The following is a 115343-nucleotide window of genomic DNA, read 5'->3' as shown; positions in this document are numbered from 1 at the left end:
CAATGGAAGTGCTTCGCCCGCTGCTTAAATAATTTATGGAAAGTTATATTATGCGATTAAAACTTTTAATTCCTCTGCTTTTAACATTAAGTTCTTTTAATGCATTAGCAGCTAAAAACACTGCAGAACAAGCCATTGCAACTTATTACCACGCTTCAGTGCTTATGTATCACCACATTAGTACCAGCACACCACCCTCCACTAGCACCTCACCTGCTGATTTTATAAAGCACCTAGATATGCTAGAAAAAGATGGCTTTCAAGTTTGGCCGCTAGAACGGGTAGTACAACACTTAAAGCGCCGTCGCCCTATACCCGATAGAATAGCCGTTATTACTTTTGACGATGGTTATATTAGCGTTCACCAAGAAGCCTTGCCTATTTTAAAAGAGCGCCAACTGCCTTTTACTATTTTTGTAAATGCTGATTTAATTAATAAAAAACACCCACTTTATATGAGTTGGGAACAGCTTAAAGAAGCGCAACAAGCGGGTGGATTAATTGCCAACCACACGCTTAGCCATGCTTATTTAATTCGCAAACTAGATGATGAAAATGAGACTGATTGGCTAGCAAGAGTAAGTCACGAAATTGATAGTAATCAACAAGAAATCATCAAACATTTAGGCAGCGCACCAAAAATTCTTGCTTACCCTTACGGTGAATATAATTCTGAAATACAAAAGCTGGTTAAACAAATGGGCTATGTTGCTTTTGGACAGCAATCAGGTGCTGCTAACCCTTACACAGGCTTACTTGCGTTACCACGCTATGCAGCCAACGGCACGTCTGCTAACCCCAGTAGTTTAGCCACTAAACTTAATGCTCTACCCTTTCCATTAGTCAGCGAGCAACCTGAATCAACAGTATTAGATGGAAGTGAGCGCCGCCCTAGCTTAGTAATCACCCTACAACCAGGTGATTACTCAATCAAGCAACTTCGCTGCTATGGCCCAGACGCACAATTACTCTATATAAAAACCAAAAAACTAACCAATGACAACTTACAAATTACTATTAACTCAAATAAAGACCTAGCAACTGGACGACCACGTTATAATTGTACTGCGCCTCATATAACTGAAAACCGTTATTTTTGGTTTACTCGCCAATGGTTAATGCCTAAAGCAGACGGCAGTTGGTATAGCTTATAATTTTTAAGCAATAAACAACAAGCTAACCCAGCTACAAAAAACATAAATAAATACAAACAAAAAAGCCTTCAGAAAAGAAGGCTTTTAACTTAAATAAAGCGAGTTAACAAATAGTTTAAGCAGGTAAAGAATCTTTTAACAAACGCACATACATTAAGGCTGTGGTTATAGCATCACCTAAGGCGGTATGTCGCTGACCAACCATAGGCACATCTAGTTTTTTAGCAATAGTTTCAAACTTTAAATCGGGTTCTATATCGGGTGTTGCACGCTGCAGCTGTGTCATATAGCACTGCGACAACTCAATGGTTTTATTAGGCAAACTAAAGCCAAAACGGGGACGAATAAAACGATTCAACACGGCCATATCGTAACCTATGTTGTAACCCATAATAGGCCGGTTGCCCACAAACTCTAGCAACTGCTGCAAGGCATCGCCTAGAACCTCACCACCTAACAAATCTACACCACGAATGCGATGTATTTTAATTGAATCACCTGTTAGATTTTCAGGTTTTTGAAGCTTAATATCTAGCTTATCACTAGTTAAAACTTGATTACCTTTGATTTTGACTGCAGCAATAGAAACCAACTCAGCTTTTTGTGTATCTAAGCTAGTCATTTCACAATCTAAGGCAATAACTTCATCCCCAACGTAGGGTTCAAACATAAAGGAAAATTCACTATCTTTTTGGTGCCAGCGGTCTGTCGCTGTTATTATTGTTTTTAAGACCATTTTATTTACCTCTCAAGGTGATATCGATGGGTCATAACTGCTTTGAACTCTTTTACTAGGTGTAAAGCTTCACGTAATAAGTCTCTATCTAATTTATTTAAATTAACGGCAGAAATTAAGTTAGCTTCGTCATCATCAGCAGAACCCTCTGCTGCGCTTAACTGTTGCTGAAGACGAAGGTTACTCATAACAGCAAGTGCTTCAGCTAGGTTTTCAGCAAAATCCTTTTTAAGTACCTTTAATTCTGCTAGTTTTTCTAGGCGTATAAAAGTATTGGTTGCCTTGATTTTATTCTGTAATGCCATAGTACGTACACCATGCACTATTGGGAAAATGCCACCTTTTTTAATATCAATACCGTCGCCATGTTTTAAACCACCAAAGAAAGTTAGTGGTGTACTGAAGTTACGAATAGGCATAGCAAAGTAGGAATAGAACACATCATTACCTACTAGCTCGGTATAAAGGCTGTTTCTTACTCGTTTGAATAAATTAATATCACCAGCAATGGGCAGACCATCAATATAAATCGCTAAGTTCATTAGCCCTAAACTATCAACCTTACCACTCCATTTACTTAGGCGTTTTTTCCATTCACTTTCGGTCATTACCCATTCAGGGTTAGAGACCATTATTTTTCCTTTACAAAGCGGATAGCCAAAATCAAGCAAAGTTAGAGTGAACTTATCCATGTATTTTTGGCAATCTGGCCAGTGCAAATCATCGGCTAAAATTAAGGCATTATCTTGGTCAGTTTTTAACACCTGCTCGCCGCGACCTTCACTACCCATCACAATTAAACAAACCTTATTGTGGTATTCAACAGGAACAATATATTCAAATGCTTTAGCAATAATTCGACTATTCAAAGCGGCTAGTAGATCCATCGCAAAGCGTATTTTAACGCCCTGAGATACCAAGCCGCTAACTAGCGCAGTTGTGCCTCTGGCAGCCTGCGCCAGCTCATCTAAGCTAGTTGCTCGCTCAATTTGCAAGCCTATAACGTGTGATTGGCTAGAGAAGAAGCTGAGCACATCGGTTAGTTCAACCAAGCCTGCTAGCTCAGTACCATTAAACACAACCACTCGCTGAATTTTGTGGCGTGTCATTAAAACCAATGCACTAAAAAGGAAGTCTTCTGTTTGTACTGTAAAAAGATTGTAGCTAGCTAGTTCAGAAATATCGGTTGTTAAATCTAAATTATTTAACACCACGCCTTCAAGCAAGTCGGTTCGGGTAACCATGCCATATTCATTACCTTTACGAACCAGTAAACAGTCGGAATGCTGCTCACGCATGGTGCGCGTTGCTTCAAAGATAGTAACGCCTGAATCTAACACCACAGGCTCTCGTAAAACTGACTCGCCCACCTTAGCCATCATAAAGGCAGACATATCGCTACCGCCCTGTTGCTGGCTGCGACGACTTTCAATAATACGGGATTTTTCTGAGAGGCTATTTTGGAAATAAGCTGCAAAAGCAGGATTATTTTCCATTAAAGTTTCAAATATAGTTTTAGGAATTAACCAAGCGATGGTTTCTTCTAACGTTCGGAAGGTGTAGCGGCTGCTATCATTGATAATACTAATTGCACCAAATAAGTCTTCATGAGCATATTCACGAATAACGCCGCCATCAGAGTTATCTTGTAAACGTGGATCAACTTCTGCAACAGCACCTTTCATTACCACAAAAACATGATCGCTTGCTTGACCCATTTCAATAACAACTTCGTTTTTACTAAAATAGCCAATATCTAAGCGGATTAAAAGTTGCTGCTGTTCATCTTCAGTCAGTAAATCAAAAGGAGGGTGAGTGAGATCAAACTCATTGCTCATGGATCTTGTTCCTTATTATTATTCATGAGCAGGTTACGGAACATTAAGTGACCCGATCCTGCAGTCACCTAAATTTAGCAAATACTACAGCTAGCTGATAGCTGGACTTTAGTCTCAAAAATACTAAGGTCATTATTGGCAGAGATTTTGATAAAGAAGACCTGATCTTTCAATAGACTCAATTGAATAAGGCGGCTCAAAAGCACCTTCATCGGTCATCTTCATCTGCTCAGCCTTGGCACAGTCTAATCCGTAGTATTGGCTTTCTAAGCGATCAAGGTGTTCTTGGTGCATTTCAAAATAAATATACTTCACCAAACGCTCACCATTTATTTTTACTTCAATTTTGCTACCGTCGATAAACGAGAAATAGTTAACAGCTGGATAGAGATAACTCCAAGGACGAAAAAAATCACTGCCACGTTTTTCTTCTAAAATAATTGCCCGTTCAGGCAGTTGCCCTAATTTAAAGTCATACCAAGCGTAATTATAATAAGCCTGATAACCCAACATACCTAGACCTGCAGCAACAGGAATAATCCACTTAGGCAGCCTATTTTTGCTTAATTTTCTTAACATAAAAGCAAAAGCACCCAAAACAAAACCGGTAATAAAAACTGCAAGTAGCTGCCAAATCATTTTTCTTCCTCTAAATAAAAGTGGGCCTCCTTACGGAAGCCCACTGAACTTAAAACTTATTTATCTTGTTGCCAAGTTAAATTGTATTGTTTTAAGGATAACGCACGCTTTCAACCATTTTCTGAATTTCTTCAGAAGGTTCTTCAGTTGCGTAAGAAACACCTATGGCAACTATAAAGTTAATTAGTGCACCAATACAACCTACAGATAGAGGAGAAATACCCATTACCCAGAACTCAGGTAAGTTTGGATAGGTATTAGTACCCGGAATGAAGAACCAGCCTAGGTAGGTGAAGATATAGCCAACGGTGAAGAAAGAACCCGCTAACATACCTGATACCGCACCTTTAGCATTAATACGCTTGAAGAAGATACCCATCATCAACACAGGGAAGATTGAAGAGGCTGCCATACCAAATGCAAGCGCTACCGTTTGTGCCGCAAAACCAGGCGGATTCAAACCTAGCCAAGTTGCGATTAAGATAGCACCCACCATCGACAAACGAGCCGCCAACATTTCTGTTTTATCCGATATTTCTGGATAGAGGGTGTTTTTTATCAAGTCATGACTTACCGCAGACGAGATAGCTAAGAGCAGACCTGATGCAGTTGATAGTGCTGCTGCTATACCACCGGCAGCAATCAAACCGATAACCCAACCTGGCAAGTTCGCAATTTCAGGTGCAGCCAATACTAAGATATCGTTGTTAACATATAGCTCGTTACCAGCCCAGCCTTTTTCATTGGCTACATTTTCAACAAACGCAGGGTTTTTGTCGTTGTATAGCTGAATAAGACCGTCGTTATTTTTATCTTCAAACTTAATTAAACCTGTTTCTTCCCACTTCTTGAACCATTCAGCACGGTTTTCATACTCAAGCGCAGGCTGATCAGCACCCTGTGGGAAAATATTGGTTACTAAAGTTAAACGAGTCATTGCAGCTAAAGGTGGTGCAGTAGTATAGAAAAGTGCGATAAATACTAATGCCCAACCAGCAGACCAACGTGCATCAGCTACTTTAGGTACGGTGAAGAAACGAATAATAACGTGAGGTAAACCAGCAGTACCTACCATTAGCGTTAGGGTGAACAAGAACATATTCCACTTGTTAGAAACATCAGCGGTATAGTCTTGGAAACCTAATTCACGTACAACTTGGTTTAACTTTTCTAGTAAAGGGATACCTGACTCAGTATGAGTACCAATAAAGCCTAGCTGCGGCAAGATGTGGCCAGTTAGTTGCAAAGAGATGAATACAGTAGGAATGGTGAAAGCAAGGATTAGTACAACGTACTGAGCTACCTGAGTGTAGGTAACGCCTTTCATACCACCAAGTACTGCATAGAAGAATACAACGATAGATGAAATGATTAGACCTGTTGTGCTGCTTACTTCTAGGAAGCGAGCAAAGGCAACACCAGCACCCGTCATCTGACCAATAACGTAGGTTAGAGAAACAACAAGCAGAGCAACAACTGCAACTAAACGAGCAGCTTTACTATCAAAACGTGAGCCAACAAAATCTGGCACAGTGTATTTAGCAAAACGGCGTAGGTAAGGCGCAAGTAATACGGCAAGTAACACATAGCCACCTGTCCAACCCATAATGAACGATGAGTTAAAGTAACCTTGTGAAATAAGACCCGTTACTGAAATAAAGGAAGCCGCAGACAACCAGTCAGCTGCAGTAGCCATACCATTCATTACTGGTGGAACTTCGCCGCCTGCAATATAGAATTCTTTTGTTGATTTAGCGCGAGCCCAGATAGCTATCCAGGTATAGAGGGCAAAAGAACCACCCACAAACAACATATTGATCGTAAACTGACTCATTCTTAGTCCTCCAAGCCGAATTCTTTATCCAGCTTATTCATTCTAATTGCATAAAAGAAGATTAAGCCTAAGAAGGTTAGAATTGCGCCCTGCTGAGCAAACCAAAAGCCCATGTCAGCACCACCGATCATTACATTCATTAGGTAAGGTCTTAGTAAAATACCAAACCCGTAAGAAACAGTAGCCCAAGTGATTAAAACTCCGATAATCAGGCGCAAGTTAGCCGCCCAATATTGGTGATCTCTTTCAGAAATCTCACCCTTTGTTTTTTTTTCATCCACCATATTTACTCTCCGCTTTATTTTTATTTAGAGATGAGGAATTCCAGTCCGTCAAAAAATCCCTAGCACGCATTCTGCAAAAATAATGTTACAAATAAACCCCCGACCTTAGTCTTAACAAAACGAAACCCACTAGCAATAAACCAAAATAGACTTACAAATCATATAGTTAAATGTCAACTAGGTAGTTAGGCAGTTACTATTTAGTTGGTTATTTTTACCTAAGTCTAATACTAGCTAGCAGCGAGTCTTTCCCTTATTAACAATAAGTGCTTTGAAACCACCTGATTTTAAAAGCAAACTTACGCATAATGCACTTTACCTCCTGTTGATATAGAGAAGAATGCACCATGTTTGCTGGCTGGCAACTTATTTTATTTTCACTTGCATACCTACTAGTACTTTTTACCATTGCTTGGCAAGGTGATCGCGTAGCACGTAAACATTATCAAGCACGAAGCCGACCTTGGATTTATAGCCTAGCTTTAACTGTTTACTGCACTTCTTGGACTTTTTACGGGGCTGTTGGTCAAGCGACCGGCGGTGGTTGGTTATATTTAAGTATTTTTATCGGCCCAATTCTTACTTACTTGTTTGCTTGGCCACTGGTTCGTAAAATATTTCGTGTCAGTAAAGCCAATAACTTAACCTCTATAGCCGACTTTATTGCCTCGCGTTACGGCAAGTGGCAGCCTTTGGCCATTATGGTAACGATCTTTGCACTGGTAGGCACATTACCTTACATAGCCTTGCAACTGAAAGCCGTCACTATGGCTTATGACGTATTAACCTACTTTCCACAGCCTTTGCCTACTAAAAACAATTTAACACCGATTTTATCTGATACTGCTTTTTTCGTTGCGCTAGTGCTAGCCATTTTTATTATCCTTTTTGGTACACGCCACATTGATGCAACCGAACATCACGAAGGTTTATTACGTGCCATCGCTTTTGAATCCTTAATTAAACTTTTTGCTTTTTTAACCGTGGGTGCTTTTGTTACTTGGCAGGTTTTTGGTGGTTTTGGCGATTTAATCCATAAAGCAGAATTTTTTCGACCGCTTGAATCACAATTAAATACTGCCAATTTTACGCAAGGCTTTATTGCCCAAACGCTATTGGCTATGCTGGCAATTATTCTGCTGCCACGTATGTTCCACGTCACTGTGGTTGAAAATGCTCACCGTAACGATGCGCGCTATGCACGCTGGTTTTTACCCTTATATTTAATTTTATTTGCACTTTTTGTGATGCCTATTGCTGCTGCAGGATTAATTACTTTTCCTGATGGCAGCGTTGAACCCGATACTTTTGTACTAACACTACCGCTTGCATTTAATCATGGCTGGCTGGCTTTGCTTGCCTACATTGGTGGGTTTTCAGCTGCTACCAGTATGGCAATTATGGCAACAGTTGCGGTTAGCATCATGGTATCTAATGAAATTGTTATTCCTGCTTTATTAAAATACCGCTGGAATAACAACAGTTCACACCAAAGTTTTGGGCGTTTTGTACTACGTACTCGCCGCTTAACCATGCTCACTATTATGCTACTTGCCTACTTAACTTATCGTACCATTGCAGAATTCAACTCCCTTGCGGCAACCGGCTTTCTAGCCTTTGCTGCCATTGGACAAATTGCACCAGCAGCTTTAGGTGGCATTATTTGGAAAGGTGGCAATCGTTGGGGTGCAGCAGCAGGGCTAATGGTTGGTGGTATTTTTTGGTTTTATACCCTTTTATTACCCAGCTTAGGTATGGCGGAAATTGTTAGCAGCCAGCTCTTAAACAATGGTCCTTGGGGCATTACTTGGCTAAGGCCAACAAGCTTGTTTGGCTTATCAAGTGAAGGTTTTTTCACACAGGGTGTCTTTTGGAGCCTTGGCAGTAATCTAGCTGTTTACATTCTAATTTCCCGCCTCACACCGCAACGCATGATTGACCGTATTCAAGCCTCAACTTTTGTCGATAATCTTGAAATCAAACCTGTTAAAACTTCACGGTTATGGAAAGGTTCTACAAAACTAGGCGATTTGCGTAACCTAGCAGAAAGGTTTTTAGGCACTGAAAGTGTTCAAAAAGCATTTAGCGACTATGCTCATAAACGCAATCAAGCGCCTTTAAAAAATGAAGACCCCGCCAGTATTGAGCTCATTCAGTTTACGGAACGCTTATTAGCCGGTGTCTTAGGTGCATCGTCAGCACGCATTGTGATGAGTTCGGCATTACAGGGTAAAGAAATTAAAATCTCGGATGTCATTTCTATCGTTGATGAAGCTTCACAAGTTTTAGAGTTTAACCGTAGTTTATTACAGTCAACCATAGAAAATCTGTCCCAAGGCATTAGCGTTGTCGACCAACACCTCAACTTTGTTATTTGGAACCAGCGCTACTTAGAAATGTTTAACTTTCCTGATAACTTTATTCGCGTTGGACGACCTGCATTAGACATATTTCGTTATAACGCCGAACGTGGAGAATACGGCCCCGGTGATCCTGAAACTCACGTACAACAACTACTAGACAATATTCGTGAAGGCGAATCACATCGCTATGTTCGTTATCGAAAAAATGGTTCAGTATTAGAAATACAAGGCAACCCTATGCCCGGCGGTGGTTTTGTATATAGCTACCAAGATATAACACAACAAAAAGAAATTGAAGAAGCGCTGATTCAATCAGAAAACAATATACGTATTTACACCGATAATGTACCCGCGTTGATTGCCTACTTTGATACCAACCTTAACTACCTATTTACCAACCGTGCTTATGAAAAAGCGATGGGCATTGACCGTAATTACGTAATTGGTAAAGCCGTTTATAACGTGATGAGCAAAGCTGACTATGAACAACGCAGCCCTTTTGTTCGCGCAGCCTTGGCTGGTAAACGCCAAACATTTGAATTAGAGCTACCTGGAAATTTTCGATATGCTTTAGTCACTTATACACCACACCTAGCAGAAACAGGTGAAGTATTAGGTTTTTTTGCACTTTATCAAGACATTACTGAGCGGCGTTTAATTGAGATAGCACTGCAAGAAACCAATGAGAACTTAGAGGAGCGGGTGAAAGAGCGTACTTTAGCTTTGTTAGAATTAAACAGTGTACTGTTCAAAGAAAACCAAGTAAGAGCCAAAGCAGAAGAAGATATGCGCGTTGCTAAACAGCAAGCTGAAGAAGCCAACACCTCTAAAACGCGCTTCTTAGCGGCGGCTAGCCATGATTTATTACAGCCACTCAATGCCGCTCGGCTGTTTACTTCAGCGTTAGCTAATCAGGTACAAGAGCCTGAATTACAAAAAACCACCAGCCATATCGACAACTCACTTAAAGCAGCGGAAGAACTACTTAGCACGCTACTTGATATTTCTAAGTTAGATGCTGGCGCGTTGCTGCCTAAAATTAGTGACTTTCCGATTAGTGAAATTTTAGAGCCATTAAAAGCAGAGTTTAGTGTCATGGCAGCTAACCGCGAACTTGATTTGCATCGCATAAAAACTAAAGCTTGGGTCAGAAGTGATCCACAAATGCTGCGCCGTATATTACAAAATTTTCTATCCAATGCGTTGCGTTACACCGGAGAAGGTCGTGTCTTGATTGGTTGCCGTCATTTTAAAGAGGCACTACGCATTGAAGTTTGGGACACAGGCCCTGGTATACCTGAAAGCCGTATTAGTGAAATTTTTCAAGAGTTTAGACGCTTAGATACACCTGATAAACACAACGAAAAAGGTTTGGGTTTAGGTTTATCTATCGCAGATAGAATGTCTAAAGTACTTAATCATCCCATTAAAGTACGCAGTATTTATGGTAAAGGCACGGTTTTTTCAGTAACCGTTCCTAAGGTTATTGCCCAAAAATATAGCAGCAATTTTCTACCTGGAAAACGCAGTTTTAACACCCTAGAAAATTTGAGTATTTTATGCATTGATAACGAACCCTTAATTTTAGAAGGTATGCAAGCATTACTGGAAGGCTGGAAATGCCAAGTTGCTATAGCAGAAGATCAACAGCAGGCCCTAGAAGTCATTAATCAACAATCAATTACCGAACGCACCGAAATTTTCTTAGCCGATTACCACCTAAATAATAACAAAACAGGCGTTATGGCATTAAAAGCACTAGAAGAGGATTTAGACGAAAAAATTAGCGGTATTATTATTACTGCCGATAGAACCGATGAAATAGCCAATGAAGTTAGCGATGCAGGCTTTTTAATATTACACAAACCAGTAAAGCCAGCAGCACTCAGGGCAATGATTACACGCTTGCTACAGACGCGTAAACGCCTGCAAGCAAGGTAAAATAAAGCAAGAAAGGTAAAACAACATTAAAAGCAACGTTAATTCGTTACTCTAGGTGCCTCAACGTCTAAACGCTTAGCAGCTATAACGGCTTGTGTGCGTGAATGCACGCCCAACTTACGCAAAATGGCCGTAACGTGTGCTTTAATGGTTGCTTCAGAAACATCTAACTCATAAGCGATTTGTTTATTTAACAAACCTTCGGTGAGCATATTTAAAACGCGAAACTGCTGGGGTGTTAGTGAGGATAAGGCATCGGCAAAACGCGCCTCTTCTTCGCTAATTTCATCCATGTGACCGATCATTTCAGGTGGAATCCAAACTTCACCTTCAATGACTTGGCGTATCGCTGCTGCAATGGTATCTAAAGATGAAGATTTAGGAATAAAACCTGAAGCGCCATAGTCGATTGCACGACGAATAACGCTATTTTCTTCACTTCCAGAAACAACCACCACTGGAATACCCGGATTAACCCCACGTAAAAATACTAAGCCAGAAAAGCCATGCGCTCCAGGCATATGCAAATCTAACAGGATTAAATCAGCATCAGGATGCTCTGCAACGGCATGATGAACCGCTTCAAGCGTATCGGCCTCAACAATCTCAGCGTCACTCAAAGCCTGACGAACTGCTTGCTGTAAAGCGGCACGAAATAAAGGATGATCGTCCGCAACAATGATTTTTTGGCGTAAAGCCATTCACTAACCTCCCGTTCAGCAGTAAAAAACCTTTGGCATTATTATATTCCTACCTTGAATAATCAAGAAGCAATCGAACTTAGCTTTATGTTATATCATAAAAAAACCCCGCCTAAGCGAGGTAAAAGTCATGCCTAATTATTTCTTAATGATTAATCATTATTTAGCTAAACGGTTTTCAATTAAATCATCAACGACAGATGGATCAGCTAGCGTACTGGTATCGCCTAAACCATCCGTTTCGTTAGCAGCAATTTTACGCAAAATACGACGCATAATTTTACCCGAACGTGTTTTTGGTAAACCCGCTGAGAATTGAATTAAGTCTGGTGAAGCAATCGGGCCTATTTCTTTACGTACCCACTTAATCAATTCTTTTTTCAGGTCATCACTGGCTTCAATCCCCTCATTTAGGGTGACATAAACATAAATACCCTGACCTTTAAGATCGTGTGGATAACCAACAACCGCTGCTTCAGCAACAGCAGGGTGAGCAACCATCGCAGATTCAACTTCAGCTGTACCCATACGGTGACCAGAAACATTGATAACATCATCAACACGACCCGTAATCCAATACATACCATCGGCATCACGACGGCAGCCATCACCTGTAAAATACATACCTTGATAAGTAGTAAAGTAGGTTTGCACAAAGCGCTCGTGATCGCCCCAGATAGAACGACCCTGCCCCGGCCAAGAGTTAATAATAACCAAATTACCTTCAGTTGCACCTTCTAAAATCTTACCTTCAGCATCAACCAAAGCAGGTTGTACGCCAAAGAAAGGAATTGATGCTGAACCCGGTTTAAGATCGGTGACACCGGCTAATGGTGCAATCAAAATACCGCCCGTTTCTGTCTGCCACCAAGTATCAATAATCGGGCAGTTACTATTACCCATAATACGGTAGTACCACTCCCAAGCCTCGGGATTAATGGGCTCGCCCACCGACGCTAACAAGCGAATACTGCTACGTGTTGAACTATCCATTACGCTATCACCCTGCGCCATTAATGCGCGTACAGCAGTGGGTGCAGTATAAAAAATATTAACCTGATGCTTATCACAAACCTGACCAAAACGGCCGTAATCTGGATAGCTAGGTACACCTTCAAACATTAACGTAGTACCGCCATTGGCAAGCGGGCCATAAACGATATAAGTGTGACCAGTAATCCAGCCAACATCAGCAGTACACCAGTAAACTTCACCAGGTTTATAGTCAAAAATATACTGGTGAGTCATGGCTGCATAAACCATATAGCCACCGGTGGTATGCTTCAAGCCTTTAGGTGCGCCTGTTGAACCCGATGTGAATAGAATAAATAAAGGATCTTCAGCGTTCATTTCTTCAATAGGGCACTCATCGGCACAATCAGCCACTAAATCATGCCACCAAACATCACGACCTTCATGCCAATCAACATGACCGCCCGTACGCTTTAGGACAACAACGTGCTCTACCGTTTTTACATTAGGATTGGTCAAACCTTCATCAACGTTCTCTTTTAATGGAACGTGCTTGCCGCCACGAAAGCCTTCGTCTGAAGTAATAACAACACGAGAAGCCGACTCAACCACACGGCTGGCAATGGCATCAGGCGAGAAACCACCAAAAATAACCGAGTGAACTGCACCAATACGCGCACAAGCCAGCATAGCAATCGCGGCTTCAGGTACCATTGGCATATAAAGTGTAACAACTTCACCTTTTTTAACGCCTAGCTTTTTTAAGCCATTCGCAAAACGGCAAACTTCGTGATAAAGCTCACGGTAAGTGATTTTTTTATCTTCATTCGGGCTATCACCTTCCCAAATAATAGCCACTTGGTCGCCTCTTTTTTCAAGGTGGCGATCAAGGCAGTTATAAGAAGCATTCAGAGTGCCATCTTCGTACCAACGAATATCAACATTATGAGAATCAAAACTAGTATTTTTAACTTTAGTGTAAGGTTTAATCCAATCTATACGCTTTCCTTGCTCCCCCCAAAAAGTATCTGGACTTTCAATGGATTCCTTGTACATAACAGCATATTGTTCTTTATTAATCCATGCGTTTGCTGCTAGTTCCGGTGTTACTGGATAGACTTTTTGTTGTTCGGTCATCAGACTCTGCCCCTGTGCCTAGGTGAATTTATTTTTATCGTGAGTTACTGTGCTAAGTTATACATTGCTAATACCACCCAATAACATTAGACCTTGGTAGCAATAAAAAACCCTTTAAAATCAACAAGATAAAAACCAATACTTGTCAGTCATACTTTAGATAGGCTTGTATCTAGCGTTAAAAAGTACAAATGGCTTTTACAATGCAAGCAAATATAACGCCGTCCACCCATTATCCAGTTGTGTCTTTTTAGGGTCAAAGTGTGCTTTTTTCCTTCACAAGCACAGGTATAAACATAATTCATTTTGGCAGAGCGCTTGACATCAAAGCGATGCGTTCTTGACGGTGTTAATTGAAAGACTTGCTGCATAATTTGTTGCCATTCAATACCATGCGGTCTAATACCACGGCCATAAAGCGCCCAAGCTAATAAATGCGCGACTTCATGCGGTACGACTTCTTTTAAAAAAGTGTCTTTATTTTCTTGCAATAACACCGCATTAAAACGCAACCGATTTTTTTGTAATTCAGCAATGCCCGCACTACGACCGCGAAGATTAAGAAGAACTTCCGGTCTTTGGAAAGATTTAAGGTAGTATTGTTCAGCAAGGGCATAACAGCTCAATACATTAGCGCGTAATTCTAAACCCAAGTCGCTTTGTAGCGATAAATTGAACGATGTTTGCACACTTAATCCTTAGAGGCAGTAATGAATCAAGATAATGAACTACCCCAAATGTTACTCAATGACGATCAGTTAGAGCAACTCGATGAATTGCTAGAATTTTTTTATAGCGAAGAAGAAGATGCTGATTTATTTGTTACGCTGGGCTACGTTACTGCACAGGCATTGCAGCCTGCTGAATTTAATGCAACTGACTGGCTAAAAAAGCTCATAAGCAAACCCGTTATCGGTGCCGAAGGCGAACAACTAAACAACCTTCTTACGCTAGCGGCTAAAACAGCACGCCAAGGTTTTTACCAAGGTGGCGGTATTGAGCTGCCTTTTGATTTGGAAATGGAAACCGAAGATGATGAAGACGAAATAACCGACTGGTGTGCAGGTTTTATGCAGGCTGTTTTTGAGCAAGAAGACACTTGGTTTGCGACTAATGAACACGCCATTGCTGAGTTATTAATTCCCATTATGGCTTTATCAGGACTGTTTGCTGACGAAGAAGAATTCATTGAAATAGAAGAAGACCCGCAACTAATGGGGCAACTAGCAAAACAATTACCCGACCTACTGCTGGATATTTACTGCCAGATAAACGCACCTGAAGAAAAACCTAAAACCAAACCGTTAATAGGTAAACTTAAAAACAACCGTCGCCGTTAATTAAATCATTATGATGAAAAAATTAGCCTTGCAAGGAGCGCAAGGCATAAATATCAAAGCGATTCGCTTTACCCACTAAACTAAAAGTCGGTTTTTTACCGGCTAATTCTGGAGCTTTTCGTGGACGTTTAACCACAACACGATGACTGGCTAAATCTAAAGCTTGCGCTAACAATAAACCCGCATCTAAATCTTTCCCCACTAAATCACGAAAAAACTGCATTTGCTTTTTAACCGCCGCATTTTTTTCACCGCTGGGAAACATAGGATCTAAATAAACAACCTGTGGTTCAAAATCCGCTTTTAAAGCCAAGGCTGCCATAGCCTGTGTCGAATCACCAGCTAATAGCTTAAAGCGTGCCTGTAACCATGATAGGCTTTTGTCATCAGCAACCCGCCGCAAAGCATCTTGTACCAAAGCCGCGACCCAAGGATGACGTTCAATACCCAGCACTTGGCAATTCAAAGAAGCCAAGACCACGGCATCGGTTGCCAAGCCCAAAGTTGCATCTAAAATGCGTGGTGAAACACCCGGTTTTAATCCACAAGCCTTGGCTAAAGCCTGCCCACGACCACCGCCTTGCTGTAAACGATGCGCCATAGCACCTGCAGAAAAATCAACCCGAACAGGATGAGTGCTGGGTAAGTCAGCATGAGCCAACCCCAAACCTTGGTCATCATAGACAAGATAAAGCCCCATCGAAGGCGCAGCCGCTGCCAAAGGCAAATTAAGCTGTTCACTCCAATAGTTGGCTAAGGGAAACTGTTCAGAAGATACTAGCACGGTACTTTATTCATTCGTTTTATGATCCATTGATTTCGTTACACATAAATATCAATGCGCTGCCATTCAAAACGTCCTTGCTGCGCCACCGCCCAATAACCCCTTAACGCTTTACGTGCAGCAGCAGAAAGCGCTCCTTCATTAAAATTAAAGGCTTCGCCTGCAGCAATGTATTCAGTGTCTAATACGGGCTCTAAACGAGAAAGGGGACTTTGATGAGTAGAAGTGTTGCGTTGCTCTTGTTCATCATTAATAGCATTAGGCTTGCGATTACGTCGCTTAGTCGCCAAAGGCAAATGCGTAAGTAAAGGACCCTGAATGTGCATAAATTAGTTAGCCATTAACTGCCGTGAGTCACATTATCACGCAAATAAATAGGCACAGCGTCTGCTGCATCTAATAACGCATTTTGCTGCCAAGCCTTGTGAGCTAAATGCACGATTGCTTTTGCTGAAGGCAAAATATCAGGCCGTTGCTGGCTTAATCTAGTGGTAACCGCAGCCGCTAACCGATCAGCATAGCAAGCACCAGAACCAATCAAAGCCCAGTCAGCCATTGTGCTATCAGCCATAGCATAGATTGCAGGTAAGCTGACGGCTTCAGGGGCATTTAATTGCTCTGCCATTAAAGCCACGGGCCAACCTTGTTCAGCCTGCCAAGCGCACCAATACACTTCGTCCATACGCGCATCTAACAGGGTTAGTACTTTGCTAACCGGCGGCTGATTAGTATGGGTACAATTGATAGCAGACCAAGCCATTGCTTCGAGTGTAGACACAGGAATTACGGGGCGATCCAAGGCTAAAGCTAAACCTTGAATACTGGCAGCGGCAATACGCAACCCCGTAAAAGAACCCGGTCCACGCCCAAAAGCTAGCGCATCAACTTGGCTTAACTCGATACCGGCTTTATTCAACAAACCTTTAATTTGTGGTAACAAAGCTTGGGCTTGCTGACGAGGCAGCAGCTGAAAATCTTCCAGCACTTCACCATCTTGCCAAATGGCAACCGATCCTGCTTCGGTTGACGTATCTAAAGCCAGTATGCAAGTCATTAAGATTAAGCGCCTAATACAGTAAAAATTTGCTGACGAATATCATCAACACTGCCCATGCCTTTAACTTGAGCATAAGTAGGTGCTTGTTCTGCATCTTGCTTAGCCCATGCTTGATAATACTGAACTAAAGGCGCTGTTTGGTCATGATAAACCGTTAAACGGTGACGCACGGTGGCTTCATTATCATCTTCACGCTGAATTAAATCATCGCCAGTCACATCATCTTTACCTTCCACTTTAGGTGGATTGTAAACTAAATGATAAGTACGACCTGACGCTGGGTGAACACGACGACCCGCCATACGTTCAACAATGTCTTCATCTTCAACGGCAATTTCTACTACATAATCCAACTTAACACCGGCTTCTTTCATGGCATCGGCTTGTGGAATGGTGCGTGGAAAACCATCAAACAAAAACCCCTTAGCACAATCTGGTTCATTAATACGGTCTTTAACTAGACCAATAATAATATCATCAGAAACTAAGCCACCGGCGTTCATAATTTCTTTCGCTTTTAAACCCATTTCAGTACCGGCTTTAACGGCAGCACGCAGCATATCACCCGTAGAAATTTGTGGAATACCAAATTTTTCACAGATGTGCTGAGCTTGTGTACCCTTGCCGGCACCTGGTGCTCCTAATAGAATCAGACGCATACTTGTCTCCTTCAATATTTTATTATGATGTTATAGGAATAATGTGGGTAAATTTTAAAGGTAAGACAATACATGGAGTCCCTGAAGCTGACAAGCGCCAAGGACTAATACTCTAGGCGTAATAATGCATTTATACTGATAAAATACAAACTTAATCCACTTGAAAAGCACTAATCGCTTGTTGTAATTGCTCAGTGGTTAAAGCCAAAGCTTGGCTAGCACTGGCCGTTGCTTGAGCACCCTGCGCGCTTTCATCAGCGCCATCACGAATACGGCTTAAATTTGCATCTATTTCGGCGGTTACTGCAGACTGCTGTTCAGCAGCGGTGGCTATTTGCTGATTTTTTGCATCAATTTGCTGCACTGCTTGCAAAATATAACCTAAAGCCTTACTAACTTGGCGTGATTGTTCAGCAGTAACTTCTGCCCTGTCGTGGCTTTTCTCTATGTGCCCAACAACACTGGCAACACCTTGATGCAAATCTGTAATAATGTCTGCAATTTCATGGGTTGAAGCCTGTGTACGGCTGGCTAATGAACGTACTTCATCGGCCACTACCGCAAAGCCTCGCCCGGCTTCACCAGCTCTGGCTGCTTCAATCGCTGCATTTAAGGCCAATAAATTGGTTTGTTCGGCAATGCCTTGAATAACCTCTAACGCACTGCCAATCCTTGAACTGCGCTCAACTAAAGATTGACCAGCACTGGCTGCATCCTGTAAAGAAGCGGCTAAACGTGACATACGCTCACTCATTTCACCGGCTAAGACTTGACCTTGCTCTGCTTGATCGCGGGCTTGTGCTGTCGTGCTTGCAGCGTCAGTGGCGTGCTCGGCAACTTCACTGGCAGTAACACTCATTTCATTCATTGAACTTGCCACCAACTCTGTTTCTTGTTGCTGAGTATGGCTAGTTTGCTGCGCTTGACTGGCTGAAACAGCAACCAAATTAGCTTGCTGAGTGACCTGTTCAACACTGCTTCTAACCGTAAAAACTAATTCACGCATTCTAGCTGCCATACTAGCAAATGCTTCTGTTAGCACGCCCATTTCATCAGCACTGATCGTTTTAGGTGTAACACGTAAATCACCATCGGCTAGAATTTTTACGCTATGCAATAAACTACGCACATTGCTATGAATCGAAACGTAAAAACAAGAATAAAGATAACCAATCGCCAGCACCTGTAAAAACAACAAAACACCCATTGTCCATAAACGCTTAGCTTGCGCGGCTTCTGCGGCTTGTAAATAAAGATCAGAGCGGTAGGTAAATGCTTCACCCACGGTTAAAACCACTTGCTGTGCAACTAAACCTTGATTATAAAAAACCGACCAATCACCATCAAAACGAGAAGCAAACAACACTTTTTCTTCTAAATTAAACTGAAAATCATCAATAGCCTTAGCTATCTGATCATTTAACGGTTGTAAATCTTTGGCTAACTCAGGTGCTTTAAATATCAAGCCATCTAAACTTTCTTGCCAACTAACTTTTTGGCGGTTTAACTGATCGACCGCACTGTCTAGCTCTGTACTACTAATAGAATCCATGAACTTTTGCAGTAAAACCTGACTGCCATAATTACGGCCTTGGCTAATGCTAGTTAACAAACTTGGCAGCTGATTATTTAATAACAATTGCAATAACTGCACTTCAGTCCGTGAATCACGTATTAAATCGCTACTTTGCCGTAAAGTTTGCAACAAATGATACGCGTCATTAACTAGTGGCTGATAATAAACCAACGCCATATTTGGACTGCCTAAACGCTGTTGTGGTTTAAATAAAGCCTCTGCTTGCTGCCCTAAACCTGTTAAAGCGGTTTGCAGATTAATGTCAGGTAATTTTTGAGTCGCTATCTGCTGTAGTTCATTAAAGTGCTGCTGCCATGCCTTACTAATTTGACTTAATTGTTGGCGTAACTCAGGCGTTTCTCGACTGTCTGCCAAAGCAGCTAAATCACGGTATTGCTCAGACAAAGCAATCAATTTTAATGATTCAGCCTGTAAACTTAAACCATCGCGCTCATGCTGTAGTTGGCGTAAATCATTCCAAAGCTGCTTCGTTTGCACACCGCTTAATACAATCAGCGGCAGCAAAAAAAACAATGCAATTAAAGTAAACTTTTGGAAATACACCAAGCGATTCATAAAAGCCATGCCTGGCATTAAAAGTGCTTTGAACATTATTTGACCCTCGGTAGGTACCCTATTATTTTTGTTGGAACCTTTTGCTAACCTTAACGGATACTCAAAAAAAATCAAACGTATGTTTAAGTTTTTAAATAAAAAAACTTCCGCGATAAACGGAAGCTTTTGTATTCATACAAAAAAACGAAACATTAACCTACTAAGCTAAAGCAACATTTTACGAATATCACTTAATTGCTGGGCAAGGTAAGCAGTAAAACGCGCGGCATCGGCACCATTAATCGCACGGTGATCGTAAGACAAGGACAAAGGCAGCATTAAGCGTGGCAAGAAGGCTTTGCCGTCCCAGATAGGTTTCATGCTTGCTTTAGAAACACCCAGAATCGCTACTTCAGGTGCATTAACGATCGGCGTAAAAGCCGTACCGCCAATCGAGCCTAACGATGAAATCGTGAAACAACCACCCTTCATATCATCACTTTTAAGCTGCTTTTTCTGCGCTCTAGCCGCTAAATCGGCCGATTCTCTAGCCAGCGCATAAATACTCTTTTTGTCAGCGTCTTTAATCACTACAACCAACAAACCATCCGGCGTATCAACAGCAAAACCTACGTTGATGTATTGCTTCCAGATCAAAGTATCGCCAGTTGCGCCCAAAGATACATTAAACTGAGGGAAAGCTTTTAACGCCAAAGCACAGGCTTTAATCATAAAAGGCAGCGGTGTTAAACGCGCACCTTGCTTTTCAGCTTCTGCTTTGACTGATTTACGAAAATCTTCCAAGTCAGTAATGTCGGCTTCATCAAACTGAGTCACGTGCGGCACATTTAACCAAGAGCGATGCAAGTTAACCGCACCGGCTTTTAGCAAACGTCCCATCGGCTTTTCTTCAATTTCACCAAACTGGCTGAAATCTTGAACTGGAATCGGTGGAATGCCTGCGCCACCCGCAGCAACCGTACCGCTGCTTGCCTTGGCTTGCTGCATGACTTGTTTAACGAAATTTTGTAAATCTTCTTTAACAATGCGACCTTTTGGACCAGAACCCGATACTTGCGTTAAATCGACACCGAGTTCACGGGCTAACAAACGTACCGCAGGGCCTGCATGAACCTTGCCAGAAGTCGCAGCGCTAGCAACAGGCGTATTAGCTGGCAAAGTGGCGGCTAATTTACTAGCAGCAGGCAATGACGCTACAACTTCTGGTGCTGTAGCAGCGGATACTGAAGTTGCAGCAGCAGGTTTAGAAGCAGGTATAACAGCAGCACCCGCTACTTCAATAAAACCAATTAAGTCGCCTTCAGCAACCTTATCGCCTACCTTAACTGCTAATTCAACCAACTTACCCGCATAAGGGCTGGGCACATCCATAGAAGCCTTGTCGGTTTCTAAAGTAATCAGCCCATCTTCAACGGCTAACATATCACCAACGCTTGCTGAAACTTCAACAATTTCAACCGCATCACTACTGCCGATATCAGGTACGCGAATTTCTTGGCGGCCCAGCGTTGCAGCAACAGACGTTGCGGTTTCAGCCATAGCAATGACAGGCTCAGGCTGTTGAACAGTAGCAGGTTCAGCCGCTTTTTCAACTGCAGTAGTTGCAGCAACGCCTTCGACTGCAATCTCAAAAATAGGCGTGCCTTCGGTAACTTTATCGCCAAGGCTAATTAACACTTTGCTGACGGTACCCGCCACTGGGCTAGGAATGTCCATGCTGGCTTTATCAGATTCCAGCACAATTAACGTCGTTTCTTGTTCAATGCGATCACCGGCTTGAACGCTGATTTCAATCACTTCAACAGCATCACTGCTGCCAATATCCGGTACTTTAATAATTTCGTTACTCAAAGTTTATCTCCTGAATTTGGTTGCAATCGTTGCTTAACAAGACCCTTAACAATACAAAGGGTCTGTTTTAGCAGGATCAATGCCATACTTAGCCATTGCTTCACTGACTGTTTTCGCAGCAACCTCACCACGATCAGCTAAGGCTTTAAGCGCAGCAACCACCACAAAATAACGATCCACCTCAAAGAAATAACGTAGTTTTTCGCGTGTATCAGAACGCCCAAAACCATCCGTGCCTAGCACTTTATAATCGGTTGGAATCCAAGCACGTACTTGATCCGCATACAATTTCATGTAATCCGTTGCAGCAATCACTGGCCCATTACGATCTTCTAACTGTTGGGTAATAAAAGCTTTTTTCGGTTCGGCTTCGGGATTTAAGAAGTTGTGACGCTCAACCTGCAACGCATCACGGCGCAGCTCATTAAAGCTAGTGGCGCTCCAAACGTCGGCTTCTACACCCCAATCAGCTTTCAGTAGCTCAGCAGCGCGTTCAACTTCACATAAAATAGTGCCAGAACCCATTAGCTGTACTTTTTTCGTCGATGAACCTTGTTTGGCTTCAGCACCTTCTTTTAACAAGTACATACCCTTAATAATGTGCTCAGCAACATCGGGGCGGCTGGGCATTTCAGGGTGAGCATAGTTTTCGTTCATCACGGTGATGTAATAAAAGCAGTTTTCTTTAGCTTGATACATCCGCTGCATGCCATCTTGAATAATCACCGCCAGTTCATAACTATAGGTAGGATCATAAGTACGGCAATTAGGAATAGTGCCTGCTTGCAAATGGCTATGACCATCTTGGTGCTGCAAGCCTTCACCATTTAATGTTGTACGACCGGCTGTACCGCCAATCATAAAGCCACGCGCTTGCAAATCACCCGCGGCCCAAGCCAAGTCACCAATACGCTGAAAACCAAACATGGAATAGTAAATATAAAAAGGCACTAGCGCGTAGTTGTTATTGCTGTAACTGGTAGCAGCCGCCATCCATGCCGACATAGCACCCGCTTCAGTAATGCCTTCTTCCAGCATTTGACCTTTTTGATCTTCCTTGTAGTACATAATCTGCCCAGAGTCTTCTGGCTTGTATTTTTGACCTTTAGCTGCATAAATGCCCAATTGACGAAACATACCTTCCATACCAAAGGTACGCGCTTCATCGGGCACAATCGGTACAATACGATGACCAACTTCTTTATCTTTAGTTAAACCCGTTAAAATTCTTACAAAAGCCATGGTCGAAGAAATTTCACGGTCTTTAGTGCCCTGTAACATGGCAGCGTAAGCTTTGTCGTTTAAAGCAGGTACTTTTAACGCTTCAAAATCAGCACGACGCGAAGGCACAAAACCATTTAAAGCTTCACGCGCACGGTGCATATAGCGCATTTCTGGGCTGTCATCTTCCGGCTTATAAAAAGGCACATCTTCTAACTGCTTGTCACTTAAAGGAATGCCAAAACGGTCACGGAATTTCTTCAGCGTATTTAATTCGAGTGATTTAACCGAGTGAGTATCGTTACGCGCTTCACCTTCAGCACCTGTGCCATAACCTTTAACGGTATGCGCTAAAATAACCGTTGGGCGACCATTGGCGTTGTGTACAGCCTCATGGTAAGCCGCATAAACCTTATAGGGGTCATGTCCACCACGGTTTAAGCCATAAATGTCTTCATCGGATAAATCATCAACAATTTTCTTTAGTTCAGGATTGTCACCAAAAAAATGCTCACGCGTATAAGCGCCGCCGTTGGCTTTGTAGTTTTGGTATTCACCGTCCACCACTTCATCCATGCGTTTTTGCATTAAACCTTTAGTATCTTTTTCAAACAGCGGATCCCAATGACGACCCCACACCACTTTAATTACGTTCCAGCCAGCGCCACGAAAAACACCTTCAAGTTCCGACATAATACGGCCGTTACCACGCACCGGCCCATCAAGGCGCTGCAGGTTACAGTTCACCACAAAAATTAAGTTATCGTAGTTTTCACGACCAGCTAAAGAAATAGCGCCCAAAGATTCTGGCTCATCGCACTCACCATCACCCATAAAACACCAAATTTTACGGTCAAGCAGCGGTTTTTGTTCGCGTGAATCTAGGTATTTCATTACGCGGGCTTGGTAAATGGCTTGAATAGGACCTAACCCCATAGAAACCGTTGGAAACTGCCAATAATCAGGCATTAACCAAGGGTGCGGATAAGAAGAAATGCCTTTGCCATCGACTTCTTGACGAAAGTTATCTAGCTGCTCTTGGCTTAAACGCCCTTCTAAAAAAGAACGTGCATAAATGCCCGGCGCACAGTGACCTTGGAAGTAAATCAAATCACCTTCAAAATCATCTTTAGGGGCGCGGAAAAAATAGTTAAAGCCCACATCATAAAGGGTTGCACTGGACATAAAACTAGAAATATGACCACCGATGCCCGCATTAGCACGATTGCCACGCATCACCATCGCCATCGCATTCCAGCGAATTAACGAACGAATACGGCGCTCCATAAATACATCGCCTGGCATCCGCTGTTCACGCGAAACAGGAATGGTATTACGGTGCGGTGTAGTAATAGAAAAAGGTAATTGAGAACCATCACGGCGCATACGCTCAGATAACTGAGTCAGTAAAAACTTGCCGCGCTCCTCGCCTTCATGTGTAAGTACCGAGTCCAGAGAATCTAGCCATTCCTGAGTTTCTGCTGGGTCTAGGTCTTTAACCTCCTGATTCATATAACGTCTCCACTTATATTTGTATTGAAATGAACAAAATACAACCTGACTTGTAGCTTAGCTACATAATTAACCTATCAAGCTGTTTAGAAATGAGTAAAAAATAGCCAATCAACCTAAACCAATGTTGCACCGCACCATCAACATACCTAAGTTACAAGGGTTTAAATAAGAATCGTAACGCCGCCCCAGCCTTGTAATTTTACTACAAAACACAGCAAAAAAAAGCCCTGCTCAATAAATAGCGTTTTTTACTCACGCTAAAACCAGAAAATCACACCCACCGCTGTCACCGCAACCCACACGGCTAAAGAGCGCCACACCCTTTCTCGTAAATCCATTAATTCTTCATCAGCCGCTGTAGTCATCATTTCTGGGCGCGGATAATAAGCAGATTCAGTAGATGCTTCTCGACTTAACACCCCAAACCCCGTCATTAACTGACGATTCAAAAAAATCTCAGTCGAAAGTTTCCAACGAAAAATATCAGTAATAAACTGCCGCAAACCCAATAAAGGCCGCCCAGTCAAAGCTAAGGTTAAGCCCATCAACCTTGCTGCTGGCCATTCCAATGCCTGTTGAAAACTCAATACTTCCTCATCTAACGCAATGGCTTCACGCTGAGCATTGTTAATCGCTTGCTCAGTTAAACGCGCTAATAAAGCACCAACAGGACCTAGCAATAAATACCAAAACAACACCAAAAATAACCGATCAAAAGCAAACACGACTAACCGTGAAATGACTCGCGCATGAAGCGTTTTACTATCTTTTTCATCCAAAGATTCAGTAATAATTTCGGCTGCATAATAATGCGCTGCTTGGTTATCTTTTTGCCGCCAAGCAGCCAAATAACGCTCAATCCAAACTAAATCACAACGCCGACCTAAAGCATAAATCACCGTTAACAAGTGAATTGCCAAAACCGGCAAATACCAATAAACACCATCAATCCACCAAAGCAACAACCACAATAAGGCGATTACCGGCATAACGCTTAATAAAAAAACAGCGGACGAACCTAAGCTTTTTTGCCTACGTTTAGCCACAAAAGCTTGCCAAATAGCAAAAGCTTTATCTAAAGGTAACGTTAGCTTTTTTCCATAAAAATTACGCAACAACAAGACGGCTAACATAACAAAGAATTTCATTTACCACTCCTTCAAAAAGCGTTTAGATGCTGCTGATAAGCTTGCCAATCAAAGGCTTTGCCTGGGTCAGTTTTTCGATTGGGTGCAATGGCATCATGCCCACAAATGCGCTGTTTATTTAATAAGGGGTATTCAGCCAAAAGTGCCACAGTTACTGCCACTAATTGCTGATATTGTACTTGAGTGTAAGGTTGATTATCTGAGCCTTCTAGCTCGATACCTAAAGCAAAATCATTGCATTGCTCGCGGCCTTTAAAACTAGAAATCCCAGCATGCCAAGCACGTTTATCAAAGGCAACAAACTGCACTAGCTCACCCGTGCGGCGAATCAATAAATGTGCAGATACTTCAACACCTTGCAAAGGTTCAAAATAAGGGTGCGCAGCAGCAGGCAAACAGCCAGTAAAAAGCTGCTCAATGCCTGCACCGCCATATGTTAAAGGTGGTAAAGCAATGTTATGAATAACCAGTAAACTAATTTCATCACTTGGGCGTTCGTTAAAAAAAGGAGACGGGCAACGCCTTGCTGCTTTTAACCAATGGTTTTCAATCTGCATTATACTGCCTACACTTTAGCCGTTTAAAATTTGCTAGCAATTAAAAAACTTGCGGAGCCATTATGAAAAACTACATCACTTTACAGGTACAACAAGCCTTAGCAGAAGATATTGGTAGCGGTGATATTACCGCACAACTGATTCCTGCCAAAACGTTAAGCCAAGCCCGCATTATTACGCGTGAAGATGGCGTATTTAGCGGCGGCGCTTGGGTTAAAGAAGTATTTAAGCAGCTAGATTCACGTGTACTGGTGTCTTTATTGGCTAAAGAAGGCGAAAGAGTGTTGGCCGGACAAACCCTGTTTAAACTTGAAGGCCCAGCCCGTGCGCTGTTAAGTGGTGAACGTACTGCACTTAATTTTGTACAAACACTGTCTGCCATCGCCACCCGTTGCCGTGAGTATGCTGACCTAGTGGCTCACACTCAAGTGCGCTTATTAGATACACGAAAAACCTTGCCAGGTTTACGCCTTGCCCAAAAATACGCGGTTACTTGTGGTGGCTGTTTTAATCATCGCATGGGGTTATACGATGCATTTTTAATCAAAGAAAACCACATAGCCGCCGCAGGCAGCATTGCCAAAGCAGTAGCAGCAGCTCACAAGCTAGCAGCGGGTAAATCAGTAGAGGTGGAAGTAGAAACTTTTGACGAGCTAGCACAAGCCTTAGCTGCTGGTGCCGATTGGATAATGCTTGATGAGTTTTCAATTGAAGACACATACAAAGCAGTGCTGCAAACCGCAGGCAAGGCAAAACTAGAAGCCAGTGGTGGTATTAATAAGCGCAACCTAGTAGCTATGGCAGAAACAGGCGTGAATTATATTTCGCTGGGTATTCTAACCAAAGACATCAAAAGCTTAGATTTGTCGATGCGAATCATTAAATAAACAAAAAAATGGTTTAACTTGACTAGGCTAATTAAAGCACTAAACAAGTTAAACCTTTTTAAATACGTTACCACAGTATTTAATTAATTCTGATAGATGAAATTAGTAAACAATACTTCAGCTAACAAGGGTTGCCCGACTTCACGCGTCAAGGCTTCGTTTAATGCTTGTAATAATTGTTGGCGAATACGCTCTTGACCATTAGGCGTGACCACATTATTCTCATTTTGCCGTGTTAAAATTAGCACAACTGTATTACGCACCAAAGGTAATTGCTGCTCAAGGACTGCCTGAGACTCTAAACCTTCAACCATTAATGTCATATCAATTCTGACATATTTTAAACGCCCAGGACCACCATAATTAGTCACAAAACCCGGTGTTAATGGAACATAATAAGTGTTTGATAAAGTTACTTCTTCTTCAGCGGCGGCTGTTACTGAAAGTGTTGTAAACAACATTAGAGCCAGAACGACTAAAAAGGCACTAAAACGCATAATTAACTCCCTAAAATACTTAACTTACTAACCACAGCAAGTTTATGGGTAAAAGATCACCAAGACTAGCTCAACTCTGACGTAAAAACTGTATAGAAGCTGTAAAGTATTAATCCAAACTAATACCCAAATTACTAGCGCCTTGATTATTCGCTAATTCACGTAACTGACGAATTAATAACGGATGCGGTATATTCGCTGAAGTGACCTGCACTAACAGCTCATCTTGAAATGCATTTTCATCATCCATCAGCGGCTGGCTTCTTAACCAAGTGCTTTCATGTTGCTCGTCAAAATCTTCTGGCAATTGTTTTACCAAAAACTGCCGTACAGTCGAGCGTGATAATTTACTAGCACGAATGGCATTTTCTTCATCAGTTTGTAATGCTTGCTCGATGGCCAACTCAACAGCCATCGCTGCATCTAACGCAGGGTAAACACCATACATATCATAAGCATCAGGGTCTGGTTGTAACTCAGGTAACTTTTCTTGTTGTACTGCCCAGTTAATTTTTGCTTCTTTGGTTAACTGGCTTTCCCACAACAAACCCAATAATTTATTTAAAGCACCGGCTTCACCAAAGTCAACAGCTTCACAAAACAGCTGGTAATTCACACTGCTGCGCTGCGCCAAAGCAGTAATAAAAGCTAACTGCTGCCAAGGGCTTAACGCACGTAACTGCTGGTTAAAAGATAACGGTTTAATCTCAGTCATTTAAGCTTCCCAGCCTTCAGCGCGATGCTTGGCTTGTAAGGCAACATAATTAGCGGCGGAATAACTAAAGAAACGCCGCTCTTTTTCAGTAATTTCGCGTAATTCACGCGCTGGATTACCGGCATAAACGTAACCAGTACGCAATTTCTTGTTAGGTGGCACCAAAGCACCAGCCGCAATAATCACCTCATCTTCAACAACAACGCCGTCCATTACAATCGCGCCCATGCCTACTAAAACACGATTACCCAGCGTACAGCCGTGTAGTATGGCCTGATGGCCAATGGTTACTTCCTCACCAATAATTAGCGCAAAGCCATCAGGGTTATAATCACTCGCATGGGTAATGTGCAGCACAGCACCGTCTTGCACGCTAGTTGCTTTGCCAATACGAATCGCATTCATATCACCACGTATAACCACCATCGGCCAAACAGACACATTTTCGCCCAATTCCACATCACCCAACACAACAGCAGTGGGGTCAACAAACACACCCGCAGCTAATTTGGGCGTAAAACCCTGATACGTTCTTATTGTCATTAACAGCACTTCCTAAAATTTTAATAAACCAATCTATAAACCAAACAATAAGGCAAGCTTAACGCCCTAACAAGTTTTTGTCAGTTGAAACCCCTATCCTTAGCCCTCATATATTTTGATTCGCCAGTCTTTTTCTATGGAGTTTTTTATGAGCGTCAGCAATCCTTTACTGAATATCACTGATTTACCGCCTTTTGATAAAATTCAGCCCGAGCACGTTACCGCAGCGCTAACAACTTTATTAGCAAAAAACAAAGCCACCGTAGAAACCACGCTTAAAGCAGCGCAAGCCAGTAGTAACCTAACTTGGCAGCAGTTAATTACGCCACTTGAAGAAGCCGATGACTGCTTATCCAGCAGTTGGTCGCCGGTTAGCCATTTAAACAGCGTAAAAAACAGCCCAGAACTACGCAAAGCTTACCAAGCGTGCTTGCCTAAGCTTTCAGAATACGCCACTTGGTTTAACCAAAACCCTGAATTATTTAAAGCCTACCAAGCCCTTGCTAATAATAAAGAAGCTCAATTAAATCCAGCGCAACAAAAAATGCTCAGCAATGCGCTTAGGGATTTTCGTTTAAGTGGCGTGGATTTACCTGAAACCAAAAAACAGCGCTTTGCACAAATTCAACAACGCCTTTCAGAATTAAGTAATCAGTTTTCTAACCACACCTTAGATGCCACTCAAGCTTGGACAAAGTTAGTGACGGATGAAAGCCAGCTAGCTGGTTTACCAGAAACCGCTAAAGCATCGGCTAAAGCAGCGGCTAAAGCCAAAGACCTAACTGGCTACTTGTTTACCTTAGACTTCCCTAGCTTTCAACCAGTCATGACCTACGCTGACAACCGTGAATTACGCCAAGAAGTCTATACCGCCTTTGTTACCCGTGCTTCAGATCAAGCAGCCAATACTACTTTTGACAACGCCCCATTAATGGAAGAAATTTTGGCACTTAAAACAGAAAAAGCGCAGCTGCTAGGTTTTGAATCCTATGCACACCTTTCTGTTGAACGTAAAATGGCACGCAACCCTGACGAAGTTTTGGCATTTTTAAATAATTTAGCCACCAAAGCCTATCCGCAAGCACAACAAGAGTTTGCAGAATTAACAGCATTTGCTCAGCAACAAGGTGTGAGTAACTTAAAAGCTTGGGACGTGGGTTATTATTCCGAAAAGCTGCGTCTGGCACGTTACAACCTTAGCCAAGAAACACTACGCCCGTGGTTTTCAGCAGATAAAGTCACTGCTGGATTGTTTGACGTTATCAGCAAGCTATTTAATGTCGAATTTAAACACAATGCCAGCATCACCACTTGGCACAAAGATGCTCACTACTATCAAGTGCTGCGTAATGGTCAACCGTTAGCCGGTTTTTATTTAGATTTATTCGCGCGTGAAGGCAAGCGTGGTGGTGCGTGGATGGATGTTTGCCGCAACCGCCGCCGCACGGCTAGTGGCGAAATTCAATTGCCCGTTGCTTATTTAACCTGCAATTTCACACCACCTGTTGGCGATCAACCCAGCCTGTTAACGCATAACGAAGTCACTACTTTATTTCACGAATTTGGGCACGGCTTACACCATATTCTAACCCAAGTTGAACTAGCTGATGTTTCAGGTATTAACGGTGTTGCTTGGGATGCAGTAGAGCTACCCAGCCAATTTATGGAAAACTTCTGTTGGGAAAGGGAAGGGCTAGACTTGTTTGCCAAGCACGTCGAAACGGGCGAGCCTTTGCCCGAAGCGCTGTTTGAAAAAATGCTAGCAGCAAAGAACTTTCAATCCGCCATGCAAATGGTACGCCAGCTAGAATTAGCGTTATTTGATTTTCGCCTGCATTTAGAACTTAAACAACCTAACGCCCAAGCCATTCAAGCCTTATTAGATGAAGTGCGCCAAGCCGTCAGCGTTGTACCTACGGCTGAATTTAACCGCTTCCAAAATAGTTTTTCACACATTTTTGCTGGTGGTTATGCGGCGGGTTATTACAGTTACAAATGGGCAGAAGTTTTATCAGCCGATGCCTTTAGTGCTTTTGAAGAAGAAGGCACTTTTAACCAAAAAACAGGTCTACGCTTTTGCCAAAGCATTTTAGAAAAAGGTGGCTCAGAAGATGCAATGGATTTATTTATCCGATTTCGAGGCCGTGAACCCAACATTGATGCATTGCTGCGGCACGCTGGCATTACTGCCGCTTAATTTTTTAACGAACAGGAACTCAATATGCAATTTACAAACTTTATGGATAAGTACCCCACTCACCATATAGATATTTTAAAAACTGACACGCCATTCAAAAGTGTGGATGATTTTTTAAAGTTCTTCAGCGATAAAATTGAAAGCAATCCAATTGCCGTAAAAATTGCTGAATTTGATCATTACGCTCATACCAACACTTTGCCTGAAGGCGAAATTGCAGCCAACATTAGCGCGGCTAAGCACATTATTTTTTGCTTTGGTATTAAAATCCCCAATCCACTAGCACTTGGTCCACGCCCTCGCTCTATTGGTATTACAGAACTAGAAGACCGTTTCACCATCGTCTTTTTAGAAGCGCCCAACCCAGCCATGCACCAAACCATGCTGGAATGGATAAGCGAACTTAAAAAGTAAGCATGAATACCCAGCAAATAAAAGAAAACGGTTTAGGTAAAACCCTTTACCAAATGACTTGGCCAATGCTCTTTGGGGTATTGGCTTTAATGAGCTACCAACTGGTTGATGCCGCTTGGATAGCCATTTTAGGTGTTGATCCGCTAGCGGCTTTAGGTTTTACCCTGCCAGTACAACAAATTATTATTGGCCTGCAAATTGGTTTAGGCATCGCCACTACTGCCATTATCTCACGCACATTAGGCGCTGGGCATCAACAACAAGCCAAGCAACAAGGTGGTTTAATTTTAGTGATTGGTAGTGGTTTATTAGCGCTACTTAGCTTAATTGTTTGGTTTGCAAGGCATTTAATTTTAGACTTTTTAGGTGTCGACCTAAGCCTAAAACCACTAATAGAAAGCTTTTGGCTGCCTTGGTTATTAAGTGCTTGGCTGGGCGCTGTGGTTTATTTAGGTTACAGCCAACACCGTGCCAATGGTGATGCACGTTTTACCGGCTTAATGATGGTTTTGGTTAGCAGCCTTAACTTAATTTTAGACCCACTGTTTATCTTCACTTTTGGCTGGGGTTTAAACGGTGCAGCTTGGGCAACCGTGGCAGCTTTTGCCGTGGGTGGTATTTTTACCTTCCCACGTTTATGGAAAAAAAACTTAATTAGCTTAAATTTTACTCAGCTTAATCGCCTAACCGAAATACGTGGCCTGTTTGCTATGGCAGGTCCTGCAGCGCTTAGCCAACTTATGCCAGCAATCGCAGCGTTATTAGCCACAGGTTTAGTGGCAAATTTTGGCATTGCTGCCGTTGCAGCTTGGGGTTTAGGCGCACGTTTAGAGCTTTTCTCAATTGTAATAGTGCTAGCGTTAACCATGTCTTTACCACCTTTATTAGGGCGTTTTGCGGGGGCTAAAGACTGGGCATCAGTAGAAATGCTAATTCGTTTAGCCGTAGGTTTTACGCTCGTTTGGCAGTTGGCTGTTGCGCTGATTTGGTTGGCACTAAGTCAACCACTGACTCAACAACTAACCAGCAATCCAAAAGTTTCAATGCTAGTGATGGACTATTTACTAAAACTACCCATTAGTTACACTGGCCTAGGCGTGTGCATTCTTATGGTTTCCGTCAGCAACGCACTAGGAATGCCAGTTAGAGCGCTAATAATTTCTATTTTACGGTTATTTGCCTGCTACCTACCCTTTTTATGGGCAGGTGCTTATTTAGGGGGCATTAACAGCTTATTTACAGGGGCTTTGGTGGGGAATTTACTGGCAGGCTTAGTGGCTTGGCAAATGTACCAACAGGGACTTAGATATCTTCGTTTAAAGCATCCAACCCCTTCATAAAACTCTTGGCTTGTTGTAGCGTCATAACTTCGGTGGTTTCGGTTTCTATATCGTGCAAAATAACCAAATCACCCTTGGCTAACTGGTTTTTTACTTGGTCTGTCCAGTTGTGAATGCCTTCTTCGGTGGTGGTGTCATAACCTTGGCGAGTCACAAATACTTCTAGCAAAGCGCCTAAGGTTTCTGCCTGCAACAAAGAAGCAGGAATTTCCACAAAGCGTTGATACATGGGTGAATTCATAACAATCCTTCTTTTTACCAACGCTGAACTTACCAACGCTGAACTTACCAACGATAGGCGCTAAACGTTTGTACATCGTCTAATGAAGCCGCACCACACGCCAACATAATTAAGCGGTCAAAGCCCAAAGCAATACCGCTGCATTCAGGTAAACCCTGTTGCAAGGCTTTTAGCAACTTAACATCAACCACAACTTCAGGCTTACCCAAAGCAAGGCGTTGCTGGTTATCTGCTGCAAAACGCGCTGCTTGCTCGGTCGCAGCGGTTAATTCTTCATAAGCGTTAGCCAGCTCTAAACCGTCCACATATAACTCAAAACGGCTAGCCACTTTATTGCCCGATTTATCTTGATGAATCTTTGCTAAAGCCGCTTGGCTAGCAGGGAATTCATACACAATAACTCGCCCTAAGTTTTTGAGTGCAGGCTCTAATTTGTGACTTAGCAATAAATCTAAACAGCCGTCACGGTCTAGCTGTTCAGCAGCTATACCAGAGCAAGCCACGCAAGCTTGGCGCAAATTTTCTTGCGAAGCAGCAAAAGGATCTAGCCCCACAAAATCAATAAACGCTTGCTTATAAGTTAACCGCGTATAAGGTGCAGCGCCTAATAAATCATCCACCAAAGCACAACATTCGGTTTCTAATTCTGCCAAAGTCCACGCGGGGCGATACCATTCCAGCATTAAAAACTCAGGATTATGACGCTGGCTTAGTTCACCATTGCGAAAGCACGGCACTAACTGATAAATAGCGCCGCTACCCGCTGCTAACAAACGTTTCATGTAAAATTCAGGTGAGGTTTGTAAGTACAGGTATTGCGAAGGAGCAGAACCACCGTTTAGCTGAGTAGTAAACGAATCAAGCAACGGGTCGGTAGAACCGGCAGGGGCGAGTACGGGCGTATTCACTTCTAACACACCGCGTGTTGCAAAAAACAGCCGAGCTATGACTAAAAGCTCGGCACGTTTTCTAAGCAGGGTATTAAGCGCGGCTGACATACTCACCAGTGCGCGTATCAATTTTTAATAAATCACCTTCATTCACAAATAAAGGTACACGCACCGAAGCGCCGGTAGGAAGAATGGCTGGCTTAGAACCACCTTGTGCGGTGTCACCTTTTAAACCTGGATCGGTTTCAACAACAGGCAAAACAATAAAATTAGGGGGCGTAATGGTAATTGGCGCACCGTTATACAAGGTAACAAGGTACACTTCCTGTTCTTTCAACCACTTGCTAGTATCACCCAAAGCACGTGCATCGGCACCCAACTGCTCATAAGAGCCATCGGTTTTCATAAAATGCCAAAACTCACCATCGGTGTACAAATATTCCATGTCAGTATCAACAACATCAGCACCTTCAACGCTATCACCCGACTTAAAGGTTTTCTCACCCACACGTCCAGAGTTTAGATTGCGGTATTTCACCCGCGTAAAAGCCTGACCTTTGCCGGGCTTAATATGCTCAATATCCATCATTGAACAAGGGTCACCATCTAACATAAACTTGAGGCCACCTTTAAATTCGTTCGTTGCGTAATTCGCCATAAAATCAGATCTCTAGTAAATAATTAAGATAGAAAAAACACTAAAAGCCGGTTACTTATGATACCCAATACCACAGAAACTCACCACTGGGTCGAGCGACTAAAAAACGCTATCCGCGATCCTTTAGCGCTTTGCCGCCAACTTGAAATAAATCCAGCCGACCTACCTGGTGGTTTAGCAGGCTTAGAAGCCGGACACAAGCTATTCAAAACCTTAGTACCACAGCCGTTTATCGACCTAATGCAAAAGGGTAATCCACATGATCCACTACTGCTACAAGTGCTACCACTGGGTGCAGAAAGCTTAACAACGCAAGGTTTTGTTACCGACCCGCTGCAAGAGCAAGACTACAATCCGTTACCTGGGTTAATTCACAAGTATAAATCGCGTGTATTACTAACCACTAGCGGAGCTTGCGCGATTAACTGCCGCTACTGCTTTCGCAGGCATTTTCCTTATGCAGACAACAGCCTAAGCACTAGCAAAATGCCCGCCATCTTAAACTATTTACAACAACACCCCAGCGTCAATGAAGTGATTTTTTCAGGCGGTGATCCACTGGCAACACCCGATTCACGCTTAGCCGCCCAAGTGCAACAGTTAGAAACCCTGCCACAGCTTAGCCGACTACGCCTTCATACCCGCTTACCCGTAGTCATACCCTCACGCATTAATTCAGAATTTTTAAACTGGGCAACCAGCACACGCCTAAAAGTCATTATGGTGCTGCACATCAACCATCCACAAGAAATAGGTTCGGAACTTATTCAAGCCGTGCAGCGTCTTAAAGAGGCTAATATATTACTTTATAACCAAAACGTGCTATTACATAACATCAACAATCAAGCTAGTATTCTTGCTGAATTGTCAGAAGCGTTATTTACACACGGCATCATGCCTTACTATTTACACGCATTTGATCCAGTCGCTGGGGCATCGCATTTTTCAGTGGACGATCAACAAGCACGGCAAATTTATGCAGAATTACTAGCCATTTTACCCGGTTTTTTAGTCCCTAAATTAGTGCGTGAATACCCAGACAAACCCGCCAAAACACCATTAGGGTGGTAGCCAAGGTTGGCAACAAAACTAAAGAGAATTGAACGCACCATGAGCTTGTTACTTTTTGATCTTCCTGAACTAAACCGCGATCAACTTAATGGTTGTACTTTAAAGCTGGATGCTTTAGAAAACTGGCTTAACACGCTGCCTTTAAGTCATCCAAGTATTTGCAGTCAAAAATTAAACGACCTATTAAGCGAATTCAATCAACTTAAACTATTACCTTTACGCCGTTTAGAATGGTTGAATTTGCTGCAACCGGCTGTTACCAAAGCAACACAAGCCTTGGACAGAAACAGCCATTTACAAAATGAAGGCGACCAAGCTCAAAACTTACAGCATAAAATGGCACAAGGTTATAAGCGTGTTGTCAATGATTTACTTAAACTAAGGGATCAACTACAGCCACCTATTTTGGCACGTAGTTTACTACAAGCCTTGTTTGCTGCACTCGAAAACAGCAGCGCTATTATTTTAAGGGCTTGTTTACTAAGCATTAACGCACCCAAAACTAGCTGGTCAGAACTTAATTTGCTTTACAACCTTGCTTGTCAAAGCCGCTTACAACACAAAAATTTAAAAGAAACAGCACCTTTAAACTGCGAACAGATTTACTTTCAAGCCGTACTATTAGGGTTAATCCAAGCAGAAAACTTGCGTAAAGACGAAATAAACCAAGTTTATCCACTGCTAGGCGAGTGGAGTCGGTTAATTAATCGACTCGCTTATAACCATCCTCACCGCCTATTTGTAATAACTGCAGACAATAACTACCGCCCTCAACGGGCTTGTTTAAACGACGCGAATACAACAACACTAAGCGCCAGTGCTAAAAATAGAGGTTTAGCGTTAGACACGCGAATGTTGGCAGATACACTGGTCGAAACACTGGCTAAAAGCGCACTAAGTAAGCAACTTATTCAGCACCTAGCAGCGTGTTTAGGTGAAATCTCTAAACGCATCACCACACGCATAGACACTAATAAACCCATAACATTGGTACTTGGCTTACGCAGCGCACACTTCCACATGAACAACCGGCGCACTTTATCGACACTTATCACTCATCGTAACGACCCAGCACCCGCAGAGGCTGACTTAAACACTTCATTAGAAAAAGAACTGAACAAACGCCACCCTATACATTTACTAACACAAATTAATGCTAGCGCTACGGGTTATTGCTTACTTTGGTCTGGCGAAGCAAACAACAAACTAAAAACGGGCGAGTTAGTGGCTTTTAAAGAACAGACCAACGAGCCTTGGCAAGCGGGTTTAATTCGATGGGTTAGAGAAGTTAAAGAAGGTCAGCAGCTAGGTGTAGAACGGCTTGGCGGGCGAATGCAGCCTTGCGCCGTAAAACCCATTATAAAAATAGGTGAACCTAAAGATTTTATGCCCGGTTTTTTAATACCTGAACTGCAAGTATTAGGTATAGCCGCAGGCCTTATAGCCCCGTTGTTATCCTTTCGTGAAGGACAGAAAGTTGAGATCAGTTATAGCCAAGGTGTAGCAGAAGCTAAGTTAATCGAGCTTATCAGTAGCCCCGGTGAATTTAATCACTTTAGGTTAGAACCCTTAGAACCAGAAGGATTAGACCTCCACTAAAATAATGCCTGCTTCACTTTTCACTTTAAAAATATCTATGTCTGCGTAAGCAGGTGGGGTTAATACCTTACCGCTGCGTAAACAAAAGCGTGAACCATGACGTGGACAAATCAACAAGCCTGCTTCAATGCAGCCACCTTCAAAACCGCGGCCATCGTGTGAGCAAGCATTGGTGACTGCCAATAATTCGCCCTCAGCACGCGCAACTAAGATTTCATCACCCTCATCATTTTCTACGATGATAAATGTGCCTTCCTCTAGTGCTTCATCTTTACACACTTCAATCCACTGCATTTTTTTAACCTCTAGCTGTTTATTTCTAAAAACTTAGTTTTGTCTTAAAAGTGCAACTTTACATGGGTAAAATACAATTAGGTAAAATTATTTATACTAGCATTGGTTTTACAGCTTATTTTTAACTTTTAGCAAATAATTTTGTATAACCATGAATACACCATAAATAATACTGATAGTAGTTTAATCACTTGAGCATTCAACCAAATCAGTCTTGCAAAATCTCGAAATAGTTATTATTGTTATACAGTAAAAGGTTTTGGACTTCTCGTTCTAAAATTAACGAGTTGTGTACATTAACTAAAAAATTCCACACATGAACAGGAAACATACTAAATGAAAAAGACATTGATCGCTGCATCCATCGCTGCACTAACGGCAACTTCTGCTAACGCTGCAGTAAAACTTTATGAATCAGAAACAGGTTCTTTTTCTAGCTACGGTAAAGTTCAGTTAGAACTACAAAACTTTGATGGCGAAAACAACATTCAAAACCAAGGTTCACGTTTAGGTTTTGCTGGCGATACCAAACTAGACAACGGCCTAACGGCTTTCACTAACTTTGAATTCCGTTTTAATCCAGGTGTTCAAAACAACGTTAAAGCAAATGCAGCCGATGGTGGCGAGTGGACAGTACGTAACTCTTACCTAGGTGTTAAAGGTGACTTTGGTTCGGTTAAAGCCGGTAACTTTGATTCAATTACCTACACTATGGTTACTGAACAAGCTGACATTATGGAAAACGCTGGCTACCGTTCACTTGATGGCGGTGATGTTAACTCTCGCGGTACAGCAATTGCTTATGAAACCAATGATATTTCTGGCTTTAAGTTTGGTCTAGGTATTAAGCATTATGCTTCTGATGACTCAGCCTATGGTACAGGTACAGGTACTCCAGCAGCATCAAAGCTAACGTCAGGCACAGGCGATGAAGTTTGGAACATCCAAGCAGCAGCTACCTATTCTTTAAATGAAGAATTAAGCTTTGGTTTAGCGTTTGACCAAAACAATGAAGATGGTAACCCAGCAGCAGCACAGGCAAATGGTGATTTTGATCCAATCATTGCTGCCAGTGTTAACTACGCAACCGACGCTTTTGGTGCTGGCCTTGTACTAGAAAACAGCGGTGATTACATGGTTGCTAACCTAACCGGTTCTGTAAACTACGGCGCTGGTGATGTTTACGCATTAGTTTCTTTTATGGATAACGATGTAGATACCGGTGTTGACTTTGGTCTAGGTGTTAACTACAAAATGGCTAAAAACTTTGTAACCTACGGTGAAGTAGCTGTTGGTAACGACAAAGTATCTGATGTAGGCGACCTATCTATTGTAACTGTTGGTGCTGCTTACAAGTGGTAAACCCCACTTAGTTCATTAGCTTTATAGCTAATAACTAAACAAAACCGACCTCAAAGGGTCGGTTTTTTTATGCCTGACATTTATTAAAAGCAAAGCCACGGATTACACGAATAAACACGGTTGAGATTTTGATGAGCTGAAGCTAGACAAATATTAGACAAAATAAAACCCCCGCCTTTTGCAAGGCAGGGGGTTTATTACTAACGCTCTAAAACTATTGGTTTAAACCAATATTAGAAAGCGTAACGAGCTTGTAGACGGAAAGTCATATCGCCATCAACTTCGGCACCACCATAAGGAGCTGCTGCTTTGGCAAAATCATCACCACTAACCATATGAACTTCTGCACCCCACTCTAGGCCAACAGGCATACGGTAAATAATGTTAGCCCAAACCTGAGTGTAGTCTTTATCATCGCCATCATCCATGTACTGCTCTACTACTAGGTTAGTACGAACTTGGTCGCTAATTTTAAACTGACCAGATACAGAAACAGCGTCGTGCTTATCTTGATCAGAAGTAAAAGCTGCTTTAATAGTAGCTGCATCACCTAAAGGCACTGCCGCACTGGCTGTAAAGCGTACTTTACCTTCAGATTTTTTAGGATCAGTTGCATCATCAACTTGGTAGTACTGAGCTGCTGCAAACAAGCCTACACCACCGACCTTAGCTTTAAAGTTAGCAGTTAAATCAGGTGCAGGGCTAGCATTACCTGTTGCGTTACCAGTATTACCACCAGCCTTACCATCTTCTAGTGCAATACCTACCGACATATCGTCGCCTAGGCTAATGTTCTTACCGAGTACCGCATTACGGTTTGCCCAAGAAGAAGTAATCGCATTACCGTTAGCGTCTAGGGTTTCACCCAAACCATTCAAGTTGGCAAAGAAAGACCAAGTCTGACCTGCAACCCAACCGTCATACATAATTGCAGCGTGACGTAAACGGTAAGCACCAGCTGCCTTAGTTGCATCGTTCCAGTCATTTTCATACAGAACAGTAATATCACCCGCAGAGGTTTTTTTGGTATAAGCAATGTTTAAACGCGTAGTACCTAAGTCCATAACATAGTTAGGGTCACCAGCATCTGGCATTTCCCAAACCGCTTGTGCCGCTACAAAACCACCAATTTTTAGGGTTTGTTTTTCATCATCAAAAACTGTTGCAGCGTTTGCAGTAGAAGCGATAGCTAGGGCTAGAGGTAGAGCAAGAGTGCCTGCAATTTTATGACGCAGTTTCATGGTGTAATTACCTTTTATTTTTTATTAGTTCAAAAACTACAATATTATTAGGTTCAGGGTGCGGTTTCTGGTTTCCTTCGCCGCTGTGGTGCAGACTCTCATGCTTTTTTATACCTTGTCAATCACCAGCAAGGTCGACCATAGACTAAAGTATAATAATCTTTAGCTTCTAAAAAAATTGAGACATATCACTTACTTAACCCAAAAAAAATCTTACTTAGTGGATTTTTCTTCATATGTTAACAAAAAACAGAAGAAACCATTAAAAATATGTATTTTATAGTTATTTCTCTTAGGCTAATTTTCTATCCACAAGGCTTGCGCCATTCTGCCTAATTGTAATAAAAGTGCATGACGCTCAGTAATCACTATTTTTTTAACGCCTTCGGTTAAATACTGCAACCTTAATAATTGTTCATAGCCATTAAGAACTTCTATCGCCGCTTGCATTTGCTTCATTAATTGCTGATTGTGTTGGTCGGCTGGTTTTGCCTGCTGCAACAATAACTCGACTCTAACCAAAGAAGGGTAGCGCTTTAACCAAGTCTCAGCATCCATTGGCTGTTGCGGCAAACCGAGTTTAGCAATCGAATCTTGCAGCACTTGTTCAGCTTTATTTTGCTGCGTACAGGCTTGCTGATGCTGATTGCTGAACAAGCTTTCAACCAGCAGTAAACTGGCTTGACCCACCCAATTTTTATGCCATAAGCGGCGATATTCGCTGCGCCGTGCTGCATAACCTAATTGCGTTGAACGCCATTCAGCATCAAAATTATCTAATGCTAACCTTTGTAAAGCACGGTCTTGCCAGCAACTTTCTACCCAAGGTAAAAAAGTTTCAATTAAAATTTTAACTGCTTTTATAGCTGGATACAGCTTAGCTGCAGTACACAAGCGTTGTGCCAGTACTAACAAAGCATATAAACGTAATAATGCACGGTGTGCTTGCAGTAACTCATTTTCATTAGCATTAAACGCAAAATTTTCATGTGCCAGTATCCAGCGATTAAGTTCTTGTCCTGCTAAATGACTTAAATCAGCAAAACTAACAATGTTGCTGTTTAAACTACATAAATGTGGTTTTTCAACCGCAGTCGTCCCTCTTAATAATCTTAAACCGCGTTCAGCTTTACTCAGCACACCTGGATGAACGATTAAGTGCGCTGCTAATTGATTAGCCAGTTTAAACAAGTCAGCTGTATCACCTTTTTTCAACTCTAGCTCTAGTTCACAAATCACATCTTTAGCGACTTGCGCTTGCCCTATTTTATTAGGTAATAGCACTTCACCCATATCAGCCGCTAACTCTATTTCGCTATGCATATCGGTTAACAACCAAGTTTTGCGCGTAAAATTAGTGTTAAATTGGGCCGTAAGCTCATTTTTCCAGTCAGGACTTAATACGCCTTCAGGAAATAATGCTAAATCTAATTTTCCTTCTGATACCGGCATTTCCCATTCGCCTCTTTCGCTTAATGCACCCAAATTTGTACCGCTGGTTTTTAGCGTTTGTACCCAGTTTTTGGCATTAAATCTTAGGCGCAACGCTGCTTTGGCTTGGTTTAGATGCAAATCAGGGGTATCAAAATAGGTATTTTCTAGGCGCTTAACGCCTTGCGGTTTAGCTTGATATTGCAGCATTAGTGCCTCTAATTGCTTAAAATCAGCCTGCCTAATCAGTAGTTTTAACTCTATTTCTTTAGCCATAAGTGCCGCTTACTCCCTATTTATGTTAAAAGACTGTGACATTAAGCTAGGGCAACTTTTATAATGCCCAGCAGTTGCATTTCAATTCCTAATTTAAGGTACTGAGTATGACACCCAATAACCCCCTTTCTAAGTTGTTCGGGCGCTCCCCTTTTGGCCCACTGCAAGAGCATATAGATAAAACCTACATCGCTACGCAACTGCTGCAACCTTTTATGATGGCAGCTTTAGCTAATGATTGGGAAGAAGCCAAAGTGCTGCGTAAGCGTATCAGCAAATTAGAGCAAGAGGCGGATGACTTAAAGCGTGAAATTCGTCTGGGCTTGCCTAATAGTATGTTTATGCCAGTTTCTCGTAGTGACTTATTAGAACTGGTTGCTCAGCAAGATAAGATTGCTAACAAAGCCAAAGACATTGCAGGATTAATGCTGGGACGTAGGATGCAAATTCCAGTATCAATGGCGCAACCCATGCTCAATTTTATTAACAGCGGTGTGCTAGCAGTCGAGCAAGCACAGCGCACCATTAACGAAATTGACAAACTATTAAGTTCTGGCTTTGGTCGTCAAGTAACCGAACTGCTTAACCAAATGATTAAAACACTGGATCAGCTTGAGCAAGATACCGATGAGCTAGAAATTCAAGTACGCGCACAATTGTTTGATTTAGAAAAAGAGTGGCCACCCGTAGATGTCATTTTCCTTTACAAGGTAATTGATTGGGTAGGTGATTTAGCCGATCGCGCTCAACGTGTGGGTGGTCGTTTGCAAATTATGATGGCTCGTTAATCCAGCTTTAAGGTTTTTTATGTCTATTATTCTTGAACACGGCAATACCTTCTTACTTTTAGCCTGCTTGTTTGGTTTTTTTATGGCTTGGGGCATTGGTGCTAATGATGTTGCTAATGCTATGGGTACTTCGGTTGGCTCTAAAGCCATTACCATTAAACAAGCCATTGTTATTGCAATTATTTTTGAATTTGCCGGTGCTTGGCTGGCCGGTGGTGAAGTTACTTCAACCATTCGTAAAGGCATAGTGGATACCAGCAGCTTTGCCGATAACCCAGAGCTTTTGGTTTACGGTATGTTGGCTTCGTTATTGGCAGCGGGTATTTGGCTGTTAATTGCTAGTTACAAAGGTTGGCCAGTGTCTACCACTCACTCAATAGTCGGCGCCATTGTTGGTTTTGCTGCGGTGGGTATTTCGGTAGATGCCGTGCAATGGATGGGTGTACTGGTAATTGCTAGCAGTTGGGTAACTTCGCCGCTTATGGCTGGGTTAATGGGTTTTTTACTGTTTAAAAGTATGCAAAAGCTTATTTTTGAATCCGACAATCCTTTTCTTTCTGCTAAAAAATACGTGCCTTTTTATACCTTTATTGTGGGTTTTATTGTTGCTGCGGTTACCTTCACCAAGGGTTTTAAACACCTAGGTTTAGATATAAGCAATAACGAGGCCATGCTTTACTCAGTCATTGCTGGTTTGTTATTAGCTATGCTGGGTATTTTTATGGAAAAGCGCATTCAAGGTGATACCACTAACAGCCGCTTACAAATTAAAAATGTTGAAAAAGTTTTTGCGCTGTTAATGGTGTTTACCGCCTGCGCTATGGCTTTTGCACACGGTTCTAACGATGTTGCCAATGCTATAGGCCCTGTGGCTGCCATTATTGGTGTTATTCAAGCCGGTGGTGAAGTGTTAGACAAGGTTAACACCCCTTCTTGGGTACTGCTAATTGGTGGTGGCGGTATAGTGGTGGGTTTGGTTATGTATGGTCACCGCGTTATTGCCACTGTGGGTACTAACATTACCGAACTTACGCCTAGCCGCGGCTTTGCTGCTACTTTGGCTACCGCTGCTACTGTGGTGCTGGCTTCTGGCATAGGTATGCCTATTTCAACCACTCACACCCTAGTGGGCGCTGTGTTAGGTGTTGGACTAGCGCGTGGCCTAGCGGCTATTAATATGCGCGTAGTAAGCAGTATTTTTGCTTCTTGGCTGGTAACACTCCCAGCGGGTGCTATTTTGTCAATTATCATCTTCTTTACCCTAAAGGCATCCTTTGGTTAAGCTCAATTTAGACCAGCACGTTAACTGGTTTCGTAATGCCTCGCCTTACATTAACGCCCATCGCGGGCGTACTTTTGTTATTCACCTTGATGGTGAGGCATTACGCGCAACGGGGCTGCGGGAGTTAATCACCGACATAGCGCTACTCAACTCTTTAGGTGTACGCCTTGTCATTACTTACGGCGTGCGTACCCAAGCCCGTGAAGAATTAGATAATCGCGGCCTTGTTTGGCAAGAGCACCAAGGCCGTTTACTGGTTGATAAACAACGCCTACCGGCTGTCTTGGCTTGTGTCGGCAGTTTACGTGCTGAATTAGAAGCACGCCTGTCGATGGGCTTAGCCAACTCTCCCATGCACGGTGCTGGCTTAAAAGTGATGAGCGGTAATTTAATTACTGCCCGTCCTTTAGGTGTTAGAGCCGGTGTAGATATGCACTTTTGTGGTGAAGTTCGCAAAGTACAGGTTAAAAGCATTCAAGCCTTACTCGATCAAGGGATGTTAGTGCTGCTGCCACCTTTGGGTTATTCGCCTACAGGGGAAGCGTTTGATTTAGATGCTGAAGAAATTGCCACCGCAGTGGCGACACAATTAAACGCTGAAAAGTTAATTTTATTTGGTGAAGCTGAAGGTTTAAAAAATGCCCAAGGTCAGCTAATTCGTGATTTAAGCCCCCAAGATGCCGAAGCACTATTAGCATTAGAAGGCTTAAACGACCAGCCGTTGCTAAAAAGGCACCTACAAGCCGCTTGTAATGCCAGCCGCAAAGGTGTGCCAAGAACACATTTATTAAGCTATAAACGCAGCGGTGCGCTGTTACAAGAGCTATTTACCCGCGATGGTGATGGCACATTAATTACTCAACTGCGTTATGAAACATTGCGCCAAGCTAAAATTGAAGACGTGGGTGGTCTATTAGCCCTGCTGCGCCCACTAGAAGAAGCCGGTATTTTAGTCAGGCGTTCACGCGAGTTATTAGAAGCAGAAATAGAGCGTTTTACGGTTATCGACCTAGATGGCAGTATCATTGCTTGTGCTGCGCTTTACCCTTACCCCGATCAACGCCAAGCTGAATTAGCCTGTGTTGTTGTTAACCCTGAATACCGCCATAGCCAAAGGGGAGACAACCTGCTGAACCGCATTGAAAAACAAGCGTTAGCCGCAGGTATAGAAACCTTGTTTGTGCTGACAACCCACACCGCACATTGGTTTTTAGAAAGGGATTTTATGCCTGCCCCAGTCGATCAACTGCCAGCAGCCCGCCAAGCGATTTACAACTGGCAACGTAATTCGCAGGTATTTTGTAAGAAGCTCTAACCTTCTATAAGTAAAAAAAATGAAACTACTACGCCCTGCTAATTTATCCCTAATGCAACTGGTATTATTAGGCTTTATGGGTGTTGTTTTGCCCTTAGTACTACTGGTATTTCAAGCCGCCAGCGCCTACCATGAACTGTCTACCCAAGCGGGATTAAATGCGCGTGAAGCGGTGGCTTTTACACGCCGTTCACAATCCTTGCAAACCCTAGCGTTAGATATGGAGCGCACCAGTCGCCAATACCTTATCGTAGACGAACCGTCGCTATTAGCACTGCTAGAAAGCCAATTCAACGACTTTAAAGCCCAAGTTAAACAGCCTTATTTACTCTTTCCTATTACGCCAGCACAGGCATCATTAGAAGCATTGTTAGCCGAGCAACAACCACAAAGCCTTGCCGATATTGAATACATTGCCAGCCTTACCGACCTGACCGATGCTTTAACCAGTCAAACTCAAAACAGCGTAGACCAACGCCTACAAGCCATGCAGCAGCAATTGTTAAGCCTACAAAAACAACTGGTTTGGCAGTTTTTAATGTTGCTGAGTTTGTCGTTATTATTGGTTATTTTCTTTACTTGGCGGCTGTTGCGCCCCATTGACTACCTACAAAAACGTATCAGCTCTTTAGCAAACCCCAACAACAACAATAAGACCAAACAATTACAAGAAGGCCCGGCTGAATTGATACAATTAGACATCCGCTTAAATTGGCTAGAAGAGCAGTTAAGTGAAGTTGAGCAACAAAAAGCGCAATTTTTAAGGCACATTTCGCACGAACTAAAAACGCCTTTAGCCAGTATTCGTGAAGCCGGTGATTTATTACACGAAGAAGTATTGGGCAGCCTAACACCCTCTCAAAAAGAAGTGACCGGCTTGTTAGAACAAAACAGCAGGCGCTTACAGCAGTTAATTGAGCAACTGTTGGATTACAACCTGCTGCAAGGTAAAAAGCAGCTTGAAGTTGCACCGATCAACCTAGATAAGCTATTGCAACGCCTATTAGAACCTTGGCAGCCGCTGCTTGAGCAAAGGCAACAGCCCGTGACTTTACCCTCCACTGACTTAGCATTAGAAGGCGATATTTCTTTGCTTCGCAGCACCTTAGATAACTTATTAACCAATGCGCTGCACTATGGCGATGCCAGCCAAGCCATTCAAATTCGTGCAGGCATTGAAAAAAACTGGCAATGGGTAGAAGTAGAAAATGCCGGAGCACCCATTCCAGTCAATGAACAAGCACGCTTATTTGAACCGTTTTACCAAGGTAGCGGTAAGCGCAGAGGCGCAGTTAAAGGATCCGGGTTAGGTCTGTCGATTGCAGCAGATTGCATGAAAGCTCACAGTGGCAAGCTGGTACTTTTAACATCGAATCAAGATGCAACCGTCTTTCGTTTAGAATGGCCATATTTAGCATTGCCAACCAACCCAATTTAGGAACATAGTTATGCGTGTATCCAAATACCAACATTTTTTTCTTTATACTTTACTGCTTACACTCTTAACCGGTTGCATAGTAACACCGCTGAATAACGGCCCAATTAAACAGCAAGCTAATGAGAAAAATAATAGCCAAGCCAATAATCAACAGTCTATGGCATCGAATAACCAATACACGCAATGCGAAAAAAAGCGGCTACATTTACAGCAGGGCAAGGATGCTTTATCGGCAGAACTTAATCTGGCTAAAAAACAGATACAGCAGCTTGAAACTGAACGCGATCAGCTAAAAGCCAAGTTAGATGCCCTGACTGCTATAGAACAAAGCTTGCATGAACGCAAACAACGTCAGAGTAATCATTAAAATGAAACTAATTCCTGAAACAAAATTAAGTGAAAGTCCAGCACAACTCTTGTTAGTTGATGATGATTTAAGCTTACTTAAACTGCTGTCTTTACGCTTAGAAAGTGCTGGGCATGAAGTAACCACCGCAGAAAGCGGCCCTGAAGCACTGGATATACTCAAGCAATACACGCCCGACCTAGTGCTTTCTGATTTACGCATGGACGAAATGGACGGACTGACGTTATTTGATGAAATACAAACACTTTACCCAGGCTTGCCTGTGATTATTTTAACCGCACACGGCACGATTCCTGATGCTGTACAAGCCACGCGTCGTGGTGTGGCGGGTTTTTTAACCAAGCCGGTGGATAAGAATCAATTATTTGCTTTAATCGACGAACTGAAAACTAACCGTTCTAGCCAGTCAAATAACAAAGATTACCCCGATGTACTAAATCGCAGCCCGCTGTTAGTACAACTTATGGCAAAGCAATTACTCAATGAAGCGGCTAATCGCCTTGAAAGCCAAGCCAACGGCTTTGCGCCAGAAGCATTAGAGTTACTGGCTAAAACACCTTGGCCAGGTAGCGTGCGTCAATTGCAAGGCGTTATTGAACAATGTGCCGGACTGACTAGCCAGCCCATTATCACCGCCGATTTAGTTAACCAAGTGCTGACTGATGAAAGCACTAGCCTGCCGCATTTAAGCGAAGCCCGTGCCGAATTTGAAAAAGCGTATTTAACTAAAGTGTTGCGTATTGCCCAAGGCAAAGTCACCAAAGCGGCTGAATTAGCCGGAAGAAATAGAACTGACTTTTATAAGTTATTAAACAAGCATGGCTTAGAGGCATCACGATTTAAAGAAGAAGCAAAAAAAGAAGGTTTAGAAGGTTAAAGCTATAAATTAAAGCTAAATAGTCATTATTAAAAAAGGCTGCAACAGTAATGAGCAGCCTAATTTAAAAATACGCACTTAAAAATTCATACTTAAAATCAATGCTTAAAAACTATAAATAATAATGCAAACCAAGACCAACACCCATAACGTCAGTATCAACACCAGCATCACTGTCAGAATAATAGCTACCTACTGATAAATTCATACCTAGATTAGGTTGTAATTTATATTCAGCACCCAATAATAACGACAAACTACCACCATTATCACTAACTTTGTTAATACCATTATCTATACTAGCTTTAATAGCGCTTATACCACCGGCAACATAAATATGCGACCTGTCATTAAATGCATAAGAGCCAACCGCAAGTAATGAAAAACGAGAATCCACACCGCCTTTAAATCCTTTATCTTTACCATCGCTTACTGCTAAAGCAGCTTGTGCTTCTATAGAAAAATAAGGATTAAATGCTTTACCTGCTTTAAAGGCGACCATCGTTGAATCTAGCTCTAAAGTCGATTCTTGTTTATAGGTCGTTTGGTTTATTTCTGCGCCAAAATAAACATATTGTGCTGCCATCGTTAGCGAGCTAGCCGTTAAACTTGATGCCAAAAAAACACCTGTGATTATTTTCTTCATCTTTTTCCCTTCTAATGATAGATATAAATTACACCATACAAACTTTAGAATTAACAATAATTTAAAAAAACATAAAATATATTATATAAACAAAAATCAATCAAGCAAATATTTGCATAAGCGGACAAAACAAGATAGATTTCAAAACTTGATTTAAAATCACACAGTGAATCAGTTAATAACACATGGAACAAGAAAATGCTTAAAAAATCACTTGCGGCATTGGCAATTACTGCATTACTGACTGGAACAGCACAAGCTCAAAGAAACTATGTTGGCGGTAACTTAGCACTTTTAGACTATTCAGAAGATACCGTGAGTGATGATGCGTCTTTAACGGGGCTAGTCGGCAGATTTGGTGTTTTTATCAATAGAAACCTTGCTGGTGAAGTACGCTTTGGTGTTGGGTTAGGTCACGATACATTAACGATAAACAACCTTGATGCTGATATTGAACTTGACTATATGTTTGGTGGCTATTTACGCGGCGTTTTTCCTATCAACAAATCCATTGCACCCTACATTATAGGCGGCATCACACACGGCGAATTAACAGCTTCTGTTGCTGGTGCTAATTACAAATTATCAGACAAAGATATCTCTTTTGGCGCAGGTGTTGATTTAGCACTGTTGCAAGGTATTGGCTTAAACTTTGAATACATGAACTATATAAGTACTGGTGGCGTTGATATAGATGCGTTAACGGTTGGTATTACTAAAAAGTTTTAATACCCAAGTAGTAAAAGTAAAGGCTACTGAATGTATTCGGTAGCCTTTTACTGTATACATCATGTTTTTTTAGTTTCTTCTTCCAGCCATATTATTAGTTTTTTTCGCCATTTAAGCTGGTTAAGCATTTGTATATGCCTGCCTTCTTCGGCTTGCCAGTAGGTTTTTGGTTCGGGTATTTGTTGGTAAAGGCGCTGACTATGGGAGCAGGGAATCACGTCGTCAGCACAACTGTGCAAAATTAATAGTGGTAAATCTTGAGGCAATTTAGCTAAGTTTTTTTCTGGACTGTAGCGATCGGTAAAAGTCCACGATAGCGGGTATTGAAAAGCCCAAGTTAACCAGCTGCCACTAAGTTTTTCTCTAGCAATGCGGCGATAACCCGAAAATGCACTGTCGATTATTAAGCCTTGCACTTGTGCTTGTTCTGCTGGACTAGCATTGGCAACTAGGGTAACAGCTGTTGCAGCACCAATACTTTGCCCTAAAACCACTAAAGGCATTTGTTGCTCTGCCGCTCTGTCGATAGCCCACTTCAAGCCTATATAAGCATCGTGATGCACGCCAGCAATGCTTGGGCGACCTTCTGAAATACCATAGCCACGATAGTCTAAAATAAACACTTCCCAGCCATGATGAGTTATCCACGTCATCCCCATAAAATGAGTGCTGATATTTTCGGCATTACCGTGCAGGTAATAAATTAAGCCTCTGGGTTTAACTTCAGGTTTAGCACGCGAAGGGAAATGCCAGCCGTGTAATTTCAAACCCTTATCCGTGGTTAAATTAACCGGTTGGTATTCAAAACCCAGCTGGTCTGGCGTACCTCTTAAACCTTCTTCCGGCCAATAAAATAGACTGCCACAACCTTGCAGCAGCCCAAGTATTAATAATGCTAGCAATAATTTCAAAAGAATTTTAGCCATGCTAAATCTACCTGCCCGTTGCTGTCTTGGCGTTCTTCCCATTTACCTTGTAAGCGTAACGATTGATTGGTTTGATAGTTCCATTGCACTGTGGCTTCAGTTTTTAACATTGCGCCTTTATTACCTGTAGCAAAGCCTAGATAGGAAGCATCTAAACCGGTACGCCAATTAGCAACGGGTTCCCAAACAAAACCGCCCGTAACACCAGCACCTAGCGCCCAATTTTGGTTGTTTTTATTTAACTTTAAATGCCCAGCAGCAGGACCAACTTCTAGTTCACCGGCAAGCATTAAAAAACCCATTAAGTTTTCACTGCTTCCCCAAGCACGACCATAACCGCCACCTAAGCGACCTCGCCAATCGTCTTTACTGCTAACTAAAGGGTTGGTTCTACCCACTTCGGCTTTTAAACGCCAAGCAGCAAGCGAAAAAATAGGTGAACTTTGTAAGTAGTTACCCACGTCTAAAATATTCAAATGCCAAGGCGTAACGTCTTTACTTTCTTCATCAAAACGCAGCTTTAATTCTAGCAAATTAATTTCTGCATTCGGCAAATAACCGTCTAAAGCATCGTAACGCCCGTGGTAAGAAGGCTTAGCCGATAGTTGTAAGTAGTTAGTTTTTTTATGCTGACCCAAGCTTACTGCAAATTGCGCTGTTTTATGGCCTTTATGCGGTGACACAGCCGGTGTCGCTGATGGTATTAAGCCTGATTTTTGGCTAACTTTAGAACGCGCTACCAATAACGTATACAATTGTTTAGCGGCTTCATCGCGGGTTACGCCTTGATGCCTAAAACGAAAGTTAAGCCATTCGTAAGCCAGTTCATACACCTTGGCTGGGTTAGCTGTGGTATCAAGTTCCAACTCACTTGGTGGCAGATAATCAAACACCAGCTGCTTAGCCGCCGTTAATTCTGCAGGGTTAGCCTGCTCGCTCATGCTAATTAATTGGGTGGCAAAAGAGGGCCGATACTTGGCTTGATTGCTGATTAAATTGGCTTTATCTAAAGCCCTTATCGTGTCAACAGGAAGGGCTTTTAAATCAAAACCTTCGGTTAAATTCAAATGATCTTCAGCAACAGAAACCAGCGCCAAAAGCTGGTAAGAGCAGTTTTCATCAAAAAACCAATAATCAAAACGCACCCTTTCTAGTTCCCACATATGCCAAACAACCCGCGCTAAACCAGCGTCTGTTAAGTTCATGGGGTATTCCCACATATCGCGGTTCTCTAAATGATTGTATTCCTCCACCTTTTCATAATAAGGCTGCAAGCTAAAGTAGCCTGGGTAAAACCCAAACATACCTTTTACGGCATAAGAAACGCCACCTTCTGCTTCGCTAACATCAGCAGCAAAGTTAATCGCATGAGCAATCAAATCAGGTTTAACGCTGCGGTCGCTGCCTTCTATTCTTAAAAAGCTATGCCCAAACATAGACGAAGCATTATTCATATAAGCCGAAGGAAAAATCATCGACAGGCTACCGGCATCCACTTGACCTAGCCATTTATCTAAACCCGTACAGGTTCGGTTAGGAATGTCTAAATCTAGGGTTCTGGCCAGCCAGTTAACTCTTGCTGGATAGGTGCAACGCAGGTCTTCATTTTGACTTAATAAGGTAGGGCTGTTTAAAGAGGCTTTTAGTTGTTCAAAAGTGGCAGTTAATTCTTCTAATGGGCTTTTATAACCCCAAGAGTGCAGAAAAAAATCAGCTTGGTCGACTTGACTACGCACACCATAGGTGTGCTGCTTGTAATGAACCAATCGCCACCAAGCGTTGCTTTGGCTTAATTTTTTTAGCGTTGCAAGGTTGGGTGTTAAATTGTTTGTCGGTTTTTCAACAGCATAAGCCGTCGAAAAAAAGCTTAATAATAGAAGGCAAACGAATGCTTTGAAATTAGGCATTAAATAAGGCATGACGATCCATTAAAAAAGCCCTGCTAGTGATTAAACCAGCAGAGCTCTTATTGATAATTAATTAAGCCGTTAACTTAGCTTAATTTGTAACCAGCTAACGCTTGGTCTTCAGAAACAACGCGATTCATGTTTTCTAAAACTTGTTCGGCCGTTACGCTGTCAGAAGAGAACACTTCACCAAAGTTTACTTGCGTTGCTTTAGCAAAAGATGCTTTAGCAGCGTCATCCATGCCCCAAATTGTGGCTAGAGTGTTTAAAGATTCACCTTCACCGCGTGCAGCGTCAACTGCTAGCGTATCTAGGTTGTCATTAATGAACGTTTGTAATGCCACAACGCCATTAGCAGTGCTGCAATTTAATGTACCAGTGGTCATACCAAAAGTTTGGTTACCAGAAGTCATGTTTAGGGTTGCGCCTAACACGTTCATTACTAAAGTGTCTGGCGCATCAGCAAGCAAAACACTACCAAGACCACAACCAGCATCGGTGGGTGCAGCGTTAGCAACAGCAGCAAAAGGTAGTGCAACAGCGAGTGCGGTAGCAGCAAGCATTTTTTTCATAATAAACATCCTCAATTTCAAAACTTAGGTAGTTAGTCCTGTACTTCTTATTATCACCTTTACAGATGAAAAACTACTAGACCACACCTAACTCGTTGCTTACAAGTGTTTTTTTACGGCTACAAGTAACAAAATATTAAAATGAATCGCATTTTTAAATGCGCTAATTTAAGTCCAAATAGAAAACAAAAAAAACAATCAATTTCTTAGTGTTTAATTAAAAAATAGTTTGGAATTTTAAAAATTAAAGTGCCTTTCGGAATGCTTTTTTTTCTTTCATAAACTTAACTTCCCTGTTTTTCTTTGCCAAGCTAGTGACTTGTGCTGTAAAAAAGTAGAATACTTAAATGACTTTTTAGTAACTCATTGACAGAGGTTTCCCCATGCCGGTTTATCGTTCTCGTACTACTACTGCTGGTCGCAATATGGCTGGTGCTCGTGCTTTGTGGCGTGCCACAGGCATGAAAGATGGTGATTTTGAAAAGCCTATTATTGCCGTCGTTAACTCTTTTACTCAGTTTGTACCTGGCCATGTGCATTTAAAAGATATGGGGCAGTTGGTTGCACGCCAAATCGAAAAAGCCGGTGGTGTTGCTAAAGAATTTAACACCATAGCAGTCGATGACGGCATTGCGATGGGTCACGACGGTATGCTGTATTCGTTGCCCAGCCGTGACTTAATTGCTGATTCGGTTGAATACATGGTCAACGCCCACTGTGCCGATGCCATGGTGTGTATTTCTAACTGTGACAAAATCACCCCCGGAATGCTTATGGCGGCTATGCGCATAAATATTCCGGTTATTTTTGTATCTGGCGGCCCTATGGAAGCGGGTAAAACCAAGCTTTCTGAGCATAACCTAGATTTAGTCGACGCCATGGTAATTGCTGCCTCAGACGCATCGGATGAAGACGTTGCTGAATACGAACGTTCCGCCTGCCCTACCTGCGGTTCTTGTTCAGGTATGTTTACTGCCAATTCCATGAACTGCTTAACTGAAGCCTTGGGCTTATCCTTACCCGGTAACGGCACTATGTTGGCAACCCACGCTGATCGCCGTAGTTTATTTGAACAAGCCGGTGAGAAAATTGTTGCCATTACGCGCCAGCATTACGAACAAGATGATTACTCTGTTTTACCCCGCTCTATTGCCAATAAAGGTGCATTCAATAATGCGATGATTTTAGATATCGCTATGGGTGGTTCTACTAACACCATTTTGCACCTTTTAGCCTTAGCGCAAGAAGCGGAAGTGGATTTCACTTTAGAAGACATAGATCGCCTATCTAAAAAAGTGCCACAGCTGTGTAAAGTTGCCCCTAACTCACCTAAATACCACGTTGAAGATGTACACCGCGCCGGTGGTATTTTTGCTTTATTGGGTGAGCTAGACCGTGCTGGCTTACTTGATACCAGCCTACCAACGGTACATAGCAAATCTTTAGCTGAAGCTTTAGAAACTTGGGATATTATGCGTAAGCCTACGCCCGAAGTGATTAAGTTTTTTCGTGCTGGCCCAGCAGGTATTCCTACCCAAGAAGCTTTCAGCCAATCTACGCGTTGGAACAACCTAGATGCCGACCGTGAAAATGGCTGTATTCGTGATTTAGCCAATGCTTTTTCGTTGGAAGGTGGTTTAGCGGTACTTTACGGTAACTTGGCTGAAGATGGTTGCGTAGTTAAAACTGCGGGTATCGACGACAGCATTTTGGTTTTCCGTGGCACAGCCCATGTCACTGAATCACAAGATGAAGCCGTAGCTAATGTGCTAGACGGCAAGGTAAAAGCAGGCGATGTGGTTATCGTTCGCTACGAAGGTCCTAAAGGCGGCCCAGGTATGCAAGAAATGCTTTACCCCACCAGCTACATTAAATCTAAGGGTTTAGGTGAAGTGTGTGCGCTATTAACCGATGGCCGTTTCTCAGGCGGTACTTCAGGTCTTTCCATCGGCCATGCCTCCCCTGAAGCCGCTGCTGGTGGCGCGATAGGTTTGGTTGAAGATGGTGACTCTATCTTAATTGATATTCCTAACCGCACTATTAATGTTGAAATTAGTGATGAAGAAATGGCTAAGCGCCGTGCTGCGCAAGATGCTAAAGGTTGGAAGCCTGCCAAGCCTCGTGAGCGCAAAGTTTCTGCTGCGCTTAAAGCCTATGCCATGCTAGCTACATCTGCTGACAAGGGTGCTGTACGTGACCTTAGCAAGCTTGATTAATAAACGCTTATTATTGCAACTAGCAACAACGCTACTGGCAGCTGGGCTGCTGGTAGGTTGCACGTTTACACCTAAGTTTGAACAAGCCACTCAAGCAAATCTTTGGCAGTGTGAAGACGGTAGCTTAATGGAAACACGCTTACTGGGTGAGCAACTTTGGTTACAATTACCGGCAACAACTCACTGGATAAACCTGCCGCAACAAAGAGCCGCTTCTGGCGCACGTTATGCTAATGGCGAAGGTGCTTCTGTTTGGAATAAAGGCAATAAGGCAAGAGTCACTACACCTGAGCGAACGTGGAAAAATTGTCAGCTCATCAGCCAAGGTGAAGCTGGCAAGCTTGATAAACCGCCACAGATTACAAACACCAATACTTCACCAAATGCATTAGTGTTACGCGCAACAGGACACAATCCTAGCTGGACTTTTGAGGCACAGCAAAATGGTACGTTAGTCCTCTTGCAAAACTTTGGCACACAACGTATAAAGTTTGCAGCGTCTGAAGTGATTAAACAGGATTTAATAAGAACGCTGTATCAAGCTAACGATGTTGATGGCAACCTAATTGAATACAAGGTAGAAAACATTCTTTGCATTGAAATCAATACCGGCGAACCTTTTCCTCACCGCGTTGAATTGCAATACCTCGATAAGAAATATCAGGGTTGCGGACAAAGTTTTTAACCATTAATCTACTCAAACGTTATTGTCACAGATTATTTTTAGTACACCCCCGTAACCTAGGTTGCGGGGGTGTACTTTTATTGAGGTAAAATTATGATTGCTAAATTACATTTACTAATGAATGAATTAGACCACAGCCGTTTAGAAAAGCTTATCGACGACGAGCAATATGCCAAAATGCCTGTTGCTGAAGCCTTAGCCGAACGCTTAAATAACGCCGATGTGGTATCACCACAAGATGTACCTGCCGATTTAGTCAGTATGCACAGCCGTGTTAAATTTCGTGATTTAAAAGCAGGTATTCAACTAGAAAAGGAATTGGTTTACCCACGCAATTTAAACCCTGAAGCGACCGATCAGCTATCAATTTTAGCGCCTTTAGGTGCTGCTTTATTGGGTGCGCGAGTCGGACAAGAAGTGCATTGGCAAATGCCTAATGGCAAAGATGCCGCTTTGGTTGTCGATGAAATTTTACATCAACCCGAAGCGGCAGGTGAACTACACCGTTAATACGGTTATTTAACCGTCAGCATTAATTTTGTCTATTAAAGCTTGCAAGGTTGCTTCTGCTTCATCGTTAGCAACCTGACACGTGCCTGCATTTAGGTGGCCACCACCATTGTATTTAAGGCACAGCTCGCCCACGTTGGTGTTAGAACTACGATTAAGTATTGACTTACCGACCGCAAATACGGTGTTCTGCTGCTTTAAACCCCAAAGTACGTGAATCGACATATTGGTCTTGGGATAAAGTGCATACAAGGTAAAGCGGTTGGTGGCATAAATAGTTTCTTCGTTACGCAAATCTAACACCACAAGATTGTCATAAACAGTGGCGCATTTTTGAATTTGCTGACGCGCTTTGCTGTCGTGTTCAAAATAGAGATCGGTGCGTTCTTTTACATCAGGCAACTCAAGGATTTGCTTAATGCTGTGGTTACGGCAGTAATCAATTAACTGCATCATTAACTGGTAGTTAGAAATACGAAAATCACGGAAACGGCCTAAACCCGTACGCGCATCCATAATAAAGTTAAGCAAAACCCAATCATCAGGGTTGAGCACTTCGTCTTCGTTAAACTGCGCGGCATCGCCTTTATCCACCGCATCCATCATTTCATCCCATGCAACAGGGAAAGCTTTATGACCGCCATAATACTGCCAAACCACACGCGCTGCTGAAGGTGCATCAGCGTCAATAATGTGATTATCAGCCAGCACTTCGTTACGCACGGTTTCACTTAGGTGATGGTCAAAAGCTAAGTTACAGCCAGCCACATAAGGCAGGTTAGTAGTGATATCATTAGCCCCAATTTCAATTTTGCCATCTTGCATATCTTTTGGGTGAACAAATTGGATATCATCAATTAAATCCAAATGCTTTAGCAGTGCAGCACAAACCAAACCATCAAAATCACTGCGTGTGACTAACCGATATTTCGTTGACATAAAACGACTCCCAGTAAAAATCTTATTCAATTAAGATACATATAAAACTAACTGCGTTAAAAATAGCACTCTTACCATTTTTTCTAAAGATCTAATCCGAGGTTTTCTTGTTATGAACCAAGCATTAACGGCTTCTACCCCTGCTTCACCCAAGGCGATTTTCTTAAAAGACTATTTACCACCGGCTTTTTTAGTTAAGCAGGTAGATTTATGTTTTAAATTAGACGATACAAAAACCCGTGTACTTAGCCGCTTACAAATAACACGCAACCCAGACCGTATAGAAACCAACCTACCACTGCAACTCGACGGTCAAGCATTAAAACTTATCAGCATACAATTAGATGAACAATTACTAACAGCAAACGACTATCAGCTAACTCAAGATCAATTAACTTTAGCAACCTTGCCTGATGTTTTTGTATTAGCCATTGAAGTTGAAATTGATCCTTTAAATAACACCGCGCTTGAGGGTTTATATCAGTCCAGCGGTAATTTTTGCACCCAATGTGAAGCTGAAGGTTTTCGCCGTATTACTTTCTACCCAGACCGCCCCGATGTATTGTCTAAATTCACCACCCGCATTGAAGCCGACAAAACACGTTTTCCGGTACTCTTGTCCAACGGTAATTTAATGGCATTCGGTGATTTAGCAGACGGTAAACATTTTGCAGAATGGCAAGATCCATTTTTTAAACCGGCGTATTTATTTGCGTTAGTGGCGGGTAATTTGCACCCCGTTAAAGACACATTTACCACCGGCAGCGGTCGCAGCGTTGCCTTAGAAGTTTGGGTAGAAAAACAAAACTTACATAAATGCGACCATGCTTTGCGTTCACTTAAAGCAGCCATGCAGTGGGATGAACAGCAGTATGGCCGTGAATACGATTTAGACATTTATATGATTGTTGCAGTCGATGATTTCAATATGGGTGCTATGGAAAATAAAGGCTTAAATATTTTCAATTCAGCCTGCGTGCTAGCCGACCCGAAAAGTGAAACCGACGCGGCGTTTAACCGTGTAGAAAGTGTTGTGGCGCATGAATACTTTCATAACTGGTCGGGCAACCGTGTTACCTGCCGTGATTGGTTTCAGCTTTCTTTAAAAGAAGGTTTTACCGTGCTACGCGACCAGCAATTTAGTGCCGATATGAATTCTGCTGCTGTCGAGCGCATTCAGCAAGTCAGCATGTTGCGTACGGCACAATTTGCTGAAGATGCAGGCCCAACAGCGCATCCTGTTCGCCCTGAAAGTTTTATAGAAATCAATAACTTTTACACCTTAACCATTTATGAAAAAGGTGCTGAAGTCGTTAGAATGTTAAGTGAGTTACTGGGTAAAAAAACCTTCCGACAAGGCACGGATTTATACTTTGCACGCTTTGATGGCCAAGCCGTTACCGTCGATGATTTTGTTGCTTGCATGGCCGAAGTGTCTGGTTTAGATTTAAATCAATTTATGCTTTGGTACAGCCAAGCCGGTACGCCCGAAATTACTGCAACGGGCTTGTATAATGCTAACGAAAAAACCTACACATTAACCCTAAAACAACACACTTCCGCAACACCCGATCAGCCCGTTAAACAGCCGATATTAATTCCCATAAAAATGGGATTAGTGGGTGCTGCTGGAATAAACATCCCTATGGAAGTGAATGGTGAGTTTTGGGGTTCAGAAAGGGTTGTACAGCTTACCCAAACCGAGCAAAGCTTTACTTTTCACCATTTAGCAACCGAACCCGTGCCTTCTTTATTGCGTGGTTTTTCTGCACCCGTAAAATTAAGCTTTGATTACAGCCGTGAGCAACTGGCTTTTTTAATGACTTGCGACAGCGATGGTTTTAACCGCTGGGATGCAGGGCAACGCTTGGCAATGCTAGCCATTCAAAGCTTAGTAACGCAGCAGCAGGCAGGTAAAACATTAGTGCTAGATGCAGCGTTGCTAAGTGCTTATAAACAACTGCTTAACGCACCCATCACCGATCCAGCAATTTTAGCTGAAATGCTGTTACTACCTTCTGAAGCCTATATTGCTGAACAGTATGCACAAGTGGATATTGATGCCATTCATTGCGCCCGTGAATTTGCGCGTAACCGCTTAGCCAATGCCTTGTATGCTGATTTTTTACGCTTATACCAAGCACACACCAGCACCGCTAGTTGGTCGCCTGCTGCTGAGGCCGTTGCAGCCCGACGTTTAAAAAATGTGTGTTTAAATTGGTTGGTTGCTACCGAAAAACCTGACGCTTTACAGCTAGCCCAAGCACAATTTAAGCAAGCCGATAACATGACTGACCAGCTAGCCGCTTTAACTTGTTTGGTTCATGCTAAAGACACGCTAGTAGGAAAAGAAGCGTTAGAAACCTTTGCAAAGCACTGGTCACATGATTCTTTAGTGATGGATAGCTGGTTTAGCGTACAAGCTTTGCGCCCTTATCCTGATGCATTAACACGCGTTAAACAGTTACAAGCGCACCCTGCTTTTTCGATGAAAAACCCCAATAAAGTAAGGGCTTTAATCAGTGCCTTTGTAAACCAAAACCGTGTTAACTTTCATGCTATAGACGCAGAAGGGTATCAATTTTTGGCTGACAAGGTAATTGAATTAAACGTGTTAAATCCACAAATTGCTGCACGTTTGGTGATTCCGTTAACCCGTTTTAAACGCCTAGATAAACAACGCCAAATATTAATAAAAATGCAGCTAAAACGCATTCAGCAAGAAAAGCTAAGTGCCGATTTATTTGAAGTGATAGAAAAAGCATTAGCGCTTTAAAATATAACATTGTTAAAGGGATTTATTACATAATCAAACACTGAATCTAGTAATTAAAAGGATTCAGTGTTTTTTTTGTGACGCAATTAACATAAATAAAAACTTATAATTTACAACGGCTTTGACCGTGCTATTCTCAATTTAGCAAATGCACTTAATCTCACCTTTAAAATTCCTCTAAATTACTGAAGAACATAAAATCAATAGAGTGTGGAGAAGCTTAGTATGGCTAGCAAAAGTAATGGCACGTCAGTTGCACCTAAAGAACGCATTAATATCTCTTACCGCCCAGCAACCGGAGATGCCAAAGCACAGGTTGAGTTACCTTTTAAAGCTTTGGTGCTAGGTTCTTTTCGATCCGATGAAGACCCAACCGATATTCAAGAACGTCAAACCATTAGCGTTAACCGTAAAAACTTCGATGAAGTCATGGCTAGTATGAATCTAGCACTAAACTTTACCGTTGCTAATCAACTAAATGATGATGCTGAAGAACTAGACATCACTATCCAGCCTAAATCTTTACGTGATATGGAACCCGATCAATTAGCCCAATCCATTCCAGCCTTGAAAAAAACGTTAGCGTTACGTGATGCATTAAAAGCGTTGAAAGGCCCACTAGGTAACACGCCAGCTATGCGTAAAACCATTCAAGTCATGCTGGAAGACCAAAACCAACGGACACAGCTTTTATCCGAGCTTGGTTTACAAACGTCCGATAAAAAATCGTCAGAAAAAAAAGCTTCAGAAAAAAATAAAGCTAACAGTGACGCAGAATAAACTGGGGACACACGGTAATGATTGAGCAAACAATTGAGAAAACAAAAGTACAACCGCTAGTAGGTGAAATTCTTGAATACACACGCTTAGGTGAAGCGGATGCAGGTTACGATTTAGCACGCCAAGGTGTTGAGGCTTTATTAGGTGAATTATTAAGTCGTGAAACACAGTTGCCGCGTATTGATAAAGCACTGGTTGAACAAATGATTGCTGAGCTTGATAAGCGATTAAGCCAACAGATGAACAGCATTCTTCACGCGCCAGAGTTTCAGGCATTAGAAAGCACCTGGCGTGGTCTAGATTTTTTAGTTCAGCGCACTGAGTTTACTGAAAACATTAAAGTCGAAATTTTTAATACCAGCCAAGACGAGTTGCTAGAAGACTTTGAAGACTCGCCAGAAGCTAATCAAAGCGCTTTGTTTAAAACCGTTTATACCAAAGAATACGGCCAATTTGGTGGCGAACCCTACGGTGTTATTATTGGTGATTATGCTTTTAATCAATCCACTAAAGACATTCAATTACTTGAACACATGGCAGCACTCTCTGCTGTAACTCACGCGCCGTTTATTACCGGTACTTCGCCTAAGTTTTTTGGCCTAGGTGCTTGGTCTGAATTACCCGATTTAAAAGAAGTGTCTTCTTTATTTGAAGGTCCACAATACATTAAATGGCGCAACCTACGCGAACAAGATGATTCACGTAATTTAGGTTTAACACTGCCACGTTTAATGGGTCGCGCTTTGTTTGGTGACGACAAACCAGTACGTAGTTTTGTCTATCAAGAAGAAGCACTTAAAGGTGAATCAGATTATTTATGGATTAATGCCTGTTACGCCTATGCAACGCGCTTGATGGACAGCTTTGCGCGTTACCGTTGGTGTCCTAATATCATTGGCCCTCAAGCCGGTGGTGCAGTGCTTAATCTTCCGGTACACATTACCGAATCAGAAGGTACACCGCTTTTAAATGGCCCGATAGAAACGGTAGTTTCTGACCGTAAAGAGTATGAAATTTCTGAGCTAGGCTTTATTCCACTGACCCAACGCAAAAATGCCGACAACGCTACTTTCTTCTCATCTAACTCAGTACAGCAGCCTAAATATTTTGGTACAGACCCAGCCGCAAAAGTTGCAGAACTGAATTACCGCCTAGGTACACAACTGCCCTACTTGTTCATTATTAACCGCTTAGCTCACTACATTAAAGTGTTGCAGCGCGAAAACTTAGGTAGCTGGAAAACACGTTCTGACCTTGAAAGCGAACTCAATCGCTGGATTCGTCAATACGTTGCGGATCAAGAAAACCCTTCGCCTGCTACACGCAGCCAACGTCCATTGCGCCGCGCTGTGGTTCAAGTAACGGAAATTGATAGTGAAGCAGGCTGGTATCAGGTGGGTTTAGAAGTCACGCCACACTTTAAGTTTATGGGCGCAAACTTCACCCTATCTTTAACCGGATTACTCGATCGAGTTTAAGCCTAAATTTTTAGGCTTTCATTAAGCAATGAGGAATAAACAATGCCAAACGTAATTTACATGACTATTGAAACAGCAGAAGGCGACAATTTAAGCGAAGGCGCATCTAGCCAAGAAAGCATTGGTGCTTTTTTTAAATCCGGTCACGAAGACGAAATTTTTGTCACCGGCTTTGAACAAAAAGTTAGCGTACCCACCGACCGTTTAACGGGTCAGGTAACAGGAAATCGTAAGCATGAATACTTGCAAATTCGTAAGCTTATTGACAAAAGTTCGCCTTTACTATTTCAGTGTTTGGCTGAACCTAAGTCATTAAATTGTACCCTAGAATTTTACCGCAGCGCCGACACTGGTAGTGACGGACAGCCCGTTCACTATTACAGCATTGATTTAGAAGGCGCTAAAGTGGTTAGCATTATTACTTCATCACCAGACTTTTTAGACCCAGCTAATGATGCAATTAGCGCTTATGAAGAAGTACGCTTTACTTACAGCAGCATTACTTGGAATCATGAAACGGCTTCTAGTACCGCAATCGACAACTGGGCAGGCGAGTAATTAATTAATGAAACCGCACTTTTTACTGTTTTATCTGCTGGCTACCCTGCTATTAAGCGGTTGTGCAGGTAAGCCAGTCGATAAGTGGCAAGGTCAAATTGAGCCTGAATATAAACTGCTAGATGAGCAAGCTAAATGGGAATGGCAGCCTTCCAATAGCCAATGGCAATATCAGAGTGTGGAATGGATGCCACCTCACTTGCCTGCTGAGTCAGCACTTTATGAATCCAGATCCATTGTTATACACCTTAAAGCCGACCCAAAGCTCAATGCTCAGTTGGGTGAAGCACGCACACTGATGTTGAAATTTATTCAAATGAGTAGCCCAACGGAATTGGATAACTACCAATTTTCTTCTTTTCGGCTTACCGATTTAATGTCAGCAGATTCTAAGCAACTGGCAGCAGCTTTTTTAAGAGAAAACAGCATTATTTTAGCGCCGAGCGAGACTAAAGTGATGGTGCTTGACCGTGTTAAAGGCGCAGCTTACTTAGCTATTTTGGCTGGCTATTTTCAAATGACAGAAGATGCTAGCGTTCGCCTATTGCCCATTCCAGCAGTGACTGGGCGAACCATTCCTTATGCCAATAAAAAACGTTGGTGGTGGCCTTTTGCGTGGCGACCGTTTAAAGGCCCTAGCATTTCACCTGCCGGTGAAGCGGCAAGACTAAATATTTGGCTTGAAATAGGTGAAGAACGCATTAACAGCCTACGCGCCCGAGCTTTCTGATCGACTGTATAAGAATAAAGGAAGATAACCTTGACCAATAAACCAATCTACTGGCATCAAGGGCTGTTTTTACAGCCTAATCATTTCCAGTACCTAGATGCATTTCACCTAGATACACAGCAGGCAATACGCCAAAACCTACTGGCTTTACCTTGGGGCGTAGCTTTTAGCGACTTGGATGCTGGGGCACTGGCTACGGGTAGGGTTAGCTTTAATCAGCTGCGTGTTTTGCTGCGTGACGGTAGCTGGTTACACTTTCCTGACAATGCACAGCTTGAAGACTTACATTTACAAGGTGATGTTTGGCCAGATTCACGCGAGCCATTACAAATTCATTTGGTGATTGCTGCCAAAAATCAGCGCTTAGCCGTACAAAACAGCAGCCAGCCTTCACGCCATCAAGTACCGCGCTACAGTTTAAGCGACCGCCCAGAATCATTAGCCGATCAATACCAAGCGGGCAATCCGGTTCAAACACCTTTACTAACTTTTAGTGCAAAATTAGTAACCAGCGCCCAGTTAAGCACCATGAGTGGCATAGAAAGCTTGCCGGTGGCACGCTTAATTTTACAAAACGAACAGGTTTATTCTGATCCTGAATACCTACCACCCATGCTAAGCATTAGTGCCTTACCTGAAATGCTAGCTTGGGTTAGGAACCTGCGTGATGAACTACTATCGCGCAGCACTCAGCTAGAAGATTATAAACAACCACCGGCTAATTACCGTGGTTCAGACTTTAATCCCCAAATGCTGCGCTACCGCATGGCACTACAAACCTTAGGGCGTAGCGTGCAAGTGCTGTCACATTTATTAGAGCTAGCCAATATACCGCCTGAACGTGTTTACCAAGAAGTACGTACGTTAATTGCTGAACTTAGCTGCTTCTCTGTTGGTGCCAATATTCGTGGTGAAATTTCAGGCTCTAACCTTAAATTACCTAGCTATGACCACTTAGATTTAGGCGATTGTTTTACTAAAGCACGGCAAATTATTAATCGCTTAGTTAACGAGATTGCGATTGGATCAGAATCTTTAGCGCGTTTTAGCCAGCAAGAAAATAGCAACTTTTTGCTTGAGCTGCCCAGAAAGTTTTTAGAAGCAGGACAGCAAGTATTTTTGGTGGTTAGAACGCAGTTAGGACGGGATAAATGGCTAGAGAATTTTTTAAGATTTTCTAAGTTAGGTACACCAACCTTAGTGCCTATTTATCAATCACGTGCTTTACCTGGGGTTGATAAAACTTTGCTAGAAGTGCGTCCTGAAGGTTTACCACAACGGCCTAATTCAACCTACTTTGTTTTAAGTAGCCACGATGAAGCTTGGCTGCAAGTAGAACGTGAAGGAATGATTGAGCTGGCATGGCCTAATATGCCAGATGATTTAACGCTTGAACTTGTCGCGATAAAGGGGTGATACCATGCGGCTCATTGACTGTTTTATTGACCTACTCGCTTATGTAAAGCAACTGCAAAGTCGTATTGCTGCAGGTGAACAACCTGACTATGAAAGTATAAAAATTGAAGTTGAACGGCGCTTAGCAGAAAAAGCTTTAGTTTATGCAACGCTTGGTTATCGCCGTGAACATTATGAAAAAGCACGTTTTGCAGTTATTGCTTACATAGACGAAACCCTGCTGTCTTGTGGCTGGCAACACGCTGGGCAGTGGAATGCCAACCAATTACAAAAAAGCTATTACGACACGGCTAAAGCAGGCGAAGAGTTTTTTAATCACCTAAGTGAATTAACGCTTATTGATCCTGCTGATCGAGACGTGCGTGAGGTTTATTACTACTGTTTAGCACTAGGCTTTGCTGGACGTTATTTTGGTGCCGTAGGCAGAAGCAAACTAGACAGTATGCGCTTAGAAAATTTTGAACTTTTATCGCAAGGACAAAAAATACCTTGGTCGGATGACAAGGCAATACTAACACCCGAAGCCTACCCACCCTCAGGTCCAATTAAGCTTCGCAACCACTCACGCTACACACTTTTACCCTTTTATATAGGTGCGCCTGCCTTAGGGGTAATGTTGTTGTATGTGGTAATGCGAGTCGAAATCCTATCGCTCGTTCAACGACTGGTCGCGTTAATTTAACGCATTAGCAGACTTTCCATAATTGGCAGACTTTCCATAAAAAGGCTTATTCTGTGAAAACTCTATTCAAAGTTCTCTTATTAATTATTATTTGGGGGTTAATTGCAGCCACCTCCATTTTTGGTGCCTTACTGCTAGGCTACCCGTTTGAAAATGGGCTTGCCTTAGTTTTTTCTTTGTTTGTTATCTGGCTAACCTACCGTATCGGTCGTCGATTACTGCTACGTATTCAAGCACGGATAAGGGCTAAACGCTTATTACAAGAAAAAGATACATTAGACGATCAGCAAGAAGAAACCCTTGATACACAAGCCTTAGATACTCGCTTTAAAAGCGTATTAAGCTTTTTACGCAATAGTTCACTGCAAGATAAACGCTTACATCCTAACTATGCTTTACCGTGGTTTTTATTATTAAGCGACCGCGCACTAGTCGCTGACTGGCTTAAATCAGCAAGAGTCACCTTACCTACGGATGCAGAAAGCCGGTTTACTGGCCCAGAAAGCAGCATTACATTTTGGCCTTACAATGAAAGTATGCTGTTGCAATTACCAGAGCAACTGTATGACCGCAAAGGTCATCATGCACCAGAATGGCGGCGCTTATTACAGTTGCTGGTTGCTAGTCGCCAAGAAGAACCCATCAATGGTTTAATTTTGCCAATCGATTGGCAATGGCTAGAACAACAAAGCGAAGAACAGCTTTACGATCAAGGCTTATATTTACGCGATATGCTAGGGCAAATTGTTAATCAGCTAAAAACACAATTCCCTGTTTATCTAGTGCTAACTGGCTTAGACCAACTTAAAGGTGCTGCTAGCTGGGCAGATTCACTGCCTCAACACCTTAAAGAACAAGCCCTTGGCTGTTTAAATCAAGAAGGCAGCAGCGCCGACACTTTTGTTGAAACCAGTCTAAAAAATCTGTCTGAACGCCTTAAAGACTTAAACTTATTTATTTTAAGAAGCGGTAATGTAGACCCCGACGCACTGATTTTACCCAGCCGTTTAGGTGAAGTATCGACTCGGCTACGCAATTTCACGCGAGGTATTTTTCAAGAAAGCGTCTTTGAAGAACTGCCTAATCTGCGCGGTATTTTTCTTGCTGGTAGCTTAAAAAAAGAGGATGCCAGCCCTTTACCACAAGGTTTGTTTTGCCATGACTTATTAACCCAAGTCTTACCTAATGAACGCGCACACGTCACGCGATTACCCGCAGCGGTACGTGCTGAACGCGCTATCCGTAATCTATGGATTAGCGGTTATGCCCTCATTCTTTTGCTATTAGTTGGCACGCTGGGTCTAATTTACCGACAAGATTTACTTTTTTTAGATGACATTAATCAGCGTTATGCCGGTAACTTAGTTGAACAAAGTGATTTTTCTAGCAATCTTCGCGTTAATCAACAGCTTTCAAGCATGATTGACCAATTACAAAACCGTAGCTTTTTACCTTGGATTAATAGCTTAACCACCACGCCAGATTTCCAACAAAGATTGCAACGGGTATTTGTGCAACGGGTCGATCAAAATTTAATTTTACCGCTTGATCGACGATTACAACTCAGCGCTGAACAACAACTGTTTGAAGGCAATTTAAGCGGCAACGAACTGGGTCAAGAAATGGCGCGTTTTGTTGGACAGCTAGTGCGTGAAATTAACCTACTGCAAGCTTTCTTAGATGGTGCTAGCTCAGAACAACTCAGTGCTATGCCACAAGCTTATACACTACAAGATGATACGACGCTTGCCGCTTTGAATATATCGCAACTCGCCACTTTAAATCAGGTGTATTTACTTTATCTATGTTGGCAAGAAGACCGTGATCGTATTGAAACCCGTTTAAGTAATAAGCGTGTTTACTTACAACGTATTTTAGCTAAAAGCCCTGGCAGTATTGACTGGTTAATCGACTGGGGCAACCTTTCTGCAGGGGAGCATGAAGTACGCTTGGGGGAATATTGGCGGGGCATCCGCGCATCCAATGATGTGCGAGTACCCGCCGCTTTTACAGTGATTGGTAAAGAAAAAATTGATGACTTTATTGAACAGCTGTTAGCAACGCAAGATATTGCCGATCAAGTTAATACATTAATTCCTGGTTTTGAAGAGAACTACCGTGCTCGCTACCTAGAAGCTTGGAAGCAGTTTGCGCTGGCTTTTCAAAACGGTGTTGACGTTATAGAAGGCAGCAATGGCTGGCGTGAAGCGATTGATATGCAAGCGACTAGCCGCAACCAACACTTTTTAGTGCTGAATCGGCTCGCCACTGAATTAAAGCCCTTTATGGATGATAAATCACCCGAATGGGTTTATATGATTGAGCTTTATGCCGACATGGTTGCAATTGCACCGAATGAAACAGATACCGGCGCTTTAAAAAAGTTAACGCTAAAAATCATTAAACGCGCGGGTAATGTTGGGAAAATGGCTGCCAAAGCTGGTAAAAAAATGGGGGCTGATGAAGCGATTAAAGATGAACAAGCGCTTATGGTTGAGCGAGCCGCTAAGTTGCTGGGTGAATACCGCGCCAATATTCGTGAACTAACTAAAGAATCGCAAGTTAAGTCCATCGCACATTTAAGTATGCAAGATTTATATAACAACCCCGATGATCCTGCGCGTGGACAAACAGCTTTAGCCACAGGTTATCGTCAACTGCAAGATTTACAAGGTTTATTAGGACGTAACACCGATTTTAATGAGCCTTTTTGGGCGGTGTTTCGTGGTCCTTTAAATATGTTTCGTCGCTACTTAATTCAAGAGTCATCGGATCAAATGCAAAGCCTTTGGGAAGAAGCTTTTTTAGCAGCGGCAGAAGGTGTGCCTGAAGACCGTATGGCTGGCTTTCTTTATTCTGAAGGTGGCTTGCTATGGAGTTTTTTTGATCAACATTTAAGCCCTTTTGTACAAAGGCGTTTTGGTGCGGGTTATATTGGTCGTAGCGCCTTTGGGATTGCTTACCCCATTAATAAAGAGCTACTTGGTTTTTTAAGCAAGGCCGATGAATACCGAAAACAAAACCGTGATAACTATGCGGTGATTCTTAGTACGCGCCCAATTACAGTCAACCCTGGCGCTAAAAAGTTACCCAGCCGTACTTTATTAGAAATGCAATGTGAAAATGGGCTACAAGAATTAGAAAACTTAAACTACCAACGGGCGGCTGAATTCAACTGGTCACTCAATTGCACCAATGTGCGCTTAACCATTCAAGTTGATAATTACCAGCTAGTTAAAAACTATTCGGGGCATTACGGCTTCCCCAACTTTTTAGAAGATTTTTCGCAAGGTGCTAAGCGCTTTAAAAGCGCAGATTTTCCGCTTTATGAAGACCGTCTAGCTGAATGGAATATTCAATACATTGATTTACAGTTTGGTTTGCGTGGGCATACACAAGTCATTGATGTGCTAATGGCAAGTAGGCAACGCTTACCAAGGTACATTATGCGTGAGAATGCGCTATGATAAATGCCCTTACTCAAGCAAACCTTCCGTTTGATTCTGCCTTGGCTGGTGCAACGCGCTCACCGCTGACGTGCCGTATTTTGATTCTGGCAGACCTTGGGCTAATTAAAGAAAATTTAGTGGTATTTAGTACGCAGCACCATACAACCTTTAGTGACTGGTTAGCGCAGCAGCAACCCATCATTAACGTTAATTTGCCCAGCCTTGGTTGGTTGCAACTTAAAATAAGCCACTTAAATGACTTACACCCCACCCAACTTTTAAAGTTTATTTTTCAGCATTTACCTAACATTTCAACTGAAAAAATGGCTGCTGAAGCTGAGTTTCAACAACTAAAAAATAACAAATTAGCAATGGCGTTGGTTAATCAGCTACTTTACGACCCTAAAATTCGTCAGTTAGAAGCCACATGGCGCAGCATTGATCGCTTAATGCGTAAAGCAGCTGAAAATGCGATGACAGAAATTGTGTTATTACACCAAAGCCATGAAGAGCTGCACTATAACTTAAATGCTACACAGCTTATCGACAGCGCATTATTTCAAAAAATTTATGCTGAAGAATTAGGTCAATACGGTGGGCAACCTTACAGCTTAATCTTAGTTGATAACGCTTGGCGTAATAACCAGCAAGACCTAAACGATTTAAGTGCTTTAGCACAACTAGGGCAAGCCGCTCATGCCCCTGTTTTAACGGGTGTTGATCCTAGTTTGTTTGATTTAGATGCGTTTACGCAGAGCGTTTCTGCTGAACAAGCCTTAGAGCTAGCCAATAGCAAACGCTTTATAAAACTACGTGAATTAATGCAACAACCTGCCAGTCGTTATTTAAGTCTGGTGCTACCACGCGTATTGATTAGGCCACCCTATGAGCTAGAAATGCCACAAGGTCTTTTTAAAGAACAAACACCACAAGGTAAAAATGCGCTGCTGTGGGGTAATCCTTGCTACTCTTTGGCAAGCTTGGTTTTACATAGTTTTCAAAACTATGGTGGCTATACTGCAATGCTTAATTCGCCAGGCGATGAAGACCCATTACTGCCACCTTATCAACTGAACGCACATACCCCACCATTACCGCCATTAGAAGCCCGTTGGCCACAAGCAACGCTGGCCGCTTTTGCACGTCAAGGTTTCACACTGGCAGGTGTGGGTAAAAATAATACTATAGCGTTTGAGCAGCCTGTTTCTTTGCATTTAGGTGCAAAATTTAATCAGCAACTGCAGCCCGATTACCAACTCCCCTATTTACTAACGTTAAGTCGAGTAGCACATTATTTAAAACGGGTATTACGCGAACAACTGGGTAGCAGCGACACTTTAAATAGCCTTGAAACGCAGCTTAATCAATGGCTACAAAACAGCGTTTCAGCACAAGAAAAACCTTCAACTGAAGTGATGCACCGTAAACCTTTTCGGGCGGCACAACTTATCATCACCAACAAAGAAAGCCTGCAGCCAGAAATTCACCTTCAGCTAACACCCCATTTAAGGCATCAGGGTCAAAGCTTCACACTTAACTTAACTTCATCACTGACAGGAGGTATGCATGGCTAGGCCTGGCTTTATGAAAATAACCGGCAAAAACCTTGGGCGCATTCAAGGCAATTTTAATGACACCCGCATTGGTGAAGGTTTAGTCGAGGTTTTGGCTTTTCAACACAGCCTTGATCGTCATGGCGAAGGGCAAGGCGGTGTCTTAGGTGGCAGTGTGGTGCATCGTCCTGCGGAATTATTAAAACCCATTGATTCAGCATCACCGCTGTTAAATCAAGCATTATGCGAGCAAGACACACTAGACATTCAGCTAGCGTGGTATCAACCCGACCTTGAAGGTCAGCCTAAAGTTATTTATGAAATCGTTATGAAGGGAGCACAGTTGCTATCAGTCACAACAGAAATGCCTGATTGCACTAAGCCACACAACGACACTTGCCAATACCTTGAGCGTATTCGTTTGGTTTATAGAAGCATTGTTTGGCGTTATGGCGCAGGTGGCGAGCAAGAGTTTGAAACAAGTGTAGAAACGGGGAGCAATTAACTATGCCTCTATTAGACCGTTTAGGCCAATCACGCCAACCGCTAAATGCGCAACAAGATATAGCACTGTATTTAGAACGCTTGCTAAATACTCGGCGTGGCACTGTGCCACAAAATACCGCGTTAGGCTTAGGTAAAATTCCAAGTCTTAGTATGCAAAATGATCCTGAATTATTAGAACAGCTAGCCGCTGCTTTATTAGAGCAAGTCAAGCATTTTGAGCCACGATTGCAACAGCCTGCTTTTCAACAAGGATCAAATAAACTGCTACTAAGTGCTCAGCTAACCGATGGATCACCCATCCAGTTATTATTTCAGATTGATAATAATCAGCTTCTGAAAGTTCAGCCAGTAGCGAGTTTAGGGCAAACAGATTTAGGGCAAGCAGCAGGACAAGAGGTATTGACTCATGTTTGACCAATATTACCGTGACGAGTTAAACCGTTTAAGGCAACTGGCCACTGACTATGCCGATAAAGAACCAGAGCTAGCTCGCCATTTAGTGCCAGGTAGTGATCCTGATGTGGAGCGTTTATTAGAAGGGGTGGCTTTTTTAACCGCAGGGCTTAGGGATCAGCTTGACCGTGAAGCCCCTCGCTTTACCCGTAATTTGTTAGAAATTTTAGATCCAACACGTTTACAGGCACTGGTTTCTACCACGTTAATTGGCTTTACACCACGTTCCGGCTTAAAAGCAGCGCAAGTTTTACCCGCTGGCACACCTTTAGGTAATCAGCTTAATCAAGAAAAGCGGGTGGAATTTACAACCACTCATACTTGCCGTGTAACGCCTTTAGAAATAATCCATTGCAGCACTAACCAACAACCAACCGGCGGCATCACTAAGCGCTGCTTAACGTTAACCTTGCGTAGTTTAGCGGGTGGACTGGGCGCTAGTTTAAGTGATTACCCACTCAATATTCACCTAGTCGCACCTTTAGGTATCAGTGCTGATTTGTATTGGCTATTACTTCACGCCTGTCAACAGGTCGATGTTTTACTCGATCAACAGCCAACCACCCATTTAAAAGCACACATTAAAGCACTGGATCAGCCATTACAAAAAGAGCGCCTGCCCGGTGAAGCAGCCATGTGTAATTACTTACATAGCCCTGAAGCAGCAATGGCAATCCAAATACGTTTTGAAGGTTTAGATACGTTAAATAAAGCCAACGAACTAAAGCTTAATTTTTGGATTGATGAATCGCAGGTTTTCTTACCAACAATTGAAAAGCACTATTTCAAACTGCATTGCGTAGCGGCTCACAATCAGTTTCTGCGTCATTTACCGCCTTTTCTTAGGGATGACCGGCATTTATTACAGCCCTTACAAGCACGCCAAAAAAAGCAAGAAATGCTGTTAATCCAAGCCATTGAGCAAATTCAAGGGCAATATGCCACCAGCAATGAATCACACACTTACCAGCCTTATTGGGAAGCAGAAGAAACGGCTTACGTTCACGCTTATCAGCTTCACCATGAGCAAAGCCCAATCACAGGCTTGCCTAGTTCACGTCTTTTACTAACACAAGGCAAGGGAGTTCCAACTGGTCAAGAAGAAATGATTCGGGTTAATGCTTGGTGTAGCAATGGAAAAAGTGCTGCTCAACTACTGCCAGGCGACCTTAACGCGCACCTTAATGCTACGCCAGAAACCGTTGATTTTAGTAATTTAACCACCAGCACGGCTTGGAAAGTACCCCAATTAGACCCTACCAGTGAGCGCCAGCAGGTGGCCGAATTAAGCCGTGGGAGTACCAGCTTATTTAGCCAGAATGGTTTATTGCAGCGTTTACGCGAAATGGCGGAACGCGTCAGCCCCGATGAATCTCGCTTAACCATTAATCAAAAAAAATTGGATGCTATTCAAAAAGTTACGGTTCGTCCCACAGAAAAGCTTTTAGAACAGTCGCTCTACCGTGGTCTTGAAATGAATGTCAGCATCAACTTCCAAGCCTTTAACAGTAAAGGCGATGCACTAGGGTTTTGTAGCCGCTTAGACAGACTACTTGCACTCATGGCACCCATTAATCATTTTTCTGCTTTGTATGTGACTGACGTAACTTCTGGAGAGGGCTTTACATGGCCACCGAAACTGAATACCCAAGTATTGGGCTAGATAATAAGCTTCAGGCTGCCCAGTTCAGTCTGTTTCAGTTAATCCGCAAAATTAAAGCGGAATACCCAGCAGGGCGCATTCAATTACGACCAGCGCTGCATCTAAGTATTCTGCAAGGTGAAGTTTATCAAGCAAAACAAGAAGGTAATGACTGGTGTATAGAGGTTAATTTACCCGGTCTTTATGGCAGCAGTTCGCCGCTGCCAAGTTACATTACCGAATTATTACTTGAACAAGAGCAGCAAGAAAACACACTGCCACGCCAACTACTCGACTTGTTTAACCAACGCTTATATGAGCTGAATTTAGAGGTAGAGGGTAAAGGACACCCAGCCATTCAGTACATTGAACAAAGCAACAACCAGTGGCTTGACCTTGCGACACGCTTATTAGGATTACCACCCGAACGTTTAGCTGTTTTACCACGCAAAGACTGGTTATTCCGTCATTTTCATCTGCTAACACATCCCTACCCCACTGCGGAAGGATTAGCTCAGCTAGTGAGTAGCTGGCTAAAAGGCATTCCAGTGGCAGTAGAACAATGCATATTAAAGCAAGTAGAAGTCGACTCTGATTCGCTAACAAGCCTAGGAGTCGCTAACAACTGCTTAGGTAAAAGCACTTTATTAGGCAATAAAATTAATGACCACAACGGTAAATTACGCTTAAAAATAGGGCCTTTATCGCACACACATTTTAGTGCGCTGATAAGCAATCGAAAAACTTGGCGAACACTAAGGGCTTTAGTCAGCGTGTACCTTCGCTCGCCGTATGAGTGCGAACTAGATTTCTGTCTGGATGCACCCCAAAATTTTGAATCCATCACACTGGGCAGTACACAGTGGGGGCATTTAGGTCGTAACGCTTGGCTATTAAATAAAGAAAACGCTAATGCAACAGCCAAATTACAAGCGCTGATGCCGTTAATTTAACAAAAAAACCTGCAAATAACGGGGTGAACAAGTGGAGAAACAAAGATGCTGAGCTTTCAAACGCGCTGGTGGTTAAGTTGGATACTGGTTGCTACAGCGGCAATTATCATTATTTATTGGAGTGTCCAGCAAGCCGGACAAACGCGGGTCATTCGCATCGCCACAGCCGCATCGGGTGGTTATTACTATGAATACGGTGCAATGCTTAAAGAAATGATTGAGCAGCAAGGCCGTTACGATGTCGAGCTGATTGAAACTAAAGGATCGGTGGATAACCGTGGCAGGCTATTAAAAGAAGAAGCAGACTTAGCCATTATTATGATCGGCTCTGCCACGCTGCGTAACTTAGAATTAATCGCACCTTTGTGGCAAGACTATATGCACTTAATGGTGCGTAAGAACAGTAAAATTAAAGGCATCATGGACATTAAAGGCCACAATATTGCATTAGGGTCTAAAGGCTCAGGTTATCGCGCCCAGTCAATGATGCTGCTCGCTCATCTTGGCATTAATGAAAGCAACATTGGCATGAATGAACTTTATTTTTCTAAGCTTCTCGACACACCAGAGCTAGAAGGTGCAATTGTAACAACAGGGATGCTTAATCCAGATTTACGCGCGGTGTTAATGAGTGGTGAATTTAAACTCTTGCCCATTGATCTAGCTGAAGGTTATGCACTTAACCATAGCCAAATTAGCACTACGCTCATTAAACCGGGTACTTATACCAGTGCAGCAGGGCCTTTGCCGACAGAAAGCATTGCTACTTTAGGTACTTTAGCAGTCTTAGCTGCACGCCCTGGCTTACCGAATGACTTAATTGACAGCCTCCACTCAGTACTTTTTTCTGAAGAATTACGCCGCAAAGCACCCGTTATGGTTGATTTAAACCCTTTAGAAGACCGTTTATTGCGCTATATGCCCATGCATCAAGCCAGTGCGCGTTATTACAATCCCTATGCTGGTTTTAATGAATTATCCCGCAGCTTGTCTTGGTTCTCACAAAATCGCTGGCTAGTCATGGGCATTTTAATAGGCATTATCGCTGGCTGGTTACAAATTAAGTATTTAAAACGTCTACGCCACTTACGCAAGCGTAACCATTTAGAAACCGGATTAGAAAAAATCTTTCGTGAAGCGGTGGAATTGGAACGCGCACAAAAATCAGCCAAAGACATTCGTTTATTACATCAACAACTTAACGAAGCACTCACTTTAAAGAATCAGGCAGTTTCTTTGGCTCAAGGCAACCACTTAAATGATTCAATGTTGCTATTAACCACCTTGCAGCAATGCGGTGATGTTATGCGTCAAATTGAATGGCGATTAGCCGGTTTACAAGTCCATGAAATGGCGCAGCAACAAGCCAAAGCTAGCGCACATAATTAATCGCAAACCGTCATTAATCAGACATGGTTAAACGTTTAGAGGTCATATTGACATGAACAGCGATACTCACTACACATTTGAATTGCCAAAACAAACCAATGACTCACTAACCTTTCAGGTTGTCAGCTTTAAGGGTTATGAAGCGTTAAGTCAGCCTTTTCATTTTACGTTTGAGCTATACAGTGAAAACTCAGACGTAGCAATTAGACAATTGCTGGGTAAAAAAGCTAGGTTTACTCTAAATGTATTAGGTAAGCGCCGCATTTTACATGGCATGGTTGCCTATTGCCGAATTTTGCATCCAATAGAAAACGGCTACCTTTATCAACTGCGTATGGTTCCTCGCCTTGCCAAGCTTGAAATGATTCAAACCAATGAAATTTATTTGGATCAAAACCTTGTAGATAGCCTGACGGATCTACTTGAAGAAGGCGAGTTCAGCGGCAAAGACTTTGACCTACAACAGCTAGGTGACTACCGAACTTGGGATTTTCGCTGCCAGTTTGGGGAAAGTCATCTAAACTTTTTACAACGCATTACCGAACGTGAAGGCATTTATTACCGCTTTGAGCAGCTTGATGACCAAGAAAAAATTATCTTCCATGATGCTTCTTCGCAACACCTTAAAGATCCACAAATAAACCTACGTTACCAACCAGAAACCGGCATGGTTGTGAAGCCAGAAGATGGGCTATTGTCACAATGGATTAGTCATGGCGAACCTTTGCCACGTTCTATCACCCTTAAAGACTACAACAGCAACACGCCTTCATCGTCCATTGAAGGGCAAGCAACCGTTGATGAACAAGGTTTTGGAAGCATTTACCGCTACTGTGACAATTTAATTGACTCTGATGAAGCCGAAAAAATTGCCACAGCACGGGCGCAAGAACTCATGATGAAAAGTGAGTTTTTTCATGGTGAAAGCCGCGACGCATCATTACAAACGGGTTTAGCTTTTAGTGTGGAAGGTCACTTTAGATCAACTGACAATGGCGATTTTTATCCTTTTGTTATCGAACATGAAGGGTTTAATGCTGCTTTTCAACGCTTTAAAAAAGACGGTATTTCACAAGCGCCCTATAAAAACAAGATTCAAGCTTTACGAACCAGTCTACAATTTCGACCCAGCGTCACCACCGAAAAACCCCGTTTTCATGGCGTATTAAATGCCATTATTGATGCCAGTTCCGATGAGAAGTATGCACCAATCGACGCTGAAGGACGTTACAAAGTTATTCTACCTTTTGACCGTGAGCGCACCGCTGGTGAAGGCAAAGCTTCGTGTTGGATTCCTATGATGCAACCTTCTGCAGGTACTGGCGGCGGTATGCATTTTCCACTATCCAAGGGTACTGAAGTATTATTAAGCTTTATTGGCGGCGACCCTGACCGACCCATTATTTCAGGCGCACTTCCTAACGCGGCTTACCCAAGTGTTGTAAAAGATGCTAATAAAACGCGTAGCCTATTACGCAGCGCCAGCGGCAACCGTATTGAACTAGAAGATGAAGAAGGTTCTAGCCGTTTAAAGCTTTTTTCGCCCACTAATAACACTTACCTACACTTAGGCGCACCTAACCATTCAGGCGATGGCTTTACCCTAACCAGTGATGGGCTTTATCGTTATGAAATACTGGGTGGTCAACAAACACTGGTATTTGCGCGTTCTCACAGCGTAGATGGTAAACCATTAGCCGACTTTACTGTTGAAAAGCACGGTGGTGAAGACAGCGATACGTTTGATGAACAGAAGCTTTTTTCCTTTCCAAAACTTGATAGCGGAAACTACAGCGACAGCGAATTAACCAGAGAAGAAGAACTTTCTGGCAAGTACCTTATCGCTCGCCGTGCGGGTCATCAATACAATTGGGAAGATGGCGATATTTATAACTTTGGCGGTGATGGCAGCGAATTTAACTTTGGTGGTGGTGATGAAACCCTCACCTTCTTTGTTGAACCTAGTGATGAACGCTATACAGCCATGCAGTGGGATGTGCCTGAAAAGCTAGAAGGAGCAAAAGACTGGGCGTTTGATGATGCAATGACAGGCGAAGATACCGCTTGGTCAGCAAACAGTCATTACGTTGAAAAACTCTGGGGCAACACCTTTAACTACCAAATGGGTAATAACTACTCTTGGGGTGATACTGCCGATTATGACTTTGGAAATGGTTATGCAGAAGCGCATATAAGAGATACCACTAAAATCAACCAAAAACTACCTCACGATAAGACTGATATTGGTGGCCCTTACCTTAAAAAAATTACAGGAAACAATATTACCTATTCTGAACCCGGTAATGTACTGATTGAAAAAACCTATGGCGATGTTTACGAATACCGTAATGGGAAAATACTGGAAGTACATGTAGGTGATGCTGAAGAGCACCATCACGGCACTTCATGGGGTTATAAACATGGCGATAGTTTTGAAGAATCTTATGGCCTAGCAAAAAGCATTCATCATGGTCGAACCGAAGACTTTTTTATGGGTGGCAGTGTTGAGCTTAACTTAGCGGGCTCTAAATCCATTAGCCTTGCAGCAGATAGCGAGGTATTTGCAGGGGTTAAATCTGAAATTTTTATTGGCTTAAAAAATGAAATGAGCTTATCGGCTAAGTTTGAATTAAATTTGGGTGCGTGTTTTACCATTGATACTGCTACCGAGCTTAATTCATCGGTTATGGATGTAGAGGCAAAAATTACCTCTATAGAAAGTAGAATAACAACTATAAATAGTGGAATAACAGATATTAAAACTGCTGCTACAGACCTTAGTTCCAAAGTAACCAGCATTTCAAATGATATTACAGAAATAAAAAATGGGGCAACAGCAATTGAAAATAAAGTTACCAGCATTGAATCCAATGTATTGAAGCTGATGAATTAACTATGCAGATAATTAAACCACTACAACTTAGCCCGCTAACTCGCTCTTTTACCTATCAGCGCCAACATTTTTTTGCAATTGGCAGTTTGCTAGGTTTTGACCTTACAACGGGCGAACCTGTGCTGGAGCAAAGCTTATGGGAAAAAGTGTCTGCCACACCAGAAGTTCAAATTTTAGATGCTGGTTTCCCCAAGCCTCAAGCAGAAGTTTTAGTTTACGGCTGTGCAGAAACACCTAAAGGCGAACCCCAAAAAGAATTATCTGCTAGCTTTACAGTCGGCGATATTAATAAACAACTGCACCTATTAGGTAAAGGTTACTGGCGTGGCTTGCCCGGCTTTAAACAACAAAAAGTTGAGCAAAGCTTTACGCGCATTCCGCTAAGTCGGGCGTTGGCTTTTGGCGGTGAAGGCTTTGCTGAAAACCCAGAAGGAGTGGGTTTTCAAGCCATAACTACTGAAGCTGGTGAGAGCCTCTACCCCATCACTCAAGTACAAGTATTAAATACACCAGCAGAATACCCCGGACAAGTTTTACCCCTAGCTTATACCGGTGCAATGGATTTTATGGCACCGCAAAAACAGCAGTATGCGGGTACTTATAATGCCGCTTATATGCAAAAAGCCATGCCCGGTTTACCCGATGATTTTGACTGGTTGTTCTGTCAAGATGCTTTGCCTGACCAGCGCTTTAAAGCCAGTAGCTTACCAAGCAATGCCCACTATCAACTACAAAATCTAAATGCAGATATGCCACGCATGGAAGGCACTTTACCACCTTGGCGAGCGGTAGCTTGGTTATTGCAGCAGCAAGGTGACGAGTTTAAACCCACAGCTCAACAGGTGCAGTTAAAAGCTGAAACCTTAGTTTTATTACCTAATCAGAATTTAGGGATTATGCTTTACCGTGGACAAATCAAGGTTAGCCGCGATGATGCCCGTGATATTAAAGCCTTGCTGCTTGCCCTAGAAGACCCCGCTGCACCCAAACCAGATGCGCATTATATTGACCAGTTACAAAAACGCTCCGATCAAGACAATGCTTGGCGTTATTTGTTAGATACCCAGCCTTTACTGCCTACACAAATCACTTGCGGCATGGCATTACTGATGGCGCAAAGTGGTGAGGTGCCTTCACTGGATTTACCCCAGATGGACAAGGCAAAGCACCTAACCGAGGAAATGCAGGCTAAAGCCATGCAGCAGATAGAAGAGGAACGCCAAGCCCTGCAACAGCAAGGGTTTGACTTGCCGCCAATGCCTGTGCCACCGCCGCCAGCTGAATGGCAAGCTAAGGTGGAAGCTTTGCAAGCTAAAATATTGCCGAAAAAAACCGATGGCAGCCCAGATTTAGCTAAAATTGATTTTGATGCTATGCAAGAAATTAAACCTTTGGTTGAATCCATTACTTTAAGTGAGAAAGCTAAAGCAGTAGATGCTGTTCTGCCAGAGTTAGAAGCGCTTTTATTAGACCCTCAGCTTGAATCTAAGCATTCATTAATTCAGAAAAAAATAGATGCGCTTAAAACCCCACCCCGACCATTTTGGCCTAGAGCAGAAGTTGAACTACCTATAGACCAACTTCGTGTTGAAATACTCAACCTAGAAAAAGAAATAGTAGAACTAGAAGCCAATTACGATCTTGGCGAACGAATGACAAGTATTAAAAAACAAATGCTATCCAGCATTGATAAACTAAACATTGTTCAAAAGCAGCTTGAAGAATCTATTACAAAAATTAAAGCCACCTACCGTATGGGGGCAGAGTGGCCTGAGCGTGGTTCACCGCTGCAAAGTGCCGAGCAACGCTTAAAATTACGCCAACAAGTTTTAGCTGCCATTGCACTTAAACAACCTTTGCCTACCGATGATTTATCTGACTTGGATTTATCTAACCAGATTTTGGATGGTGTGGATTTTAGTGAATGTTATATGGAAGGCATTAATCTTAGCGGCAGCAGCTTAAAAAGTGCCAAACTTACTGACGTAATTATAGTCTATGCCAACTTGCAACAAACAGATTTTTCCAATGCAGACCTAACCGGCGCTAATATCGGTGCATCAAAAATTGAAGGGTGTATTTTTAATAACGCCTTACTAACGCAAGTAAATTTCAATAAAGCGGTGCTGCTAGCCAATGATTTTACTCATGCACAATTGGATAAAACCCAATGGATGCAAGCCAGCATCCAAGGCTGTAACTTTACACAAAGCAGTATGCAGCAACTTAGTTTGATCGACCCTGTTTTTGAAGAATGTAACTTTACTGCTGCGAATCTTAGCCAGTGCAACCTAGTGAACCCCATTTTTATGGCTTGCCAGTTTGATCGCTTAAAAGCAGAAGGCAGTAATCTCATTAAAATGCAGGCAAAAGATGCGAGCTTTATTGCAGCACAATTAAGCAATACCCGTTTTTTAGGTGGCAGTCAGTTAGATGGTTGCAACTTTGCCGCAGCACAATTAAGCATGGCTTCTTTTCGTGAAGCTTCTTTAAAAAACAGTTGTTTTGATGCGGCCAATTTAGAACAAGCCGACTTAGAATTCGCCAACTTAACGGCTTCTAGTCTTAAAAAAGCCAAACTTTATCGCGCTAATATGGCCAACACTAACTTTACTCAAGCCAACCTTGAAGACGCTAATCTAATGGAAGGTGTGCTTTACCACGCTAAAGTTATGAACGCCAATTTACGCGGCGCTAACCTTTATGCTGCTAATTTGCTGTACATGGAATATGGCAATACCCAGTTCGATTTTGCTAATTTAGACCGTACCCTACTGCAGGATTGGCGACCATGATGGATAAACAAGCATTACAAGCTTGGATAAAAACCGGCGATACTTTTGTTTTAGAAAACCAACGCATAACAGGTGATTTAAGTGGCATCGACCTTTCGGGTGGCGTATTTCAACAGGTTGATTTTACGGGCGTTAATTTAGACAAAGCATTAATCAAAGAATGTAATTTTAACCAATGCATTTTTGATCAAGCCAGCTTTAAAGCCACACAATTTATTTATGCTAATTTTATAGAATGCAAAGGCGTTGCTATTCAAGCGCAACACAGCCAATGGCAAAATTCGTCGGTTATTAACAGTCAGTTTGAAAAAATAAATTTAACCAGCAGTCAGCACAAGGCAACGAGCTTTGTTGAAATGGATTTAAGTAGCAGTAACTGGCAGGCAGTGGTTGCTGAGCAAGTGAGTTTAGTTGATTCTAATCTAGCCTTCAGTCATTTAACCGCAGCACAATTTAAAAATCTTAGCTGCATCAAGAGCAATTTAAACGCCAGCCAATGGCATAAAAGCTTTGTCGACCAATGCAGCTTGGTTAACTGTCAACTCACCGGCGCTAACTTAACCGACTTGTCTGGTTTCAGGTTAAACCTGTTGGAATGTACATTCGATCAAGCCGTATTGCACAACACCTGCATTGAATTACCGTTTTTCCAAAAAATAGATTTATCTAAACGCGACTTCACCCAGTCAGGACTGATTAAACCGCAATTTCAAGAATGCGATCTTAGCTATTCTAACTTCAAAGGCATGGATCTTTCGCAAGCGGGCATGATGAAAGCCGTTGCGGTTGGTTGTAACTTTACCGGCGCAAAACTTAACCAAGCTAACTTAATAGAAGCGCAACTCAGTCAGTCAGTTTTTAATCACTGTGAAATGAATATGGCGCTGTTAATTAAAGCTAATTGTCAGCAGGCTTTATTTCATAAGGTGCAAGCAGAACAAGCGCAGTTTACTGAATGCAATGCCACGGATGCTATTTTTACTGCCAGCAACCTTACCTATGCTGATTTCAGCCATGCCCTTGTAACCAAAGCAGATTTTAGCGATACCCAACTTTATAGAACCAACCTACACGGCCTTCTTGACCCTAGCACACGTTGGCAGGGCGCTAATCGTGCCGATGCATTAGAAACTGATCCAGTGCGCCAAAAAGCAGAACAGCTAGCTAATAGATAATCTGCGTTAACGGTTTAGATTAACAACTTATTAGATTAATAATTGATAGGAAAACGGCTTATGTCATTATCGCCACAGCTTAATAATTCAAACAGCACCCAAGAAACGCTACCCACAGAAGGCTATGTTCAAGGTGGTAAAGAAGGTAGTTGGTTAGTAACAACCAACCAAGGTTTAATCCGTGCCAATCAAGCCTATTCTTGCTTAGTTCAACCCGTATTAGGCGACAAGGTGTTGCTACAAAATGTTGGTAAAACGACTTATTTGCTAGCCATTCTTGAGCGCCAGCAACCACTAGCCATGCAGATTAATGCAAAGCAAGGCTTAACCTTTGACTTAGGTGGCCAAGATTGTCAATGGAAAAACACAGGGCAATGGCAGCTTCAAGCAGAAACTACCAAAGTGCTTAGCCAACACGTTGAACTCACTACCCAAACAGGCAAGGTAAGTGGCAAACAGCTCACTCAACATTGGCAGCAGGTACGAAACCTAATTGAAGATTTTTGGCATTCAGGACAAACCCTTTGGCAGCAGGTACGCCAATCCATTAGCCGTGTTGACGAAGTTGAGCAAAAAGATTCTGGGCATCATATTCAACGGGTTAGAGGCAATATGACCCTGCACAGTGAACAGGCCAGCATTACCAGCAACAAAGATTTACGCATTGATGCTGAACGCATTCACATGGGTTAAGGAGTTTTTTATGGTTTTTGCAACAACGCAAATGGGTGGTTTAAATTTAGGTTTTCCTGATGTCTGTATTACACCCGTCGGGCCGATTCCTACGCCGATTCCCTATCCTAATATTGCGCTACCCATGACAGCAATTCCTTCGCAATTCAAAGTGTTAACCTTGGCGATGCCTAACCATAATATGATGACCATTACACCCATGAGTATTGGTGATAATGCAGGCGTACTGCTGAACCCAGCTTCAGGCATGGTTATGGGATCACAACGGCAGTTATTGGGGAGTTTTAAAACATTTATTGGCGGAATGCCTTCGAATAAAATGCTGGGCATGTCGGGGCAAAATGGCTTCACCCCAGGTGCACCAGGTGTGACTTTAGTGCCATCTCAAGTTAAGTTAATGCTTTTAACCTAAGCTTTTAAACTAAGCTTTTAAACTAGGCTTTTTAAACTAGCCGCTAGTCTTGTAATAAAGAGTAAAGGCGGCGGTTACTTTCTTTTAAGCGTTCAGACTGCATTAGTACTACAAAACGGTGGAAGGCTAAAGCCAATTTAGGATCGTTAGTTTCCATTTGCAATAAATTAGAATGTGTTAAAGCGAGTACTTGAGTTTTTCCTACGGCTTTAGCAGCAGCCGATCTTGGTTCATTCAGATATAAACCCATCTCGCCTAATAGAGTGCCTGGACGCATTTTTTTAAGACGAACCCAGCCACCTGCTTGTGCATCTTGTAAACCAACATCAACACTGCCAGAAGCAATAATATAAAGCACTCGCTGATGTTCACCCTGCCTAAGAATCCATGCACCATTAGCATAGGTTTCTTCGTTAAAGTAGGCGAGTAGCTTACCTATTTCATCTTCTTTAAGGGTTAAGCGGTGCTGTAACATGGCTTGAACGGGTGACTGTTGATCTAGGTGTAAGTCTTTTAGTAATTGATTTTCTAACAATTCCAATGCTTCTTCTAAACTAGCTGCTCTGCACAAACCACCTTCAGACGACAAATCACTAAACACTAAACCAGCAGCGTTCAGCCTTTGTTGAATAACCTGTTTAAGCCCTGTAATGTGAATAGTGATTTTTTGTGCATCACAAAACTGTTTTAAACGTAATAAACTATTGGCAGTCGAGGAATCTGCGTTGCTTACGCGTCCAAAATCTAATAATAACGCATCAATTGGACTTTGCTGCTCTTGCACATCACGTTTTATTTGCTCTGTTAGTGTATTAGCTGTACCAAAAAACAGAAAACCTCTTAGTTGGTAAACTCTAACGCTATCGGCTTGTTCTTCAAGCCACTGATTTTCTTGTGGTGTACGCTCAACACCACTACTTAAACCTGTCAGATTAGTATTTAAGTGAATAACTTGTAAGCGGCTGTATTCTCTAATAAACAATAAAACAGTTAACAATAATCCTAGTAACACACCACCTAAAAACCCTTGAAAAATAATAACAATAAAAATAACAGCAATAACAAATTGATCTGTTCGTGGAAAACGATCGCCCGAAGTAATTAACCATTGATTAATAAATTGCATACCTTGAAAAATTAGCAAACCTGCCACTAAAGGTAAAGGTAACCACTGTAATAAATACCCATGTACAAAAATAACAATCAACAGCATTAAAGCAATAAGAATACCCGTTAGGCGATAATTAGCTTTCATTTGCCAAGCCATACTGGTTTGACTTAACGATAAAGAAGCAACGCCACCTCCAGCCATCGCGGTTAACAAATTCATGCGGCCTGCCACTTTTAATTCGCGGTCTAAATTCATGTCTTTTTTAGCTAACAACTCAATTGAAGTTGCTTGTAATAACATGGACAAAACAGAAATAGCCGCTAAAGTTAGCAGCAAACTCCAAGGCAGGTATAACCACTCAGTTTGAGGAATGCCATTTTTAAACCACTGATAACTAGTAAGCGGTAAACGACCACTGGTTGTTAATTCAAAAAACCAGCTGCTTTTATTTTGTAAATAAGGTGCAATTAATACCATTAAACCACCACCCAAAAGCGTTGCCATCGGCAATAAATGAGCAGGTTTAATCCGTTGACGCAACAACCAAAGTATTAAAGCAAAACCCAATGCTATCCATAATGATGAATCTTGTAAATGATAAAGCGCTAAACTATTTAAACCTGTTAGTGCTAAACCACCTTTAATAAATAGCCAACCAATACCAGCCAAAAAACCCGCTAAAACAGGAATGGGAAGGTAACGAACAATACGGCTAAGTTTTAAATGGCCTAATAACAGCATAAAACCACCTGTTATGATGCCATTCAACAATAACAACAGCCAAAATTGATCGCTTGAAAAGTTAGCACCTTGCAACATATCTGCAAACATGGCAGCCGCACTGGGCAAAGGAATACCGATAAGACCTGCCATACTGCCTTTCCAAGCAACAAAAAGCGCAGAAATCATGGCGGTAAATAACATGGCAACCACCATGTCAGGTAATAAAGCAGCATGATCGACATGAACAATCATGGCTGCAAAGGAGAAAGCCAACACGGTGCTAATTAAGCACATTAATAATGCTGCAGGTAAAATCTGCAGCATTACACGTAAGTTGAGCATAATAGTCTCACTTTTATGAATTATTGTTATTTTTTAGAGACTCAAAACTGTATTTTACTCGCTGGCTTCAACTAATTTTGCTTCTAACTCACCCATTAACTGTGTAATGGATTGTGCTGATTTACCGGTTTCATCGGCAAGCTCTTTTACTTGATCGGCCACTACCGCAAAACCACGACCGGCTTCACCCGCACGCGCCGCTTCAATGCTAGCATTTAAACTTAACATTTTAAGCGTTTTTAGAACTTGTAAAATCTTTTGTGTTTGGTTAATAATTTGGTTGCTTGTGCCACCCACGTCATCCATTTTCTTATGGCGTTCGTCTTCTTCTACTTTGCGTTGACTAATATCAGCAACCACACCTTCAATAAAAGTAACGTCACCTTGATCGTTATAAACTGCACCGCCGTTTTCATTGACCCATTGAATAGAACCATCAGCACGCTTAATACGGTAGTCTACGCTCCAATTGGTTTTACTTTTTATTCCTTTTTCTATAGCAGCATCAAGACGGCTCGTATCATCTTGATGAATCAGTGACATATAAGAAAGACGGCTATTTTCTATCAAGTCTTTTTCTGAATAGCCGGTTACTTTTTTAACCATACCGGCTAAATTAACCATAGTGTAACTTTTGTCGTTACGACTACGGTAAAGAAAGCCATTCATACGCGTAGCAATACTTTCATAAATTCGGGCAGCATCCTCTGCTGTATTGTAGTCACTGCCCTGCTGATTATAATTTGAATTCATGTTAAAAAAGACCTTAAAAGTTAAATGAAAACTGTGAACAAATGTACACCGCTACTAGCGTAACAGCAACGTAATTCATAGATTTATGCTTGCAAATGTCGGCCGCCATTCAAGGGTAAAATACTCCCCGTCATATAGGGTTGATTAAGTAAAAAATCGACTGTTTGGACTAACACAATAAAACCTGGCACCAAACTTAAAGGCGATTTAGCTAATGCTTTTTTTTGATACACTTCATCATCACCTTCGTTAAAAGCTAACAGCGCAGGCGCAATTGCATTGACTTTAATGTGTGGTGAAAAACGGCTAGCAAAAGAAAGGGTTAAGTTTTGCAAAGCCGCTTTACTCGCCACATAAGCCGCGTGCTTATGTGAACCACGGCGCACTACATCATCAGTTAAATGAATAATATCAGTCATCTGCCCACTTTGCTCAGCCCCTGCTAATAACAAGCTTTCTAATTCAAGATTAAGCAAAAATGGCGCTTGCTGGTGAACTTGAAACATCTGCCTAAACACCGCAGCCGCCGCTTCTGAATCCTTTGTATCTGCCGCCCAGTCAGAAGCATTGTGAATAATCGCTCTTAAACTAACCGTTTGCTTTTTAACCGCAGCAATCAGTGCAAAAATACCTTCATCGCTAGAAAAATCAGCTTGAATGGCTACTGCACCCAGCGCCACCAATTCATCAACGCCTGCTTTATGACGACGGTAGCTAATAATCACTGGCTGCCCTTTAGTTAACCAATGTTTAGCTAAGTGAAAGCCGCTGCGCTGCGCTGCACCTGTGATTAAAATAGGTGCCAAGAAAACAGGCGCAATAAGCTGTGTCATGCTAATAATCTCTTGGCATATAAGCGTGCACATCGCTTAATAATGCACGCGGTGGCATTCCACGACTCATCAATAAATCTTCTACGGCATACACCATATTGGGTGAGCCACAAATAAAACCTTCAACGGTCGTTGCTGTATTGGTTTCATCATAATCATTAGCTAGCACATCCGTCACTCGCCCCACTTCACCCTGCCAACCTTCTGACACTTCTTCAACAATCGGTATCAAGGTAAAGTCTGCTAATTGATTCTGCCAAGCTTGAGCCAATTCTAAATCATAAAGCCCGTCTACATCTTTAGCAGCCCAGTAAAAGTTAATGGGTGACTGCCAGTTTTTTTCAATCAACGCTTCAATCAGTGATTTTATTTGTGCAAAACCAGTACCAGCCGCAATAAGTGTTAAAGGACGGTCTTTACCGTGCAACACACATTGTCCAGAAGCTAACCGAATCGTTAAATTAGCGCCTTCTTTAAGTTGGCTAAATAGCTGCTGCGAGTTTTCACGCGCTGGCAAACGTTGAATGTGTAGCTGTATTTGTTTTTGATCGGGTAAAGAAGCGATTGAAAAAGCCTGCCAATGCCCTTCTGATTGCTCATTTTTCATCACTTGAATTTCTAAATACTGACCGGGTAGAAAAAAAGCAGGGGTATCTAGCTGTAAAGTGACCCGATAAACATGATTAGTCAGTGCTTCTAACTGCTGTACTTTAGCAAAGGTATTTATCATTTATTAGCCCTTATCCTTGTGATCTAAACCTAGTTCATCCCAAATATCATCAATACGGGCTTTCACTTTATCAGTCATGGTAATGCAAGTGCCCCATTCACGGTTGGTTTCACCCGGCCACTTATTGGTCGCATCCAACCCCATTTTAGAACCCAAACCCGATACTGGCGAAGCAAAATCTAAATAATCAATCGGTGTATTTTCAATTAATACCGTATCGCGGGAAGGATCCATGCGTGTAGTAATCGCCCAGATCACATCTTTCCAATCACGGGCGTTAATATCATCATCCGTTACAATCACAAACTTGGTATACATAAACTGACGCAAAAAACTCCATACGCCCAACATGACGCGCTTAGCATGACCTGGGTATTGTTTTTTGATCGTAACTATTGCCATACGGTAAGAACAACCTTCTGGCGGCAAATAAAAATCGGTAATTTCTGGAAACTGTTTTTGCAGAATAGGCACAAATACTTCGTTTAGTGCCACACCTAAAATCGCTGGCTCATCGGGTGGGCGGCCAGTGTAGGTGGAATGGTAAATAGCATCTTTACGGCGGGTAATGCGTTCCACAGTAAAAACAGGAAATTCATCCACTTCATTGTAGTAACCCGTATGGTCACCAAAAGGGCCTTCTAGCGCCAACTCACCGGGTTCAATGTAGCCTTCCAAAATAATTTCAGCTGAAGCTGGCACACGCAAATCATAGCCAATGGATTTAACTAATTCTGTTTTTGTGCCACGCAATAAACCCGCAAAAGCATATTCAGACAAGGTATCTGGTACAGGCGTAACAGCACCTAAAATAGTCGCTGGGTCTGCACCCAAAGCCACACAAACAGGGAAGCGTTTACCTGGGTTTTCACGGCAGAATTTTTGATAATCTAAAGCGCCACCACGGTGCGCTAACCAACGCATAATCAGCTTATTTTTAGCCAGTAGCTGTTGACGATAAATACCTAAGTTTTCACGGCCATCTTTTTGACTTTGGGTAATCACTAAAGGCCAAGTTACTAAAGGCGCTGCATCACCTGGCCAACAATGCTGAATGGGTAGCTTATAAAGATCGACAGCATCACCTTCAATAATCACTTCTTGGCAAGGCGCTTTTTTTAGTACCTTGGGACTCATGGTTAAAACTTTCTTTAAAATCGGCAACTTTTCCCAAGCATCTTTCAAACCTTTAGGCGGATCTGGCTCTTTTAAATAAGCCAATAATTTGCCAATTTCACGCAAGGCTTCGGTCGATTCAGCACCCATACCTAAAGCAACCCGTTCAGTTGTACCAAACAAGTTAGCCAACACTGGCATAGTATGACCTTTGGGATTTTCAAACAAAATAGCAGGGCCACCCGCACGTAGCGTACGGTCAGCAATTTCGGTCATTTCCAGATAAGGGTCAACCTCTTGCTGAATCCGCTTCAATAAGCCTCGTGCTTCTAGTTGCTCGATAAAGTCGCGTAAATCCTTATAAATCATCGGGATTTGAAACCTCTAAATGTGCAAAAGGCAAGCCGTGGGGCTTGCCTTAAATAACAACTTAAATGGCTACTTACTTCAAAGCGATAAAGCTATTTACGCTTCATTGCCTCAAAAAACTCCATATTGGTTTTAGTGTCTTTTAAACGGTCCACCAAAAACTCTGTTGCTGCTACGTCTTCCATAGGATTAAGCAGCTTACGCAGAATCCACATACGCTGTAATTCTTCTTCTGTCGCTAACAAGTCTTCACGGCGCGTGCCCGAACGACGAATGTTAATCGCGGGATAGATGCGTTTTTCAGCTACTTTGCGGTCTAGGTGTACTTCCATATTACCCGTACCCTTAAACTCCTCAAAAATAACTTCGTCCATTTTAGAGCCAGTATCAACCAAAGCTGTGGCAATAATGGTTAAGCTACCGCCTTCTTCAATATTACGTGCAGCACCAAAGAAACGCTTAGGCTTTTCTAAAGCGTGTGCATCAACGCCACCCGTTAAAACCTTACCAGAGCTAGGCACAACCGTATTATAAGCACGTGCTAAACGGGTAATAGAATCTAATAAAATGATGACATCTAGCTTATGTTCAACCAAGCGCTTGGCTTTTTCAATAACCATCTCAGCCACTTGAACGTGACGTGCTGGCGGCTCATCAAAAGTAGAAGCAACCACTTCACCGCGTACAGTACGCTGCATTTCAGTTACTTCTTCTGGGCGCTCATCAATTAATAATACAATTAGATGACACTCAGGATTATTACGCTTAATGGAATTAGCAACGTTTTGCAGCATCAGTGTTTTACCCGCTTTAGGCGGAGAAACAATCAAGCCACGCTGACCTTTACCAATCGGCGAAACTAAATCAATAATACGGGCGGTTAGATCTTCACTCGAACCATTACCCACTTCCATTACCATACGCTCATCAGGAAAGAGCGGCGTTAGGTTTTCAAAAAGGATTTTGTGCTTAGCGTTGTCTGGGCGATCAAAGTTAATGGAATCAACTTTAAGCAGTGCAAAATAACGCTCACCGTCTTTAGGTGGACGAATTTTACCCGCAATACTATCGCCTTTGCGTAAATTAAAGCGGCGAATTTGGCTGGGTGAAACATAGATATCATCGGGCCCAGCTAAATAAGAAGAGTCTGCTGAGCGCAGAAAGCCGAAGCCATCCTGCAAGATTTCCAATACGCCATCACCGTAGATATCTTCACCACCTTTAGCGTGGCGTTTAAGAATTCCAAAGATGATGTCTTGTTTACGAGTACGTGCAACGTGTTCGATGCCCATCTCGTTGGCGATGTCCATTAGTTCGGTAACGGATTTCTGCTTGAGTTCGGTCAGATTCATGGGTTTTTTATAGGTGATCTTGCTTAGAAGGTAATGTCCGTGTAAAGCGGTATAATAAGTAATTTACCGAGCTTGCACACAAGATTAATAGATTGAACTAAATAAAAAATAGCTCATTCTGATTGATTGCTATTAGAGCATTAAGGGCAGGTCGATTTCCTGCAACACTCACTTGATTTAGGATGTTACTGGAATAAAACTAAAACGGTGCTGAATACAACTGTGCTGCACCAAACGCAATCTATCTTGCCTTAAGCTGATTCTGCACGCAACACTTTAATTACAATTTTTGCGTGCAGAAGCCATTTATAGCAATTATAAATTAGCGTCTATAAATGCTGATAACTGTGACTTAGACAGAGCGCCAACCTTACTAATGACTGATTCACCACCTTTAAACAACATTAAAGTAGGTATACCACGAATACCAAAACGCGCTGGTGTATCGGTATTTTCATCAATATTCAGCTTGCAAACCAATAAACGACCTTCGTATTCACTAGCAATTTCATCTAAAATTGGAGCAATCATTTTGCAAGGACCACACCATTCTGCCCAGTAGTCAACTAAAACAGGAAGCTCAGCTTTTAATACATCCTCTTCAAAGTTGGCATCACTGGTATTAAGAATATTAGCACTCATAGTCTGTTCTCCATTGGGAACTTAATCATCAAGTAATGTGATGCATCATATCACCCTCTTTGGCACACCTAAAGATGTAAGAATATAATCTTCGACTTTTTGGTGTTATCTTTGCTATAAAAGCCTAGGTTAACTCTTGTTTTACAGATAGTTTTATGGATAATCTTTTTATGAATAATGAGCCAGTAAACAACCTTGAACGCCTTTCTGAAGGTGATCTCGTCGCTTCTTTAGATTTAGGATCAAACAGTTTTCATTTATTATTAGCACGTAAAATAAAAGGTGAGTTAAGCATTATTAAGCGCATGGGTGAAAAAGTGCAGCTTGCCGCTGGCTTAAATGCCAATAACCGTTTAAGTGAAGAAGCACAGCAGCGCGGACTAGAATGCTTGAAGTTAATGGCACCTTTTTTACAAGGTTTAAATGAAAACCAAGTTACGTTAGTTGCCACCAACACCCTTAGAGCAGCGCACAATGCCAAAGAGTTTATTGATCGTGCTGAAGCTATCTTAGGATTTCCTATTGAAATTATTGCTGGACGAGAAGAGGCACGTTTAATTTATGTCGGCGTAGTGAACTCTAATCCTAAAATAATTGAACAACGTTTAGTGGTTGATATCGGTGGCGGTAGTACAGAGTTCATTATTGGTGAAGGTAATGAACCTAAATTATTAGAAAGCTTGCACATGGGTTGTGTGAGCTTTAATTCGCGTTACTTTATTAACAAAACTATTACTGCTGCAGACTTCAAAAAAGCCTATTTAGCAGCTTATGGTGAATTATTACACATTCAAAAATGTTTTCGTAAGGAAGGCTGGCAGCTTGCTCACGGCAGCTCTGGCACAATGAAAACGCTATCGTTAATTATTGGTAAAGGTCAATTTACTAACATTACTTTAGTTGGCTTAAAACAGATGTACGAAGAATTAATGGCAACCGGCAGTCCTGAGCAATGGCTAACGTATGGCGTTCGTCCAGAAAGAGTCAACATTGTACCCGCGGGTTTAGCCATTAGCTTGGCAATCTTTGAAGCTTTAGGTATTGAAAGCCTTGAATACTCAGAGGGTGCGCTGCGTGAAGGCGTACTTTATGAGCTATTAGGCAGTGGCACTGACGAAGACATCCGAGTGAGAACCGTTCGAGCCGTTACAGAACGCTTTCAAATTGATCCGTCACAAAGTCATTCGGTTACTAACGCAGCGTTGCATGCATTCGACCAAATTGCCAGCACTTGGGGATTAGCCAACGCACCTAAATGGCGTAACAAGCTAGAATGGGCAGCCATGTTGCACGAAATTGGTTTAAGCGTAGCACATACCCAATACCACAAGCATGGCGCTTATTTAATGCGTTATGCCGATTTAGCAGGTTTTACTCGCCCACAACAACAGATGTTATCAACCTTAATTCGTGCGCATCGTCGTAAATTTCCGCTAGCCGAATTTGACGCTTTTACACCCGAATACCAATTAAAACTCAAACGCCTAGCCCGTTTACTACGCTTAGCCGTTATTTTGCATCCTAGCCGTCCTGAAACACCTTTTTTAGATTTTCGTATTACGATAGATAACAGCCACGCTAAAGAAGCCATGCAAATTGTGTTTGCTGAAGGCTGGCTAGAAGAACAACCACTGTTAAAAAATGATTTAGAACAAGAAGCAGCTTGGCTGGCAGATGCAGGCTTTGAACTTAATTTCAGTTAGCCTGCAGCTGTTTGCTACCTAATTTTTGACTATAAAGTAACGCTTAATCAACTTCAGGGCGCATTGCAGGGAAAAGTAATACATCACGAATCGATGGACTATCAGTGAAAATCATCACTAGTCTGTCGATACCAATGCCTTCACCGGCTGTTGGTGGCATACCGTATTCTAGGGCGCGTATATAATCGGCATCATAGAACATAGCTTCGTCATCACCGGCTTCTTTTTCTGCTACCTGCTCCAAGAAACGATCACGCTGGTCTTCAGCATCGTTTAATTCCGAGAAACCATTAGCAATTTCACGACCACCAATAAAGAACTCAAAGCGATCCGTTACTTCAGGGTCTTTATCATTACGGCGTGCCAAAGGTGAAACTTCAGCTGGGTAAGCAGTAATAAAAGTAGGCTGACGCAATTGTGTTTCTGCAACCTCTTCAAAAATCTCAGTAATAATGCGACCTAAGCCCCAAATTGCTTTCACTTCAATTTTTAAGCTTTTAGCAACAGCAGCAGCCGCTTCACGCGTTGCCAAATCAGCTTCAGTAATCCCCGTACCGTGCTTAATCACAGCTTCTTTCATGGTTAAGCGTTCGAATGGCTTACCAAAATCATACACTTCACCCTGATAAGGCACTTGCGTTGTACCCAATACTTGTTCAGCGAGGCTTTTAAGTAATTGCTCAGTAAAAGTCATGAGGTCTTGATAATCGGCATAAGCCCAGTAGAATTCGATCATGGTGAATTCTGGGTTATGGCGCGTAGAAAGCCCTTCATTACGGAAATTGCGGTTAATCTCATAAACTTTTTCAAAACCACCCACCACCAAGCGCTTTAAATACAGCTCAGGAGCAATACGCAGATACATATCCTGATCTAGCGCATTGTGATGCGTCACAAAAGGACGCGCCGTTGCACCGCCAGGAATGGCTTGCAGCATGGGTGTTTCTACTTCCATAAACGCCTTGTCTTCCATAAAACGACGAATGCCGCTAATGATTTTAGAACGCGCTTTGAATGTTTCACGCGATTCAGCGTTTACAATTAAATCAACATAACGCTGACGGTAGCGGGTTTCCATATCAGACAAACCATGAAATTTATCAGGCAAAGGACGTAAACTTTTAGTTAATAGCTGGCTTTGCTCGATGGATACATACAAATCACCTTTACCCGACAAATGTAAAATACCTTCGGCACAAACTAAATCACCAATATCCCAAGTTTTAATGGCTTTTTGCTGTACTTCTTCTAGGCCTTTTTTGTCGACATATAACTGAACTTGACCGCTAACATCTTGAATAACAATAAACGGGCCACGCATCCGCATAATTCGACCCGCAACTTTAGCCTTTTTACCTAGTTCGGCTAATTCTTCTTTAGTGTTTTCACCAAATTCACGTTGCAAATCACCTGCATAAGCATCACGGCGAAACGTATTCGGGAAGGCATTACCTTGTTCACGGTAAGCAGCAAGTTTAGCGCGACGCTCAACAATAAGCTTATTTTCGTTTTCAATGTCAGGTAAAGAAGTGGTATCAGACGTTGTCATAATTTTATAGACCTTGCTTTAAACTGGCTTCAATGAATTTATCCAGGTCACCATCTAACACGGCCTGGGTATTGCGTGTTTCTATATTGGTACGTAAATCTTTAATGCGTGAATCATCAAGCACATAAGAGCGAATTTGGCTGCCCCAACCTATGTCTGATTTTGAGTCTTCCAGCTTTTGCTTTTCAACATTACGCTTTTGCATTTCAAGTTCAAATAAACGTGATTTTAGCTGCTTCATTGCAAAATCTTTATTCTGATGCTGCGAACGCCCTGCCTGACACGCGACCACGGTATTGGTTGGTAAGTGGGTAATACGCACGGCTGATTCGGTTCTGTTAACGTGCTGACCACCTGCACCGGAAGCACGATAAACATCAATGCGTAAATCAGCAGGATTAATGTCAACTTCAAAACTATCATCCACTTCAGGCGATACAAACACGGAAGCAAATGAAGTATGGCGACGACCACCTGAATCAAAAGGGCTTTTTCTTACAAGGCGATGCACACCGGTTTCAGTTCTTAACCAACCATAAGCATAATCACCTTGCACGCTAAGCGTTGCCGATTTAATACCCGCAACATCACCATCAGAAAGCTCTACAATTTCGACTTTAAATTCATGGTCATCAGCCCAGCGTAGGTACATACGCAACATCATATTGGCCCAGTCTTGTGCTTCTGTACCACCTGAACCCGCTTGAATCTCTAAAAAGGCAGCGTTAGGGTCCATATCACCCGAAAACATACGGCGGAACTCTAACCCTTCAAGTTGTTTTTGTAGATGACTTAAATCGGCATCAACTGCTTGATAGGTTTCTTCATCATTTTCTACACCGGCTAACTCTAATAAATCTTTAGCATCAACCAATCCAGCATCTAATGTGTCTAGCGTCGTAACAATGACTTCTAAGCTTGAACGTTCTTTACCCAAAGCTTGAGCGCGTTCTGGCTCATTCCAAATATCTGGCTGCTCTAGTTCACGCGTTACTTCTTCAAGACGTTCTTTTTTCTCATCATAGTCAAAGATACCCCCTAAGAACGTGAGTGCGCTCTTGCAGGTTTTTGATTAGGGAGACTAGCGGATTAATTTCCAACATGGGGAAGGCTTGCTCCAGCGTGGTAAGATAAATTTTCTAAACAAAGATTTTTTTAAACAAAGAAAGTATTTTACCCAAAACCCCTGCTAGCGGCTAGCATCCTATGACTAAGTCGTTACACTAGAACTTCAATGTGCGCTAATAAAGAGTTTAGGTATGGATATCAGTGTTAGATTTACTAATAATAATTTTGAATTAAGTCTTGATGCTTGTAAGGCCAAATTAAATGCTTCTGAAATGCTCTTGCTACGCGAAAATTTGTCAAAAGAATTGTTAAAACCTTTAAAAAAAACTGCTGGCTTTTGGGAAGAACAACAAACCCAATTAGATGAATTAAAATACATTGCTTTTGCTTTGGCTGAACTTGATGAAAAATCACTAGAAAACATTGTTATTGGTAATGTTTGGTGTGAATGGGTTCCATTGCTAGCTTTTACACGTTTAACCTTGCCTAAACTTGCTAACAGCTTACAAAGCATCATTGAAAATAGAAGCCATAAAAAAAATTACTTATTTTTCGCAAACCCAGAAGCGTTCATGGATCAACTACACCTTGAACCTGCTATTTCCATTACTGATGTCATTACAACCCTAACTAAAATACAAGAAGCATTAAGTGATTATAGTCCTGAAATCACCAACCTTTTAACTCAACAAAAAACAATCCACACCAAAATTCAACCAGCGATAAATGACAAAGCATTTAGTTTTCTTGATTATTTAGGTGGCTTACCTGCTTCTAACCTAAAAATTATTTTAAAACAAATTAGTCGTGAAGAGTTAGCTTTGCTATTTTCTACGTGCAAAATGCTTAAAGCAATGAAGCTATTTAACCAACTAAAAATCATATTTCCAGAAAAGCTTTTCCAACAGTTTGAAAATAATTGCCCAGCAAAAGTTGAAGAGCATCAAGTGCGTAGCCTGCTAACTAAGCTAAACAGCGAATTAAAAAACCTGAAAGAACTATTAAATAACAGGAGTAAATAATGAGCCTTACCCTACAAGTCAATGAAAAAAAATTAGTGCTGCAAGATGAGACGCTGGCATTACAATTTAATTTACATGAAGGGTTACAGCTATTAAACAAGATAGATAAAGCACTCATTAATTTAATAGACAACACGGATTTAAAAGGGAAAGATTTCAAAAATGAGGCATTAGCAAGCATTAAAACAAGGTCATTAAATACTTTAGAGGTTGCTCAAAGCTTTTATTGTAGCCTACTTGAAAGCCTCATGCTATTAGGTACTAGAGACAGGCAATTGCTGATTGGTGATGCACCATTAATGGTTTTAACCTGCCTAATGTACTTAGTTAAAGGAAAACCTGCTGAACAGCTGTTGCGTGATAACTTATCGCAACGCAACCTTAATAAAATAGAAGAAGAATTAAGTTATTTTGATTTAAACCTTAATACAATACTGGATGATTTCTTATTGCCTTTCTTCAATAATCTTAATAATCGCTTAGCTGAAAAACAATTAACCCTGCAAGATCCACAGGGTATTTATTTTAAGGCAACAGCTTTTTAAAATAACTCATTAAACTCTAAGCGCTCTATTGCCGATTCAAAATCAGCAATCACTTGTGGCGTTTGCATATGATAAGTCAAGGTTAATACTAGACTACGATTTTGTTCTAACTGCAGCATATATTGCACAATACGAGTATTAGGCACATCACCCGCGTAAGAAAGTACAAAGGCTGGGTAACTTTGAATGATTTTTCCTTCACAGTTTTCTAGCTGTACATTACGCCCCAATGTACGACTCAGTAAACTTGGCAATGCAGCACAGGTCGATTTTATTTGTGTCGCCGCTTCTGGTACTTGGTCATTCGTTTCTAATAAAGTGATGTTGTCGTAAAAACCACCAGAGTTTTTTATTTTTTGGGTATTAAAAATCAGCTCTAAACCACCACCACGTATTTTTTTTAAAAGTTCAGATCGACCTACTTCTGATGCAATATTTTGTTCAGCAACAGCGTCGATATCATCGACTGCATTAAGCTCAGAAGAAGTTAATAAGCGCCAATTATCTGGCAAATAAAGGGTGACACCAAAACGACTAAGCATGGTTGTTTCAGCTAAAGCGCTAGTAGCAGCCATCAAGAATATACTTAAAAAAACAACAAGACGCACTGCTACCTCCAAAATAACAACAAGCTTAGTCGCTTAAAGTTGACCCACTTAAAATCTATTGCGTTAAAATAGAAACATCTTCAGCCTGCAAACCTTTTTCACCATCAACAGAGGCAAATTTGACTCTTTGTCCTTCACGCAAGGTACGATGACCTGAGCCACGAATCGAACGAAAATGTACAAAAACTTCACCACCCGAGTCACGAATGATAAAACCATAACCTTTGTTAATGTTAAACCATTTAACAACGCCTTCTTCACGATTTTCGTCGTTGTCTTGTTCTTCATTATCAGCGTAGGCTGCATCATAGTTGATTTTATTGGCTTTTGTTTGAAAAAGTGCATTAATTGAAAGCGCTAAGAAAATAAGCACAAACACCATTAAATAGGCTTTAATGGCAGCAGAAGCATCGAAGGTAAAACCAGATGAAGCAAGTAGTATGGGTAGCAAGACAGGGGTAAGCAGAGCAACTAGAAGGCTCACCAGTACATTTCTTATCAGTGTATTATTCAACATAGAGTTTCTCTAAATCCAAAGTGCTAGGGAAAAAAAAGCAAACGGTATTAATAAACCGGCACTCATTATAACCACGTCTGACGACAAATGCTTATACAAGGTAAGGGGTTACGTGACATGACGCAATACGAAGAACGTCTCATAAGCATGGAGACGCAACTTACCTTCCAAGATGACTTAATTGAGCAGCTAAACCAGCAGGTGATATTACAGCAACGCGACTTGCTTCTGCTACAAGAGCAGCTGCATTTAATGGCACAGCGCTTTAAAACGTTACAAAAAGCCAGTGAACAGCAAGATGAGCAAACACCAGCAGCGAATGAACGACCGCCGCATTATTAGTGCATATTCAGGGTATTAAAACACTATTAAGCAATACATTCCTTTCAGTGTTCTGTGAATTGACATCCTCCCCGACCTAAAGGACGGGGATTCCTACTGCTAGACGGCCATGCCCGACCGCAAGAATGTTTTGTGCCGCATTAACATCGCGGTCGTGGGCGACACCGCACCCACTGCACGTCCATTCTCTTATTCCAAGTCCTGCGATACCTCTCGGCCTCGATTCGGGCAAGCTGCCACAATTCGAACAGGTTTGAGTGGTGTATGCCTCGTTAACTTCCTTAAAAACAATGCCTACGTGAGCGCATTTATAGTCCAACATTGTTTTTAATTGACCCCAGCCAGCGTCCAGCACTGACTTAGCCATTCTGGTTTTAACGAGTTTTAAGCTGCTGACGTTGCCCACATAAATTTCACCGCAGCGATTAACCAGCTTGCGACTAAATTGATGCAGTGCGTCTTTTCTACGGTTGGCTATTTTTGCGTGAAGGGTTTTGACTTGGGTTTTGTTTCTAGCCCGTTGCGCTGTGGCTAATTTTACCTCAAGGTTGCGGGCTTTTTTAAACTGCTTACGCAACCCTCGCTATCCATCCTCGCACTCAAAGTACGAGGTCTTACGCGATTTTGATAAGATTCTTTAATCATCCACTACTTTTTTAAAATAAATAACTATAAAAACATCTTTGTAAAAAACACCTATAAGGCAAACAAATAAACTTACAAAAAGCACTATTGCTAAAATTAAAATAACTTGTTAGATTACTAATTAAAATTAAGAAATCAATTAAATTGCTAGGCTGTTTATATAAAAAGCCAATCAAGCCTAGCAATAGAAAGGGACTGCAAATAATTAAGTAATACAAAGGAGTAGTACCATGAATAGTTTTTCATCTAAAATGCTAACAGCTACAATGGATCAAGCAAAAAACACTAAAAGCATTGACTGCCTTAACAGTTTTTTAAAAGAAATGGATGAAGTTGAAGTTCTCTACCCTAAAAAAACGCCCGTCAATAATAATTTATCAGATGAGCTAGATACTGAAATCAATCAACTCATTAGTTCAATTATGACCGATGCACCAGTGGATACAAAACCTTTATCTAAAAGCTAAGACCTTATAACTAATAAGGTTATAGTGAGTAACTTTTAAAGTTGATTATATCAAACAAGCACTCAGTTAACTTTTAAACTGGGCGCTTTTTTTGGCCTCAACTCTAGCTTTTAACTATCTTATAATTAAAATATATTACAAAAAAACTATTGACGCCATTACATAAGGCAATGCTAATTTTTAGATTCCCTATGCTAGTATGCTTACCAGTAGCACTTCAAACCCATCGGAGAAAAGACATGAGCGAAGTAAAAAACCCAGTATTGCCAGGCTTGAATCAGCCAGCACCTGATTTTGAAGCTAAAACAACGTATGGCGTTAAGAAACTTTCAGACTATAAGGGCAAATGGTTAGTGCTGTTTTCTCACCCAGCTGACTTTACACCCGTGTGCACTACTGAATTTATCGCCTTTGCTAAGCACCACCCTGAATTTCAGGCGCTAAACTGTGAACTGCTTGGCTTGTCGATTGACAGCTACTATTCACACGTGGCTTGGGTACGTAACATTAAAGAAAAGTTTGGGGTAGAAATTACTTTCCCAATCATTGAAGACTTGTCGATGAAAGTCGCCAATGCTTACGGCATGATTCAGCCCGGCGCTTCTGATACATCAGCCGTGCGTTCAACTTACATTATTGATGACAAGGGCATTTTGCGTGCCATGGTTTACTACCCCATGACCAATGGCCGTTCGATTCCTGAGTTTTTACGCTTAATTAAAGCGCTACAAACATCAGACGAGCACAAGGTAGCAACACCTGAAGGCTGGCAGCCTGGCGACCAAGTAATAGTGCCACCACCCGCTGATGCCGATGCTGCAAATGCACGTGAAGGCGAAGGTTATGAGTGCGTTGATTGGTATTTCTGTAAAAAAGACCTGTAAGCTTTAGGCCTTTTGCAGTTGATTTGATGCCAAAGGTTTAAACTCAACCCCAGTCGGACTTAAAGCACGGCTGGTTTTTTTGCTTTTTTATTAAGTTAGAAAGCTCGATTAATATTTTGTCACCTGATTCGTGACCATAGGTATCATTTATTTTTTTAAAGTAATCAACATCATAAATAATTAAAGAAAATTTTGTTTTATAACGGTTACTTCGTTCAATTTCAGTTTCAATAGTTCTTTCGTAGGAATGTCTATTGGCTAGCCCAGTTAGTGCATCGTAAGAAGCTTTAAATTCAAGATTTTTTCTAACGTAAGAATAGACAACCCATATAACGGCTAGAACATTAATTGTGTAAATTAATAAAACAATATAGAATTTTTTATGCCTGAAATTTTTCCTTCAGTAGCCTCTTGTGCGCTTAAAGCTGCGAAGTTTGCTAGCTCCCAAGATTCTTCACTTTCATTTAAAATTTCTATTAAAATATTATTGGTAGGCTTTTTTTGATGGTTTTCTAATAATAGTTTTAGATTTTGCCATTTAGCTTGGATTGCTTTTATATTTTCAATGCCAAAATCAGAATATTCTTTAGCAAGAAAGAGCAATTTTTCATCTTCAAGTAAGCTTTTAATCTGTAGGTCGATTTCTATAATTAGGTTTTTATCTACAATTATTTCACTGTAAGAATTTTGATTACCGGATATTTCTAGTTTAGTTATCCTCTGGATTGACCTTCTAATAATCCCCATACGATTTATTATACTAGCATCACTTTCCAGAACTTTTACTTTCTGAAATATAAAGCAAATCATAACTATATTAATAAGTAGTAAAAATATGGTAAGAAATATAAGGTAAGTAGAAATTCGAGTGTATTTCATACTAATAATTCAATCATGCTGAGTTTTCTCTTCCATACTTCCTCAATATTTAATTGTTTTTAATGCTAGCATACCTTTGTCAGCGTTAATCTGCCATAAGAAATTAACAAACATATTCTAAAGCATTGTATTAAAATCAATTGTTACCAACCTTGTTCCTAAGTCTTAGTTCAAGTCTCCTTGTCTTGGCTAATGAACAATCATTACAAATAACTAGAGCCTATTAAGGAAGCAATTTATGGATAAAAAAACAAATGATAATAACTAACAAAAGCCTTAATCAATGGGTAGCTGAGTTACTAAAATACAGTCTATCCTATTAAAACTGATTTCAAAGTGTTAGCTTATTTTCTTTTGCTTAAAATAGAAATAAAAAGGTCACTCGCTTGCAGTTTGGGCAGTTTTTTATTAAAAGTTATGAGTATTCCTTAAAAGCAGGGTAAAAAAGCCTACCCTTCGCTTATTTATTTTTACCAGAGCCACCGGTTGAAAAACCTTTACTTGCAGATTTGCGAACATTAGTCAGCCACCCACTAGATAGGTATAGCGCTGAACTGAACGACACCATCAAATTAATGCAAGGGCGGCAGTTTTGGTATAAAGAATTGAGCAGCAAGGCGTGTTGGTAATGCGGTTGCTGCTGAAGTGTTGGTGCCAGAAGCAGAGTTTAAAAGCAGTTGGGATAATAAATTAGCAGATTGGCATGAGCAATTGCCAAGCTTGGCTGCACACTTTTATGTTAGTCAGTGGGTTATTGCACGCCGAGCACTTACATTTAACTTTATTACAAAAAAAGCTTATCAAGAATTTATTGATGCAGAAAATAAAGCTTTTCAAGCGCGCCAAAAACAAGGAAATGGACCAACTTATTATGTAACTAAAAAGTCCCAAGTGAGCCAAAACTTTGCTAAAGCGTTAGTTAATGATGCCTTAAATGGAAATACACCGCTGCGTGAAGCCGCTAACCTAATGCAAATGAAGCCTGCTAATTTAAGTAAGCTTGCCGTGGAGCTTTAAGCTATGTATTTACTGGATGCTAATACTTATATACATACTAAGGCGCTCTACTATAGTTTTGATTTCTGCAGTGAAAGTACCTAACGTCTGCCAAAAATATGATGTTCAGTGCATAAGCACCTTTGAACTGTTGAAAAGACTGCAAGCAAAGTTCGTGCTGTAGTTTCTTGTTTTGCCTGCTGCTTAGCTTCTTCAACAACGTTAGGCTTAACTTTTTTAATTATTGATTTAGTGGATTATCTATTAAAACACTAGCTACCCACCCCTAAGCAATCGGGTGAATTAGGGCGCTGTTTACCCTTGGCTTGCCATTCTTTAGGGCTATAAAGGTGTAAAGCTAGGGCATGAACTGGGCCTGCCATTTCTTCAACCAAAAGCGCGTAGATTTTTTGGTGGCGTTTAACTGGCAATAAACCTGCGAAGTCTTCACTTACTAAAGTCAGCTTAAAGTGGCTTTCACGACCGGCGGGGCCGCTGTGCTGGTCGCTTTCGTTTTCTATGGCGATAAATTCTAGCCGTAAGGCTGCTTCTAATTTGCTACGAATTGCTGCTTCAACTTTGACCATGATTTTCTACCTTTTATTAATTGTGCGGCTAAACTTGTGTAGTGTATCTTTCTCACCCGCAATGCACTGCAAGGTTTGGCTGTGCAGCTCCAGTTCTTTACCTGCACCCTTTGTGTAGGGATGCATATCGTAAGCTGATAAAAACTGTTGCCTTGTGGCGAAGGTGGATTCACCCCATAACGATGGCACAGCTCACACCGGCATTCAAAATCTTCGCGCTTATCTTCTTCGTTTAATAATTAAGCTAAGCAGGTATTTTTAGCTTAATTGTTTTAACAATTGGTGAGGCGGTGTTTGTAAAGCATTTTTAAGCGCTAAATGGGCAAAGCCTGCTAATAACAAAGCACCAATCACCGGCGGTAAAACCCAAAATAATGCCGCAGGCGACCAAGGTAAGTTAAGCAGTTTGCCAGCAATAAAACTGTAGAGCAACTCGCCCAACAAGGCTGCCAACACACCCGCCAAGCCGCCTAACAGCAAAAATTCCAAAGCTTGACGAGAAGCTAAATTGCGCCGCGAAGCCCCCAGCACTTTAAGTAATACTTGCTCGCGTTTGCGTGCATCTAGGCTGGCCATCATTAGCGCCCAAGTGACTAATAAACCTGCCAATAAAACAAAGCCCAGCAAATACTGCACGCCTAAACTGAGCTGACGTAAAATGCCTTCGGCCTGCGCTAGCATGGCACGTACATCTAAAAAAGCCACGCCAGGAAATTGCTGAGTTAACGCGCGGATAAAACCGGCTTCGTCTTCTGGCAACACAAAGCTAGCCAAAAAAGTATGCGCTTGGTCTTCCAGCACCTTGGGCGGAAAAATAACATAAAAATTAGGATTAAAACTCTCCCAACGCACTTCACGAATGCTAGCAATGCTGGTTTGCAAATGGTTACCGGCCATATTAAAGGTTAGCTCATCACCTAGTTTTAAATTCAAGCGTTTAGCAACATCGGCTTCAACCGACACAGGCAATACACCAGCTTTAGCTGCTGGTAAATCGGGCCACCAAGCTCCGGCTTTAAGCGTATTGCCTTCAGGAAGGGTTTCGCTCCAAGTTAGGTTTAATTCACGCCTTAATGCATTGTCGCTGGCCGCTGAATCGGGCACTGCTTCTGCTGCGGCTTTACCGTTAATATGAGTTAAGCGTGCCCTTAATAAAGGGTAAAGCTGACTGTGGGCTAAGCCTTGTTCATCTAATACTGCGGCAAAGGCTTGTTTTTCATAGGGCTGAATGTCTACCGCAAACTGATTAGGGCGCTCTGCTGGCAATTGGTTTTGCCAATCATTCATTAATTGATCGCCACCTCTGCCCACCAACAACACCGCAGTAAAAGCGAGGGTAAAAGTGCTAAGTTGCAGCAGCGTTTCGCTAGGATTACGCCCTAAACGGCGCAAACCTTGCCGCCAATACCAAGGTAGGTTATCGAGCTGACTCATCAATAAGCGCAGCAGCAGCCAACCAATACCAGTAACGATTAAACCAACACCACTTAACCCCACTAACGTCCATAAAGTCAGCAACCAATCACCCGACAACCACCAACCTAAACCTAGCGTTGCAACACCCGCCAAACCGTAAGTTAACCACGCCGAATGGCTAAGCTGCCAAGGACGCGACTGCAGCACGGCTAAAGGACTAATTTGCCCAAGGCTTAACAAAGGTGCCAAAGAAAAACCCAGCAGCAGCCACAGCGCTAAAGCAATAGCCGCAAACATCGGCTTTAAACTGGCCGCTGGTAAAGCTAAAGGTAAAACAGGCTTTAGTAGTTCGATCAAACCCCAATGCGCGGCATAACCAATCACACCACCTATAATACCCGCCGATAAACCCAACCAAAAAAGCTGTAACAGTAATAGCTTTTGTACTCGCGCTCGGGATTGCCCCAAACAACGCAATAGCGCCACTTCTTTGGCTTGGCGCTTGGCTTGGCGTTGCGTGGCTAAACCCACGGCCAGTGCCGCTAACAAAACGGCCACTAAACCCGCCATCGCCAAATAGCGTTGCCCTTCAGTCATCGCCCGTGCAATGCCTGGCTGACTTTCTTTAAAATCGCGTAAACGTTGATGCCCTTCTAGCTGCTTAGGCAAGGTTTCAATTAACGCCTCAAGTGTTGCAGCAGCGCCGGTTATGCCTAAACGCCACCTAGCACGGCTTAAAGTGTCTAATAGTGGACTGTTACTTAAACTGTCTAAATGCACCAAAACTTTAGGCGAAAAGCTTGAAAAACCACCGCTTTGATCGGGTGTTTCTAACAAAAATGCAGTTAACTTAAAACTAATTCCACCCACATCCAACGTATCGCCTAGCATTGCACCTAAACGCAGCGCTAAACTCGGCTCCACCCAAATTTCACCCACAGCGGGCGGCTGGCTTTGTTGCCAAGTTTTATTGTTTTGGCCTTGCAAACGCACTTCACCTAGCAGCGGATAATGGTTATCCACCGCATTTAGGTTAACCAGTAAAAATTCATCGCCAAAACTTGCCATGCTGGTCAACTGCACTTTTTCTGACCAACGCAAATCAGCAGCGGTAAAGCTTTCTTTTAATGCTTCACTGGTTGGCTGGCGACCACTAATCACTAGATCACCACCGGATATTCGTGCTGTTTCTTCACCTAGCGCACCTTGAATGCGTTCGCCCACCACGCCCAATAAAGTGGCGCAAGCAACGGCTAAAATCAGAGCAACTAATAAAACGTGATATTCTCCCGCTTTAACACCCCGCCAAGCTTGCTGCGCGGTTAGTTTTAAATCACCCATACTTAATTTACCTCATTATTAATAAGCTGACCGGCTTCGAGCTGTAAAATACGCTGGCAACGCTGCGCCAATTGGCGGTCATGCGTTACTAAAATAAGCGTCATGGCTTGCGCGTTAATCGCTTTTAATTCAAAAAGTAAATCTGCCACTTTACGACCATTATCTTCATCTAAATTACCCGTTGGCTCATCAGCAAATAATACGTGCGGCTTAGCAACAAAAGCACGCGCAATGGCAACCCGCTGCTGTTCACCACCAGAAAGCTGGCTGGGGCGGTGTTTAGCACGCTGGGTTAGACCCACTTTTTCTAGCCATTTTTCAGCTTGCTGTTTTGCTTTTGGATCGCCTTTTAATTCCAAAGGCAGCATCACATTCTCTAAGGCATTTAACTCAGGTAATAACTGAAAAGATTGAAAAATAAACCCAACTTCTTTGGCCCTTACCGCAGCACGGGCATCTTCATCCAGCGAGCTAAAAGCCTGGCCTCGCCACAATAACTCGCCCTCAGTGGGCGTATCTAGCCCTGCCAACAATGCTAATAAGGTGGATTTTCCCGCACCAGAAGGGCCAAGAATAGCGACCTGTTCGCCTGACTGGATACTCAAGTTTAAATTACGCAAAATAATCAAAGGTTGTGCATCTTGTGCCACGCTGTAACCTAAATCTTTGGCTTGAATAACGGTTTCTTTTGTTAAGGGGTTTGATGTCATGTTCTATCCGTGGAAAAGTAAAAAATTAAGCTGGATGACTGGATTGCTAGCATTGCTATTAATCAATATTGGATCGGTTAATGCTGCATCACTGACAGCAACATCACTAACAGCAACAAAGCCCCCAGTAATTTTGGTGATGGGTGATAGTTTAAGCGCAGCCTATAACATTCCTACTCAAACTGGCTGGGTTGCTTTATTAGAACAACGTTTACTTAAACAACATCTAAAAAACGAACAAAGCTGGCAGCTAGTAAATGCGTCAATTAGTGGCGAAACAACCAGTGGTGGACTGACACGATTACCGGCGCTGTTAAGACAGCATCAACCCAGCATTGTTCTATTAGAATTAGGGGCAAATGATGGGTTGCGTGGTTTGCCACCTTCATTAATTAACAATAACCTAGAAAAAATGCTGGCATTAAGCCAGCAAAGCGGTGCTAAAGTTATGTTATTAGGTATTTTATTGCCACCCAATTATGGGCCAGCCTACCTTGCTAAATTTGAGAATATCTACCCAAAATTAGCCCAACAACACCAGCTGCCTTTAGTGCCTTTTTTACTAGAAGGCGTGGCTGATAAACCTGAATTAATGCAAGAAGATAGATTACACCCAACAGCACAAGCTCAGCCTTTAATTCTTGAAACTGTATGGCTTGAGTTAGAAGCCCTATTGAATTAAGGTGTATTTTTAAATGTGTGACATTAGGAGGTCGACATGAAACCAGCAAGTGTTCTTAAAGAGAAAAAAGCAGATTCAACAACTACCAAAACGACAACACCAGTTATTGCAAAAGCTATTAATGCAGAGACTGTTATTGTAGAACCCATGACCAAAAAAGCCGTTGGCGCAGAATCTAGTATTACACAACCTAGCGTCACACAAGCCACTGTTACAGCATCAACTAATCTAAAAGCTAACAAAGAAAAAGTTAGCAAACCTAAAACAGACAAGCTTAAAACCGATCAAACTGAAGTAAACAACCCGTCATCTGATGATCAGTTAGCATCCCCATTATTAATTGAAAGTCCTTTAGATAAAGAACCCGATTTTTTTGTGGCTTCTGATTATCCTTACGATAAAAAAATGACTCGTGTTGAATATGAAGCACAAAAGCGCTTATTACAGATAGAGCTTTTAAAATTACAGCGCTGGATAAAAGATGAAGGTGAACGAATTGTCATCATTTTTGAAGGCCGTGATGCTGCGGGTAAAGGTGGTGCCATAAAGCGCATGATGGAACACCTTAATCCACGGGGCGCACACGTTGTTGCTTTGGAAAAACCTTCTGAGCGTGAACGCACCCAGTGGTATTTCCAGCGCTACATTCAGCATTTACCTGCTGCGGGTGAAATTGTTTTATTTGACCGTTCTTGGTACAACCGTGCAGGTGTTGAGCGCGTTATGGGCTTTTGTTCACAAGAAGAATACGTACAATTTTTACACCAAACCCCCGTCTTTGAACAAATGCTAATTGACAGCGGTATACGTTTATTTAAGTTTTGGTTTTCTGTTTCACGCCAAGAACAATACCGCCGCTTTATGTCACGCCGTGGCGACCCACTTAAACAGTGGAAACTATCACCCGTTGACTTAGCTTCATTGGATAAATGGGAAGATTACAGCCGTGCTAAAGAAGCGATGCTAATGCACACCCATAAAAGCTTAACACCTTGGACAGTCATTAAATCTGACGACAAGAAAAGAGCGCGTCTAGCAGCAATGAAGCTTTTGCTAACCTCCATGCCTTATACCAATAAAAATGAGAAAGTGGTAACTGAAGCTGATCCACTTATCGTTAGCAGTGCTGCTGAAGTATTAAGCAATCCTGAAATGTAAAAAGTAACAATCTAGCTACCTATGCAACGCTTCATATAACATACGGTAGCTTTAAGCAGTGCTTGGCTATATTAAAAGCTAGTGACTTACAAAACGTTAATAAGAAGGAACTAATTGACGCTAATTACTAACAAAAAAATGTAAGTAGCTTGCTATTATAAACGTTAAGCCTGTACCTACATTTTTATCTGTCAATCTAAAAGAATTTAGGTTTTGGGTCTGTTATCCACGGAGGAAAAATAATGCAGCTCACTCGTCAAACTGATTATGCTCTAAGAGTCATGATATTTCTTGGTATTCAACAAGATAATCGTCTAGTCACTATTAGCGATATCGCTTACCACTTCGACATTTCACGCAACCATCTAATGAAAATTGTTCACAAGTTAGGACAAATGAATTACATCCAAACGGTACGTGGTAAATATGGCGGCTTACGCCTAGATCGCAACCCAACCAGTATTCGATTAGGTGATCTAGTACGTGATTTTGAAACAACATTAGACGTGGTTGATTGTAAAAAGCTCACCTGTCCGGTGACTGGCTCTTGCGACTTAAAACCTATTATACAAAAAGCCCAAGAAGCTTTTTTAGCAGTAATAGACGAGTATACTTTACAAAACCTACTGTCTAACCCCGCTGATTTAAGGTCTTTGCTTGGACTGGATGCCAGTGAGGAGCTACCTTTACAGGTTATGGCTGTTTCTTGATAAAATAGTAACGGATTAATCACCAAGCAGAAGCAATGCACCACGCTTCTGCTTTTTTTATATTTGAATTTTATATTTTTAGCCTGCATAGTCTGCCTGCCAGCATTTTTCTAAAAGAAGACTAACTGATGAATTTTAAGCCCATGATTGACCCTAAACTTTTGGAACGCGTTATTAACGCATCTCAAGATGGTATTGTTATCGTCGAACAAGAAGGCGATGAAAATATCCTAATTTATGTTATTGACATCCTCCCTGCCCTAAAGGACAGGGATTCCTACTCCTAGACGGCCATGTCCGACCGCAAGAATGTTTTGCGCCGCATTAACATCACGGTCGTGGGCGACACCGCACCCACTGCACGTCCATTCTCTTATTCCAAGTCCTGCGATACCTCTCGGCCTCGATTCGGGCAAGTTGCCACAATTCGAACAGGTTTGGGTGGTGTATGCCTCGTTCACTACCTTAAAAACAATGCCTGCGTGAGCGCATTTATAGTCCAACATTGTTTTTAATTGACCCCAGCCAGCGTCCAGTATTGACTTGGCCATCTTGGTTATAATTTTCACATTTTTCAATGCATTCATCCTTGCTCAAGGACCTTCATCGGCAATACTACACGACATTAGCGTGACTGCTGACAGATGTTGTTCGCTGATTGAGAATGACAACATAGCAGTAAAAACCCTAATCGCTAGGCAGCTTATACTGTCTGGCGATTAGGGTTTTAAAGTCAATAAAGAAACGTCTCTTACACTGACCGCGAGTGCAAACTGTATAAGTCACACATCAGTCGATGTTCTCCTCCAGTTTCAGCCGATCAATGCCGAAGGCTTTCATAACGTAGGTTTCATAAATGGGGTCAGCCTTGCCCTTGCGCATCTTGCGCAGGAAGTACTTTTCATAGGCAACCTTAGCCAAATGCACCCATTTTCCACTCATCGCTTTGGTCACGTTACGCGGTGGAATCTGCGGTAGAGCAATAAAGGCAAAGCCACTATCGCCCATATCGGCCAGACACATCGCATTCCAAGTTGCACGCGCCTTCATAGGTTTACCGGCCAATACGTCGCGAAGATTGTTGGCAATAGCGGTCACCATCGACTCAATCATCAGCCCTGTCTTAGGCGCGCCAGTGGGCACAGGCGTAACCTCAACGGGCGGAATCGCCACGCAAACGCCGGCGGCAAAGATATTGGGAAATGTCGGGTTACACTGGTGCTCGTCAATAAGGATAAAGCCACCTGGATTGGTCAGCCCTTCAATACCTTGCACCGCATCAACGCCAGCAAAAGGCGGGATGAACATCGAGTAGGAAAATGGCAGTTCATGTGTTTTGAGTACGGCGCTTTGCTCATCCAGTTGCTCGGCATTAATCTTACCCTGCTCAACGGAGGTGACGCGTGCATTGCTGATCCATTTGATGTGGCGCTGACGCATCTCCGACTCCAGAAGACCTTTAGAGTCACCAATACCGCCCAGCCCCATATGTCCGATATAGGGTTCGGAGGTGACGAACGTCATCGGCACTCGATCACGCAGCTTACGTCGACGCAGATCGGTATCGAGAATCATCGCAAACTCATAGGCCGGACCGAAGCAGCTGGCGCCTTGCAGAGCGCCGACAACCACCGGCCCTGGCTTCTTCAAAAACTCTTCATAGGAGAGCCATGCCTTCTCGGCATGCGGGCCTGTGCACACCGACTGAGTAAAACCTTCTGGACCACTGCCCGGTACGCGCTCAAACGCCAACCGCGGGCCGGTGGTAATTACCAGATAATCGTAGTTGAGGCTACTACCATCAACAAGGTCAAGGCGATTAGCCTCAGCCACCACCTTATTCGCTCGGGTCGGCACAAAACGTATATTGCGCGACTCGAGCGGCTCCGTCACATTCAGCCGTATTTCATCGGGTTTACGCCAACCCACGGCAAGCCAAGGATTGGATGGGGTGAAATTGAAGACGGGCCCATCACCCACCACCGTAATGGCGTGCTCCTTGCCGATTGCATCGCGGATTTCATAGGCAGCAGACATACCGCCAATCCCCGCGCCCAATATGATGATATTAGCCATAACGCCTAGCCTCCACACAAATGACGGCAATTAAGCCGATGTTGCGGTAGTGATTTTACAAGTTGCAACTGCCGCAATAGAATCATTTTTAATATTATTTTATTTGTTAATTAATAAATATATTAACAGCATATGAAAGTCAACTATCTATTAGACTCGCACACACCCTGAATCAAACAGGACTGCGGTTAGAGCAACATGCTTCTCAGTGGGCCGGTGCTTTAGACGGTGACACGACAGTAATCACAGCACTGCTGAACCGGCTGTTACACCATGCTCATACCGTTCAGATTCGAGGAGGAAATGTCAATGTCGCTAATTAAAGTGTCCAGTTCCATTAGACCAGTACAGATCAGAGTGGACAGGTATAAACAGACAGGCAAAAAAAAGCCCCGTAATACGGGGCTTTAAAGATTCCAGTGGATCTCACTGGATAATAAATTGGTGGCTACACCGGGATTTGAACCTGGGACATCAGCATTATGAATGCTGCGCTCTAACCAGCTGAGCTATGTAGCCAACTTGGCGCGCATTATTCACTCTTCCATGAGTTGTGTCAAGCGCGTTATGCAAAAATATTTAAATTAAACAGACTAACTGAGTTTAACCGCCAGTTTCACGCTGCGCTTTTGGTGCTGAACCAACAAACCGATAAGACAAATGATCGCAACCCCGATACCAATCCACTTACTGTATTCCATCGGAAAGTTCAAACCAATGCTCGCCGTTGAAATATAACCAACACTGATCGCCGTACCAATCACCGCAGGAATACTCACAATCCAATGGAAAGTGCCTCTATCAAACAAGTACTTAGTGGCTAACCACAGCACACTGGTCGAGAGCAACATATTAGAGAAGGCGAAGTAGCGCCAAATCAGCGAGAAATCTAAAAACGTCATCAGGTAGCCAATACCCAACAACGGCACAGATAACGCAAGTCGGTGCCACACAGTTTGCGAAATATTAAACGCGTCCATAATGGTTAAGCGCAATGAACGAAACGCGGTATCACCCGAAGTGATAGGGAAAATAGCCACAGCCAGAATCGCCATAATGCCACCAAAAACCCCAAGGTAACTGGTCGCAATATGATTCACCACTAAGCCTGGACCACCGACATCAAGCATCGCTTTTAAGCCCACATACCCTTCAGGGAACGCAGCAATACCGGCCAACGCCCAAACACAGGCCACAATACCTTCACAGACCATTGCGCCATAAAACACTGGACGCGCATATTTCTCATTGGTCAGACAACGGGCAATCATCGGTGATTGCGTGGAGTGGAAACCACTGATCGCACCACAGGTGATGGTTACAAACAACAAGGGCCACACTGGTAGGCCATCAGGATTAGGTGCTAATAAACCATGATCATGCTCGTCATGAAAGTAAGCAAAAATATCATTCACTTCAGCCAAGTGCGGCGCATTAAACAACAACGCCACAGCAATCGACAACGTCATCACAATCATCAGCGCACCAAACAGCGGGTACAGCTTGGTAATGATTTTATCAATCGGCAACAATGTTGCGAAGAAATAGTAGGCAAGAATCAGCAGCACCCAAAAGGTGTTACCGGCTAAAAAAGTGCCCTCAAAGAAAGACAAGTTACTCAACAAACCTGCGGGGCTCATGATGAACACCACACCCACAAAAAACAGCAGCATGCAGGTAAAGAGCAACATAATGCCTTTGAAGACCACGTTGTAATAGTGACCGGCAATTTCAGGCAAACTTTTTCCGTCTTCTTTTAAGCTCATCACTCCAGAAAAATAGTCATGCACTGCGCCGCCAAGAACGTTACCAATAACGATCCAAACCAAAGCAATTGGACCATACAAAGCACCCAAGATAGGCCCGAAAATCGGACCCACACCGGCAATATTCAAAAACTGAATTAAAAACGCCCGTACAGGGCTGACTGCAACATAGTCAACACCATCATTCAAACGTTGCTGTGGGGTTAGGGCTTTGGGATCTATGCCCGCTTGTTTTTCAACAAAGGGACTATAGAACTTATAGCCCAGTATCAACAAAGTGATACTGATAAAGAAAATTAGCATACGGCGTACTCCGGATCATCTTAGAAGGTTAACCAAGCACATAGCGTTACTCAGTTATGGACGCAATCTTAAACGGCACTGCGGAGCACATGGTACATACTATTGACTACTATCAAATCAGCAAAGAGGCAAAATATCGATTATTTTTAGGATGGACTGAGCCACAACTGATCCCGCGTGGTGCTTACCTGAGAACGAGCGGCTTCCTTAGCGTTGCAAAAACCATTGTAAGTCTTAGGCAGTAGTGCGCCCGAGTCGACACCGTCGTATTGATTCCTCACTCTTTAAAGCCTATAAATCAACTAAGCATTTAAAGCAAAACACACTGCTAGGCTCGCTGAATATTTTTCTCATGCAGTGTTGTATCCCAAATGCTACGGGAGAGACCTGATGATTAACGTCCAGATTTATCGCTACCACCCCGAATACGACACTGCACCCTATATGCAGTCAAAAACCCTGCCTGAAGAATTCCGCAAGCGCATGGTGCTCGACGCACTGCAATACCTGCGTGAAGAGGATCCAACCCTCGCCTATCGGCGCTCATGCCGTGAAGGCGTGTGCGGCTCGGATGGGATGAACATCAATGGCAAGAACTGGCTGGCCTGCATCAAGCCCGTAGCAGACGCCCTTGGCACATCGAACACCTTAGTCATCCGTCCCCTGCCCGGCATGCCGGTGATTCGCGATCTGGTGGTTGATCAATCCTTATTCTTTTCCCACTACGAAAAAATCAAGCCTTGGCTGATCAATGATGATCCTGCTCCCGCCATTGAACGCCTGCAAACCCCAGAACAACGCAAGCAGTTAGATGGTCTCTATGAATGCATCCTCTGCGGCTGCTGCACCTCGCAATGCCCCTCATGGTGGTGGAACCCCGAAAAATACCGTGGACCATCAGCCTTATTGCAATCCTTACGTTTTCTACTGGATAGCCGCGATCGCGGCAGAATCGAGCGCATGGACGGCTTGCAAGATCCGTTCAGTGTATTTCGTTGTCGCAGCATTGGGAATTGCACTTGGGTCTGCCCAAAAGGACTTAACCCAATGGGTGCGATAGGTAGGATTCGATTGGAGTTGATGAAAGAGTCGACTTGATGCTTTAAAGTGTGGGCGCCAGCTCAGGGCAAGCAACTGTGCGAGTATACAAAAGCTCTGAGAACGGCGCGCAGAACACCCCATTTAATTCAATCTGCCACAACACTAAAATCGCCCGCCTTTCGCGGTCATGCAGGGATGTATATGACACTAGAATTCTACGAAAACAATGCAGAACAGTTTGCCCAAGACACTTTAAATGTGGACATGAGCGCGCTGTATCAGCGTTTTTTAGTCTTGCTGCCGCCGTCGAGTCGGATTTTAGATGCCGGCTGCGGGGCCGGACGTGACAGCGCCGCATTTTTGCAGCGCGGCTTTCAAGTCGAAGCCTTTGATGCCAGTGCCAAACTGGTAGACATTGCTCAGCGTGTCAGTGGTATTGCTGTGCAACACAGCACCTTTCTCAACTTTAGCAGCGAACAGCCGTTTGCCGGGATCTGGGCCTGCGCCTCTTTGCTGCATGTCCCAGCCATCAGTATGCCAGCCACGCTGCAGCACCTAGCTGGTTTACTGCAAGCAGATGGCGTGATCTACGTATCATTTAAATACGGCGAAGACGATGTAGAACGCAATGGTCGTCAATTCACCAACTGCACAGAGCAACGTTTACACAATTTCCTGCAAGGCACCGGTTTGAGCATTAAAGAGACCTGGCTGACTGGCGATCAACGCCCCGATCGCGCAAATGAGCAGTGGCTGAATGCTATATTAATTGCACAATAAGCCGAGGCCTTTTTATGCCTCGGCCAATAGCTCGCGTCTGACCACAGGCTCCGAGCACGACCCTTTGCTGCCTATGCGGCAGTGAACTCGTTCTCGTTCAATATCAACAACAACGCGCATTTCTGAGCTGCCTATGCGGCAGTGAACAGCCCAATGATTGGCGAACAACGCCAGATAGCTTTCTGAGCTGCCTATGCGGCAGTGAACCTATTTATGCACCCTACGCAACACCAAGTATGTTTCTGAGCTGCCTATGCGGCAGTGAACTATAGAAACGACTATTTAACAGTACAGCGCATTTTCTGAGCTGCCTATGCGGCAGTGAACACTACAATGCAGGCTACGAAGCTATCGCGCTCTTTCTGAGCTGCCTATGCGGCAGTGAACTTGTGCGGTCGTTAAATATCAGATCTTTTTCATTTCTGAGCTGCCTATGCGGCAGTGAACCTCTGTGTCAATCACTTGGCGCAGCGCCTCAATTTCTGAGCTGCCTATGCGGCAGTGAAC

At 42.4% G+C, this 115343-nt stretch carries 104 protein-coding genes, 1 tRNA gene, 1 pseudogene and 1 CRISPR repeat array (1 of these 107 running past the window's edge); of the genes and pseudogenes, 54 read left to right on the top strand and 52 right to left on the bottom strand.

Annotated features, from left to right (window positions below; all coding sequences use genetic code 11):
* Both VJY63_RS03195 and VJY63_RS03190 read left to right on the top strand, forming a co-directional pair.
* Positions 1–32, top strand: partial view of a DNA-J related domain-containing protein gene (locus VJY63_RS03195; protein WP_324048294.1) — the end only. It extends 568 nt beyond the left edge of the window; the window shows 32 of its 600 coding nt (coding positions 569–600); its start codon lies beyond the left edge, outside the window; its stop codon occupies positions 30–32.
* A gap of 18 nt (positions 33–50) precedes the next feature.
* The gene (locus VJY63_RS03190; protein WP_324048293.1) at positions 51–1154 is read left to right on the top strand and encodes a polysaccharide deacetylase family protein; all 1104 of its coding nucleotides are present in this window, start codon (positions 51–53) and stop codon (positions 1152–1154) included.
* Between the two features lie 115 nt (positions 1155–1269).
* Here VJY63_RS03190 and VJY63_RS03185 read toward each other — a convergent pair whose 3' ends face one another.
* The 5 genes from VJY63_RS03185 to VJY63_RS03165 all read right to left on the bottom strand — a co-directional run bounded on the left by VJY63_RS03185 (position 1270) and on the right by VJY63_RS03165 (position 6485).
* Positions 1270–1890: a 3'-5' exonuclease gene (locus tag VJY63_RS03185; RefSeq protein ID WP_324048292.1), complete on the bottom strand. Its 621-nt coding sequence runs from the start codon at positions 1888–1890 to the stop codon at positions 1270–1272.
* A 5-nt stretch (positions 1891–1895) separates the two neighbouring features.
* The gene (locus VJY63_RS03180) at positions 1896–3728 is read right to left on the bottom strand and encodes a DUF294 nucleotidyltransferase-like domain-containing protein (protein ID WP_324048291.1); all 1833 of its coding nucleotides are present in this window, start codon (positions 3726–3728) and stop codon (positions 1896–1898) included.
* A 132-nt stretch (positions 3729–3860) separates the two neighbouring features.
* The gene (locus tag VJY63_RS03175; RefSeq protein WP_324048290.1) at positions 3861–4367 is read right to left on the bottom strand and encodes a hypothetical protein; all 507 of its coding nucleotides are present in this window, start codon (positions 4365–4367) and stop codon (positions 3861–3863) included.
* Between the two features lie 91 nt (positions 4368–4458).
* Positions 4459–6201, bottom strand: coding sequence for a sodium:solute symporter family protein (locus VJY63_RS03170; protein WP_324048289.1), 1743 nt, complete (start codon positions 6199–6201; stop codon positions 4459–4461).
* Positions 6202–6203: 2 nt separating this feature from the next.
* Entirely contained in the window at positions 6204–6485 is a 282-nt protein-coding gene (locus tag VJY63_RS03165) for a DUF4212 domain-containing protein (protein ID WP_324048288.1), read from the bottom strand.
* 347 nt (positions 6486–6832) lie between these two features.
* Here VJY63_RS03165 and VJY63_RS03160 point away from each other — a divergent pair, with 347 nt between their 5' ends.
* Positions 6833–10789 (top strand): NahK/ErcS family hybrid sensor histidine kinase/response regulator, encoded by a 3957-nt coding sequence (locus VJY63_RS03160; protein WP_324048287.1) that lies wholly within the window; start codon positions 6833–6835, stop codon positions 10787–10789.
* A gap of 38 nt (positions 10790–10827) precedes the next feature.
* Here VJY63_RS03160 and VJY63_RS03155 read toward each other — a convergent pair whose 3' ends face one another.
* The 3 genes from VJY63_RS03155 to VJY63_RS03145 all read right to left on the bottom strand — a co-directional run bounded on the left by VJY63_RS03155 (position 10828) and on the right by VJY63_RS03145 (position 14288).
* The gene (locus tag VJY63_RS03155; protein WP_324048286.1) at positions 10828–11490 is read right to left on the bottom strand and encodes a response regulator transcription factor; all 663 of its coding nucleotides are present in this window, start codon (positions 11488–11490) and stop codon (positions 10828–10830) included.
* Between the two features lie 159 nt (positions 11491–11649).
* Entirely contained in the window at positions 11650–13599 is a 1950-nt protein-coding gene (acs, locus tag VJY63_RS03150) for an acetate--CoA ligase (protein ID WP_324048285.1), read from the bottom strand.
* A gap of 149 nt (positions 13600–13748) precedes the next feature.
* On the bottom strand, positions 13749–14288 hold the full coding sequence (locus VJY63_RS03145; protein ID WP_324048284.1) for a SprT family zinc-dependent metalloprotease: 540 nt from the start codon (positions 14286–14288) through the stop codon (positions 13749–13751).
* A gap of 21 nt (positions 14289–14309) precedes the next feature.
* On the opposite strand from VJY63_RS03145, the gene VJY63_RS03140 reads away from it, so the two are divergent.
* The gene (locus tag VJY63_RS03140; RefSeq protein WP_324048283.1) at positions 14310–14939 is read left to right on the top strand and encodes a YecA family protein; all 630 of its coding nucleotides are present in this window, start codon (positions 14310–14312) and stop codon (positions 14937–14939) included.
* Between the two features lie 22 nt (positions 14940–14961).
* On the opposite strand, the gene VJY63_RS03135 is transcribed toward VJY63_RS03140, so the two are convergent.
* The 9 genes from VJY63_RS03135 to ampD form a co-directional block, all read right to left on the bottom strand.
* A complete protein-coding gene (locus tag VJY63_RS03135) occupies positions 14962–15639 on the bottom strand; it encodes a class I SAM-dependent methyltransferase (protein ID WP_414674807.1) in 678 nt (225 codons plus the stop codon).
* Positions 15640–15761: 122 nt separating this feature from the next.
* Positions 15762–16049, bottom strand: coding sequence for a hypothetical protein (locus VJY63_RS03130; protein ID WP_324048281.1), 288 nt, complete (start codon positions 16047–16049; stop codon positions 15762–15764).
* A gap of 14 nt (positions 16050–16063) precedes the next feature.
* Positions 16064–16777 carry a tRNA (adenosine(37)-N6)-threonylcarbamoyltransferase complex dimerization subunit type 1 TsaB gene (gene tsaB, locus VJY63_RS03125; RefSeq protein WP_324048280.1) on the bottom strand — a complete coding sequence of 238 codons (714 nt, stop codon included), beginning with the start codon at positions 16775–16777 and terminating at the stop codon, positions 16064–16066.
* A 5-nt stretch (positions 16778–16782) separates the two neighbouring features.
* On the bottom strand, positions 16783–17439 hold the full coding sequence (adk, locus tag VJY63_RS03120) for an adenylate kinase (protein WP_324048279.1): 657 nt from the start codon (positions 17437–17439) through the stop codon (positions 16783–16785).
* Between the two features lie 151 nt (positions 17440–17590).
* Complete coding sequence (locus VJY63_RS03115; RefSeq protein WP_324048278.1) at positions 17591–19627, bottom strand: methyl-accepting chemotaxis protein; 2037 nt, start codon at positions 19625–19627, stop codon at positions 17591–17593.
* Positions 19628–19795: 168 nt separating this feature from the next.
* The gene (aceF, locus tag VJY63_RS03110) at positions 19796–21442 is read right to left on the bottom strand and encodes a dihydrolipoyllysine-residue acetyltransferase (RefSeq protein ID WP_324048277.1); all 1647 of its coding nucleotides are present in this window, start codon (positions 21440–21442) and stop codon (positions 19796–19798) included.
* A gap of 45 nt (positions 21443–21487) precedes the next feature.
* Positions 21488–24175 (bottom strand): pyruvate dehydrogenase (acetyl-transferring), homodimeric type, encoded by a 2688-nt coding sequence (aceE, locus tag VJY63_RS03105; RefSeq protein WP_324048276.1) that lies wholly within the window; start codon positions 24173–24175, stop codon positions 21488–21490.
* Between the two features lie 260 nt (positions 24176–24435).
* Positions 24436–25326, bottom strand: coding sequence for a regulatory signaling modulator protein AmpE (gene ampE, locus VJY63_RS03100; protein WP_324048275.1), 891 nt, complete (start codon positions 25324–25326; stop codon positions 24436–24438).
* 11 nt (positions 25327–25337) lie between these two features.
* Complete coding sequence (gene ampD, locus VJY63_RS03095) at positions 25338–25883, bottom strand: 1,6-anhydro-N-acetylmuramyl-L-alanine amidase AmpD (RefSeq protein ID WP_324048274.1); 546 nt, start codon at positions 25881–25883, stop codon at positions 25338–25340.
* Positions 25884–25945: 62 nt separating this feature from the next.
* Between ampD and nadC the strand changes: the two genes are divergently transcribed.
* A complete protein-coding gene (gene nadC, locus VJY63_RS03090) occupies positions 25946–26770 on the top strand; it encodes a carboxylating nicotinate-nucleotide diphosphorylase (protein ID WP_324048273.1) in 825 nt (274 codons plus the stop codon).
* Positions 26771–26853: 83 nt separating this feature from the next.
* Here the strand turns inward: nadC and VJY63_RS03085 are convergent, their stop codons facing one another.
* The 3 genes from VJY63_RS03085 to VJY63_RS03075 all read right to left on the bottom strand — a co-directional run bounded on the left by VJY63_RS03085 (position 26854) and on the right by VJY63_RS03075 (position 28525).
* Positions 26854–27267 (bottom strand): flagellar basal body-associated FliL family protein, encoded by a 414-nt coding sequence (locus VJY63_RS03085; protein ID WP_324048272.1) that lies wholly within the window; start codon positions 27265–27267, stop codon positions 26854–26856.
* A gap of 109 nt (positions 27268–27376) precedes the next feature.
* On the bottom strand, positions 27377–27982 hold the full coding sequence (locus VJY63_RS03080; RefSeq protein ID WP_324048271.1) for a YjaG family protein: 606 nt from the start codon (positions 27980–27982) through the stop codon (positions 27377–27379).
* Positions 27983–28525, bottom strand: coding sequence for a gamma carbonic anhydrase family protein (locus tag VJY63_RS03075; RefSeq protein WP_324048270.1), 543 nt, complete (start codon positions 28523–28525; stop codon positions 27983–27985).
* Positions 28526–28673: 148 nt separating this feature from the next.
* Here VJY63_RS03075 and prlC point away from each other — a divergent pair, with 148 nt between their 5' ends.
* Genes prlC through VJY63_RS03060 form a run of 3 tightly spaced genes read left to right on the top strand, consistent with a single transcriptional unit; the run spans position 28674 to position 32476 of the window.
* Positions 28674–30722 carry an oligopeptidase A gene (gene prlC, locus VJY63_RS03070; RefSeq protein WP_324048269.1) on the top strand — a complete coding sequence of 683 codons (2049 nt, stop codon included), beginning with the start codon at positions 28674–28676 and terminating at the stop codon, positions 30720–30722.
* 24 nt (positions 30723–30746) lie between these two features.
* Positions 30747–31136 (top strand): DUF6858 family protein, encoded by a 390-nt coding sequence (locus tag VJY63_RS03065; protein ID WP_324048268.1) that lies wholly within the window; start codon positions 30747–30749, stop codon positions 31134–31136.
* A 2-nt stretch (positions 31137–31138) separates the two neighbouring features.
* Complete coding sequence (locus VJY63_RS03060) at positions 31139–32476, top strand: MATE family efflux transporter (protein ID WP_324048267.1); 1338 nt, start codon at positions 31139–31141, stop codon at positions 32474–32476.
* On the opposite strand, the gene VJY63_RS03055 is transcribed toward VJY63_RS03060, so the two are convergent.
* From VJY63_RS03055 to efp, 3 genes are read right to left on the bottom strand one after another with little or no spacing between them, the layout of a single operon-like run.
* Positions 32439–32717, bottom strand: coding sequence for a YheU family protein (locus VJY63_RS03055; RefSeq protein WP_324048266.1), 279 nt, complete (start codon positions 32715–32717; stop codon positions 32439–32441). The two genes, VJY63_RS03060 and VJY63_RS03055, sit on opposite strands and share 38 nt — an antisense overlap.
* Positions 32718–32761: 44 nt before the next feature.
* A complete protein-coding gene (epmA, locus tag VJY63_RS03050) occupies positions 32762–33736 on the bottom strand; it encodes an EF-P lysine aminoacylase EpmA (protein WP_324048265.1) in 975 nt (324 codons plus the stop codon).
* Positions 33699–34265, bottom strand: coding sequence for an elongation factor P (efp, locus tag VJY63_RS03045; protein WP_324048264.1), 567 nt, complete (start codon positions 34263–34265; stop codon positions 33699–33701). The genes epmA and efp overlap by 38 nt, the downstream gene beginning before the upstream one ends.
* A gap of 57 nt (positions 34266–34322) precedes the next feature.
* Between efp and epmB the strand changes: the two genes are divergently transcribed.
* Positions 34323–35336 carry an EF-P beta-lysylation protein EpmB gene (epmB, locus tag VJY63_RS03040; protein ID WP_324048263.1) on the top strand — a complete coding sequence of 338 codons (1014 nt, stop codon included), beginning with the start codon at positions 34323–34325 and terminating at the stop codon, positions 35334–35336.
* 39 nt (positions 35337–35375) lie between these two features.
* Positions 35376–36935, top strand: a complete 1560-nt coding sequence (locus VJY63_RS03035) for a hypothetical protein (protein WP_324048262.1) — start codon at positions 35376–35378, stop codon at positions 36933–36935.
* Here VJY63_RS03035 and VJY63_RS03030 read toward each other — a convergent pair.
* On the bottom strand, positions 36921–37229 hold the full coding sequence (locus VJY63_RS03030) for a Rieske (2Fe-2S) protein (protein WP_324048261.1): 309 nt from the start codon (positions 37227–37229) through the stop codon (positions 36921–36923). The genes VJY63_RS03035 and VJY63_RS03030 overlap by 15 nt on opposite strands.
* A 336-nt stretch (positions 37230–37565) precedes the next feature.
* Between VJY63_RS03030 and VJY63_RS03025 the strand changes: the two genes are divergently transcribed.
* Positions 37566–38591, top strand: a complete 1026-nt coding sequence (locus VJY63_RS03025) for a porin (protein ID WP_324048260.1) — start codon at positions 37566–37568, stop codon at positions 38589–38591.
* A gap of 233 nt (positions 38592–38824) precedes the next feature.
* Here the strand turns inward: VJY63_RS03025 and VJY63_RS03020 are convergent, their stop codons facing one another.
* Positions 38825–39832 carry a hypothetical protein gene (locus VJY63_RS03020; RefSeq protein ID WP_324048259.1) on the bottom strand — a complete coding sequence of 336 codons (1008 nt, stop codon included), beginning with the start codon at positions 39830–39832 and terminating at the stop codon, positions 38825–38827.
* 297 nt (positions 39833–40129) lie between these two features.
* On the bottom strand, positions 40130–41539 hold the full coding sequence (locus tag VJY63_RS03015; RefSeq protein ID WP_324048258.1) for a CYTH domain-containing protein: 1410 nt from the start codon (positions 41537–41539) through the stop codon (positions 40130–40132).
* Between the two features lie 107 nt (positions 41540–41646).
* Between VJY63_RS03015 and VJY63_RS03010 the strand changes: the two genes are divergently transcribed.
* The 6 genes from VJY63_RS03010 to VJY63_RS02985 are packed head-to-tail and all read left to right on the top strand — an operon-like array spanning position 41647 to position 47606.
* Positions 41647–42327 (top strand): TIGR00153 family protein, encoded by a 681-nt coding sequence (locus tag VJY63_RS03010; protein WP_324048257.1) that lies wholly within the window; start codon positions 41647–41649, stop codon positions 42325–42327.
* 19 nt (positions 42328–42346) lie between these two features.
* Positions 42347–43609, top strand: a complete 1263-nt coding sequence (locus tag VJY63_RS03005; protein ID WP_324048256.1) for an anion permease — start codon at positions 42347–42349, stop codon at positions 43607–43609.
* Complete coding sequence (gene argA / locus VJY63_RS03000; protein ID WP_324048255.1) at positions 43602–44924, top strand: amino-acid N-acetyltransferase; 1323 nt, start codon at positions 43602–43604, stop codon at positions 44922–44924. The genes VJY63_RS03005 and argA overlap by 8 nt, the downstream gene beginning before the upstream one ends.
* 19 nt (positions 44925–44943) lie before the next feature.
* A complete protein-coding gene (locus VJY63_RS02995; RefSeq protein ID WP_324048254.1) occupies positions 44944–46362 on the top strand; it encodes a HAMP domain-containing sensor histidine kinase in 1419 nt (472 codons plus the stop codon).
* Positions 46363–46372: 10 nt separating this feature from the next.
* Complete coding sequence (locus tag VJY63_RS02990; protein ID WP_324048253.1) at positions 46373–46729, top strand: hypothetical protein; 357 nt, start codon at positions 46373–46375, stop codon at positions 46727–46729.
* A gap of 1 nt (position 46730) precedes the next feature.
* Positions 46731–47606 carry a response regulator gene (locus VJY63_RS02985; protein WP_324048252.1) on the top strand — a complete coding sequence of 292 codons (876 nt, stop codon included), beginning with the start codon at positions 46731–46733 and terminating at the stop codon, positions 47604–47606.
* A 112-nt stretch (positions 47607–47718) separates the two neighbouring features.
* On the opposite strand, the gene VJY63_RS02980 is transcribed toward VJY63_RS02985, so the two are convergent.
* Positions 47719–48252, bottom strand: a complete 534-nt coding sequence (locus VJY63_RS02980; protein ID WP_324048251.1) for a porin family protein — start codon at positions 48250–48252, stop codon at positions 47719–47721.
* A 198-nt stretch (positions 48253–48450) separates the two neighbouring features.
* On the opposite strand from VJY63_RS02980, the gene VJY63_RS02975 reads away from it, so the two are divergent.
* Positions 48451–48981: a porin family protein gene (locus tag VJY63_RS02975; RefSeq protein ID WP_324048250.1), complete on the top strand. Its 531-nt coding sequence runs from the start codon at positions 48451–48453 to the stop codon at positions 48979–48981.
* 59 nt (positions 48982–49040) lie between these two features.
* Here VJY63_RS02975 and VJY63_RS02970 read toward each other — a convergent pair whose 3' ends face one another.
* From VJY63_RS02970 to VJY63_RS02960, 3 genes are all read right to left on the bottom strand, one after another.
* The gene (locus tag VJY63_RS02970; RefSeq protein WP_324048249.1) at positions 49041–49907 is read right to left on the bottom strand and encodes an alpha/beta hydrolase; all 867 of its coding nucleotides are present in this window, start codon (positions 49905–49907) and stop codon (positions 49041–49043) included.
* A complete protein-coding gene (locus VJY63_RS02965; protein WP_324048248.1) occupies positions 49889–51826 on the bottom strand; it encodes a DUF4105 domain-containing protein in 1938 nt (645 codons plus the stop codon). Before VJY63_RS02965 ends, VJY63_RS02970 begins: the two co-directional genes overlap by 19 nt.
* Positions 51827–51900: 74 nt before the next feature.
* A complete protein-coding gene (locus VJY63_RS02960; protein WP_324048247.1) occupies positions 51901–52386 on the bottom strand; it encodes a DUF3015 family protein in 486 nt (161 codons plus the stop codon).
* Between the two features lie 383 nt (positions 52387–52769).
* On the opposite strand from VJY63_RS02960, the gene ilvD reads away from it, so the two are divergent.
* The 3 genes from ilvD (at position 52770) to rnk (ending at position 55797) form a co-directional block, all read left to right on the top strand.
* Positions 52770–54602 (top strand): dihydroxy-acid dehydratase, encoded by a 1833-nt coding sequence (gene ilvD / locus VJY63_RS02955; RefSeq protein WP_324048246.1) that lies wholly within the window; start codon positions 52770–52772, stop codon positions 54600–54602.
* Positions 54580–55287 carry an MliC family protein gene (locus VJY63_RS02950; RefSeq protein WP_324048245.1) on the top strand — a complete coding sequence of 236 codons (708 nt, stop codon included), beginning with the start codon at positions 54580–54582 and terminating at the stop codon, positions 55285–55287. Before ilvD ends, VJY63_RS02950 begins: the two co-directional genes overlap by 23 nt.
* A 93-nt stretch (positions 55288–55380) precedes the next feature.
* Positions 55381–55797, top strand: coding sequence for a nucleoside diphosphate kinase regulator (rnk, locus tag VJY63_RS02945; RefSeq protein ID WP_324048244.1), 417 nt, complete (start codon positions 55381–55383; stop codon positions 55795–55797).
* A 9-nt stretch (positions 55798–55806) separates the two neighbouring features.
* Here rnk and VJY63_RS02940 read toward each other — a convergent pair whose 3' ends face one another.
* Entirely contained in the window at positions 55807–56736 is a 930-nt protein-coding gene (locus tag VJY63_RS02940; protein WP_324048243.1) for an exopolyphosphatase, read from the bottom strand.
* 112 nt (positions 56737–56848) lie between these two features.
* Between VJY63_RS02940 and pepN the strand changes: the two genes are divergently transcribed.
* The 19 genes from pepN to VJY63_RS02845 all read left to right on the top strand — a co-directional run bounded on the left by pepN (position 56849) and on the right by VJY63_RS02845 (position 83070).
* The gene (gene pepN, locus VJY63_RS02935; RefSeq protein ID WP_324048242.1) at positions 56849–59512 is read left to right on the top strand and encodes an aminopeptidase N; all 2664 of its coding nucleotides are present in this window, start codon (positions 56849–56851) and stop codon (positions 59510–59512) included.
* A 225-nt stretch (positions 59513–59737) separates the two neighbouring features.
* Positions 59738–60292, top strand: coding sequence for a type VI secretion system contractile sheath small subunit (gene tssB / locus VJY63_RS02930; RefSeq protein ID WP_324048241.1), 555 nt, complete (start codon positions 59738–59740; stop codon positions 60290–60292).
* A 17-nt stretch (positions 60293–60309) separates the two neighbouring features.
* The gene (gene tssC, locus VJY63_RS02925; RefSeq protein ID WP_324048240.1) at positions 60310–61770 is read left to right on the top strand and encodes a type VI secretion system contractile sheath large subunit; all 1461 of its coding nucleotides are present in this window, start codon (positions 60310–60312) and stop codon (positions 61768–61770) included.
* Between the two features lie 42 nt (positions 61771–61812).
* Positions 61813–62328 (top strand): type VI secretion system tube protein TssD, encoded by a 516-nt coding sequence (gene tssD, locus VJY63_RS02920; RefSeq protein ID WP_324048239.1) that lies wholly within the window; start codon positions 61813–61815, stop codon positions 62326–62328.
* Between the two features lie 7 nt (positions 62329–62335).
* Positions 62336–63058 carry a type VI secretion system lipoprotein TssJ gene (gene tssJ, locus VJY63_RS02915; protein WP_324048238.1) on the top strand — a complete coding sequence of 241 codons (723 nt, stop codon included), beginning with the start codon at positions 62336–62338 and terminating at the stop codon, positions 63056–63058.
* A gap of 30 nt (positions 63059–63088) precedes the next feature.
* Positions 63089–64474 carry a type VI secretion system baseplate subunit TssK gene (gene tssK / locus VJY63_RS02910; RefSeq protein ID WP_324048237.1) on the top strand — a complete coding sequence of 462 codons (1386 nt, stop codon included), beginning with the start codon at positions 63089–63091 and terminating at the stop codon, positions 64472–64474.
* A gap of 4 nt (positions 64475–64478) precedes the next feature.
* Positions 64479–65156, top strand: coding sequence for a DotU family type IV/VI secretion system protein (locus tag VJY63_RS02905; RefSeq protein WP_324048236.1), 678 nt, complete (start codon positions 64479–64481; stop codon positions 65154–65156).
* A gap of 53 nt (positions 65157–65209) precedes the next feature.
* Entirely contained in the window at positions 65210–68623 is a 3414-nt protein-coding gene (locus tag VJY63_RS02900; protein ID WP_324048235.1) for a type VI secretion system protein, read from the top strand.
* Positions 68620–70179: a type VI secretion system contractile sheath domain-containing protein gene (locus tag VJY63_RS02895; protein WP_324048234.1), complete on the top strand. Its 1560-nt coding sequence runs from the start codon at positions 68620–68622 to the stop codon at positions 70177–70179. The genes VJY63_RS02900 and VJY63_RS02895 overlap by 4 nt, the downstream gene beginning before the upstream one ends.
* A complete protein-coding gene (tssD, locus tag VJY63_RS02890; RefSeq protein WP_324048233.1) occupies positions 70172–70663 on the top strand; it encodes a type VI secretion system tube protein TssD in 492 nt (163 codons plus the stop codon). The genes VJY63_RS02895 and tssD (VJY63_RS02890) overlap by 8 nt, the downstream gene beginning before the upstream one ends.
* Before the next feature lie 2 nt (positions 70664–70665).
* Positions 70666–71079 (top strand): GPW/gp25 family protein, encoded by a 414-nt coding sequence (locus VJY63_RS02885; RefSeq protein ID WP_324048232.1) that lies wholly within the window; start codon positions 70666–70668, stop codon positions 71077–71079.
* Positions 71072–72781 (top strand): type VI secretion system baseplate subunit TssF, encoded by a 1710-nt coding sequence (gene tssF, locus VJY63_RS02880; RefSeq protein ID WP_324048231.1) that lies wholly within the window; start codon positions 71072–71074, stop codon positions 72779–72781. Before VJY63_RS02885 ends, tssF begins: the two co-directional genes overlap by 8 nt.
* The gene (tssG, locus tag VJY63_RS02875; RefSeq protein ID WP_324048230.1) at positions 72745–73713 is read left to right on the top strand and encodes a type VI secretion system baseplate subunit TssG; all 969 of its coding nucleotides are present in this window, start codon (positions 72745–72747) and stop codon (positions 73711–73713) included. Before tssF ends, tssG begins: the two co-directional genes overlap by 37 nt.
* A 45-nt stretch (positions 73714–73758) precedes the next feature.
* On the top strand, positions 73759–75102 hold the full coding sequence (locus VJY63_RS02870; RefSeq protein ID WP_324048229.1) for a TAXI family TRAP transporter solute-binding subunit: 1344 nt from the start codon (positions 73759–73761) through the stop codon (positions 75100–75102).
* A gap of 52 nt (positions 75103–75154) precedes the next feature.
* Positions 75155–77995 carry a type VI secretion system Vgr family protein gene (tssI, locus tag VJY63_RS02865; protein WP_324048228.1) on the top strand — a complete coding sequence of 947 codons (2841 nt, stop codon included), beginning with the start codon at positions 75155–75157 and terminating at the stop codon, positions 77993–77995.
* Between the two features lie 2 nt (positions 77996–77997).
* Positions 77998–80790, top strand: a complete 2793-nt coding sequence (locus VJY63_RS02860; protein ID WP_324048227.1) for a DUF2169 domain-containing protein — start codon at positions 77998–78000, stop codon at positions 80788–80790.
* Entirely contained in the window at positions 80787–81965 is a 1179-nt protein-coding gene (locus VJY63_RS02855) for a pentapeptide repeat-containing protein (protein WP_324048226.1), read from the top strand. Before VJY63_RS02860 ends, VJY63_RS02855 begins: the two co-directional genes overlap by 4 nt.
* 60 nt (positions 81966–82025) lie before the next feature.
* On the top strand, positions 82026–82658 hold the full coding sequence (locus tag VJY63_RS02850) for a DUF3540 domain-containing protein (protein ID WP_324048225.1): 633 nt from the start codon (positions 82026–82028) through the stop codon (positions 82656–82658).
* A 10-nt stretch (positions 82659–82668) separates the two neighbouring features.
* Positions 82669–83070: a DUF4150 domain-containing protein gene (locus VJY63_RS02845; protein WP_324048224.1), complete on the top strand. Its 402-nt coding sequence runs from the start codon at positions 82669–82671 to the stop codon at positions 83068–83070.
* Between the two features lie 43 nt (positions 83071–83113).
* Here the strand turns inward: VJY63_RS02845 and VJY63_RS02840 are convergent, their stop codons facing one another.
* The 7 genes from VJY63_RS02840 to trxA all read right to left on the bottom strand — a co-directional run bounded on the left by VJY63_RS02840 (position 83114) and on the right by trxA (position 91041).
* Complete coding sequence (locus VJY63_RS02840) at positions 83114–85246, bottom strand: SulP family inorganic anion transporter (protein WP_324048223.1); 2133 nt, start codon at positions 85244–85246, stop codon at positions 83114–83116.
* 54 nt (positions 85247–85300) lie between these two features.
* Positions 85301–85999: a methyl-accepting chemotaxis protein gene (locus tag VJY63_RS02835; RefSeq protein WP_324048222.1), complete on the bottom strand. Its 699-nt coding sequence runs from the start codon at positions 85997–85999 to the stop codon at positions 85301–85303.
* Positions 86000–86082: 83 nt separating this feature from the next.
* Positions 86083–86832: a dihydromonapterin reductase gene (folM, locus tag VJY63_RS02830; protein WP_324048221.1), complete on the bottom strand. Its 750-nt coding sequence runs from the start codon at positions 86830–86832 to the stop codon at positions 86083–86085.
* Between the two features lies 1 nt (position 86833).
* Positions 86834–87562 (bottom strand): hypothetical protein, encoded by a 729-nt coding sequence (locus tag VJY63_RS02825; protein WP_324048220.1) that lies wholly within the window; start codon positions 87560–87562, stop codon positions 86834–86836.
* A gap of 3 nt (positions 87563–87565) precedes the next feature.
* Positions 87566–89047, bottom strand: a complete 1482-nt coding sequence (gene ubiD / locus VJY63_RS02820) for a 4-hydroxy-3-polyprenylbenzoate decarboxylase (RefSeq protein WP_324048219.1) — start codon at positions 89045–89047, stop codon at positions 87566–87568.
* Positions 89048–89139: 92 nt separating this feature from the next.
* A complete protein-coding gene (gene rho / locus VJY63_RS02815; RefSeq protein ID WP_324048218.1) occupies positions 89140–90399 on the bottom strand; it encodes a transcription termination factor Rho in 1260 nt (419 codons plus the stop codon).
* Positions 90400–90714: 315 nt separating this feature from the next.
* Positions 90715–91041 (bottom strand): thioredoxin TrxA, encoded by a 327-nt coding sequence (gene trxA / locus VJY63_RS02810; protein ID WP_324048217.1) that lies wholly within the window; start codon positions 91039–91041, stop codon positions 90715–90717.
* A gap of 170 nt (positions 91042–91211) precedes the next feature.
* On the opposite strand from trxA, the gene VJY63_RS02805 reads away from it, so the two are divergent.
* On the top strand, positions 91212–92744 hold the full coding sequence (locus tag VJY63_RS02805; protein WP_324048216.1) for an exopolyphosphatase: 1533 nt from the start codon (positions 91212–91214) through the stop codon (positions 92742–92744).
* 43 nt (positions 92745–92787) lie between these two features.
* Here the strand turns inward: VJY63_RS02805 and lysS are convergent, their stop codons facing one another.
* Both lysS and prfB read right to left on the bottom strand, forming a co-directional pair.
* On the bottom strand, positions 92788–94293 hold the full coding sequence (gene lysS / locus VJY63_RS02800) for a lysine--tRNA ligase (RefSeq protein WP_324048215.1): 1506 nt from the start codon (positions 94291–94293) through the stop codon (positions 92788–92790).
* 4 nt (positions 94294–94297) lie between these two features.
* Positions 94298–95396, bottom strand: a protein-coding gene (gene prfB, locus VJY63_RS02795) for a peptide chain release factor 2 (RefSeq protein ID WP_349254590.1) whose coding sequence is annotated in 2 segments (ribosomal slippage) — positions 94298–95320 and positions 95322–95396 — 1098 coding nt in all. Because the reading frame shifts where the segments join, the coding sequence is not laid out codon by codon here.
* Positions 95397–95552: 156 nt separating this feature from the next.
* Here prfB and VJY63_RS02790 point away from each other — a divergent pair.
* Together VJY63_RS02790 and VJY63_RS02785 are read left to right on the top strand one after the other, a co-directional pair.
* The gene (locus VJY63_RS02790; RefSeq protein ID WP_324048214.1) at positions 95553–96383 is read left to right on the top strand and encodes a hypothetical protein; all 831 of its coding nucleotides are present in this window, start codon (positions 95553–95555) and stop codon (positions 96381–96383) included.
* Positions 96383–96928, top strand: coding sequence for a hypothetical protein (locus VJY63_RS02785; protein WP_324048213.1), 546 nt, complete (start codon positions 96383–96385; stop codon positions 96926–96928). Before VJY63_RS02790 ends, VJY63_RS02785 begins: the two co-directional genes overlap by 1 nt.
* On the opposite strand, the gene VJY63_RS02780 is transcribed toward VJY63_RS02785, so the two are convergent.
* The gene (locus VJY63_RS02780; protein ID WP_324048212.1) at positions 96925–97536 is read right to left on the bottom strand and encodes a hypothetical protein; all 612 of its coding nucleotides are present in this window, start codon (positions 97534–97536) and stop codon (positions 96925–96927) included. The genes VJY63_RS02785 and VJY63_RS02780 overlap by 4 nt on opposite strands.
* Before the next feature lie 55 nt (positions 97537–97591).
* The gene (locus VJY63_RS02775) at positions 97592–98053 is read right to left on the bottom strand and encodes a cold shock domain-containing protein (RefSeq protein WP_324048211.1); all 462 of its coding nucleotides are present in this window, start codon (positions 98051–98053) and stop codon (positions 97592–97594) included.
* A 117-nt stretch (positions 98054–98170) separates the two neighbouring features.
* On the opposite strand from VJY63_RS02775, the gene VJY63_RS02770 reads away from it, so the two are divergent.
* Positions 98171–98395, top strand: a complete 225-nt coding sequence (locus VJY63_RS02770) for a SlyX family protein (protein ID WP_324048210.1) — start codon at positions 98171–98173, stop codon at positions 98393–98395.
* 76 nt (positions 98396–98471) lie between these two features.
* On the opposite strand, the gene VJY63_RS02765 is transcribed toward VJY63_RS02770, so the two are convergent.
* Positions 98472–98972, bottom strand: coding sequence for a transposase (locus VJY63_RS02765; protein WP_324048209.1), 501 nt, complete (start codon positions 98970–98972; stop codon positions 98472–98474).
* 298 nt (positions 98973–99270) lie between these two features.
* Here VJY63_RS02765 and VJY63_RS02760 point away from each other — a divergent pair, with 298 nt between their 5' ends.
* A complete protein-coding gene (locus tag VJY63_RS02760; protein WP_324048208.1) occupies positions 99271–99507 on the top strand; it encodes a hypothetical protein in 237 nt (78 codons plus the stop codon).
* Between the two features lie 239 nt (positions 99508–99746).
* Positions 99747–100391, top strand: coding sequence for a peroxiredoxin (locus VJY63_RS02755; RefSeq protein WP_324048207.1), 645 nt, complete (start codon positions 99747–99749; stop codon positions 100389–100391).
* Positions 100392–100434: 43 nt separating this feature from the next.
* On the opposite strand, the gene VJY63_RS11860 is transcribed toward VJY63_RS02755, so the two are convergent.
* Both VJY63_RS11860 and VJY63_RS02750 read right to left on the bottom strand, forming a co-directional pair.
* A complete protein-coding gene (locus VJY63_RS11860) occupies positions 100435–100722 on the bottom strand; it encodes a GGDEF domain-containing protein (protein WP_414674806.1) in 288 nt (95 codons plus the stop codon).
* A 26-nt stretch (positions 100723–100748) separates the two neighbouring features.
* Positions 100749–101270: a hypothetical protein gene (locus VJY63_RS02750; protein WP_324048206.1), complete on the bottom strand. Its 522-nt coding sequence runs from the start codon at positions 101268–101270 to the stop codon at positions 100749–100751.
* Between the two features lie 645 nt (positions 101271–101915).
* On the opposite strand from VJY63_RS02750, the gene VJY63_RS02745 reads away from it, so the two are divergent.
* Positions 101916–102287: a hypothetical protein gene (locus tag VJY63_RS02745; protein WP_324048205.1), complete on the top strand. Its 372-nt coding sequence runs from the start codon at positions 101916–101918 to the stop codon at positions 102285–102287.
* Positions 102288–102303: 16 nt separating this feature from the next.
* Positions 102304–102450, top strand: coding sequence for a DUF4411 family protein (locus VJY63_RS11855; protein ID WP_414674804.1), 147 nt, complete (start codon positions 102304–102306; stop codon positions 102448–102450).
* Positions 102451–102538: 88 nt separating this feature from the next.
* Here VJY63_RS11855 and VJY63_RS02740 read toward each other — a convergent pair whose 3' ends face one another.
* From VJY63_RS02740 to VJY63_RS02730, 3 genes are all read right to left on the bottom strand, one after another.
* Positions 102539–102853, bottom strand: coding sequence for a BolA family protein (locus VJY63_RS02740; RefSeq protein WP_324048204.1), 315 nt, complete (start codon positions 102851–102853; stop codon positions 102539–102541).
* 258 nt (positions 102854–103111) lie between these two features.
* Positions 103112–105610, bottom strand: a complete 2499-nt coding sequence (locus VJY63_RS02735) for an ABC transporter permease (RefSeq protein WP_324048203.1) — start codon at positions 105608–105610, stop codon at positions 103112–103114.
* A gap of 2 nt (positions 105611–105612) precedes the next feature.
* Positions 105613–106320: an ABC transporter ATP-binding protein gene (locus VJY63_RS02730; protein ID WP_324048202.1), complete on the bottom strand. Its 708-nt coding sequence runs from the start codon at positions 106318–106320 to the stop codon at positions 105613–105615.
* On the opposite strand from VJY63_RS02730, the gene VJY63_RS02725 reads away from it, so the two are divergent.
* The 3 genes from VJY63_RS02725 to VJY63_RS02715 all read left to right on the top strand — a co-directional run bounded on the left by VJY63_RS02725 (position 106319) and on the right by VJY63_RS02715 (position 108870).
* The gene (locus VJY63_RS02725; RefSeq protein WP_324048201.1) at positions 106319–107002 is read left to right on the top strand and encodes an arylesterase; all 684 of its coding nucleotides are present in this window, start codon (positions 106319–106321) and stop codon (positions 107000–107002) included. The genes VJY63_RS02730 and VJY63_RS02725 overlap by 2 nt on opposite strands.
* Positions 107003–107038: 36 nt before the next feature.
* On the top strand, positions 107039–108160 hold the full coding sequence (ppk2, locus tag VJY63_RS02720; protein ID WP_324048200.1) for a polyphosphate kinase 2: 1122 nt from the start codon (positions 107039–107041) through the stop codon (positions 108158–108160).
* A 242-nt stretch (positions 108161–108402) separates the two neighbouring features.
* Entirely contained in the window at positions 108403–108870 is a 468-nt protein-coding gene (locus VJY63_RS02715) for an Rrf2 family transcriptional regulator (RefSeq protein ID WP_324048199.1), read from the top strand.
* A gap of 260 nt (positions 108871–109130) precedes the next feature.
* Here VJY63_RS02715 and VJY63_RS02710 read toward each other — a convergent pair whose 3' ends face one another.
* Together VJY63_RS02710 and VJY63_RS02705 are read right to left on the bottom strand one after the other, a co-directional pair.
* Positions 109131–109457, bottom strand: a complete 327-nt coding sequence (locus VJY63_RS02710; protein ID WP_324048198.1) for a transposase — start codon at positions 109455–109457, stop codon at positions 109131–109133.
* A 202-nt stretch (positions 109458–109659) separates the two neighbouring features.
* A complete protein-coding gene (locus VJY63_RS02705) occupies positions 109660–110946 on the bottom strand; it encodes an FAD/NAD(P)-binding oxidoreductase (RefSeq protein WP_324048197.1) in 1287 nt (428 codons plus the stop codon).
* Between the two features lie 203 nt (positions 110947–111149).
* Between VJY63_RS02705 and VJY63_RS02700 the strand changes: the two are divergent.
* Positions 111150–111269 (top strand): annotated as a pseudogene (locus tag VJY63_RS02700) (ATP-binding protein); the annotation flags it as partial.
* A gap of 119 nt (positions 111270–111388) precedes the next feature.
* Here VJY63_RS02700 and VJY63_RS02695 read toward each other — a convergent pair.
* Both VJY63_RS02695 and VJY63_RS02690 read right to left on the bottom strand, forming a co-directional pair.
* Positions 111389–111465: transfer RNA gene (locus VJY63_RS02695), tRNA-Met, on the bottom strand.
* 74 nt (positions 111466–111539) lie between these two features.
* Positions 111540–113015 (bottom strand): carbon starvation CstA family protein, encoded by a 1476-nt coding sequence (locus VJY63_RS02690; RefSeq protein WP_324048196.1) that lies wholly within the window; start codon positions 113013–113015, stop codon positions 111540–111542.
* A gap of 390 nt (positions 113016–113405) precedes the next feature.
* On the opposite strand from VJY63_RS02690, the gene VJY63_RS02685 reads away from it, so the two are divergent.
* A complete protein-coding gene (locus VJY63_RS02685) occupies positions 113406–114113 on the top strand; it encodes a succinate dehydrogenase iron-sulfur subunit (RefSeq protein ID WP_324048195.1) in 708 nt (235 codons plus the stop codon).
* Positions 114114–114257: 144 nt separating this feature from the next.
* Positions 114258–114836, top strand: coding sequence for a class I SAM-dependent methyltransferase (locus VJY63_RS02680; protein ID WP_324048194.1), 579 nt, complete (start codon positions 114258–114260; stop codon positions 114834–114836).
* Between the two features lie 59 nt (positions 114837–114895).
* A CRISPR array of direct repeats spans positions 114896–115343; the repeat unit is 28 nt; unit sequence TTTCTGAGCTGCCTATGCGGCAGTGAAC.

Source organism: Marinospirillum sp. (assembly GCF_035271045.1).
GTDB lineage: Bacteria > Pseudomonadota > Gammaproteobacteria > Pseudomonadales > Halomonadaceae > Marinospirillum.
Note: the sequence above shows the minus strand (reverse complement) of the source record. Positions and strands in the feature narration are given on the sequence as shown.

Excerpts from the sequence above, each read along its gene's own strand:
- VJY63_RS03190 (WP_324048293.1), top strand. The coding sequence starts at position 51 with ATGCGATTAAAACTTTTAATTCCTCTGCTTTTAACATTAAGTTCTTTT.
- VJY63_RS03185 (WP_324048292.1), bottom strand. The coding sequence starts at position 1,890 with ATGGTCTTAAAAACAATAATAACAGCGACAGACCGCTGGCACCAAAAA.
- VJY63_RS03180 (WP_324048291.1), bottom strand. The coding sequence starts at position 3,728 with ATGAGCAATGAGTTTGATCTCACTCACCCTCCTTTTGATTTACTGACT.
- VJY63_RS03175 (WP_324048290.1), bottom strand. The coding sequence starts at position 4,367 with ATGATTTGGCAGCTACTTGCAGTTTTTATTACCGGTTTTGTTTTGGGT.
- VJY63_RS03170 (WP_324048289.1), bottom strand. The coding sequence starts at position 6,201 with ATGAGTCAGTTTACGATCAATATGTTGTTTGTGGGTGGTTCTTTTGCC.
- VJY63_RS03165 (WP_324048288.1), bottom strand. The coding sequence starts at position 6,485 with ATGGTGGATGAAAAAAAAACAAAGGGTGAGATTTCTGAAAGAGATCAC.
- VJY63_RS03160 (WP_324048287.1), top strand. The coding sequence starts at position 6,833 with ATGTTTGCTGGCTGGCAACTTATTTTATTTTCACTTGCATACCTACTA.
- VJY63_RS03155 (WP_324048286.1), bottom strand. The coding sequence starts at position 11,490 with ATGGCTTTACGCCAAAAAATCATTGTTGCGGACGATCATCCTTTATTT.
- acs (WP_324048285.1), bottom strand. The coding sequence starts at position 13,599 with ATGACCGAACAACAAAAAGTCTATCCAGTAACACCGGAACTAGCAGCA.
- VJY63_RS03140 (WP_324048283.1), top strand. The coding sequence starts at position 14,310 with ATGAATCAAGATAATGAACTACCCCAAATGTTACTCAATGACGATCAG.
- VJY63_RS03135 (WP_414674807.1), bottom strand. The coding sequence starts at position 15,639 with ATGGGGCTTTATCTTGTCTATGATGACCAAGGTTTGGGGTTGGCTCAT.
- VJY63_RS03130 (WP_324048281.1), bottom strand. The coding sequence starts at position 16,049 with ATGCACATTCAGGGTCCTTTACTTACGCATTTGCCTTTGGCGACTAAG.
- tsaB (WP_324048280.1), bottom strand. The coding sequence starts at position 16,777 with ATGACTTGCATACTGGCTTTAGATACGTCAACCGAAGCAGGATCGGTT.
- adk (WP_324048279.1), bottom strand. The coding sequence starts at position 17,439 with ATGCGTCTGATTCTATTAGGAGCACCAGGTGCCGGCAAGGGTACACAA.
- VJY63_RS03115 (WP_324048278.1), bottom strand. The coding sequence starts at position 19,627 with ATGTTCAAAGCACTTTTAATGCCAGGCATGGCTTTTATGAATCGCTTG.
- aceE (WP_324048276.1), bottom strand. The coding sequence starts at position 24,175 with ATGAATCAGGAGGTTAAAGACCTAGACCCAGCAGAAACTCAGGAATGG.
- ampE (WP_324048275.1), bottom strand. The coding sequence starts at position 25,326 with ATGAAATTCTTTGTTATGTTAGCCGTCTTGTTGTTGCGTAATTTTTAT.
- ampD (WP_324048274.1), bottom strand. The coding sequence starts at position 25,883 with ATGCAGATTGAAAACCATTGGTTAAAAGCAGCAAGGCGTTGCCCGTCT.
- nadC (WP_324048273.1), top strand. The coding sequence starts at position 25,946 with ATGAAAAACTACATCACTTTACAGGTACAACAAGCCTTAGCAGAAGAT.
- VJY63_RS03085 (WP_324048272.1), bottom strand. The coding sequence starts at position 27,267 with ATGCGTTTTAGTGCCTTTTTAGTCGTTCTGGCTCTAATGTTGTTTACA.
- VJY63_RS03080 (WP_324048271.1), bottom strand. The coding sequence starts at position 27,982 with ATGACTGAGATTAAACCGTTATCTTTTAACCAGCAGTTACGTGCGTTA.
- VJY63_RS03075 (WP_324048270.1), bottom strand. The coding sequence starts at position 28,525 with ATGACAATAAGAACGTATCAGGGTTTTACGCCCAAATTAGCTGCGGGT.
- prlC (WP_324048269.1), top strand. The coding sequence starts at position 28,674 with ATGAGCGTCAGCAATCCTTTACTGAATATCACTGATTTACCGCCTTTT.
- VJY63_RS03065 (WP_324048268.1), top strand. The coding sequence starts at position 30,747 with ATGCAATTTACAAACTTTATGGATAAGTACCCCACTCACCATATAGAT.
- VJY63_RS03060 (WP_324048267.1), top strand. The coding sequence starts at position 31,139 with ATGAATACCCAGCAAATAAAAGAAAACGGTTTAGGTAAAACCCTTTAC.
- VJY63_RS03055 (WP_324048266.1), bottom strand. The coding sequence starts at position 32,717 with ATGAATTCACCCATGTATCAACGCTTTGTGGAAATTCCTGCTTCTTTG.
- efp (WP_324048264.1), bottom strand. The coding sequence starts at position 34,265 with ATGGCGAATTACGCAACGAACGAATTTAAAGGTGGCCTCAAGTTTATG.
- epmB (WP_324048263.1), top strand. The coding sequence starts at position 34,323 with ATGATACCCAATACCACAGAAACTCACCACTGGGTCGAGCGACTAAAA.
- VJY63_RS03035 (WP_324048262.1), top strand. The coding sequence starts at position 35,376 with ATGAGCTTGTTACTTTTTGATCTTCCTGAACTAAACCGCGATCAACTT.
- VJY63_RS03030 (WP_324048261.1), bottom strand. The coding sequence starts at position 37,229 with ATGCAGTGGATTGAAGTGTGTAAAGATGAAGCACTAGAGGAAGGCACA.
- VJY63_RS03025 (WP_324048260.1), top strand. The coding sequence starts at position 37,566 with ATGAAAAAGACATTGATCGCTGCATCCATCGCTGCACTAACGGCAACT.
- VJY63_RS03020 (WP_324048259.1), bottom strand. The coding sequence starts at position 39,832 with ATGAAACTGCGTCATAAAATTGCAGGCACTCTTGCTCTACCTCTAGCC.
- VJY63_RS03015 (WP_324048258.1), bottom strand. The coding sequence starts at position 41,539 with ATGGCTAAAGAAATAGAGTTAAAACTACTGATTAGGCAGGCTGATTTT.
- VJY63_RS03010 (WP_324048257.1), top strand. The coding sequence starts at position 41,647 with ATGACACCCAATAACCCCCTTTCTAAGTTGTTCGGGCGCTCCCCTTTT.
- VJY63_RS03005 (WP_324048256.1), top strand. The coding sequence starts at position 42,347 with ATGTCTATTATTCTTGAACACGGCAATACCTTCTTACTTTTAGCCTGC.
- VJY63_RS02995 (WP_324048254.1), top strand. The coding sequence starts at position 44,944 with ATGAAACTACTACGCCCTGCTAATTTATCCCTAATGCAACTGGTATTA.
- VJY63_RS02990 (WP_324048253.1), top strand. The coding sequence starts at position 46,373 with ATGCGTGTATCCAAATACCAACATTTTTTTCTTTATACTTTACTGCTT.
- VJY63_RS02985 (WP_324048252.1), top strand. The coding sequence starts at position 46,731 with ATGAAACTAATTCCTGAAACAAAATTAAGTGAAAGTCCAGCACAACTC.
- VJY63_RS02980 (WP_324048251.1), bottom strand. The coding sequence starts at position 48,252 with ATGAAGAAAATAATCACAGGTGTTTTTTTGGCATCAAGTTTAACGGCT.
- VJY63_RS02975 (WP_324048250.1), top strand. The coding sequence starts at position 48,451 with ATGCTTAAAAAATCACTTGCGGCATTGGCAATTACTGCATTACTGACT.
- VJY63_RS02970 (WP_324048249.1), bottom strand. The coding sequence starts at position 49,907 with ATGGCTAAAATTCTTTTGAAATTATTGCTAGCATTATTAATACTTGGG.
- VJY63_RS02965 (WP_324048248.1), bottom strand. The coding sequence starts at position 51,826 with ATGCCTTATTTAATGCCTAATTTCAAAGCATTCGTTTGCCTTCTATTA.
- VJY63_RS02960 (WP_324048247.1), bottom strand. The coding sequence starts at position 52,386 with ATGAAAAAAATGCTTGCTGCTACCGCACTCGCTGTTGCACTACCTTTT.
- ilvD (WP_324048246.1), top strand. The coding sequence starts at position 52,770 with ATGCCGGTTTATCGTTCTCGTACTACTACTGCTGGTCGCAATATGGCT.
- rnk (WP_324048244.1), top strand. The coding sequence starts at position 55,381 with ATGATTGCTAAATTACATTTACTAATGAATGAATTAGACCACAGCCGT.
- VJY63_RS02940 (WP_324048243.1), bottom strand. The coding sequence starts at position 56,736 with ATGTCAACGAAATATCGGTTAGTCACACGCAGTGATTTTGATGGTTTG.
- pepN (WP_324048242.1), top strand. The coding sequence starts at position 56,849 with ATGAACCAAGCATTAACGGCTTCTACCCCTGCTTCACCCAAGGCGATT.
- tssB (WP_324048241.1), top strand. The coding sequence starts at position 59,738 with ATGGCTAGCAAAAGTAATGGCACGTCAGTTGCACCTAAAGAACGCATT.
- tssC (WP_324048240.1), top strand. The coding sequence starts at position 60,310 with ATGATTGAGCAAACAATTGAGAAAACAAAAGTACAACCGCTAGTAGGT.
- tssD (WP_324048239.1), top strand. The coding sequence starts at position 61,813 with ATGCCAAACGTAATTTACATGACTATTGAAACAGCAGAAGGCGACAAT.
- tssJ (WP_324048238.1), top strand. The coding sequence starts at position 62,336 with ATGAAACCGCACTTTTTACTGTTTTATCTGCTGGCTACCCTGCTATTA.
- VJY63_RS02905 (WP_324048236.1), top strand. The coding sequence starts at position 64,479 with ATGCGGCTCATTGACTGTTTTATTGACCTACTCGCTTATGTAAAGCAA.
- VJY63_RS02895 (WP_324048234.1), top strand. The coding sequence starts at position 68,620 with ATGATAAATGCCCTTACTCAAGCAAACCTTCCGTTTGATTCTGCCTTG.
- tssD (WP_324048233.1), top strand. The coding sequence starts at position 70,172 with ATGGCTAGGCCTGGCTTTATGAAAATAACCGGCAAAAACCTTGGGCGC.
- VJY63_RS02885 (WP_324048232.1), top strand. The coding sequence starts at position 70,666 with ATGCCTCTATTAGACCGTTTAGGCCAATCACGCCAACCGCTAAATGCG.
- tssF (WP_324048231.1), top strand. The coding sequence starts at position 71,072 with ATGTTTGACCAATATTACCGTGACGAGTTAAACCGTTTAAGGCAACTG.
- tssG (WP_324048230.1), top strand. The coding sequence starts at position 72,745 with ATGGCCACCGAAACTGAATACCCAAGTATTGGGCTAGATAATAAGCTT.
- VJY63_RS02870 (WP_324048229.1), top strand. The coding sequence starts at position 73,759 with ATGCTGAGCTTTCAAACGCGCTGGTGGTTAAGTTGGATACTGGTTGCT.
- tssI (WP_324048228.1), top strand. The coding sequence starts at position 75,155 with ATGAACAGCGATACTCACTACACATTTGAATTGCCAAAACAAACCAAT.
- VJY63_RS02860 (WP_324048227.1), top strand. The coding sequence starts at position 77,998 with ATGCAGATAATTAAACCACTACAACTTAGCCCGCTAACTCGCTCTTTT.
- VJY63_RS02855 (WP_324048226.1), top strand. The coding sequence starts at position 80,787 with ATGATGGATAAACAAGCATTACAAGCTTGGATAAAAACCGGCGATACT.
- VJY63_RS02850 (WP_324048225.1), top strand. The coding sequence starts at position 82,026 with ATGTCATTATCGCCACAGCTTAATAATTCAAACAGCACCCAAGAAACG.
- VJY63_RS02845 (WP_324048224.1), top strand. The coding sequence starts at position 82,669 with ATGGTTTTTGCAACAACGCAAATGGGTGGTTTAAATTTAGGTTTTCCT.
- VJY63_RS02840 (WP_324048223.1), bottom strand. The coding sequence starts at position 85,246 with ATGCTCAACTTACGTGTAATGCTGCAGATTTTACCTGCAGCATTATTA.
- VJY63_RS02835 (WP_324048222.1), bottom strand. The coding sequence starts at position 85,999 with ATGAATTCAAATTATAATCAGCAGGGCAGTGACTACAATACAGCAGAG.
- folM (WP_324048221.1), bottom strand. The coding sequence starts at position 86,832 with ATGACACAGCTTATTGCGCCTGTTTTCTTGGCACCTATTTTAATCACA.
- VJY63_RS02825 (WP_324048220.1), bottom strand. The coding sequence starts at position 87,562 with ATGATAAATACCTTTGCTAAAGTACAGCAGTTAGAAGCACTGACTAAT.
- ubiD (WP_324048219.1), bottom strand. The coding sequence starts at position 89,047 with ATGATTTATAAGGATTTACGCGACTTTATCGAGCAACTAGAAGCACGA.
- rho (WP_324048218.1), bottom strand. The coding sequence starts at position 90,399 with ATGAATCTGACCGAACTCAAGCAGAAATCCGTTACCGAACTAATGGAC.
- trxA (WP_324048217.1), bottom strand. The coding sequence starts at position 91,041 with ATGAGTGCTAATATTCTTAATACCAGTGATGCCAACTTTGAAGAGGAT.
- VJY63_RS02805 (WP_324048216.1), top strand. The coding sequence starts at position 91,212 with ATGAATAATGAGCCAGTAAACAACCTTGAACGCCTTTCTGAAGGTGAT.
- lysS (WP_324048215.1), bottom strand. The coding sequence starts at position 94,293 with ATGACAACGTCTGATACCACTTCTTTACCTGACATTGAAAACGAAAAT.
- VJY63_RS02790 (WP_324048214.1), top strand. The coding sequence starts at position 95,553 with ATGGATATCAGTGTTAGATTTACTAATAATAATTTTGAATTAAGTCTT.
- VJY63_RS02785 (WP_324048213.1), top strand. The coding sequence starts at position 96,383 with ATGAGCCTTACCCTACAAGTCAATGAAAAAAAATTAGTGCTGCAAGAT.
- VJY63_RS02775 (WP_324048211.1), bottom strand. The coding sequence starts at position 98,053 with ATGTTGAATAATACACTGATAAGAAATGTACTGGTGAGCCTTCTAGTT.
- VJY63_RS02770 (WP_324048210.1), top strand. The coding sequence starts at position 98,171 with ATGACGCAATACGAAGAACGTCTCATAAGCATGGAGACGCAACTTACC.
- VJY63_RS02760 (WP_324048208.1), top strand. The coding sequence starts at position 99,271 with ATGAATAGTTTTTCATCTAAAATGCTAACAGCTACAATGGATCAAGCA.
- VJY63_RS02755 (WP_324048207.1), top strand. The coding sequence starts at position 99,747 with ATGAGCGAAGTAAAAAACCCAGTATTGCCAGGCTTGAATCAGCCAGCA.
- VJY63_RS02750 (WP_324048206.1), bottom strand. The coding sequence starts at position 101,270 with ATGAAATACACTCGAATTTCTACTTACCTTATATTTCTTACCATATTT.
- VJY63_RS11855 (WP_414674804.1), top strand. The coding sequence starts at position 102,304 with ATGCTAATACTTATATACATACTAAGGCGCTCTACTATAGTTTTGATT.
- VJY63_RS02740 (WP_324048204.1), bottom strand. The coding sequence starts at position 102,853 with ATGGTCAAAGTTGAAGCAGCAATTCGTAGCAAATTAGAAGCAGCCTTA.
- VJY63_RS02735 (WP_324048203.1), bottom strand. The coding sequence starts at position 105,610 with ATGGGTGATTTAAAACTAACCGCGCAGCAAGCTTGGCGGGGTGTTAAA.
- VJY63_RS02725 (WP_324048201.1), top strand. The coding sequence starts at position 106,319 with ATGTTCTATCCGTGGAAAAGTAAAAAATTAAGCTGGATGACTGGATTG.
- VJY63_RS02730 (WP_324048202.1), bottom strand. The coding sequence starts at position 106,320 with ATGACATCAAACCCCTTAACAAAAGAAACCGTTATTCAAGCCAAAGAT.
- ppk2 (WP_324048200.1), top strand. The coding sequence starts at position 107,039 with ATGAAACCAGCAAGTGTTCTTAAAGAGAAAAAAGCAGATTCAACAACT.
- VJY63_RS02715 (WP_324048199.1), top strand. The coding sequence starts at position 108,403 with ATGCAGCTCACTCGTCAAACTGATTATGCTCTAAGAGTCATGATATTT.
- VJY63_RS02710 (WP_324048198.1), bottom strand. The coding sequence starts at position 109,457 with ATGAATGCATTGAAAAATGTGAAAATTATAACCAAGATGGCCAAGTCA.
- VJY63_RS02705 (WP_324048197.1), bottom strand. The coding sequence starts at position 110,946 with ATGGCTAATATCATCATATTGGGCGCGGGGATTGGCGGTATGTCTGCT.
- VJY63_RS02690 (WP_324048196.1), bottom strand. The coding sequence starts at position 113,015 with ATGCTAATTTTCTTTATCAGTATCACTTTGTTGATACTGGGCTATAAG.
- VJY63_RS02685 (WP_324048195.1), top strand. The coding sequence starts at position 113,406 with ATGATTAACGTCCAGATTTATCGCTACCACCCCGAATACGACACTGCA.
- VJY63_RS02680 (WP_324048194.1), top strand. The coding sequence starts at position 114,258 with ATGACACTAGAATTCTACGAAAACAATGCAGAACAGTTTGCCCAAGAC.